Below are 115,343 nucleotides of genomic sequence, written 5' to 3'. Positions count from 1 at the left end.
GAACGTGAATCAGCTACAACGATTCGATAAAATGGGTTACGTTTTGCACCCATACGTTTCATACGAATTTTAACTGCCATGAATCGACACCTCCTTCATTTAGTTTTCACAGTTTTAAATTGTATCAGAAATATCTGAGGCTGTAAAGTGTTTTTACATTACATAAAAGGAAATTTAAATCCTTTGCCTTTTTTACCTTTTTGCATGTTTGTCATTTGTTTCATCATCTTCTTCATATCATTAAATTGTTTGAGTAGACGATTCACTTGTGGAACCGTCGTTCCAGATCCTTTGGCAATTCGTTTTTTACGACTAGAATTCATAATTTCTGGATTTTGACGTTCTTCTTTCGTCATCGAATAAACAATCGCTTCGATATGATCAAGCTGTTTCTCATCAATTTGCACATTTTTAAGACCTTTCACTTTATTCATACCAGGTATCATTGATATTAAATCTTCTAATGGTCCCATTTTTTTCACTTGGGCCATTTGCTCTAAAAAGTCATCAAATGTAAAGGACATCGTTCGCATTTTTTCTTCAAGCTCTCGTGCCTGTTTCTCATCTACCGTTGTTTGAGCCTTTTCAATTAATGTTAGTACATCACCCATACCTAAAATACGAGAAGCCATACGATCTGGGTGGAATGGTTCTAATTGATCTAACTTCTCACCCATACCTGCAAATTTGATCGGTTTGCCAGTGACTGCTTTAATAGAGAGAGCTGCACCACCACGTGTATCTCCATCTAATTTCGTAAGAACAACGCCTGTAATATCTAGTGTTTCATCAAAGCTTTTTGCTACATTAACTGCATCTTGACCCGTCATAGCATCAACGACAAGAAGGATTTCGTCAGGATTAACTTCGTCTTTAATATCGATAAGTTCATTCATTAAATTTTCATCAACATGTAAGCGTCCTGCCGTATCAATAATGACGTAGTCACGATGTTGTTCTTTCGCTTTCTCTATCGCTTTCACAGCTATATCAACTGGATTTGCATCTGTACCCATTGAAAAAACAGGCATATCGAGCTGTTTTCCTAATGTTTGTAATTGAGTGATAGCAGCAGGACGATAAACGTCACACGCAACAAGCATCGGATTTCGATTATGTTTTTTTCTTAATAAATTTGCTAACTTACCTGAAGTCGTCGTCTTACCGGCACCTTGTAAACCAACCATCATAATAACAGTAGGGGAGCGATCTGCGACAGCGATTTTACTTTGTTCGCCACCCATTAATTCTGTTAATTCTTCCTTAACAACTTTAATAACTTGTTGTCCAGGAGTTAGACTTTCCATAACTTCTTGACCTACAGCACGTTTTTTAATGCGATTAATTAAATCTTTAACAACTTTAAAGTTAACATCTGCTTCTAATAATGCAAGCCGAACTTCTCGTGTCATTTCTTTAACATCTTGTTCAGATACTTTCCCTTTACCTGTTATTTTTTTTATCGTATCTTGTAATCGTTCGGCCAATCCTTCAAACGCCATAACATAACCCCCTAGTCTAAAGCTTTTATTTGTTTCAATAGTTCGTATGCACTAGTCATTTCTTTTTCACGTAGTAAAGTATCAAGTTGTTGTAACAAACGATTTCTCTTTTGAAATTTTTCATATAGTTGAAGTTTTTGTTCGTAAGTCTCCAACATCTTCTCTGTACGTTTAATATTATCGTATATCGCTTGCCGAGAAACTCCATGTATGTCGGATATTTCACCGAGCGAATAATCTTCTAGATAATACATTTGTAAGTATGTTTGTTGTTTCTTAGTTAAAAGCGGATGATAAAAATCAAACAGAAAATTAATGCGTGTTGTCCGTTCTAACATATCATTCATCCCTTGTTAAGTGAAAATCCTTTACATAATAATAGCTATTATAAAGATGTATTGTCAAGTATTCTTTTATTCGTTATCTTTATCTTCGTCTTCTTCTACCATATCTGCGAACAATCCGAATACAAACGCATGTGGGTCAAACACTTGTAAATCTTCCATTTGCTCTCCAAGTCCAACATATTTTACAGGTATATTGAGTTCATTACGAATCGCTAAGACAATACCACCTTTTGCTGTTCCATCTAATTTCGTTAAAATAATACCTGTCACATCAGTTGCCTCACTAAATGTTTTAGCTTGACTTAGAGCATTTTGTCCAGTTGTCGCATCTAGTACTAAAAGAACTTCATGAGGTGCACCTGGAACTTCACGTTCAATAACACGCTTAACTTTTGCTAACTCGTTCATTAGATTTACTTTATTCTGTAAGCGTCCAGCTGTATCACAAATTAATACATCAGCATGACGTGATTTTGCTGCTTGAATACCATCATAAATAACTGCAGCAGGGTCACTACCTTCTCTCTGTTTTATAACTTCAACATCTGCTCGTTTACCCCATTCTTCTAATTGTTCAATCGCACCTGCCCTAAACGTATCTCCTGCAGCTAAAACAACATGCTTACCTTCTTGTTTTAACCGATGGGCTAATTTTCCAATCGATGTCGTTTTCCCTACTCCATTAACTCCAACAACTAAAATGACAGATAAACCTTCTGTTGATAGATGAAGTTGTTCTATATGGTCTTCTTCATCTCCATAATAAATATCTACGAGCTTCTCCGATATCACCGCTTTTACTTCCTCAGTCTCTTTAATATTTCTTCGCTTTACTTCCATCTTCAATTCGTCAACAAAATCCATAACAGTCATAACACCGACATCAGCTGTAATTAGGACTTCTTCCAACTCTTCAAAGAAATCTTCATCGACTTTTCGATAACGGGCAATCAGGTCATTAATACGACCGGAAAACGTTTGCCTTGTTTTTTCCATTCCTTTTTTATATTTTTTCGATACCTTTTCGGTTTCTTTTCCAGTAAATTTCGCTTTTAATTTCTTAAAAAAACTCATTGATACAATCATCCCTTCTTAGGCTTTAATAAATTGTTCTGATTCTTCAAGGCGAACGGAAACAAATCGTGATACACCTGACTCTTGCATTGTCACCCCATATAAAACATCAGCTTCTTCCATCGTACCTTTTCGATGTGTAATCACTATAAATTGTGTATCATGACTATGTTGTTTAACATATTTTGCGAAACGTACAACATTTGCTTCGTCTAACGCAGCTTCGACTTCATCTAAAACACAAAATGGAACCGGACGAACACGTAAAATGGCAAATAATAGAGCAATAGCAGTTAGTGCTCGCTCACCCCCTGATAAAAGTCCTAAATTTTGTAATTTCTTTCCTGGAGGTTGCGCAATAATGTCTACACCAGTATCTAATAAATTATTTGGATCGGTTAATTGAAGTTCAGCTCGTCCACCGCCAAATAACTGTTTAAATACAATACCAAATTCCACTTTAATTTGTGAAAATGTTTCATTGAATAATCGCTTCATTTCTGTATCCATTTCATCTATAACATCATACAATGTTTGCTTTGCTTCGACTAGGTCCTTTTGTTGTGTTGTCAGAAATTCATATCGTTGCAATATGCGGTCATACTCTTCAATAGCACCAAGATTCACAGTTCCTAAGCGGTTTATTTGTGCTTTGATTTCGTCGACTTTGCGCTTTCCAGCTTCGATATCATCTAATTTTTCATACAGTTCACTAGCTTTGTCAAATGTTATCGTATATTCTGTTTCTAAATGACTGAGTCTGTTTTCGAGGGCGACATCTAAGCGATTTAACTGAACTTTATGTTCTGTTACATGATCAGATAATTTTTGTAATATTTTCTTTTCTTCTTTTAATTCTCGTTCTTGATCTTGAATATATGTTGTGTCTTTCATTCGATATGTTCGTTTTGTTTGTATAGTTTTGATTAATTGTTCTTTTTCCGTTGTTAGTCGTTTGATCGTTTTTAGAACTGTTGCGTGTGACTGTTGTATTTTGTCCGCTTCCGTCAAGCGACTTAACTCAAATGTTATTTGATCGTATTCCTGCTTATATGCTTTTATCTGTCTCTTGATTGATTCAGTTTGATTAAATTGATGTTTAGTCCTTTCTTCCTTTTCAGCAAGCAAAATTCTCGCTTTCTGATAGTCTTGCTTCAGCCCTTCTTGATTTTCATAGAATGAATCTTTTTCTCTTGTCAACTGCTCGATCTGATGATTAATTGTTTCAAGCTTTATACGACTTTTTTGAAGCCGATTCGCCATTTCTTTATCTCGTTTTTGTAAATACTCTTTATCTGATATTAATTGTTCAAGTTCAAGTTGAAGTACGTGTTGACTTTCTTCCGTAGTTTGTAACTTCGTTTCCAATTGTTTTACTTTCGTATAGGCTTCTTGAACTTGTTGGTAATCTGAATACAAACCTGCCTCAATTGTTTGATAATGTTTTTTAAATTGCATAAGTTTTGCATGTTTCTTTTCTAATTGCAACAAAAACGTTTTGCGTTTTTCATTGTACTTTGTTAATTGTTGAGTGAGTTCATCAATCTCCATATCTCTTGTAAAAAGAGATTGAGATTGTTTGCGCTTAGCCCCTCCTGACATCGAGCCGCCTGGAAAAACGACATCACCATCTAATGAAACAATTCTAAACTTACGCTCGGTGATGCGGTTAATATCATTAGCATCTTTCAATGTCTTAGCAACAATGACATGTCCCATTAAGTGTCTAATAACTTTTTCGTAAGGGGCTTTAGTATGCACAAGTTCTGATGCAATACCTACATAACCTGGATGTGATTCTGCCATCTGACGGAGATGATTAGGAACAAAACGCTCTTGAATCGACTTTAGCGGTAGGAATGTCGCTTGTCCATTATTTGTATCCTTTAACCATTGAATTGCACGTCTGGCTGCTATATCATCAGTCGTCACAATATGTTGAGCTTGGGCACCAAGTATCGTATCAATAGCGTATGTATATTGATGTGGTACTGAAATGATATCAATAACTGGTCCATGTATCCCTTTTAAATGTCCTCTCCGCCAAGCTTGCAAAACAGATTTAGCTCCATGATAAAAACCTTGAAAGTCTTTCTTCATTTCTTCGAGCATTTCTTTCTTTGAATGCAACTTATTAATGATTCGATCATATTGGACTAGCTTTTCGTTTGCCACTTGTACATTTTTAGTAAGTTTTTCGATGTCATTTTTTAAACGTGCGTGTTTTTGTTCATTTTTTTGGTATTGTTCTTGCAGTTTTTCTAAATGGTTCTGGGCAGTTTCTTTATCAAATGTTAGTTGTTTATTTAAATGATCATGTGATGCCTTTCTTTCATCTAATTTATTTTCTTTTATTTCTATTTGTAATAATTGCTGTTCAATCGATTGCTTTTCGTTATTATCTGCCGCTTGTTGATTTAAGAATTCTATATATTCTGCCTTCAATTGTTCAAGCTTGTTTTCGATATCTTCAATATTATAGGACAGTTTTTTTTCTAATTGTCGAACATTTAATTTAATATCGTCTCTTTCTATTTTTAGTTCATTTAATGTTTGATTCTCTTTAGCTAGTTGTTTTTCTAATCTAGCTCGATGTTCATTTAGATCCTTTTGCTGTTCGATTAGTTTTTCTTTGTTTTCACTAATATGCTTCGTCCGTTCATGAAGTAAATTTTTTTGTCCTTCTGCTTGTTCTAATTTCTGTGTTATTTCTAGCAATTTACTTTGATGTTGTTCAATTTCTTTATCTAATTGTTCAACAGCTTGACGTTTTTCTACGATAACAGCTTCATTTTTCTGAATATATGTTTTAAGTCGTAGTTCTTCTGATATATCATGTTCATATTTTTCCTTTAACTGCTTCCATGAACAGTGTAGCTGATCAATTTCTGTTACAAGTAGTGATATATCATGATGTTTCAACTGTTCTCGTAATGCTTTATACGTCTTAGCTATTTCAGCTTGTTTTTTTAATGGATCTAGTTGTTGTTCAATTTCATAAATAATATCTTCGACACGATATAAATTTTCAGCCGTTTCAGCAAGTTTAAATTCAGCTTGTTTTTTTCGTTGTTTATATTTTAAAACACCAGCAGCTTCTTCAAAAATGACACGACGTTCTTCTGCTTTCGAGCTAAGAATCTCCTCTACACGCCCTTGACTAATAATGGAGAATGCTTCCTTACCTAATCCAGAATCCATGAATAAATCGATAATGTCTTTTAAACGACAAGCTTGTTTATTAATATAGAACTCACTTTCTCCTGAACGATATACTCTTCTAGTAACACTTACTTCTTCATAATCGAGGGGCAAAGTTTGATCACTATTATCAAGAACTAAGGTTACTTCTGCAACATTTAATTTATTCCGTGTATCACTTCCTTGAAAAATAATATCTTCCATTTTTGCTCCGCGAAGTGATTTAGCAGATTGTTCTCCTAATACCCAGCGAATCGCGTCTGTTATATTGCTCTTTCCACTTCCGTTAGGTCCGACGATTGCTGTCATACCAGGTACAAAATCTACTTTAATTCTTTCTGCAAATGACTTAAATCCGATGCTTTCTAACCTTTTTAAATGCATAACTATTCTCCTTAACATATATCTTAACAAATCATTATCAAAGACGATGCTTGGCTTTTAACTGTATTTATTTTATCATAAGGTATATTAGGGAAGGAATTGTTTTATAAAATAGATTAGTAATGAGTGAGGTGACAGGGGTGAATTTAGAACATCCGTCAGTAGAAAATTTAAAAGTCATATTAACTGAGCTAGGCAATGATTTGAATATAGCAAATCGCGGACTTCTAGATCCAAAAGATTATAATCTTGAGAAATACAATGACATTAAAGCGATGTACGATATGATTAAACTAAAAGGGAACTTAACAGCGCTTGAAGCACAAGCTTTCCTAGATGAGTTGCGCAAGGTAAGAATTTAAATGTTTATTTTAAAAGACATCACCTAGACCTGGTATACCGGGTCTAGGAAGTCTTCCACTTCTTAAGACTTATGCTCACGTAAATTTTCTAATGCTTCTTTAGCAGCAAATTGTTCCGCTTCTTTCTTCGTTCTACCCTTTCCTTTGCCTTTTACTTCTCCATTAATGTTTACTTCAGCAATAAATTGTTTATGGTGCGATGGACCAAGTTCATCGGCAATATGGTAGTATATAGAATGGTTTTTATGTTTTTGAACAACTTCTTGTAATTGACTCTTATAATCCATCACATGCGAAAAAGCACCTGTTGATATGTCAGGAAAAACATGCGTTTCCAAAAACTGTAGTGTCGCAGAATAACCTTGATCTAAATATAATGCTCCTAACAAAGCTTCAAACGCATCAGCCAAATTGGCGGACCGTTCTCGGCCACCAGTTTGTTCTTCCCCTCTACCTAATCGTAAATATTTTCCGATATTAAGCTTTCTAGCATAACGTTCAAGTGAAGCTTCACAAACGATGGTAGCTCTTAATTTAGTCATTTCACCTTCTGGCTTATCAGTCATTGAGCGAAATAAATATTGTGATACTCCTAACTCGAGAACTGCATCACCTAAAAACTCTAAACGCTCGTTATCTGCATAATTATCTTTTCGATGCTCATTCACATAGGATGAATGTGTAAATGCTTGTTTAAGTAGTTCAGGATTATTAAAAGTAACGCCAAGTTTCTTTTCAATTTGGGATATATCCATATGTTTCACCTCCCATTATAATAATTGGAAGAAAGCCTTGCAATGGCAAGACTTTCTTCTCTTGTGTTAAATTTAATTTTATTGATTGCTGTTTATGTAGTTGACAGCATCTCCAACCGTTTGAATTTTTTCCGCTTCATCATCAGCAATTTCCATATCAAACTCATCTTCTAACTCCATAACAAGTTCAACAACATCTAATGAATCAGCTTCAAGATCATCAATAAAAGATGCTTCCATTGTTACCTTTTCTTCTTCAACGTCAAGCTGATCAACGATGATTTTCTTAACTCTTTCAAAAATATCTTCCATCTCTTTCACCTCCTTTCAACATAAAGCATAGTTAACATCAGCTTACAATGCAATGGATATCATGAACTTTTACATCACCATACCGCCATCAACATGTATAACTTGTCCTGTTATATAGCTTGCATCATCTGATGCTAAAAAGCGAACAACTTTTGCAATATGTTCGGGTTGACCAAGTTTAGTTAAAGGTATCAGTTTTAACATATCTTCTTTCTGTTCATCAGTTAAAACCGCTGTCATATCTGTTGTAATAAAGCCAGGGGCAACAGCATTTACTAAAATATTTCGAGATGCGAGTTCTTTTGCTGTAGTTTTTGTTAATCCGATGACACCGGCTTTTGCAGCAACATAGTTCGCCTGACCTGGATTACCTGTCACACCGACAATAGATGCCATATTAATAATGCGTCCTGATCTTTGTTTCATCATTGTTCGTGCAACAGCTTTTGTACAGAGAAAGACACCTTTTAGATTCGTATCAATGACGTCAGTGAAGTCCTTCTCTTTCATACGCATGATTAAATTATCTTTCGTAATCCCTGCATTATTAACAAGAATATCTAGCCGATTAAACGTATCAGTTACTTTTTTCACCATTGTTTTTACACTTTGTTCGTCTTTTACATCAGCTTGGATAGCGATTGCTTTTCTCCCAAGTGATTCGATTTCCTGAACAACAGACTCTGCTTTTTCCTTACTGCCCGCATAGTTGACAGCAACATGTGCTCCATGACGGGCAAGTTCCAATGCAATCTCTCGTCCAATACCTCGGGATGCACCTGTTACTAAAGCAACTTGATCAGTTAACATAATTTAGTTACTCCTCCTTTTTATACCACTCGATAAATTGGTGTAATGATGCCTGATTATCAACTGAAAATGTTTGGACTTTACGGTTTATTTTTCGAACTAAGCCTCTTAACACTTTCCCGCTTCCTAATTCAACAAAGGTGTCAATACCTGAAGCAATCATGTTCTTTATGGATTCTTCAAAACGAACCGGAGAATACAGTTGTTTAATTAATAGCGATTCGATTATTTCACTTTCTTTCACTGGCTCCGCTGTTACATTAGCATAGACTGGTATCATAGCATCATTGATTTGCGTTTTTGAAAGGTCTTTTTTAAATTGTTCACTTGCTGGCTTCATTAATCGTGAATGAAAGGGACCACTAACATGAAGCGGGATCACACGCTTCGCTCCTTTTTCTTTCAATCGTGTTGTGGCAATGTCTACACCTCTTTTTGTGCCTGAAATAACGATTTGTCCTGGACAATTTAAATTAGCTATATCAACGACTTCATCAGTTAAGTTTGTGAGTATTTCCTCGATTGAATCGATGTCAAGTCCTAAGACAGCAGCCATCGTTCCCTCACCTTTTGGTACAGCTTTTTCCATTAATTTTCCTCGTGTGGCAACTAAAGGTAAAGCATCAAATAATTTAAGTGAGCCAGCTGCAACAAGGGCACTATATTCTCCTAAACTATGACCGATTGTCGCTTGTGGTGTGATACCTTCTTGTTTTAATAATTCATAAATAGCTATACTAGATAACACGAGCGCTGGCTGAGCATTTTCTGTTTCTGTTAACAGCTCTTTTGGACCATGAAACATCATCTGTTTTAAATCTTTATTTAAAATAGTATTTGCTTTATCATACATGTCCCGGACAGTCGGAAACTGCTCATATATGTCTTGACCCATGCCGACTGTTTGTGAACCTTGTCCAGGAAACATAAATGCAACAGACTTCATTTGTTTTCCTCCTGTCCTTTGATTTGTTCAAGAGTTGATTGCATCGTATCTGTTACTTGATACTCAACCATATGGCAAGCTTGTTCGATTGCACTTACAATTGCACGTGCATTAGAAGAACCATGAGCCTTAATAACAGGTGCTTTTAATCCAAAAAGACCCGCACCACCATATTCTGTATAGTCAAGTTTTGTTTTTAATTGTTTTAATTCATTTTTCATAAGACCTGCGGCTAATTTTGTTTTCACAGAAGAATAGAAAACATCCTTCAACATTTGAAACATTGATATTGCTGTACCTTCTATTGTTTTTAAAGCAATATTTCCACTAAATCCGTCTGTTACGACTACATCTGCGACGCCATTTAACAAATCTCTCGCTTCTACATTACCAATAAAATGAATAGGAGTATGTTGTAATTGACGAAAAGCACGACGCGTTAAATCATTTCCTTTTCCATCTTCTGTCCCGACATTTAACAAACCAACTGTTGGTTTAGCTATCTTTCTTACTTTTTCTGCATAAATAGATCCCATCACTGCATATTGTACGAGATGATGAGGTTTAGCATCGACATTAGCTCCAACATCTAGCATTAAAAAGCCTTTACCATCAAGAGTGGGAAATGTAGGCGTTAATGCCGGACGAGCAATACCAGGAATACGTCCAACAACAAAAAGCCCAGAACTCATTAAGGCACCCGTATTACCCGCTGAGACACATGCATCTGCACGATTTTCCTTCACCTCATTTGCCATAAGAACCATCGATGCATTCTTTTTACGACGTACGGCTCGAACAGGCTCATCATCACCTGTTATCACTTCACTTGTATGTAATATATCGATACGATGACTATCTGTTAGAAATGGTTCAATTTGTAACCGATCACCGACTAAAGTAATTTCGAGATTTTCCTTTTGCTTAATGGCTTCCATAGCACCTTCTACGATTGCTTTTGGTGCGTGGTCACCACCCATGGCATCGATTGCTAATTTCATAATTTGTATCTCCTTTTATTACAAAATATCATCCATATGATTAATCTATCGAATCTCTTGAACGATACATATGGAATTCTCCGGTAAAGACTTGTTCATTATTAACAAAACTATCAACTTGTACAATCGTTAAGCCTTTATCGGTTTGTTTTTTTACAACTGCTTTAGCAACTACACGTTCCCCTTGTTTAACTTGTCGAATGAATCTAATATTCGACTTCGCTGTTAATGCTAGTTCATCATTGAGAACAGCAACTGCTAATGAATTGGCTTGGGCAAAAATATGATGACCACGCGCAATATTCTTTTTTGTAAACACATGTTCACGGCCTATATCCATAATTGAAATCGCCTTTTTATCAAGTTCTAAATCAACGACTTCACCAACAATATCTTCGACAGCAAGAGCACGAACTTGTTCATTCCATTGTAATTTAGCAACAGATTTAATTCGCTCACGTAATTCTGGAATTTTCAATTCCATTCGGTCGAGTCGAATTGTTTGGATACTGACTTCAAAAATTTTAGCCAATTCCTCATCTGTAATAAAAGGTGTATATTCAATCGTTTCTTTTAATAAACGTTGTCTTTCTGCTTTCGTTTTTCTCATGATAGATCCATCCACATCCATCTTCACAAAATTTATAACTAATTATTAAACATCATTTATGACTTGGTACTAAAAGTAATATATAATACCAAGAGAAAAAATGCAAGTCTTAATTAGTCTAAAGGCTTCGAAAAAATACCTTCTTTTTCCAGCTCATGAAGGAGCGTTTTATACTCTGGATTTTTAAAAATAATTTTTTGTTCAATAAGATGGCTAGCATCTTGCCTAGCTGTCTCTAATGCCCGGTAATCATGAACCATATCGGCGACTTTAAATTCTGGTAAACCGCTTTGTTTTTTTCCAAAAAAATCACCTGGACCTCGTAATTTTAAATCTTCTTCTGCCAATAGAAATCCATCGGTTGTTTCTGTCATAATACGCATCCTTTCTTTCCCGATTTCTCCCTTAGGTTCTGCTATAAGGATACAATAACTTTTTAAACGGCCTCGACCAACACGACCACGTAATTGGTGTAGTTGGGCCAAACCAAAACGTTCAGCATCATAGATTACCATAACTGTAGCATTCGGCACATTAACACCTACTTCGATAACAGTCGTTGAGACGAGGACATGAATTTTATTCTGTATAAATGCTTTCATCACGTCATCTTTTTCATCGCTTGGTAACCGACCATGCATCAGGCCGACTTTAATTTCTGAAGGATAATATGTTTGCAACTGATGATATAAATCGACAGCATTTTGAATATCAAGTTTGTCTGACTCTTCAATTAGCGGACATATCAAATATGCTTGCTCTCCTTGTTTAACTTTACGCTGGATAAAGTCAAGCGTATATTCCAACATGTTTTCCTTCACCCAATATGTTTCAACTTCTTTTCTACCAGCTGGCATCTCATTAATAATTGACACATCCATATCACCAAATGCTGTTATGGCTAATGTACGTGGAATAGGTGTCGCTGTCATAAATAACACATCAGCTAATTCACCTTTTTCTTTTAATAATCGACGTTGTTCAACTCCAAATCGGTGTTGCTCATCGATAATAGCTAAACCAAGATTATGAAAAATAACATCATCTTGAATTAACGCATGCGTACCAATCACAATATCTACTTCATTATTCTCCACATTAGACAAAATAGTAGCCCGTTTTTTACCTTTTACTGTCCCTGTCAATAAAGCAATTTTGACATGATCACCAAATAAAGATTTCAAAGATTGATAATGTTGTTCAGCTAATATTTCTGTTGGTACCATCAAAGCGCCCTGGCGACTTGCCGTTACCGATGCATAAAGTGCAATAGCAGCAACAACCGTTTTTCCTGAACCGACATCACCTTGTAATAGTCGGTTCATTCTAAAAGGGGCTTTTAAATCCGATAAAATCTGATTTAAAGACTTTTGTTGGGCATTTGTTAATTGAAACGGTAGAGTTTGAATAAACTGCTGAACTTTTTGTACATCATAATGCTGTGCTCTGCCTTCCTGAGCATCTCGATTTAAATGCCGTAATAATTGTATTTTCAATTGAAATAATAAAAACTCTTCATAAGTTAAACGTCTACGTGCATGTTTTAATGCGACACGATTAGGTGGAAAATGCATGACCTTTAATGCTTCAGTTCGATTAGGCAACTTGTAATCTACTAAAATATGTTTTGGTAAATGCTCCTTAATATGGTCTCCATAATCTATAAAGGCTTGCTTGATGATTTTTCGTAATTTATAGTTCGTCATTTTTCCCTTTACGGAATAAACTGGTTTTATTTTATCTGCAGGCTTTATGGGTCCGATTTTATATTGATCTACTGTAATTTGTAATCGGTGGGCATCCCATTTACCTATTAATGTTACGAGATCTCCTTGATTTATATGCTTTTTGGCAAATGCTCGATTAAACATCACCGCTTTAACAGCTACATGTTCGACCATGACATTAAAAAAAAGACGTGATTTTTTCTTCCCGAAATAAGTAAGGGAAGGTTCATGTGCTACCCTTCCCATAATAGTTACTTTATCTTCATGAATGAGTTCGCTAAGCGGCTTTATTTCAAACACATCATATCGATAAGGGAAATAAGTGAGTAAATCTTCTATCGTATGAATATGCATCATCTCTAATTCTTCTTGAACTTTTTTTCCGACTCCTTTTAAATTCGTTATCGGTTCGCTTAACACATGTATCACTCTTTCCTTACTTACTACCGAATAGTTTTTCTTTTAAAAAGCGTCCAGTCGGAGTGTCGGCTAGGCCGCCCTCACCTGTTTCACGTAAAGAGGCAGGTATTGTCTGACCAATTCGATACATCGCTCCTATCACTTCATCACAAGGAATACGACTTTTTACACCAGCCAAAGCTAAATCTGCACTTACAATCGCCAGCGCTGATCCTGCAGCATTGCGCTTTACACAAGGAACCTCAACTAATCCAGCAACAGGATCACATACGAGTCCGAGCATATTTTTTAATGTTATAGCAAAAGCGTCTGCACATTGCTCTGGTGTGCCACCAGCCATTTCTACAACAGCAGCCGAAGCCATGGCACCTGCTGAGCCAACCTCAGCTTGACAGCCACCTGCTGCACCTGATATAAATGCATTATTAGCAACGACAAAGCCAAAAGCACCTGCTGTAAATAGAAATCGTATCATTTGTTCACGTGTTGGATTTAATCTCTCTTTTACAGCAAATAAAACCCCTGGAACACACCCTGCACTTCCGGCTGTAGGTGTTGCACAAATCTTCCCCATTGCTGCATTTACTTCATTCGTTCCCATTGCTTTACTGACAGCATCTAACAGAAGATGACCGGATAATGGAGTTTTATCTTTCATATAGTTTTGAACTAAAACAGCGTCACCACCTGTAAGACCGGTAACAGACTGGACACCTTGTAAACTATCTTCAATAGCTTTTTCCATGACACGTAAATTTTTCTCCATTTGCGTCATCACTTGTTCACGAGTTACGTTTTGGACGTCCATTTCCTGACGAATCATCACTTCGGAAATAGGTATATTTTGTTGTTCTGCCTGATCAATAAGTTCGGCTACTGTACGGAACATCATCAGCCCTCCTTGTATGAACAAAGTTTTTGTTTAGCTTACTATTTTTGCGATTTGAATAATATGATCAGCTTCTTTTAACTCTTTAAGGATCGAGTCGGACACATTCTCATCAACTTCGATAACCATAAGGGCTTCTTTACCGATGTCTTTCCGATTGACTTCCATATGCCCAATATTAATTTGATGTTTCGCTAAAATTGCCGTCACCGACGCAATCGCTCCATAACGGTCATTATGCATTATTAAAATAGCGGGGTGATTTCCAGATAAACGTAATTCAAATCCATTTAGTTCGATAATCTCTACTTTTCCACCACCAATTGATACACCGATTAACTCCAATGTTTCATCATCATCACCTATAATAAGCCTAGCTGTATTCGGATGATTAACCCGTGCACTATCTTCAATAAACTCTATTTCAATTCCACGCTTTTTAGCTATCTCTAAGGCTTCTCTTAATCTTTCATCATCCGTATCAAAACCAAGTAATCCACCTATTAGAGCTAAGTCTGTCCCATGGCCACGATATGTCTTAGCGAAAGAACCGTATAAATGGATTTTAGCCCATTGTGGCTCTCTTCCGAATAAGTTTCTAGCTGCAAGCCCAATCCGTACGGCACCTGCTGTATGTGAACTAGACGGTCCGATCATAACTGGACCGATTATATCAAATACAGAATTAAACTTCATCACACCCACACCCCGCTTCTGCTATTCACATTACCTTAACTTGAATTATAGCAAAAATATCATTTATTATCACATCATTTTTTCGAAATAAAAAAATCACCCTTCTCACTTAGGTAAAGGGTGATATAAATATTTTCTTTGTGTTTTCCATTATGTCAATAGATAGATCATTCCACAGATAAAATATATGAGTAGATAGGCTGGTTACCATGATGTACTTCTATTTCTATATCATCAAATTTTTCTTCGACAAATTGTGTTAATTCCTTTACTTCACTATCTGTCACATCTTCACCGTATAAGATAGTTAATATCTCATCATCTTCGGTAATTAACTCTTGGAGTAACCCTTTAACTGTTTCAAAACGATCTGCCTCACATGATTTAATACTTCCATCTAAAATTCCCATGTAATTACCTTTTTTAATTAACATCCCGTCAATCTTCGTATCTCTAACTGCATATGTAACTTGTCCAGTTTTTACTTCTTCCATTGCTTCTGTCATATGCATATGATTCGTTTTAATATCTACATCAGGATGAAAAGCTAATAAAGCACTAATCCCCTGTGGAATGGTTTTTGTCTTAACAACTGCTACATTGTCTTCTGTTAAATCTCGTGCCTGTTCAGCTGTCATTACGATATTTTTATTATTAGGTAAGATGATAATATTATGGGCGTTCGCTTTCTTAATGGCATCTGTAATATCCTGTGTGCTCGGATTCATCGTTTGTCCACCTTCAATAACAACTGTTGCCCCGAGATTTTCAAACAGTTCTTTTATACCTGATCCCATAGCAACAGCGACAACAGCATATGGCTTCTTCTCAACTTCAGATTGTATATCTTCGTTTTTCTCTCTTAATATAGCAGCATGTTGTTCACGCATGTTTTCAATTTTCATATTGATGAGGCTACCATATTGTTGGCCAATTGTTAAAACCTCACCCGGATATTCCACATGTACATGAACTTTAACTATCTCATCATCACTAGCTACAAGTAAAGAATCGCCGTGTTTACTTAATTCCTCTCGAAACTTAGCTTCATCAAACGGTGTTTGTTCTAACTTATCTGCTTCAAACTTCACCATAAATTCTGTGCAATAACCGTAAACGATATCAGATGTATCCATAAATTCCTGGTTAATTTTATGATGCTCAGCATTTATTAATTCTTCCATTTTAATGGTGTCTGCTTCTTCTGGTAGGTCTTCACCTTTAAGGGCTGCTAAAAAACCTTCGTAAATTGTTACAAGACCTTGTCCACCTGAATCAACAACACCAACTTCCTTTAAGACAGGTAATAAGTCAGGTGTTCTATTTAATGATGCTTTCGCTTCAGCAACAACAGCTTCCATAAACGGAATAATTTTCGTTTGAGTTTCTGCCAGTTCGGATGCCTTTAATGCCGCATCCTTTGCAACAGTTAAAATCGTTCCTTCAACAGGTTTCATCACTGCTTTATATGCCGTATGAACACCTTCTTCAAAAGCTTTGGCTAATCCTTTAGTAGTCAGTACTGTTTCATTTTCGGCACCTTTTGCAAAGCCTCGAAATATCTGTGATAAAATAACGCCAGAATTTCCACGTGCTCCCATAAGAAGCCCCTTTGAAAGTGCTTTTGTAACATCGGATATATGATGACTATCAGTTTGTTTAACCTCTTTCGCACCAGATGTCATTGACAAATTCATATTTGTTCCTGTATCTCCATCTGGTACTGGAAAGACGTTTAATGCGTCAATATTTTTAGCGTTATTGGATAAATGGCGTGCACCGATTTGTACCATTTTCGCAAATTGTTTGCCATCTAATTTTTCCAACATACTTCCTCCTCTTACAATATAACAACAGACTAATCTTTATTAACACGTACACCCTGTATGTATATATTAATTGAATCAATTTCTAAGCCAAGGGTTTTCTCCAACGTATATTTGACTTGTGATTGAACATTATGAGCAACTTCAGATATTTTTGTTCCATAGCTCACAATGATATACATATCGATATGCAAGTGATTATTCTCTTTCCGGACAACGATTCCACGTGAATAATTTTCTTTTTTCAAAATTTCTGCAATACCATCTTTGATTTGACTTTTAGATGCCATTCCGACAATTCCATAACATTCAACAGCTGCTCCCCCAGCTATTGTTGCAATAACATCATTTGTAATCGTCACAATCCCATCACTCGTTTGAATTTCGATGGACATGTTGATCCTCCTCCATGTTAACTTAAACATATTCTACTATAAGCTGCGTCTTTTTAAAAGTAGACCCGAATACGCATCAATCCATTAAATTAACATAATCTTATCATTCATTTAAAAACGTATACAATGAGAGTGATTTTCTATCTTACCCTTTATATAGAATGAACGAATCCAATTGTTCTGTCAAGATTTTTTCCTTTCAATCGCACATATTGCATCTTTTTCTTACTTATGGTAAATTGAATAAAGTATTCGTTAGTTGTTATGTTAGGAGGGATTATGATGGCAAGAAGATGTGTTGTTACGAATAAACAAACACGCACAGGTAATAAGCGTTCTCACGCTTTAAATGCTAATAAACGTAAATGGAAAGCAAATGTTCAAAAAGTACGTATTATGGTAGATGGTAAGCCTAAACGTGTTTATGTTTCTGCTCGTGCTCTTAAAAAACTTGGGAAAGTTGAACGTGTTTAATATTAAAAAATAAAAGCACCGTTAAAAGGTGCTTTTATTTTTTAGTATTTACTTGTCTTTTTTGAAAATACTGATGACAATACGAACAAATCCCCCTATAAACCGTGGTAATTTAATAGTATAAAACTTCATGAGTTCGACCTCCTCATATCCAAAAAGCGTATACTATACATCGTCCCCTTATAAATCACGACTCCTTATTACTAATAGTATGCCAGTTTTATATAAAAAAGTACCTTTATTTTGAATGAGTTTATTAGAAATACAAAGAGAAGAACCAAATGAGACAGTTCGATCTGTTAATGAATAATAGAATCCATCAAGTGTTAGTCCAGTGACCTCTTTTGTTAAAGGTAGAAAAGATATATAAGGATAATCAGCTAGTGTAAAAACCGAATGTTTTCCTGGTAAAGTAATACCGAGTACATTTTGTTTATCTATAATCATTCCATTAATATTTTGTTCTAAAAGTTTTAGAAGAAGGTGGATATTAACAATAGTATGATCTAACCTTCCACCAGTGACGCCGAATAATGTTATTTTGTTTGGTTTATATGTTTTAGCGCAATCTAGAGCTAATTCAAGATCAGTCTTATCCTTCTTAACTGGATAACTTTTAACGATATGAGATGCTTTTTTTATTAACTTTAATTCTTCAGGGGTTAAGGAATCAAAGTCTCCGACAGCAATATTAGGTGATATTCCTTGATTAATTAAAGTTAAAGCGCCACGGTCCGCCCCAATCCACAAGTCGATTTGCTCTGAAAAGTTTGCCAGCAAAGGAATATTTTCCTGTGGTCCATTAGCAACAATGGCTATATTCATCTATGTTATTCTCCTTGAAATCGTTCAATTGATTGTCTTATCGTATGAATTGCATGTTTTCGATCTTCTTGACCAAATATCGCACTTCCTGCAACGAGTATATCCGCACCCGCTTTTGCACAAGTAAAAGCTGTTTTTTCATTAATTCCACCGTCAACTTCTATTAAAAAATCGTAATGATAGTCGTTTCTTATTTGAGCAAGTGCTTCGATCTTTGGCACCATTTCTCTTATAAATGTTTGACCGCCAAAACCAGGATTAACCGTCATAATTAATACGAGATCAACATCAGGTAAAATATGTTGAATCGTGCTGATTGGTGTCGCTGGATTTAAACTGACACCAGCCTTAACGTCATGTTTTTTAATTTGTTGAATGGTACGATGAAGATGTGTACAAGCTTCTTGATGAACAGTGATAATGGATGCACCTGCTTTTACGAATGTATGAATATATTTATCTGGATTTTCAATCATTAAATGTACATCCAAAGGTAGCTTTGTAATTGGTTTAATCGCCTCAACGACAAGTGGTCCGATTGTTATATTAGGAACAAAATGACCGTCCATTACGTCAATATGGAGATAATCTACACCTAATTGTTCCACTTCATTAATTTCCTCTTGTAATCGTGCAAAGTTTGCAGACAATATAGATGGTGCTATCTTTTTCATTATCAATACCTCGGCTTTCGTAAGTGTATTTCTTCTAAAAACTGAAGATAATGATTATAACGATATGTAGCTATCTCCTTACTGTTAACCGCATTTTTTACAGCACATCCCGGTTCTTTATCATGTAGACATCCACGAAATTTGCAGTAATGTTGAAGTGTTTTGATTTCTGGAAAACATAAACCGAGTTCTTCTTTTGAAATATGTGAGAAGTCTACAACACTAAAACCAGGTGTATCAGCAACTAGTCCACCGTTTATGTTAAGTAATTCTACATGTCTTGTCGTATGCCTCCCTCGACCTAAACTTTTTGAAATATGAGCCGTTTCTAATGTTAATGATGGTTTTATGGCATTTAGTATCGATGATTTTCCTACACCAGATTGTCCTGCGAATACAGTAATTTTTTCTTGAAATAGTGTTTTTATATCCATCATATCATCTCGTTGTTTAGCTGAAAATAATAAAACACGGTAGCCAACTTTTTCGTAAATTGTTTTATATTCTTTAATCATTTCTAATTCTTCTTCATCTGCTAAATCGACTTTATTAATAACTATGATTGGTTGAATCTGTTTAGATTCGATAAACACGAGAAATCGATCAAGTAATAATGAACTAAATGGCGGCATATTAACAGAACTGACAATCATTGCTTGATCAACATTTGCAATTGGTGGCCGAGAAAGTTCGGTCTTTCTCGGCTTAATTTCTTGAATATACCCTTCAGAATCAGCAGATTTATCAAAAACAACAAAATCTCCGACAAGTGGGGTTATTTTTTGTTTACGAAACAGACCGCGCCCTTTACATGCATACAACTCTTCACCAGATTGAACGTAATAGAATCCGCTCAAAGCTTTCATTATTCTTCCTTCTGCCATTTATTCACCCTCTTTAATCTTGGTAAGCTACGGTTTTTTCAATGATTAATTCATCGTCACGGACAACTTTATATTCACCAAATGTGCCAGGGGCAATCAGTAATGTAATCGTATATTCCGTATCGGTTGTAATCTTATCTTCCTTATATACTTTTGATATTTGATGTTCTAAATCTTTTATATAAATTTTTACCGTTTGTTCTTTTCGTTTCTCATCATCATTATTATCATCTTTTTCAGTATATGGTACGGTAAAAGTTACCTCTTGAGAAGCAGGTGGTTTTTCTTCGGGTCCGATTGAAACATATACATCAACTGTGGCCTCTTTATTTAAGGACGCACCGGAGTCCGGACTATGTCTAATGACATGACCTTTTGAAACAGCTTCCGAATGTTCTTCTTTCTTGTTCATTTTTAAGCCATTGTCCTCTAGGTAAGATTTTGCTTGTTCTAAAGTCATGCCCTTTAAATTATTTAAGGTAATTAATTCAGGCCCATTACTAATTTCAAAAATAACTTTTGTTTCGCTCGGAATGACTTCCGTATCAGGTGTTGGTTGTATTTGGCTTAGTATTTCACCTACGGGGTTATCTGAATGTTTTTCATAAGCGATGACATCTTCATAGCCTTTTTCTTCAAGTAAACGTTTAACTTGGTCAAAATCCTTCCCTACATAGTCTTCCATTTTAAATTTTTCTTTACCTACACTAACAAGCACTGTAACAGTCGATTTTTCTTTAGCTGTACGACCAACATTCGGATTCGTTTTAACGACTAATCCTTCCTCTACTTCTTCAGAATGCGTATCTTCTTTTTCTGCTTCTAAATTAACCTTTTCAAGCTCTTTGACAGCTTCCTCATAAGTCATTCCAATAACATCTGGAATAACGACATCTTTCGGTTGGAAAATACCGGGGATAATAAATAATGCAGCTAATCCAGATGCGATTAAAATAAAAGTAATAAGTAATATCCGACGCCATTTTTTCTTCTTCGTCTTTTTTGGTTTTTTTACATTCTGATTTTGATTAGTTGACACATTTATCGTCTTCTCATTCGGACGATGAACAATTGTTTCATCATGATTCGATATATCAGAGTCTTCTAGATTTGTAATAATTGGAATCGCTTTTGTTTCTTCTCCGACTTCTTCTGGCGGGCTATACTTCGGTTCATTTACACGATTAGGATCGAGAGCTGTTTCTAAACTATGATACATGTCACTTACTGATTGAAAGCGATGAAATGGATCTTTTGCTGTAGCCCGTAAAACAATATTTTCAATACTTTGAGGTATATCAGACTGATACCTTCTAACAGATGGTGTATTATTTTGCAAATGCTTTAGCGCAATAGACACTGGTGAATGTCCTGAAAAAGGTAATCGACCTGTTAACAATTCAAAAAAAACAATTCCTAGTGAATATATATCAGACTTCTTTGTTGCTAAACCGCCACGTGCTTGTTCAGGTGATAAATAATGAACAGAACCTAATATCGAATTTGTTTGTGTTAACGCTGTTGAACTAAGTGCAATCGCTATTCCGAAATCTGTCACTTTTACTTTTCCATTTTGATCAATTAAAATGTTTTGTGGTTTAATATCTCTATGAATAATATTATGTTCGTGAGCATGGTGTATAGCAGATGTTATCTGTTTCATAATATCTACTACATCTTGCATAGGGAGTGGACTGAAACGATGTATATATTCTTTCAATGTCATTCCATCAACATATTCCATTACCATATATAATAGATGTTCTTCATCGCCGACATCATAAATATTAACAATATTAGGATGGGATAAGCTTGTTGCCGACTGAGCTTCCCGATCGAAGCGAGCAATAAATTCCTCATCATTAGCAAACTCCATCCGTAGCATCTTTATTGCGACTTGGCGATTCAGTATTAAATCTTTTGCCAAATAAACATTAGCCATGCCACCGCCACCGATCATTTCTATGATTTGATAACGGTCATCTAATATATGACCTTTTAACATGTTGACTCACCTTTCTCAGAGTGGATTGGATGTTTCATTAAAACAAGTGAAACATTATCTTCTCCACCTCGGTCATTTGCTAAATCAATTAATCGCTGACCAATCATAGATATATCGGCATCCTGGCTTAGGTGATACTTCAAATCATCATCATCTACTTTGTCAGTTAAACCATCCGAACAAAGTAAAACAACAGCATCTTTATCCCAGCTTAATGAACGGACATCCGCTTCTACTTTTGGTTGTGTTCCCAATGCTTTTAGAACAACATTTTTTTGCGGATGGTGCTGGGCATCCTTTTTAGAAATTTCTCCAGAACGGACAAGCTCGTTAACGAGTGAATGGTCATCTGTAATTTGTGTTAATATGCCATTTTGATATTTATAACAACGACTATCACCTATATGGGCAACGGTTAAAAAGTCTTCAGAAAACAAAGTAATGACGATTGTTGTTCCCATCCCCTTACACTCGGCATTATCTTGTGCCATGTTGTAAATTAATGTATTAATATCATCTAACATTTGGACAAGCCACTTTTCAGCTTGTTCAGGTGAAGTGATTTTTTCACATGCTTGCCATTTTTCTTCAAACTTTTGTGTGGCCATATTACTTGCTACATCTCCTGCTTGATGTCCACCCATCCCATCAGCTATTACAGCAAGATATTGACCAGACTGATTTTGATAAAGCCCCCCAGAATCTTCATTATGTGGGCGAACTTTACCACGATCTGTATAAAAAACCCCGTCCATCGCACAACACCTCTTTATTGAACGAATAAAAATCATTCATACTATTTATATTTTATCAACCGAGTTAAAAAGAAACCATCCGTATTATAAGTTTGCGGAAATAATTGTAACCCGTACGGACTTATACCTGGTGAATGTCGTAATTGATCTGGTAATTGATTAAAAAATAATTGATCAACTTTATACATATCGTGTTTTTCAAGAAATCTCTTAACTACATCTTCATTTTCTGTTGGTTCTACAGTACATGTACTGTAAACTAATAACCCGTTCTTTTTAAGTAAGGGAGCTACTTCTGTAAGAATTGCAAGTTGTATGTCAGATAATCGTCTTATATCTGAGAGATTTTTGTGATACTTTATCTCTGGCTTATTCCGTATAACGCCTAACCCTGAACACGGAGCATCAACTAATATACGATCGAATGTGCTATCTTCATAACGTTGTCGCAGTGAGCGGGCATCATGTTTAGTTGCCTGAATCACGTTCAATTGAAGGTTACTTGCCTTTTTATTAATCATTTGAATCTTTTTTGCATGTAAATCATGGGCGTATATTTTCCCTTTATTTGCCATTTTTTCTGCTATATGTGTGACTTTTCCACCGGGTGCACTACAAGTATCTAATACTGTCATACCTGGCTCTACGTTCATCATTTCACCAACGAGCATAGAACTTTGATCTTGAATTGTCACTTGATTTTTCTTAAATAACGTTGATTTTAAAATATTGCCTTCTAAAATAAGAATACCTTGGGGTGAAAAAAGAGAAGGTTTTACAATATAGCCTTCTTCTCGTAACGTTCTCATCGCTTCATCTCGTGAAATGAGTAAAGGTTGAACTCTAACTGATATGGGCTGGTGAACGAGATTCGCTTCGCACATCTTTTTTGTTTGTTCCAAGCCGTAGTGATGAATCCAATGCTTTATAAGCCATTCAGGATGACTTGTTTTAATTGAAAGACGTTTTACATCTCCTTCAATTAAATCCGTATCTGGTACCCCTTGTCGTTGTATTTCACGCAACACTCCATTAACAAAAGAAGCGATTCCTTTATGCCCTCTCTTTTTAGCGATTTCGACTGCTTCATGGATAATTGCATATGTAGGCACACGGTCTAAATATATCATTTGGTATAGTGACATTTGAAGTAATGTTCTCACCCAGGGCGTTACTTTTTTGTTATGGTCAATATAATAATTTAAGTAATAATTCAATGTGAGCTTTCGTTGAATCGTACCATATACAACTTCTGTTAGCAAAGAACGATCCGCTAATGAAAAGTCGGTGTCTTTCATCGCTCGATCAATAAGTAAATGGCTAAAGCCTTTATCCTTTTCGATTCGAATCAATAGTTCAAGCATCGTCTCTCTAAGTACATATTTCTGCAAGAAGATTCACCCCATTTTTTTACCTACCTCAATTTCATCACGATATCCTAATAAAAATGCTTTCACAGTCATTCTTTTTTTTCCTGCTGGTTGTATTTCTGTTATACGAACTGCTTTCTGGTTACCACAACAAACAACAATAGCTTCTTCATTAACAACATCTACTATTTCGCCGGGATGACAATCGTATGTTTTTTCATCTAACTCTGCCCACCAAATTTTCACCGTCTTATTATTAAATGTAGTAAATGCTACTGGCCAAGGATTTAGTCCACGAATTTGATTATAGACTTCAATATGAGATTTACTCCAGTCAATTTTTTCATCACGACGAGTAATATTCGACGCAAATGTAGCTTTCGTTTCATCTTGTGGAATGGCTTTAATCTTACCTTCAAATATATCAGGTAATGTATCTAGCAATAAATCTTTCCCTAGTTCAGATAATTTATCATGCAAGGAACCTGCATGTTCATCATGTTCAATCGGAATACGACGCTGGGAAATGATATCACCAGCATCTAACTTCTCTGCCATATACATAATCGTCACGCCTGTTTCTTCTTTTCCTTGTATAATGGCATAATGTATTGGAGCTCCCCCGCGTAATTCAGGTAATAATGATGCATGAACATTAATACAACCAAATTCCGGTGCTTCTAATAATTCATTAGGTAGAAGTTGTCCATAAGCAGCCGTTATTATAATATCGGGTTTATAATCTAATATTACTTGATAATGTTCACGAAGTTTTTCAGGTTGAAAGACTGGAATGTTTAATTGTTCAGCTGCTACCTTTACGGGTGGTGGTGTCATTACTCTTTTTCTTCCTACTGGTCTGTCTGGCTGTGTCACAACGAGAGCCATTTCATAATCCGATTCAGTAAGAGCTTGTAAAATTGGCACTGAAAAATCAGGCGTTCCCATAAATACAATACGTTTCATTATTATCATTCCTCTACATAAATTGATACGGTTGCATGTCTATAATAATCTGCAACTCATCTTGATTCATCTGATCTTCAAAAGGGCGAATAGCCATATTAATGATTTCTTTTAAGTGACGTTCTTTTTTGTATTTTATCATGCACTGATAACGATATCTATCTTTAATACGCATAATCGGAGATGGTGTAGGTCCTAACACAGATGTTTGTGGCGCTAAATGTTTCGATAAATATTGAACAATCTCTTCAGTTATGTTAATCGCTGTCAGATGATCTGGATGTGAAACAGTAATAAGCGATATAAAGACATAAGGTGGATATTGAAATTGTCGACGCAAGCGCATTTCTATATTAAAAAATTGGACATAATCATATTGACTAGCTAGTTGAATAGAATAATGTTCAGGCGTATATGTTTGGATAATAACTTCACCTGGTAATTCATGTCTACCTGCACGCCCACTTACTTGTGTTAATAATTGAAATGTTTTTTCTGAAGAACGAAAATCAGGTAAATGAAGCATAGAATCCGCTGTTAATACCCCTACAAGAGTAACATTTTCAAAATCTAATCCTTTAGCTATCATCTGTGTTCCTAACAATATATCAGCTTCATAGTTTCTAAAACGTTCTAGCAAGCGTTCATGGGCTCCTTTTCTTCTCGTCGTATCGACATCCATCCGAATGATGCGTGCTTCAGGAATAAGTTTAGTTAGTGCTTCTTCGACTCGTTCTGTTCCCGTACCAAAGTAGCGAATATATTCACTCTGACATGCAGGACAGACGATTGGCATCGGTTCTTCATATGAACAATAATGACATTTTAATCGATGTGAACTTTTATGATATGTTAATGCAATATCACAATGTGGGCATTCGTTAACTTGTCCACAATCACGGCACATAACAAATGTCGAAAAACCCCGCCGATTTAATAATAAAATAATTTGTTGCTTTCTTTTAAGCGCTTCTTCGATTTTTAATTTTAATAAACGAGAAAACATCGTCCGATTGCCAGCGTGTAATTCTTGGCGCATATCTACGATTTTAACTTCAGGCATCGCTTGATTATTTGTTCGTTTATCTAACACTGCAAGTTGATAAACCCCTTTTAATGCTCGGGCATACGATTCCAAGGTTGGTGTCGCACTACCCAAAATGACTGGACATTGATGATAAAGTCCTCTTTCTATCGCAACATCACGCGCATGGTAGCGCGGTTGATCTTCCTGCTTGTAGGTTACTTCATGTTCTTCGTCAATAATAATGATTCCAATATTTTCAAATGGAGCAAAAACTGCTGATCGAGCACCTACAACAACTTTCACTTCTCCGCGGTATATTTTTCTCCATTCATCATATTTCTCACCAGCTGATAATGCACTATGAAACACGGCGACACTTTCACCAAAACGGCCTTTAAAACGCTTGACCATCTGTGGAGTAAGGGAAATCTCGGGAACTAATACAATTGCTTCTTTTCCGTTATTCAGTACATCTTGAATGGCTTGTAAATAAATTTCGGTTTTACCACTCCCTGTTACACCATGTAATAAAACCACTTTATGTTCTTCCTTATGAATGATTTGTTTAATCGGTTGAATAGCTTTTTTTTGTTGTTCTGTCAGTGGAAGCGGGTATGTTTTCGTAAACGCTTTATCATCATACGGATGACGGTATATCTCTTGTTGGTACGTCTCGATAAGCCCTTTTTGTTTCAATTGCTTTATCGTCGAATAACTTGTTGAATAACGTTTAATAAGCTCTTTTTGACTTAATGGTTCTGATTGATTAATGAAATGCTCTATAATGACACGCTGTTTTTTTGCATTTTTCGGCAAATCCTCTAATGCTTCCATTAACTGATAATCTTCTAATATCGGTCGTACCATTGTAATATATTTTTTCGTTGCTTTTGATTGAACGATATAATTGATATAAATATCACCTGCTTGAATTGCTTTTTGAACAAGACGGTAAGGTATATTTGCTTTAGTTATTTCATCAAAATTGATGACATCCCGACCAGCAAATAAAACTTCTAATTCTGGAATCAGTTCATCTTCAGTTAGGCGAACGATTTCTTTTTTATATGCTGCTTTTAAAACCTGAGGAAGCATCGCTTGATATGCTGTAATATAGTAGCTTAGCGTATGTTCTGCTACCCATTTTCCAAGTTCAATCATTTCATCTGTTAAGACAGGTGTCAAATCGAGCACATCAATAATTTTCCTTAACCGTTTAAACTTAGAGTCATTTGTAATATTGATTACAAACCCCATAACTTTACGTGGACCAAATGGAACAATGACGCGCATGCCAATTTCTAAAATATCATGAAACTTATCTGGTACCAAATAATCAAATGTTTGATTCACTTGTTTGGCTGGTACATCGACGATAACTTGAGCTATTATCACTTGAATTCATCCTCTAAATCACGGCTAATACGGCGTAAAATTTCTTTCGCAATCTCTCGTTTAGATGCTAAGGGAATTTTCTCTAAATGTTCATCACGATTAATATATGTCACTTTGTTTGTATCACTAGCAAATCCTGCCCCTTGTTCCGAAACATCATTAACAACAATGGCGTCTAAATTTTTTGCTTTTAATTTCTTTAAACCATTTTCTATAACATTCGTCGTTTCTGCAGCAAAACCAACTAAAAATTGCTGTTGCTTTTTCTCTCCAAGTGATTGTAATATATCTTGTGTTCTCACCATCTCTAGGACGAGTTCACCTTCTTGTTTCTTCATTTTTTGTTTATGTACAACTTTAGGACGATAATCGGCAACTGCTGCTGCTTTAATGACAATATCTTGAGTTGGATAATATTTGTGCATCGCGTGATACATATCTTCTGCTGATACAACATCAATTCGATGAATATTAGGATGCTGAATATGCTCATGAACTGGACCAGCTATTAATGTGACATTTGCTCCAAAATGAGCAGCTACTTCAGCCAAAGCAAAGCCCATCTTACCACTGGAACGGTTTGATAAAAAACGAACAGGATCAATGATTTCCCGTGTAGGCCCTGCAGAAATAAGAACATTCTTTCCCTTTAATATTTGCTCTTCTAATAAATGGGATTCTATCACATTTATAATCGTTTCAGGCTCTTCTAAACGTCCTTTTCCGACCCAACCACAGGCTAGATAACCTGCCCCTGGTTCAATAAAATGATAACCCCAATGATCTAATTGCTTCATATGCTTTACAATCGCTGGATGTTCATACATATGAACGTTCATAGCAGGTGCGATGTAAACAGGTGCTTTAGTTGCTAATAATGTTGTTGTTAACATATCATCTGCTATTCCAACTGCAAGTTTAGTTAAAATATTTGCAGTTGCGGGTGCGATGATGATCATATCAGCCCAATCTGCTAAATCGATATGGGCAATTTTTTTCGGGTCTTTTTCATCAAATGTATCATCGTATACAGGATTTCTCGACAATGCCTGAAATGTTAACGGTGATACAAACTTAGTCGCATTCTCTGTCATGATCACTTTAACATGGGCGCCTTTTTGAGTTAGTTTACTTGTTAAGGCACATGCTTTATAGGAAGCTATTCCTCCTGTTACACCTAGAACAATTTTCTTATCTGTTAGCATAATAAATATCCCAACCTTTATGACTGTTTTTCTGACATTCATTCTATCTTATTTATATCATGAATCATCCGTTTGTACCATCTAAGAAATATACTTTGAGTTGCTTTTTCCTTGGCTAAGACGTAACAAATAATGAAAAAGCCCCCGCGAAACGTTCGTGAGGGCTCTTTTTCTATTTCCTTATTCGTCTTCTTCTAAGGTTATTTTTCCCGCTGCTATTTCTTCAAGTGCTTTTCCTACTAGCTTAACTGATTTAGGATTTTCAATTTGTAAATTATCCAATTCTTTAAGTTGTCTTGCACGTTTAGCAGCTAATGTCACAAGTGAATATTTTGTATTTACTTTTTCTAATAATGTATCAATAGATGGATATAACATTTATTCTACCTCCAAACGTTTTTTGTATATGTGAGCGGTACGATGTCTTCTTAAATGTTCACACTGAATAATAGATTCAACCTTTGAGGCTGCTTTTTTCACATCATCATTTTCGATCAGATAATCGTATTGATCCATCATTTTAATCTCTTCTATAGCTTTTCTCAAGCGTCCTTGCATCATAGCATGCGTTTCTGTTCCACGATGAAAAAGGCGTTTTTCCAATTCTTCAAGACTTGGTGGTAAAAGAAATATAAAGACACCTTCTGGAAAATTATCCTTCACTTGCATTGCACCTTGTACTTCAATTTCTAAAAAAACATCTCGCCCTTTGTCTAACTGTTCTTCAACAAATTGGCGTGGCGTCCCATAATAATTATTAACAAACTTAGCATATTCTAATAACTTATCTTGCTTAATCAGTTCTTCGAATTCTTCCCTTGTTTTATAATAATAATCCACTCCATCCACTTCTCCTGGACGGATATCTCGTGTTGTTGCTGAAATCGAGAACACTAAATCTGGATTTCTCTTGAATAACTCTTTTCGAACTGTGCCTTTCCCCACAGCTGAAGGCCCGGATAAAATGAATAATATGCCTTTTTGTTCGCTCAACCGAGGCTCCTCCTTACACATTAATAATCTCATTTTATTTTCATGATTCATCGAGATCTTCATCATGATCATGATTGACTAAACGTTGACCAACTGTTTCTGGTTGTATGGCAGATAAAACAACGTGGTCACTATCTGTTATAATAACGGCTCTTGTACGTCTTCCATATGTAGCATCAATCAATTTATCACGTTCTCTAGCTATTTGAATAATTCGCTTAATAGGAGCCGACTCTGGAGAAACAATTGTAATGATTCGATTAGCGGAGACGACATTACCAAAACCAATATTAATTAGATGTAATCCCAAACTTGTCCCTCCTTTAGGTGACAGTACTTGGATACGATATCTCTGCATACATAAATAATCATTTAATGATTTGTACGTATATTATAGGAGATATGTTTACATAAAAACAACTATTTACTCGATATTTTGGACTTGTTCCTTCACCTTTTCAATTACACTTTTTAATTGAACAGCTAATTCGCTAATCTCTGGATCAGTTGATTTAGCTCCAATTGTATTTGCTTCACGTTGCATTTCTTGTAAAATAAAGTCTAACTTTCTTCCAATAGCTTCAGCTTCATTTAATGTTTGTTTAAAATGGTGAATATGGCTATTCAGTCGGACGATTTCTTCAACAATATCCCCTTTTTCAGCTAAAAGGGCAATTTCTTGACGATAACGCTCTTGTTCAATGAAAGATAGATTTCCGACATAATCTTCCAAGCGATAATGGATACGTCTTTGATATTCTTGAATGACAATCGGCCTCTGTTTTTCAAGACGGTTGATTAAGTGGTGAATACATTCCATATGCTTTTCAATATCAGCTTGAAGAAATTCACCCTCAACCTCTCGCATCCTTTTTACTTTTAGACATGTTTGTTTAACTGCTTCAAGTATATACTCCTGCAATTCCAATGGTTGTTCTTCCGTTTTCTCAATCCACATACAATCTGGATTCGTCGCTAATAGAGAGAGTGAAATCGGATCTTCTAGTTGATATGTTTTCTTTATATCCTTTATCTTCTGTACGTAATCATCTAAAAAATCCCAGTCAAGTTCTAATGTTTTTTTATTAAATGCACTACCATGAACTTCGATAAATACTGCAATACGCCCCCGCTTAAAATACGTCTGTATTACTTTTCTAACAGGCTCTTCAAGAAACATAAGATTACGGGGAAAATGAGGCATATAGTCTAAAAACCGATGATTAACACTTTTGATTTCTATCAATATAGTCGCATCATTAAATTGAAATACATCTCTACCATAACCAGTCATACTCATAACCGACACACAAATCACATCCCACCAGTAAGTCCTATATCTGTAAAAGTTCTTAATTAGAATCACATGGAATATATAGCACTATGAACATTATACGATAATCAAGCTAAATTAGCATCCGAGACAAAATAAAGCTTACTTTTTTGAAAATCCAAAAATAATTGTTGGGATCATACTTAGTCCGATGATTAGTAACCAATCATGAAAAAATAAATACGTTGTTTGGAATATAGGCTGTAATGGTGCCCAGTAAATGACGAGTAATAATAAAAATATTGATGATAAAACGGCAATAATGAGATAGCGATTTTCAAATGGGTTGCGGCTAAACACTGACGAATCGCTGCGACAATCAAATACGTGGATGAGCTGTGCCATCACTAATGTCGCGAATGCTACTGTTCGAGCATGCTCTAAAAAAGCATTATTTTGTTGAAAAACGATGATAAAAGCAAGTAAAGTCACGATACCAATTAAAAATCCACGACTTAAAATCTTATAACCTAACCCCCTTGCAAATATGCTTTCACGTGGATTTCGCGGACTGCGTTCCATCACATTATCTTCAGGCTGATCGAGTCCTAAAGCTAAAGCTGGCAGGCCATCTGTAACGAGATTAACCCATAAAATTTGTACAGGAATTAAAGGAAGCGGCATGGCCATCATTAAGGCGAATAACATAACAAGAATCTCACCTACATTTGATGATAGTAAATAGCGGACGAACTTCCTTATATTATCATATATATTTCTTCCTTCTTCAATCGCCTTTTTAATTGTAGCAAAATTATCATCCATTAAAATAAGAGAAGAAGCTTCCTTTGTTACATCTGTGCCTGATATGCCCATACTTATACCGATGTTGCTTGCTTTAATGGCTGGCGCATCATTAACACCATCACCAGTCATCGCAACAACATGTCCTTTTTCTTGAAATGCTTTCACAATTTTCAATTTATGTTCTGGCGTCACACGGGCAAAGACGTAAACATCATCTATAATCTCCTTTAATTCAGCAAATGATAATCGATTTAATTCATACCCTTCCAGCACAAGACCGTCTTCTGGTAATAGATGAAGTTGTTTAGCAATGGCACGAGCCGTTTTGACATGATCACCTGTAATCATAACGGTCTTAATGCCAGCCTGTTTACAAGCTAATATTGCTTCTTTCACTTCTTTTCTTGGTGGATCAATCATTCCGTATAGACCTATAAAGGTCAAATCTTTCTCAAGTTGAAAGTTATTTAAATGATCATTTTTCTGAAGTGGCTTAAAGCCGATTGCTAATGTACGTAATGCTTGATCTGCCATATCATTAACAGCATGTTCAATTTTCTGTTTTTCCACGCTCGTTAATACTTGTCGCCCACTTTCTGTAAGGTAATATGTAAAACGTGGTAATAAAACATCAGGTGCCCCTTTAACAATTAAAAAGCGCATACCGTTATCGTCTTCTACAACAACACTCATTCGTTTTCGTTCAGAATCAAACGGAATTTCTTTTATCAATTTAAATTGGTGACGATCAGATTCACTTAAGCCTAATTTTCTAGCTACAACTAATAAAGCAGCATCGGTTGGATCGCCTTCAATAATGGTAGAATGACCTTTTAAATTTAATGATGCATGATTACATACCATTCCATAATGAAGCATTCTTTTTAAATTCGGAACATCATGTGCTAACTTTTTTTTATGTAAATAAAAATGACCTGTTAAATCATAGCCATCCCCTGAAACAGATAAAAATTGATTATTTATATAAAGTTTTTTAACAGTCATTTTATTTTCAGTCATTGTACCTGTTTTATCACTGCATATAACAGAAGCTGTCCCTAACGTTTCAACAGCAGATAACTGTCTAATAATTGCTTTTTTGCGAATCATTCGTTGCACACCAAGTGATAATGCGACCGTTACTATAGCTGGTAAACCCTCGGGAATCACTGCAACAGCAAGTGATACACCTGCTAAAAACATCTGATAAACTGGATGTCCTTGATTAATACCTATCACAACGACTAAAATAGTAAGACTAAGTGCAACGAGGATTAATATTTTTCCTAGTTCTGCTAATCTTTGTTCTAATGGAGTAATTAACCGTTTTGTTTTTACCATTAAAGAAGCAATATGTCCCATTTCAGTGTGCATACCAACATGAACAACAATACCTACACCATGACCTCTAGTTACCATCGTTCCTTTAAATCCCATATTGGATTGATCTTGGGCCTCTAAACCAGCTTGAACTATTTTTTCCGTTGTTTTTACAACGGGAAGAGACTCACCTGTTAGTGGGGATTCTTCTGTTTCAAGAGTATTGGATTGAATTATACGCATATCCGCAGGAATACGATCACCACGAGATATTTTAACGATATCACCGACAACGACATCTTGGGATGGAATTTTTACCCATATGCCATCTCTTAATACGTGAGCTACCGGTGCTGCTAAGCTTTTAAGTTTTTCTAATGATTTTTCTGCTTTAAATTCTTGAAAGAAACCGATACATCCATTTAACAAGACAATAAGCATGATTGCTATCGCATCAATGTACTCTCCTAGCATTCCTGCAATAAGCGTTGCTGCTAATAATATCAATACCATAAAATCTTGAAATTGCTTTAAAAACAAGATGAATTTCGCGCTTTGTTGTTCCATTTGGAGCGCATTTTCACCGTAATACTTTTTTCTATCATCAATCTCTTTACTAGATAACCCATGGTTTATATCGACACGTAGTTTTTTAGCGACCTGGCTAGCACTTAATTGATACCATTTATTCACAATGCATTCCTCCAACATTTCAAGTCTTTTACGATTAAAACGAGCTATTACCAATATGTATGTTAGCCCGTCCTAATTCATGCTATAATTACAAAAGAGGTGAATAATCATGCCATTTGATGGAGTTGTAACAAGAGCAGTTGTAAAAGAATTGAATAAAATGATTACGCCAGGTCGTATTAATAAAATCTATCAACCAACAAAGACGGAAGCTTTATTTACAATTCGAAGTAACAGAAGAAATGTTCAATTATTATTTTCAATTCATCCGACCTATGCTCGTTTTCATTTAACTGATGATCGATTTGAAAATCCTAAAGAACCACCGATGTTTTGCATGGTTTTAAGGAAATATTTAGCTGGTGGAATTGTTAAAAACATCGAACAAGATGGAATGGAAAGAATCATTCGATTTCACATTGAAACACGTAATGAACTTGGAGATTTAACGACTTATCAATTAATTTTTGAATTAATGGGGAGACATAGCCATCTTATGCTAGTCGATGAACGTGGAATCATTCTTGACACGATGAAACATATCCCGATGTCTCTTAATAGACATCGCACCATATTGCCTGGTGCACATTATATTCCACCCCCTAGCCAACATAAGCTTCATCCATTAGAAATAACCGCAGATGATTTTATTAAAAAACTTGATTTTAATGCAGGGAAATTACATATGCAAATCGTGCATACCGTCGATGGTGTGTCACCTTTTCTAGCGAAAGAAATTGTTCATCAAGCCGATTTAGGTTCTCTAGAATCTTACAGAAAAGCTTTTATCACATTTCAAAAACAATTAAAACAAAATTTATATGAGCCTGCCATTTATCATTTAACAAAAGAAGAATTTCACGTATTAAAGATGACATATGTGAATGCTAAAAAAACCGCGTTCGAATCAACGAATGAAATGCTTGATTATTATTATTCAGGACGGAGCGAAAGAGAAAGAGTAAAACAACGTGCGCGAGATTTAACACGTTTTATTCAGAATGAAAAAAAGAAAAACGAACGAAAACTAAAAAAACATATGCAAACAATTAAGCGTGCTGAAAAGGCAGAACGATTCCAAAAACAAGGCGAATTATTAACAGCTCATTTGCATCTTGTTAATCAAGGAGATCAATCTATAACAGTCATTGACTATTACGATCCAGAACAAAATGAATTAACCATTCAATTAGATCCACAGCTATCGCCAAGTGAAAATGCACAACATTACTTTAAACAATATCAAAAACTAAAAAAGTCAAAACAAATCATAACGAAAGAAATAAAGCGAACGAAAAATGAAATAGCGTACTTTGAACAATTATTACAACAAATTGAAGTTGCTAATGAAATTGATATTGATGACATTTATGAAGAGTTACAAGATGAAGGTTATTTAAAGAAAAGGCGGACAAAATGTAAAAAGAAACAACAAAAACCAAAATTAGAACAATATGTTTCAACAGACGGTACGTTAATTTTAGTCGGCAAAAATAATAAACAAAATGAATACTTAACACATCGGGTTGCTCGTGCGAGTGACATTTGGTTGCATACGAAAGATATTCCAGGATCACATGTCGTCATTCGACATTCGATGCCAAAAGAACAAACAATCTTGGAAGCAGCACAAATTGCTGCCTATTTTAGTAAAGCACAACAGTCATCAAACGTTCCTGTCGATTACACAGAAATTCGCCATGTCAAGAAGCCACGAGGAGCTAAACCTGGCTTCGTCATTTATGATCAACAAAAATCAGTGTATGTAACACCTGATGAACAAGTTATTAGAAGACTAAGAAAAAAATAAACGGACATACGATGAACTAGAAAGTAACAATTAAAATATCAATAGGAAGGGAAGGGAAACGAGTCAAGGAAGACTTGATCATTCTAATTATTAAAGTAAAACTAACTCAATATAAATAAAATGAAGAAGACAGACATCATAAACTGTCTACTATTAGCTAGACAGTAAACGGAAATAATAAAAACGGCTTTAGCTCTGTAATCAATAGTGAACTAAAGCCGTATCAGCTATTTTTATAACTCTTTTTTAAAAAACGATGATACGATATGAATCAACAACTTAAGGAATGTTTAAATAGCACATATTGTATTTTTTATCTCGCTTTAAAGCACCACTTTAATACGGGTAAATAGAGAAATAAGGCTACATAAAATTCAAGAGAATATGATACGCGCTTCATCAATATGTTTTAATCTCTTAATCTCCATCATATCTACTGTTTAAAAATGGTTGATTTGTTAAAATGGTAAGAAAAGCATCAACTTGTGGTAATTGGCGTGCACCTTCTTCATAGCAAACCCATGTTGACCTTGTTACAGGTTTTTCACCAATCATTAATGGCAAATGTGGATATTCATTTTTCATTTTTTCAGACACACTCTCTGGTAACACCGCCATGCCAATTCCTTGTTTCATAAATTGTTTACATGTTTCAATTTGATCTACAGCAATCGCTCTTTGTGGTTTAATAATATCACTATTGTAATATAACCAATTATCGACGAGCTCATGCATACTATCATCACTTTTGAATGAAATAAGTGGACGTTCTTTTATTTGTTTCTCAGGAAAAGGAACTGTATCAAATATATATAAAGGATCTTCAAATAAATGCATACATGTCGTTTCTTTTAATTTTTCTCCACGGATGATACTAACATGATAATCTTTGTGATTGTATTTAATATCCTCACTGATTCCTGTTACTAAATCAATAATGACCTTAGGATATTTACTTGTATATTCTCCTAATATTGCTGGGAGAAAACGCTGACTAATAAGTGATGAACATGCAATAGATAGCGTACCTTGAACATCATCGCTTGACTGAGCTAATTTGTTTTTTAATCTATTTTCATTTTGAATCACTTCTCGTGCATGATTTAATATAATTTCACCACTTGGCGTTAAGACGAGACGTTTTGGTGTCCGAATAAAAATAGTAACACCGAAATAATTTTCAATATACTTTAAACGCTGTGTCACTGCTGGTTGTGAAATAAGGATTGCTCTTGCTGTTGATCGAATCGTACCCATTTCATTTAACTTTAATAAAAGCTCATAATCTTCTATTTTCACTTTAACCATCCTACTTTATAAATATTTATTATCATATTTTATTATATATTAGTATTTTATTTATGACATGGTCAAACCTATTATTAAGTAAGCGGAGAAGATATGTTCAAAAACGAGGGCGTTATATCATTAAAAAATGGTGTAATGAACCTTTTTAATTATTTTTACTACTAAATGGACGGTCCTATGTAAAAGTTAATCTCTATAAAAAATGTACAGACAAAATCATGTCTGTACATTTTTTATTACTGCAATGAATCCCGCCAATCCATTAGTGATTTCACTTCATTTTCCTCGACTTTCCCTCTGTTCTTTAATAATTCAATGAGATCTTCAAATGATGTAATTGTTTTATAGGTTATTTTTTTTTCGGCGAAATTAATCTTTGCTTGCTCTAAACCATAAGTAAAAATGGCTAAAACACCAATCACATCAAAGCCTGCTTCTTTAGCGGCAAGCGCAGCATGAACTGAGGAACCACCTGTAGAAATAAGATCTTCAATAATAATCACTTTCTTACCTTTTTCTATCTTTCCTTCAATTTTGTTCCCCTTTCCGTGCTTCTTAGCTGACGAGCGAATATAAATCATCGGTAACTCAAGTTCATTTGCCAGCCATGCAGCATGTGGAATACCAGCAGTTGCACAACCTGCTATCACATCTGGCTTTTCATCTAATTGATCAATCATACTTATAAACGCATTTGTAATATTTTTTCTAACATTTGGATAAGACATCGTTAGACGATTATCACAATAAATAGGTGATTTCAATCCAGATGTCCATGTAAAGAAATCGTTTGGATTTGGTTTAATTTGCACAGCTTTAATCGCAAGTAATTGTTTAGCAATTTCCTGATTCATATCCACGGTTCCATTCCTCCAATGCTTGTTCATACGCTTTTTTAGGGTTTTCTGCTTTCGTGATACTTCGTCCAATAACAAGAATATCTGATCCTTGTTTTCTCGCTTCTAACGGTGTTGCAATTCGCCTTTGGTCATTTTTATCAGATTGGTTAAGGCGTATACCCGGCGTTACAGTTAAAAAGCTTGGGCCACAAACTTGTTTAATTCGTTTTGTCTCATGAACTGAACAGACGACACCGTCAGCACCACTTTCATAGGAGAGATTGGCAAGATGGCTTGCTATTTCATTTACAGAACCGTTTAAACGTAATTCTTCATTCATTGTTTGATCACTTATCGATGTTAGTATGGTAACAGCAATCAGCTTTGTATCTTTTCCAGTTCCACCAAGCAGTAAGCCTTCTTTCGCCCACTTAATCATTTCACTGCCACCTAAGGCATGAACATTGACGATATCTACATCAAGGGCAGCTATGTTTCGCATCGCTCGCATGACTGTATTCGGTATATCATGTAATTTTAAGTCTAAAAAAATTGAATGATTATTTGCTTTTAACTTGTCAATTACTTTTGGCCCTTCACGATAGAATAACTCCATGCCTACTTTAACAGGAACTCCATGTAAATCATAAGTATCTATAAATTGCTTTGTTTCACACCATGTTGGAAAATCAAGGGCAAGATAAATTGGATTTGTCATACAAAATCCCCTTTCCAATCGCTTCATTAACCGATTTGAATCCGTACGATTTAAGAACCTTAGGTAACTGATCTATAATTTCTACACAGACGAGTGGGTTTTGGAAGTTCGCGGTCCCTACAGCTACAGCGCTTGCTCCAGCTAGTAAAAATTCTAATACATCTTCTGCTGTCTGTATGCCACCCATGCCAATGATTGGTATACTAACATGTTGTTTTACTTCGTAAATCATCCGAATCGCAATCGGTTTGATAGCTGGACCACTTAATCCACCTGTTTGATTAGCAAGGAGTGGTTTACGACTTGGTAAATGAATCTGCATACCTGTTAATGTATTAATCATTGATAATCCATCAGCACCAGCTGCTTCAACAGCTTTAGCCATCGTAACGATATCTGTCACATTTGGAGACAATTTAACAAAAACGGGCTTTTGACTCACCTGCTTAACTTTATCTGTAATTCGAGCAGCCATTTCTGCATCCGTTCCAAATTGAATGCCACCTTCTTTAACATTGGGACACGAAATGTTTAATTCTAAAGCATCAACATCGGTTGAATTGTTAAATTGTTTTGCAACATAAACATATTCTTCAATCGTACTTCCAGCCACGTTAGCGATAATGTTCGTATCATACGAAGCTAAGAAAGGTACTTCTGTTCGAATGATTTCATCCACGCCCGGATTTTGTAAACCAATGGCATTTAACATACCTGATGCTGTTTCAGCAACACGAGGAGTAGGATTTCCTAGCCGTTTCGTTCCTGTTGCAGCTTTCATAATAACAGCACCAAGTCTGGAGAGATCGTAATATTGACTATATTCTCTCCCGAATCCGAAACAACCAGAAGCAGGCATTACTGGATTTTTTAATGCTAAACCAGGTAAGTCTATCGCTAATTTATGATTCATAACTTCACCACCTCACTTTTAAATACAGGACCTTGTTGACAAATTTTCTTGTAACCGTTCTTATCATTTGTAGGAATAACACAAGCATAACAAGCACCAATCCCACATCCCATCCGCTCTTCTAAAGAAAGATAACCTGGTGTCACTGATAAATAATCGCGGACGGCTTTTAACATTGGTAATGGCCCACATGAGAAATACGTTTCAAACGGTTCGGTGATGTCATCTAATACATCTGTTACGAGTCCTTTATGTCCGTAAGATCCATCATCAGTGACGATATAAGTTTTTCCAATCGCTTTAAATTGTTTCTCATAAAACACATAATCTTTCGTCTGAAAACCGAGTACAGATATGACTTGACAACCTTTTCGCTTTAATGTTTTTGCCAGATAATAAAGTGGTGGTACACCGATACCACCACCAATTAATAAAACAATAGATGGCTTTATCGTATCGATTGGGAATCCATTACCATTTGGACCAAGAACATCCAGAACATCTCCCTCATTTATTGATGCAAGCGCCTTCGTTCCTGAACCAATTGTTTTAAATAAAATTGTAACTGTATCACCATTAACATTAGCAATAGAAATCGGGCGTCTCAATGTGTGACCAGGTACAGCGATATGTAAGAACTGTCCTGGTATAGCTAATTGAGCAACTTCAGCATTATTTAATACGAGTTCAATTGTATCAGTAGCAATTGGCGTAATCTTTGAAACATGCATGAGCCGTACTTTTTTCATTTGTTTATAACCTCTTTTTCTGTAATCGGTTTAGGACTAAATGTCGTTGATTCAATAACATTTAAAATTGCATCAGCCGTATCTAAATTCGTTAAACAAGGAATCCCATGCTCAACAGATTCACGACGGATGCGAAATCCGTCAGAACGTGGTTGTTTTCCCGATGTTAATGTATTGATAACAAATTGAACATCACCTGAATCGATAATTGATAAAACATTAGGCTTATTTGAACCAATCTTCTCTATCTCTGTTACATTAATTCCTAAACTTTGAATATATTGTGCTGTTCCTTTAGTTGCAAATAAATGAAAGCCTAATTCATGGAATCGCTTAGCAATCATTGAAAGTTCATGTTTATCTTTATCAGCAACTGTCAAGAGTACAGATCCTTCCTGTGGTATGGAAAGTCCAGAAGCTATTAATCCCTTATAGAGAGCTTTTTCTAATGTTTGATCATATCCTATCGCCTCACCTGTTGATTTCATTTCAGGACCTAAAATAGCATCGACACTACGTAATTTCTCAAACGAAAAAACAGGGACTTTAACCGACACAATATCAACTTCTTCTAATAACCCTGTTTTAAATCCTAAATGACGGAGGCGGATACCTAAAATACATTTTGTTGCGATGTTGGCCATTGTTATACCTGTAATTTTACTTAAAAATGGAATCGTTCGACTTGCTCTCGGATTAACTTCAAGCACATAGACATCATCATCACGAACAATAAACTGTATATTTATTAAACCTTTTACATTTAATGCTTTAGCTAATTTGACTGAAGCTTCCACGCATTTTTGTTTTACAATTTGACTAATCCGTTGCGGTGGATAAACAGCAATCGAATCACCAGAATGAACACCTGCTCGTTCAATATGTTCCATAATTCCTGGAATAATTGTTGTTTCACCATCACTAATAGCATCGACCTCTACTTCAATACCTGTTAAATATTTATCTATGAGAACTGGATGCTCATTATTAAAGCCTTCCGTCTTATTTAAATAACTCAACAGCTCTTCATCATTGTAAACAATTTCCATCCGACTGCCACCAATGACATAAGATGGGCGTACTAATACAGGATAACCAATCATATTGGCCACTTGTATAGCTTGCTCTAACTTAATGACCGCTTTTCCTTTTGGACGTAATAAATTTAGCTCATCTAAAAGCAGTTCAAATTTATCACGGTCTTCAGCTCGGTCAATAGCTTGTAAATCTGTCCCTAAAATCTTTACACCATGTTCTTCTAAATCGGCGGCTAAATTAATGGCTGTTTGCCCACCAAATTGAACGATAACACCTATTGGTTTCTCTAACTCAACGACGTGTAAGACATCTTCTAATGTTAATGGTTCAAAATAAAGCTTGTCCGAAATACTATAATCAGTTGATACTGTTTCAGGATTATTATTCATTATGATGGCTTCATAACCCATTTCTTGAATAGCTTGGACTGAATGTACAGTCGCATAATCGAATTCAATTCCTTGACCAATACGAATGGGTCCCGATCCGAGCACTAAAATTTTTTCACGGTTTGACGGAAGCGATTCATTTTCCTGATCGAATGTACTATAAAAATATGAAGCCTCTGAATTAAATTCACCAGCACATGTATCTACTTTCTTGTAAACAGGATGAATGTTTGCATCTTGGCGTAACTGATACACTTCTTTTCGTGACACTTCCCAAAGTCTGGCAATCGATTGATCTGAGAAGCCAGACTCTTTCGCTCTTTGTAACCATTTAATTGATGACTTATTGTTAATTAAATCTTTTTCAAGCTGTATAAGTTTAGCAAATTTATAAAGGAAAAACAGATCTATTTTTGTCTTTTCATGAATATCTTCAATGGGCATACCACGACGTAAAACTTCTGCAATAATAAAAATTCTCTCATCATCAGCGTTTTGAAGTCGATCTTTTAATTCGGATAATGGGGTGTTAACTAATCCTTCTAAATACCACTCTTCGGTACCTAAATCGAGTGAGCGAATACCTTTTAATAATGATTCTTCAAACGTGCGTCCTATTGACATGATTTCTCCAGTTGCTTTCATCTGCGTTCCGAGTGTGCGATCACCAGTTACAAATTTATCAAATGGAAAGCGTGGGATTTTCGTTACAACATAATCTAATGCTGGTTCAAAGAATGCAGATGTCGTACCTGTAATTGGATTCACAATTTCATCAAGTGTCATACCAACGGCTATTTTAGCTGCTACTTTAGCAATTGGATACCCTGTTGCTTTCGATGCCAAAGCTGATGAACGACTAACCCGCGGATTCACTTCAATAACATAATACTTAAAACTGTTTGGATCTAAAGCTAGTTGAACGTTACAACCACCTTCAATTTTTAATGCTCTTATAATTTTTAGCGAAGCCGTTCGTAACATTTGATGTTCTCGATCACTTAATGTTTGCGACGGAGCAACAACAATAGAATCACCTGTATGAATACCTACCGGATCAATGTTTTCCATATTACATACGACAATTGCTTGATCTTTTCGATCTCGAATGACCTCGTATTCGATTTCTTTAAAACCAGCTATATTTCTTTCGATAAGACATTGATTGACTGGAGAAAGATGAAGACCATTACGAGTAATTTCTCTTAATTGTTGTTCATCATAACACATACCACCTCCTGTACCACCTAATGTATAAGCAGGACGTACGATAAGCGGATAACCTATTTCCTCTGCAAATTGAATTGCATCATCTACCGTATTAACAATCCGACTTTCAGGGATAGGTTCATTTAACTCGTTCATAAGATTTCTGAATTTCTCTCGATCTTCTGCTTTCTGAATCGCTTCTAATGGCGTTCCTAATAGGGTTACATCATATTCATTTAAAATACCTGTTTGTTCGAGTTCAATCGCTAAATTTAAACCCGTCTGCCCACCTAAAGTAGGTAAAAGTGCATCCGGTTTTTCTTTTCGAATAATTTTTGTTAAAAAATCAACTGTCAATGGCTCCATATAAACGACATCGGCAACAGTATGGTCTGTCATAATAGTTGCTGGATTAGAATTAGCCAAGATTACTGTATATCCTTCTTCTCGCAAAGCTTGACAAGCTTGTGATCCAGAGTAATCAAATTCTGCTGCTTGACCGATGACGATAGGTCCGGAACCGATAACGAGTATTTTATTAATCGATTCATTTTTCGACATGTGATGCTTCCTCCTTATGTCTTGGGAACTGTTTAACACGATCTAAAAATATATCAAATATATAAGACATTTCTTCAGGTCCTGGTGAGCTTTCAGGATTAAATTGTACAGAAAATGCTCGATAAGTGTCATGACTCAACCCTTCAATTGTCGGACGATTTAATCCGACGTGAGTCACGATTAATTCGGTAGATTCAATTGAACTTGGATCAACTGTATAAAGCTGGCTTTTCGAGACTATATGAGCTTGATCTGTAGATACTGTTTTTATAGGATAATTTCCATGTTGACCGTATGGTAATTTTTCAATCGTTGCTCCTAAACTTAACGCAAAAAGTTGATGTCCTAAACCAATGGAAAATAACGGTATACGTCCTAACAGTTGTTTCATAAGTTCAAGGACTTCAGGTATATCGTTTGGATGACCTGGTCCATTTGAAAACATAACACCTTCTGGTTTCAGTCGCATAAGCTTTTCATAACTATAGTCATAAGGAACAACTGTAATATGACAGTCCCGTTTTGTTAATTCACGTAGAATACCGTGTTTCATACCTAAATCAACAAGAACAATCCGTGCACCTCTTCCAGGAATAATATAAGGTTTAATGGTCGATACATGTTTGACTAATTCAGTATTTTCGGATGTTCGACATAAGCTTTCTAAAATATTATCAGTACTTTCACGCGCTTTTGTCATTCGACCTTTCATCACACCATTTTTACGAATATGGTTAATGAGTTGACGCGTATCAATGCCAGTAATTCCTGGTATATGATGGGCTTTTAAAAACGAATCTAAACTTTCTTCAGAACGGAAATTAGATGGATAATCACATACTTCTTTTACGATTAAGCCATGAACACATGGATTTAATGTTTCAAAATCATCACGATTAATGCCATAATTACCTACTAGTGGTTGAGTCATTACGATTATTTTTCCCGCGTTTGCAGGATCAGAGATCACTTCTTGATATCCAGTCATACCGTTATAAAAAACAACATCACCACTGGCTTCTTCTTCACGACCAAATAATGTTCCTTTAAACACTGTTCCATCCTCTAGTACGAGTTGATAATTACTCATCGCTTTCCTCCTTAAAGACAACTTGCCCATCAACCATCGTCATAACAGGCCATCCAGCGACTTCCCATCCATGAAATGGTGTATTTTTACCTTTTGAATAAAACGAATGACGGTCGATTGACTTGATTTTCTTTAAGTTTATTAAAGTTAAATCGGCTTGTTTATTTTCTAAAAGTGTACCATAAGGAAGATTAAACACAGTTGCTGGTTTAATTGTCATCCATTCTACGAGCTGTTGTAACGTTATTTTATTCGTCTTAACAAGATGAGTGTAAAGTAATGGAAAAGCTGTTTCTAAGCCAACGATTCCAAAAGGTGCATGTAAAAATCCTTGTTTCTTCTCCGCTTCTGTATGTGGCGCATGGTCCGTTGCAATGAAATCAATCGTACCATCTAAGAGTCCTTCTATTAAAGCTTCTTGGTCTTCCTTACTTCTAAGTGGTGGATTCATTTTAAAATTAGCATCGTCTTCGGTAATATCTGTTTCATTTAACAGAAGATGATGTGGGGTAACTTCTGCTGTGACATGAATGCCCGCTCGTTTAGCATCACGAACAACTCGAACAGATTCTTTCGTACTAATATGACAAACATGATAATGACAACCAGTCGCTTCAGCAATTAATACATCTCTTGCTATTTGTAATGATTCTGTTAAAGAGTGATGTCCTGGTAGTTTGAGACGATTACTCACTTCTCCTTCATGACAAACACCACCATAAACGATTGAATGATCCTCACAATGAGCAACAATCGGCATATTGTATTTGCTTGCTTCTTTCATCGCACGATACATCATATCTGCTGTCTGAATACCAACACCATCATCTGTAAAAGCAAAAACGCCTGCTTTAGTAAGAGCTTCGATATGAGTTAATTGTTCACCCTTTAAATCTTTTGTTATAGAAGCATATGGGAGAACGCGAACTTGTGCATCTTGCTCTATTTTTTCAAATAAAGCTTTTACCTTTTCTACATCATCTGGAACTGGATTTGTATTTGGCATGGGACATACTGTCGTATATCCGCCACGTGCAGCAGCTTTCGTTCCTGTTAAAATGGTCTCTTTTTCTTCACCACCTGGCTCTCTCAAATGAACATGAACATCAATTAACCCAGGAATGAGTAAGTGACCTTTACAATCAATCGTATGTTCAACTTTTTCATCGATATGGTTAGCGATTTTAATAATCTTTTGATCTTTGATTAACACATCACAAGTTTCTAGATCATTATTTTCTACGAGTCGGTTAGCATTTTTTAAAAGTGTTTTCATCATTCTATCCCCCATTTTTGTAATAGTTTTTTTATAATGGCCATCCGCATATATACACCATTTTCCATTTGCTTAAATATTCGTGAACGTTCACATTCCACAATTGAATCTGCTATTTCTACACCACGATTTACCGGAGCTGGATGGAGAATGATAGCACCGTCTTTCATCATATTTTCTCGATCTCGAGTTAAACCGAATGTTTTTAAGTAATCAGATGTTTCACTTAAATGTTGATGACGTTCATGTTGAATGCGCAATAACATAATGACATCGGATTGTTTAATAGCTTGGTCAATGTCAATATACGGATAATTAAGCGAATGGTCTTTAAAATTTGGAGCTGCACATAAATGAACATTTGCTCCAAGCTTTTCAAGTGCTTTCGCATTTGAATGAGCAACACGACTATGTTTAATATCACCGATAATGGTCATATTTAAATCTTTGAACGTTTGAAATTCTTCATATATAGTAAATAAATCTAGCATACTTTGCGTTGGGTGCTCCTTTTTACCAGCACCTGCATTAATGATTGGTATTGAAATATGATCTGTTAATGTTTCCATCCAATCATCGTCGTGATGTCGAATAATAGCCAAGTCAGCTCCAATCGCCTCCAATGTTCTTACTGTATCGTAAAGTGTTTCACCTTTTTTCACACTTGATGTTTCAGGATTAAAATCCAAAATTTCCAAACCTAATTTTCTCTCTGCAACTGTAAAACTCATTTTCGTTCGAGTACTCGGTTCAAAAAATAAGTTTGCAGCGAATAATTGCTTTTTAAATGGCGTTATCTCTTCTCTACATCTTTTTGCCAGTTGGAAAAGCTCGAACATATCTTGTTCTGTTAACTGTTCAACCGATAAAAAATGTTTCATCTGTCACCCTCCATTAGCATTTATTCATAAATAAAACCCCTTTGCCAAAAGGTCGCAAAGGGGTACACGTAAGCTATAAACTTACGCTTTAACAAAGCGACCTTAAAAACCTCTCTGGATTTTTTTAAAGGTCAAGTTATTTTATTTTTATATAATGCCACTTCATCTATTTGATCGACTTCTTGTAGACGCACAAAGACAACTTCTTGTTCGGAAGTTGGAATGTTTTTCCCTACATAATCAGCACGTATCGGTAATTCACGGTGGCCTCGATCAATAAGTATAGCTAATTGAATCGCTGCTGGTCTTCCTAAATCCATAACGGCATCCATCGCAGCTCTAACAGTTCTTCCAGTATATAACACATCATCAACAAGAATAACTTTTTTTCCTGTTAAATCCGTTTCAATATTCGTTTCTTTTATTTCAGGCTCATCTCCATGGACCGCTTTTTGTAAATCATCACGATAAAGCGTAATATCTAACTCACCAATTGGAACATTTATTCCTTCAATTTGTTTTATTTTTTCCTGCAACCGTTGTGCTAGTGGTACACCTCTTGTTTTAATTCCAACAAGTACGAGATCGACACCACCTTTATTCTTCTCTAAAATCTCATGTGCTATTCGAGTTAATGATCGATTAATAGTCGCATCATCGAGTAATACATTTTTTTTCTCCATATTTTAACACCACTCTTTCATAAAAAAATCCCTCTCCATGAGGGGAAAGGGATTTTGGACATACGTATTGACTTGCATCCAATTCCTTTATAGCCTCACGGGACTATATTTAAAGGTCTTACAATTCTTTGTTAATTATGGCAAACTTAACTCTTTATGTCAAGTCATTTTATCAAGGCGATTGAGTACATCTTTGAATTCTTCTGGAAGCTCTGAAGTTAAACATATCCGCTCTTCGGTAATCGGATGAATAAATTCAAGTGAACGAGCATGTAAAACCTGGCCAATATGAACAAACGGTTTCCGAGGTCCGTATTTCGGGTCACCAACTAAAGGATGATTAATATACTTCATATGAACTCGAATTTGGTGTGTTCTGCCTGTTTCCAATTGACATTCAATATGAGTAAAATTTTCATAACGTTTAATGACGCGGAAATGTGTCTTCGCATCTTTACCTTCATCAACAACAGCCATGTTTTGTCTTTGTTTAGGATCACGTCCTATTGGAGCATCTACTAAACCATGGTCATGTGAAATGACTCCGTGAACAATTGCTTCATAAGTGCGCTTTACTTCTCGGTTCTTAAATTGACGTTGAAGTTTGCGATGTGCTTCATCTGATTTAGCTATGATAAGAAGTCCACTCGTATCTTTATCAATACGATGAACAATACCTGCTCGCTCTCTCCCACTTAAAGTTGATAAATTACCATTGTAATGATGTAAAAGCGCATTAACCAACGTCCCACTTGTGTGACTTTGTGATGGGTGAACGACCATGCCACGTGGCTTATTGATGACGGCAATATGTTCGTCATCATAAACAATGTTAAGCATGATCGATTCAGGATGAATCGTTAATTCTTGTTTTTTTGGAATCGACCAAGTAATCATGTCTCCCTCTTTACATTTGTAATTTGCTTTAATAGAAACCCCATTCACTGCGACTTTATTTTGCTTAATCCAAGATTGAATTTCACTTCTCGATATATCAGGTTGGATAATTGTTAATAATTTATCAATTCGTTTACCAGAATCAGCACTTAATACTTGATATGCCTTCATCTCAAGTTTTCCTTTCTCTTTTCTTCCATAAAGGTCAATATAATTAATAATATTACACCAATGACTAAAGCAGAATCAGCAATATTAAAAACCGGATAGTCATATGAAAAAATAATGAAATCTAAAAAATCAACCACTTCTTTATGCAATAAACGATCTATAAAATTACCAATGGCGCCTCCTAATATCAAGCTTAATGCGAAAGCCAACGGTTTTTGATAACGACCATACTTATGTAATAAATATATAATGCCAATTAAAACAATTACAGTTACGATATAAAAGAAGAGCATTTGATCTTGGAGAATTCCCCATGCTGCTCCACGATTTCGATGTGATGTAATATAGAAAAATCCGTCTATTACGGGTATTTGTTCGTGCAAATTCATCTTTGTCATAACAATCCATTTAGATAATTGATCCAGAACAATCACAATTACAGCGATTAAATAAAACCAAATCATACATTTTCCTCCACATCTGTTACTTATTATTATTGATTTTACCATAAATGAACGATGCTTTCTCTTTTTAAATGAATATATTGTATAAAGCGCAAATAACGATTAACAAGGTCTTCTAAACAAAAGATTCCATTCATCTGAAATAATGAATGGAATCTTTTAAATTATTTTATTTGCCATGTCTAAATATCATTTTTAAATTGTATAATATTCATTTACAACGTCACTACAACGGCGACATAAGCTTGGGTGTTCTTTATCTTGACCGACTGTTTCTGATCTCACCCAGCAACGTTCACATGTTTCACCAGGATGTTTTTCAACTTTAATGGCTACATGCTGATAATCCTTCGCCTCTTCTTCGTCATCTTTTAATTCTAGTTCAGATACGATGAAGAGTTGATGGATATACGGTATAGATGATAGCAATTCACGTGTCCGTTCTTCTTTTGGTACGACTGTAATTTTTGCTTCTAATGGTTTTCCAATCATTTTCGCTTCGCGTGCTTCTTCAAGTGCTTTTAACACATCATCGCGAACTGCCATGAAATGATCCCATTTTTCTCTTTCTTTGTCAGCAAAGTTAGCGATTTGTCGTTTTCTTGGCAAATCGGTTAATAACACCGTTTCAGCTTCTTCTAAAGCTCCAGGGATATGCTCCCATACTTCTTCAGCAGTATGTGGAATAATTGGTGCCAACAATTTCGCTAATGATACGATAATTTCATAATATGCTGTTTGAATACTCCGACGACGTTTATAATCTTTCGGCTCAATATATAAAATATCTTTTGCAAAATCTAAGTAAAATGAGCTTAAATCATCGGCACAGAAGTTATGGATACGATGATAGACTGGTGAAAACTGGTATTCATCATAACTTTCATGCACATCTTCTACGAGTTGTTGCAAGCGATATAACATATAACGATCGATTTCTTCCATTTCTGCTTCCGGCACTCGATCAGTCTCTGGATTAAAATCATTTAAATTCCCTAAGAGAAAACGAAATGTATTACGAATTTTACGATATGCTTCTGATGTTTGTTGCAAAATCTTATCAGAGATTCTCACATCAGCTTGATAATCAACAGAAGCTACCCATAAACGTAAAATATCTGCACCATATTGTTTGATAACTTTTGAAGGAGCAATAATATTTCCAAGAGATTTACTCATTTTCTTACCGTCTCCATCCATAACAAAGCCATGACTGATTACACTCTTATATGGCGCTTTACCACTCACAGCGACAGATGTTGACAATGAAGAGTTAAACCAACCACGATATTGGTCAGTTCCTTCTAAATAGACATCTGCTGGACGACGATGATCTTCACGATTTAATAGGACAGCTTCATGTGATGAACCGGAATCAAACCAAACATCCATAATATCCATTTCTTTTGTAAATTGACCATTCGGACTATGTTCAGATGTAAAGCCTTCTGGAAGTAAATCTTTTGCAGGCCATTCAAACCAAATATTTGAACCATGTTCTTTAAATAAATGCGCTACATGATCAATTGTTTCTTCAGTAATGATTGGCGTACCATCTTCTCCATAAAAAACTGGAATTGGAACACCCCATGTTCTTTGACGTGAAATACACCAATCTTCACGATCGCGTACCATGTTATAAAGACGGGTTTCTCCCCAGCTTGGGTACCAAGTAACATCTTTAATCTCTTCTAAAATTTGATCTCGGAAATCTTTAATCGATGCGAACCACTGCGGTGTCGCACGGAATATAATTGGTTTTTTAGTACGCCAATCATGTGGATAAGAGTGTGTAATAAAGCTTAGTTTTAAAAGCGCACCTACTTGCTTAAGTTTTTCAGTAATGACTTTATTCGCATCATCATAAAACAACCCTTCAAACCCTGGTGCTTCAGCTGTAAATACACCTTTGTCATCAACAGGACTAATCGGATCAATGCCATATTTTTTAGAAATATTAAAGTCATCTTCACCATGACCTGGTGCTGTATGAACACAGCCTGTTCCTGAATCAGTTGTCACATGTTCACCTAACATAACGAGCGATTCACGGTCATAGAATGGGTGCTTTGCTACAACACGATCAGCTTCTTCACCTTTAAATGTTCTTAATACTTGTGGATCGTCCCATTCTAATTCTTTTGTAATATTATCTAATAAATCATGGGCAACAACATACTTCTCATCATTTACTTTTACGACAACATATTCTAATGCTGGATGTAAAGCAATACCAAGGTTTGCCGGAAGCGTCCATGGAGTTGTTGTCCAAATAATTATTTTTTCATCTGGGTGTAAAACACCCTTTCCATCTATGACATCAAAAGCAACATAAATTGAAGGTGAGCGTTTATCATGATATTCTATTTCTGCTTCTGCTAGAGCTGATTCAGAAGATGGAGACCAATAAACTGGCCGAAGTCCTTTATAAATATAGCCTTTTTTCGCCATTTCTCCAAATACTTTAATTTGAGCTGCTTCATATTCGTTCTTTAATGTCAAATATGGATTTTCCCAATCTCCTGTTGCTCCTAGCTGCTTTCGCTGTTCTCGTTGACGATCTACTTGATCAAGGGCATATTCTGCACATTTTTGTCTAAATTCAGCAACAGACATTTTTTTTCGGTCAATTTTTTTATTTTTTGTCAATGCTGTTTCAATCGGGAGTCCGTGTGTATCCCATCCTGGAATGTATGGAGCATGAAAACCCGACATGGATTTATAACGAACGATAAAATCTTTTAAAACTTGGTTTAGTGCGTGACCAATGTGGAGATCACCATTCGCATAAGGTGGTCCATCATGCAAAATAAATAATGGTCGTCCCTTCGTTCTTTCTAGTTGTTTTTCATATAATTTCATATCATCCCATTTTTGGCGGCGTAAAGGTTCTTTATTAGGTAAATTACCACGCATTGGAAATTTTGTTTTTGGTAATAAAAGAGTTTCCTTATATTCCATTTAAATTCCTCCTTAAATTTAATAAAAAAAAGCCTTCAAATCCCAATAAGGGACGAGAAGACTCGCGGTACCACCCTTTTAATTTAAAAACATTTAATAATTCGTCTTTAAATTCACTCATTATGATATATAACGTCTATCAACCGATCAGTTCTACTATTATTTCAAACTGATTGTTCAGGAGTGATATTCTAAAGCAAGTCTGTATCAGGCTCTCACCACTTCCTGACTCGCTAAACAGCATTTTTCTTTAGACTGTCTCCCTCATCACATTTACGCTTTCTATTTTTTTGTATTATATGCAATAAACATAATTCCGTCAAGCTTTTATCCTTCAAGTTTAACAAGGTCTTCATCAATTAATTCAGTGTCTAACAATTCTTCCCAATCCTTTGTATCAATCATATCCAATTGTGCTTCTACAAGCATCTTTAAACGAGTGCGGAATACTTTTGCTTGTTTTTTTAATTCTTCTACTTCAATTGCAATTGTACGTGCTTTTGTTAAAGCCTCATTAATAATTCGATCAGCATTTTTCTCTGCTTCTTTAACAATCAGCTTTGCTTCTTTCATTGCATTACCTTTTACTTCTTCGGCTGTTTCTTGAGCGACTAATATGGATTTATTTAATGTTTCTTCAATGTTTGTAAAATGGCTTAGTCGTTCATTTAATTGTGCTAACTGGTCTTGATATTCTTTCTTTTCGCGAATTACAGCTTCATAGTCTTTCATAACTTGATCTAAAAACTTATTCACTTCATCTTCATCATATCCCCGAAAACTTTTAGTAAATTCTTTATTATGGATATCAAGTGGTGTTAAAGACATGAAGACACCTCCTAATGTCATTTATAGAATGATTTATTATTATTTCAGTTTTGCTGTTATCATTCTTGTCTTTCCTTTTCTTGTTTCACCTAATATGTCGACAAGTTTGCTTCTTCCTTTACCTCTAAAAGAAATTAAATCGCCTTCTTCAACTATGAATTTAGCATCATCTACTATTTTAAAATTGACTTTAACAAGCTGCTTAGAAATAGCTTGTCTAGCATCTTTTCTAGATATATTATATATTTCTTTAATGACATTATCCAGTCTTAGCGAGGTAACAGTTTGTGTCGATTGAAACCATTGTTCTTGATTAGGGATACGTTTACTCATCGGTTGTTCTGAAAAACGTACAGTAGCGCGCTTTATTTGGGTTAAGTTCATGACGACATATAAAGCAATTTCATGTGCGACGACAAGTTGAATGGTACCGTCTTTTATTACAATATCTCCCAACTTCTCACGAACAATTCCTAATGATAGAAATGCACCTAATACATCTTTATGTGATATTGAAACAAACTTTTCAGGAAATACCGTTTCAATAAGAGTAAGCTGAAAATCTGTTTCATCAATTGGTTCGTAAAATGGTGCAATGAACATACGTCTTCGTTCCGTATCTTCTCCACCGCCATTATCTAATACTTTTAATTCATCATTCGTATCAGGAATCAATATATTGACGATCCGACGTTGGCGAGGGTCTAAAAAGTCGGTTAATTTAGGTTGATATGTACGCTCTACATTTTCTTTCCACGAAAGCACTTGGTCGATAAAAGGTCGTTCTTCTTCCCTAAAATGTTGATAGATGCTCATATTGATCCTTTAAAATATTTGAATTAAAAAACTAAATAAAGCTGATAGCCCGTACGTCCTTGCGAAATTCAATATTAGAATCGCCACAATAGGGGAGAAATCAATCATACCAAGCGGTGGAATAAAACGTCGAAATACTTCTAAATAAGGTTCACTAATACGCCCTAAAAATATACCAAAAGACGATTCTCGTGCGCCTGGGAACCAAGACATGAAAATATATATAATGAGTAAGTAACCGTAAATAATCATTGCGGTATTTAGTAACTGAAAAATTTGTTGTAAAACCATATGCTATTACCACCCTCTATTAAATTCAACTTCTTCTGATACTGTGTCGGAAATTGATCCTGATACATCGACATTATCTGGTGTGCAAAGAAAAGTTTCTGTACCCAACTTTTGAATCTGCCCATTAAGTGCATAAACCGTCCCACTCATAAAATCGATGATTCGTTTTGCTTGTTCATGTTCCAATTGCTGTAAATTAATCACCACTGAGCGTCGGTTAATAATATGATCAGCAATTTCCTGTGCTTCACTGTATGAGCGTGGCTCACAAAGAATCATTTTAGTTGTTGCTTCCTGTAACCGTGTTAAATTAACAACAGTTTGTGAATCTTTTTCATCTCTCAAACCATCAGTTGGAACATCAACTTCAACGTATTCTTCACCAGTTTCAAAAAGAGATTTAATCTTATTTTTTAAACTCAATGTTGATCTCTCCTTAATAAGGGCATTATCATCTACTGACCAACAAGCTTGGATCCTAATCGTATATGCGTTGCTCCTTCTTCAATTGCGATGGTGTAGTCGTTACTCATGCCCATTGATAAATATAAGCATGGTGCGTATGATAAATTCATACTTTGAATGGCATCTCTCAGTTCTCTTAACTTACGAAAAACTTTCCGTATTTCGTCCTCATGATTTGTATGAGGTGCCATCGTCATTAATCCAACAACATGAATTTTCTCATAGTTTTCTAGATGTTTTATAAATGGTATCACTTCATTAACGAATAGTCCATGTTTCGTTTTCTCTTCACTTACATTCACTTGTACAAAACAATCTACACGATTTTGGGCTCGTTTTTCAATTTCTTTAGCTAAGGATTTACGATCTAATGAGTGGATGGCAACGACTTTATTAACGACATCGCGTGTTTTTCTTGATTGAAGCGTACCGATGAAATGCCATTTGGCGCTATTTCCGATTTCTTCGTACTTATTTAAAAATTCATCTGTACGATTTTCGGCTAAGTTTATAATACCACAATCTAAAACTTCCTTCGCCCGCTCTATTGTAACATATTTTGTTACACCTATGATGGTTATTTCATCTATTTTTCGACCACTTTTTTCGCATGCTTTTTTTATATTATTTTGGATTGTTTGCAAATTTTCACGTATTCTCATAGTTCTCTCTACCCTTTCCACCTCTCGTTACATTTTATAACCGATAAAACCAATCATTCTACCTGTTCGTCCATGATCACGACGATGAGAATAAAATAAGTCGCTATGACGATAAGTACAATAATTGGTTATATCTATATTAGTACGAAGCACACCACTTTGCAAAAGGATATTCAAATTCAGTTGTTTTAAGTCTAACAAATATTTATTTTCTTTCGTCATAATGGCAACATTCTCACGATCTTCATCTGGAATATGATTTATAACTCGTTGATCAACTTCATAATTATCTTGTGAAATACAAGGCCCAATAACAACTTTAATATCTGCTATATTTGCACCAAGTGTTTTTAGTTTAATGATCATTTGTTCCGCTATACGTTTGACAGTTCCTTTCCATCCAGCATGGGCAATGCCAATATATGAAGTTTTAGGATCAAAGAAAAATATAGGTACACAGTCAGCAAATACTGCCGTACAAAGTATACCCTTTTCCTTTGTAATAAGCCCGTCCGTTTGTGAAATTGATGTCATATAAGAAAATGCCCCACGACCACGATCAGAATATGTTATATGATGTATGTTCGTCTGGTGGACTTGTTGACCTTGGACCCAATTCTCTAGCGGAAAGCCAAGCTGTTTACCAATTTGCTGGCGATTCATTAATACATGGTCTTTTTGATCAGAAACATGTAATCCCATATTTAACGTATCATAGGGAGGATGACTTACGCCACCATTCCTCGTTGTAAAGCCTACACATAAATTAGGTTGAAGTTTTTCCCAATGGGAAATCCGGAGAATATGTGAATCTGTCATTTGAAAAATATCAGACATCGATCATGCTCCTTTTTTCTTTAAGTTTACCATATTTTAGATGAAGAGCCTTATTTCAAGCAACACATAAGTATATACTTATTTATCATAGACTCTTTTTTCATCTTTAACTAATATGACATCTTCACCTATCGTAATGATTTGTTCCCAAGGAATGATGACCTCTTGATGTTTTCCGAAAAGAGGAGCACCTTCACGTAACAGTATAATAATTGATATAATATATCCTTCATCTGGATCTATCTCTAAATCAGAGATAAAACCGAGTCGTTCACCACGGTTGATTGTAATGATCTCTTTTTGTTGAAGTTGTGATAATGTCATCATAAACATTCACCTCATACTATATATATGCATACATGATAAAATTTATATAAATATCGTGAACGTGTTATGAACAAATAGAAAAACAGGCAGAGAACTGCCTGTTTTTTCTACTAAGATTCAAACATTTCTTTATTCACTTGTTGAATAGCAGCTTTTTCTAATCTGGACACTTGTGCTTGTGAAATACCAATTTCTTCAGCAACTTCCATTTGTGTTTTACCTTGAAAAAAGCGTTTGTTTAAGATTAATTTTTCACGCTCATTTAAACGATGAAGCCCTTCTTTTAAAGAAAGAACATCAACCCATGAATGATCATCTTCTTTGTCATCTTTAATTTGATCCATCACATATATGGGGTCCCCACCGTCATTATATATTGGTTCAAATAATGAAATCGGGTCTTGAATCGCATCAAGCGCAAAAACGATTTCTTCATGTGATATACCCATTTCTTCAGCAATTTCTGCTGGCGTTGGCTCTTTAGATGTACGATTAATTAATGTTTCTCTCACTTTAAGTGCTTTATAAGCAATATCTCTTAAGGAACGAGAAACTCTTATCGGATTATTATCTCTTAAGTATCGCCGTATTTCTCCTATAATCATAGGAACAGCATACGTAGAAAATCTTACATTATGACTTAAATCAAAATTATCTATAGACTTCATAAGACCGATACAGCCTACTTGAAATAGGTCATCTGCATTCTCACCTCGGTTATTGAATCTTTGAATGACGCTTAATACGAGTCGTAAATTTCCATTGACTAGTTTTTCACGTGCTGATAAGTCTCCAGATTGCATTTTTTTAAATAAAACGCGCATTTCTTCGTTTTTTAAAACGGGTAATTTTGATGTATCTACCCCACATATAACAACTTTATGTCTAGACATTCTGTACCCTCCCAAATTGGAGTTGCTGTTTATGGACAGTATCTCCGTCAAGAAGGGTTTTTATGCAGGAATAAATAACCATTTCCTACTGAATAGGATGACAAATCCTTATAGGAATTGCTTTATACCATTTTATTAAATTCCTTTTTCAACCGCTTTAAAATCTTTTTTTCCAGACGTGAAATATATGATTGTGAAATACCTAAAATATCTGCCACATCTTTTTGGGTTTTTTCTTCTCCACCTACAAGTCCAAACCGTAATTCCATAATCTTTTTCTCACGGTCGTTCAGCTTTTTTAACACACTCTTAAGTAAATGTTTATCTACTTTAGCTTCTATATCACGTGTAATTAAATCTTCATCTGTTCCAAGAACATCAGATAATAAAAGTTCGTTACCATCCCAATCGATATTTAACGGCTCATCAAATGAAATCTCAGCACGTGTTTTATTATTCCGACGTAAATACATTAAAATTTCATTCTCTATACATCTTGAAGCATATGTCGCTAACTTGATTTTACGCTCTGGATTAAATGTATTAACTGCTTTTATCAGACCAATTGTTCCAATGCTAATGAGATCCTCTATATTTATGCCTGTATTTTCAAATTTACGTGCAATATAAACAACAAGCCTTAGATTACGCTCTATTAAAATGGATCGTGCTGACTGATCACCTTTTGCTAATTGTTTTAATAAGTCGGCTTCTTCTTCCTTTGTCAACGGTGTGGGCAGTGCTGTTTTTCCACCAATATAATAAATTTCATCCGATTTAATACCGAGTTTGAATAATATTTTATACCACCATAATGTTAAGCGTAACTTTAATCGCTTCAAAACGTTTCAGCTCCCTTAACCTATTTTGATCATACAACTTGGCTATCTTTCATCAAATATGGATGTAATAAGCAATGATACATGCCATCTTTTGATAATGAACCAAATTGAATACCGATTAAAACATGCTTTGTTGTCATTTGTTTGTTTTGATTGTAAAAAGTTAATTTTGTAGGCCGTATAGCAAATAAAATATTGTTATTTCCTGAAACACCATGAAAGGGAATGATATGAATATGAGATTGCCATTCTTTTGGAATATCATGTATGCAAAGTTGTAAATAGGATTGGTACAAATGCTTCCAATCCTCCTTTGTAAACCATTGTTTTAAAAACTTAGCATCACAAATAACGACACACCGTTTAGTAAGTGGATCGATGAGTTGATTACCGCTATCTAAATAGCCTATTGTCTCATATGTTTTATTTTTTATCGTAATACTTACCGTATAAAGTTGATCGTAACGTAACTTTTCTATCGATTGCTTGTCCATACGACTTTTTGTAAAATACCAAGAAATAGGAAATCCAATCATAACGAAAAACCAGCTAATTGGATCACCTAAACCACTATGGAAAGTTAACCAACCTTGGGCCGTTACAACAATTGTATGGTGCATCATATAATAAATTGCAATTAGACCACCTCCTACTGAAAATGATACAAAATAAAATAATAATAATAGCTTCATTAAACGATAGAATGAATGTAAACCAAATGTACTCATGATGATTAAACATGAATAAAAACATTTTCCAATAAATGATGTGAAAAAGGACCCCGATGCATAAATCGAAATAGGAACGAGCAATGACGCAATAAACGCGCCCATTAGGATACGCCATTTCTTAACCGTTTCCTTTGCCAATATTTGAGTTAACATGAGTAACATACCATCAAGAAAAAAATTTAATAACCAAATAACGTCTAGATAAATTGACATACCACACTCCTCATCTCCTCTAAAGAAAGTATAGCCGATTGATAATAAAAAGACTGTCAGTTCTTGTACGGAATCGGCTGCTAATTTAAACATGTTTTATAGAATTTTGTCGGAAATAATAAAAGCAGCCAATCAAACGTATTGAACACGTGATTGGCTGCTTTTAGCTTATAAATATATGTTTAACGTTTTCGGTTACGATTGCGATTTCTTAGAAACGTCGGTATGTCTAAAATCTCTTCTTCCTGCTTTACATGATGATTCGTCGGATGGTCGTTCTCATGTACATCATCTTCTTTAGTTGCAGCTACTTGCTTTTGACTTCTGGACGGTCTTTGCCGGACTGTCGGTTGTTCGCGTTTAGCCTCATCAAATCCTGTAGCAATAACTGTTACAATGATTTCTTCTTTTAAATTCTCATTAATAACAGATCCGAATATAACGTTTACTTCTTCATCAGCTGCAGTTGTTACTAGATCCGCTGCTTCCTGTACTTCATATAAACTTAAATTCATACCTCCAGTTATATTCATTAAAATACCGTGTGCCCCATCAATAGAAGTTTCTAAAAGTGGTGAGGAAATTGCTTTTTTAGCTGCTTCTGTAGCTCGATTTTCACCAGTTGCAACCCCTATTCCCATCAAAGCAGAACCTTTATCATACATAATCGTTTTAACGTCGGCAAAATCAACATTAATTAATCCCGGTTTCGCAATTAAGTCGGAAATGCCTTGGACTCCTTGGCGTAATACATTATCAGCTTCTCTGAAAGCTTCTAACATAGGTGTGTTTTTATCAACGATTTCTAATAAACGGTCATTTGGTATAACAATTAATGTATCGACCGCTTTTTTCAAAGCATCGATACCTGCAATTGCTTGAGTCGACCGTCTTCTTCCTTCAAAAGAGAAAGGTCTCGTTACGACACCAACAGTTAACGCACCGATTTCTTTTGATATTTGTGCAATAATCGGTGCAGCTCCTGTTCCTGTTCCACCACCCATACCAGCTGTTACAAAAATCATATCTGCGCCTTGTAAGGCTTCTTCAATTTGTTCACGACTTTCTTCAGCTGCTTTTTTACCTACTTCCGGATTAGCACCCGCACCAAGACCTCTAGTCAATTTTGTACCAATTTGTAATTTCAATTCCGCTTTTGATAAATTTAATGCTTGTGCGTCTGTATTTACAGCAATAAACTCAACACCTTCAACACCATGTTCAATCATGCGATTAACGGCGTTGTTTCCACCACCACCAACACCGATTACTTTTATAGTTGCTAATTGGTCCATGTTCATATCAAAGTCCAACATAATCTTTTCCTCCTAATATGCAAAAGTTACACCATACGCTTTTAAAATGACTATTTCATTATTTCTGAGACGAATAGGAGTTCAAGCCTATAGAGGCATGATCTTTCACTTATTCGAAAAAACTTTTGAAGAAATTGGCTATCCCATTTTTCTTTTTCTCGGATTTTTTTGTTGCATCTTGTTTTCGAACTTTTTTCTTAGGAACTTCCTGAGCCGTTATAATAACAGCAGGGAATAATTCTTTTCCTTGTATTTTCGCATTCTTATAAGCAAATTGCAAGATGCCGACCCCAGCTGTATACTGTGGTTCTCTAACTCCTATATAATCTGATATCGCAATTCTTACATTCGCTTGGAATATATCTTGTGCCAATTCTAATACACCTGGCATTTTCATCGTTCCACCTGTTAATACATATCCCCCAGGCAAATGATCGTATCCCATGCTTCTAATTTCTCTTATGGCATAAGCATAAATTTCTTCCAATCTCGCTTCAATAATATCAGCAATATCAACTTGGTTGAACGTTTCTTTACGATTACTACCAATAATAGTCGCTTTAAACACTTCATCATCACGGGCATCTTCATAAAAAGCATGTCCATGGTTTACTTTAATCTCTTCAGCTTCATCAGTAGTTGTACGTAAACCAATTGATAAGTCCTTCGTTATATTGTCCCCACCTAATGGCACAACACTCGTTGATACGAGATGTTCATTTTCAAAGACTGAAACGGTTGTACAACCGCCGCCAACATCAATTAAAGCAACACCAAGATTTTTTTCATCTTTCGATAGAGCGATTTCTCCTGCTGCTAAAGGTTGTAATACAATATCTGCAATCTGAATATCGGCTCGTTCTACACATTTTAATGTATTATGTAAGATTGTTTTAGAGCACGTTATAATTGTCCCTTCCATTTCTAATCGAACACCAATCATACCACGTGGATCCGTGATGTCTTCTAAACCATCGACAATAAATTGCTCTGGAATGACATCTATAATCTCTCGTTCAGGTGGAATAGAAATTACTTGCGCACCTTCAATAACACGTGCGACATCTTCATCACCTATTTCACGGTCTTCACTTTGAACCGCTACAACCCCATGGCATGGTTGTAATTGAATATGATTCCCACTTATCCCTACAACAGCACTTTCAATTTTCATGCCAATCATTCGCTCTGCTTGTTCAACAGCATTACGAATCGATTGAACTGTTTCTTCAATATCAACAATGGCTCCTTTTTTCATTCCATTAGATGGAGCAGTTCCGACTCCGATAATATTTAAGGATTCATTCATGAGTTCTCCGATAATCACTTTTATATTTGATGTACCAATATCAAGGCTTACTAAAATTTCATTATTATCCAAATCAAGGCACCTCCGACCAATCCGCATCTGTTTATTTTCTCAGATGACCTATCATAATACAAATACTCCTTTATTATCCTATCTTATAGGACTTTAAAAGAAAAATAAATATATATCTATGATATTTGCACTATTAAACGATTAAATGATATTAATTTAGTCCTATTTAATAGAATAAAAGACCTTTAAATAGGTATTAATTCCTGAATTCTTGAAAATATGTACCAACACCAATATGAATGATTCCTTGTTTACCTTCTTCTATTTGGGAAACAATGGACGGATAAAGTTCCATTTTTTTGGAGAAATCTCGAATTGTTGCTGATACAGTGTAACCATCATTCATATAAAGTAGAATTTTATTTTTGTTCTTCTCTGATGGTTTCCAATGAATTTCTGATATTAAGTGGGCAATTGCTACAGGGAGTTGCGAAAGCTCCTGAGTCATTTCTTCCAAATACTTCTTCTCCTTAAAATCAATGAGTAGAGGAGCATCTCCACGTATATGGGTATTTTCCTTTTCCATAATTACAGTTCCATCACTAAGAATGGGATAAAAGTTTTCTTTCTTTTTGATAAAACCTATATGTTTATACTCTGTTAGATTAACTGTAATTTCCCATGGCAATTGACGTGTTATACTTGCTTCTTTTACTAGAGGGTGCTTTTCCAATCTTTTTTTGATTTTACGTTTATTGATGGCCCATATATTTTGAGATATTTCAAGACCACTCATTTCTAAAATCTCTTTTTCTTCAAGTAAATGATTTCCATGAATTGAAATGGTTTTAATGTCACTTAACGGGGTTTGTAAATAAACGATAATTGTTACTAAAAAGAAAAAAATAAAGAGGTAAAAAATGAGTCTTCTATTCGCTTTTTTCTTTCTTGCTTGTTTCAACTTAGGAATATGATCCTCTATAGAAACAACTTTCTTATCTTCCATCTTCATTTCTTCCTTTATAAAGAATTAACAAAGGTATTTCTTTGTTAACTGAATTATAACATAACATGGCATGGAACAGATAGTGCTGTACTAAAGTTTCTTATAAATACTTCATAATTATTGTAAGGAAATTTAATGAAAAGTCATTTTACTAATGTTCAATAAAATTCCTGAGGAGCAAAGTGTTAATGTAAGTGAAGAGCCACCGTAACTTAAGTACGGTAGTGTAATACCAGTGACTGGAATTAGACCGATGACAACACTGATATTTATGAGCGTTTGAATTGTTACTAAACTCACAATTCCTAATGCCAAATATCTACCAAAATGATCAGGCGATTCAAGTGAGACTTTTATACCACGCCAAAAAAACAGTGCAAATAAACAAATAACAAATCCAGCACCGATAAAACCTAACTCTTCCCCTAAAATAGCGAAGATGAAGTCTGTTTGTGGTTCAGGTAAATAAAAGTACTTTTGCAAACTATTACCAAGACCCGTTCCCATTAAACCACCTGGTCCAAGTGCATATAGAGATTGAATAATCTGGAATCCATCACCTAGTGGGTCTTCCCAAGGATTTAAGAAAGCAGTAATACGACTTATACGATATGGTGCAGATAAAATTAAAAAAATGAAAGCAATGCTCCCTATTAAAGCTAGCCCTATAAAATGAAGAATACGTGCACCACCAACGAATAACAATACCATACATGTTAAAACTAGAACCACTCCTGTTCCTAGATCTGGTTGCAACATGATTAAGCCAAATATAGTAAAAACCAATAACAAAAGCGGTAAAAAACCTCTTTTGAAAGAGGTGATATGTTTTTGATTTGTAGCCAATTTCTTTGACAAAAATATAATTAAACCTAATTTAACAAATTCAGATGGTTGAATACTAAACGCACCAACCCCAATCCAACTCTGTGCACCACCACGTACCATGCCAATGCCTGGTATTAAAACAATCATTAACAATAAGAAACATACTAATAAAATAACTTTCGAATATACCATCCAAAAATGATAGGGAATTGACATGATAATAATCATCCCTATCACGCCAACAGAAGCAAATAATAGCTGACGTTTTACAAAGAAAAACATATCATCATATTTGTACTCCGCCCAGATATACGATGATGTAAACACCATTATAATGCCTAAAAGTAATAACGCAATAATAACAGTTAATAATATATAGTCTGGATGTGATTTAACAGATTCTTTTCTTACCAAAAGAAAACACCCCTCAACTTCTATAGTTTCGGGGCATGTTTTCATTTATTATTTGAGGTAACGTTATAAAACAAGCCCCTACTTCAATCTATGCACAGCTTGTATAAACATGTCACCTCTTTGTTCGAATGTTTTATATTGATCCCAACTTGCACAAGCTGGAGACAATAAAATAACATCTCCCACATCAGAAATGTTGTATGCAATTTCAGTCGCATCTTCTACATTTTTTGCAAATTGAATATTTTTTATCCCAGCTTTTTTACCGATATGTGCTATCTTTTCTTTTGTTTCTCCAAATAATACCAATGCTTTTACTGCTTTTAAATAAGGAATTAAATCGAAAAAGTCATTCCCACGATCAAGGCCACCAGCAAGTAAAATAGTCGGCTTCGTAAATGATGCAAGTGCTTTTTCAGTTGCTAATACATTCGTCGCCTTAGAATCATTATAAAAGGTTCGCCCATTCACTTCAGTAACATACTGTAGTCGATGTTTAACACCTGTAAAGGTTCTCAATACTTCTTTTATACCATCAATCGTTGCTCCCGCAATGATCGCTGTACTTATTGCTGCTAAAATATTTGCCATATTATGTGAACCAACTAGAGCAATTTCCTCTCGTTCAATAATTTTCTTTGTTTTATAATAAACAGTTGATTCGTCTATCCATGCACCGTTTGTTAATCGTTTTTTTAATGAAAACGGTACTTTAATCGCACAAGCTTGTTCTGCTATTTGGCTGACAACTGGATCATCTGCATTATAAATAAAGTAATCAGATGCACCTTGGTTTTTAATAATATTTGCCTTAGCCTGAATGTAATTTTTCATCGTCAAGTGATAATCAAGATGTGCTTCAAATATATTTAACAGTACTGCAATTTTAGGGCGAAACGTATCAATACCTAATAATTGAAACGATGAAAGCTCAAGCACAAGCTGTTCATCTTCCTGTAAATCTCTGGCGACTTCAGATGCAACAGTTCCGATGTTTCCTGCTACTTTTACCTTTTGCTTACTATTTAAAAGCATGTTTGTAACAAGTGTCGTCGTTGTTGTTTTCCCATTAGAACCAGTAATACCAATCATTCGATCTGTTGCCAAATAACTTGCCAATTCAATTTCAGTTAAAATCGGAATGTTTCGCTTGATTGCTTCTTGTAATATAGAATTAGAATAAGGAATGCCAGGATTTTTAATCACAACTTCGATTCCATCTAAAACATTTAAAGGATGAGAGCCAACGATGATATCTGCTCCAAGACGGTTAAGTTCCTTTACAATCGGATCATTTTCTTTCGTTTTTAAATCATTAACCCGAACACGACAACCATTTTCTAATAAAATTGATGTTGCTGCAGTCCCACTCTTAGCTAGACCTAAGACGAGCACATCTGTATAAGGAAATTCAGATAATGTATTCATCCTAGCCACACCTCAATATAAATTCCGAGAGCTGAGAAAAGTAACCCAACCATCCAAAAAGTAGTAACGACACGCCACTCTGACCATCCTAGTAATTCATAATGATGGTGCAACGGGCTCATTTTAAAAACCCTTTTTCCTGTCGTCTTAAAAGATATCACCTGAATAATGACAGATAGTGTTTCAATGACAAATACCCCTCCAATAATAACGAGAAGTATTTCTAATTTTGTCAAAATAGCTACTGCAGCAATCGCTCCTCCAAGTGCCAATGAACCCGTATCTCCCATAAAGACTTTAGCTGGATGAGCATTAAAAACGAGAAATCCGAGTAAAGCACCAACGACCGAAAGCGTAAAGATTGTTATTTCACTATGGAGTGATGTTTGCCATGCTAAAATACCATATGTTCCAAATGCAATCGCCGCTGTGCCTGCTAAAAGACCATCTAAACCATCCGTTAAATTCACAGCATTTGATGAGCCAACTAACATAAAAATAATTAAAAATGCATAGAACCAACCTAATTCCCATTCAATTGATGTTCCAGGAATATGGATTGTTGTTGGAAAGTCTTGAGAACGTAATATAAAATAAAAAACTAACGCAATCACGATTTGTCCAAGCATTTTTTGTTTTGAAGTTAATCCGAGATTACGCTTCATCGCCACTTTAATAAAATCATCAAGAAACCCAAGTAACCCATAGCCAACTAATACAAATATTAATAGCCACAGTTCATAGGTACCAAATTTTCCAGTAAATTTATAAGTCATGATAAGTGATGTGACAACAATACTAAAGACAATGACGATGCCACCCATTGTTGGAGTACCTGTCTTTTTCATATGTGATTGTGGTCCTTCTTCCCGTATACTTTGTCCAAATTTTAAACGCCTTAAAAATGGAATAAATACTGGTGATAAAAGGACGGTAATCAAAAATCCTATTAAGATCGTTATAATTAATACAGATATATTCAACATACTTCCTCCTTACAAATAACCGTCCAAATATAACATATAATAACGTAAACTTATTTATCTAATAATAATTTCTCCATCCAGTCTTCTAGCCTCATTCCACGTGATGCTTTAAATAAAATTAAGGCATCTTTATGCACATATGGCCTAATTTGTTTTAGAAATGTATTGATTGACTTAACTTGATAACATGATATTTGCTTTCCTTGTTTATTCACTTCATCTGCAATCATATGTGCATAATCACCAATTGTAAAAAGAGCATTAATTTCTTCATCGATGACATGAGCAATAGAACGATGCCACTCTTCTTTCTCAGTACCTAATTCAAACATATCGCCTAGAACAAGAACTTTTTCTTTGTATCCTTGTAACTGATTGATAACGTCTATTGAGGCCTTCATCGATGTTGGTGAAGCATTATAGGCATCATTAATAAGTGTGACACCGTTTATCCCTTTAAGCATTTCAAAGCGCATATCTGTCATATGTGGTTGTTGGAGCGCCTTTTTAATCATATGTTCATCGAGATTTAAATGTTCTCCTAAAACAATTGCAAAAGATGCATTTTTTGCATGATGTATTCCATATAAAGGTATTTGATATGTTTGATCATTAATAGTAAATGTCGTTCCTTTATTTGTTAATTTAATATCTTTTAACAACACATCTGCCTTTTCTGTCGTACCGATTCCAATTTTTTGATATGAAATAAAATTCCTTGATAAAAGTGGTTCATCTCCATCTATAATTAAAAGACCGTTCTTTTTTAATCCAGATAGTATTTCTAATTTAGCTTTTGCAATATTTTCACGTGAGCCGAGGTACTCGATATGTGATTCCCCTATATTTGTAATAATTGCTACATCTGGTTCAGCAATATTTGCTAATAATGTCATTTCTCCAGCATGATTCATTCCCATTTCTAAAACGAGCATCTCTGTATCACGTGGCATAGATAGAACTGTCAAAGGTAAACCAATATGATTGTTAAAATTCCCTTTTGTTACATGTGTTTTAAATGTTGTTTTTAAAATTTGGCCGACAAGATCTTTTGTAGTTGTCTTACCGTTTGAGCCTGTGATACCTATCACTAATGGGTTGATTTTCCTTCGATAATATTGACTAAGTTGTTGTAAAGCCTTTATTGTATCATCTACTAATAACAAAGGAAATCCATTTGGTATCGATGCTGGAATTTCCGTTTCATTGTCCCATAATGCCGCAATGGCTCCATGAGATATAGCCTCAGCCAGATAATCATGTCCATCAAAATTTTCTCCAATAATGGGAACAAATAGGGCATCTACCATTTTTTTTCGACTATCCGTTGAAACAGATTGAATAGTCGTGCTGTTAACAATGTTTCCTTTAGTATTCGGAAATAGTTGTATTAAATCGTGAATAGTAAACAACATTAGCAATTCCCCTTATTTTTAATAGCTTCTCTTGCTACTTCCCTATCGTCAAAATGAATTTTTTCTGTTCCAATTTGTTGATATGTTTCATGGCCTTTTCCAGCAATAATGACGATATCTTCTGATTCTGCTTTTTGAATAGCATACTCAATCGCCTTTTTACGATCGACTATGACAGTATAATTCGTTTCTTTCTCATTTAAGCCTTGCACCATATCTTCAATGATTTGATTAGGATCTTCTGTACGCGGATTATCGGATGTAAAAACAGCCTCATCTGCATACTTTACAGCGACTTGGGCCATAAGAGGTCGCTTTGAACGGTCACGATCTCCACCACAGCCGACGACAACGGTTATTTTTTTATTCGCAAACTCTTGGATTGTCGTTAATACATTTTCTAATGAATCTGGTGTATGTGCATAGTCAACAATAACACCAAAATCTTGACCGACTACAACAGGTTCGAAGCGCCCGTCTACTCCTGTCATACTTTCTAAAGCTTCTTTTATCGTATGTAATGAAACATTGTGACAGATAGCAGCACTTGCCGCTGCTAGCATATTATACACATTAAATAAGCCAATGAGACGACTTTGAATGTCAATTGAACCGATTGGTGTTTCGAGCTGGAACGACGTATGGTCAATATGTAATTTAACATTCTTTGCCATCACATCAGCTTGTTTATGATAACCGTATGTTAAAACATACTGTCCTGTGCTTTTCTTTAATAACGCACTCGCTACATCATCTTCATTAATAATAGCAAAACGTTTCTGATTCAATGGGTAATCATTACCAAGTTGTGAAAATAATAATGACTTGGCTCGTAAATAGTCATTCATATCTTTATGATAATCAAGGTGGTCTTGTGATAAATTTGTAAAAATAGCTGTATCAAATCGACACCCAAATACTCTACCTTGATCTAGAGCATGAGATGAGACCTCCATCATCGCGACATTAACATCCTCATCTCTCATCTTTCTAAAAGCCTTCTGTAAATTAAGAGCATCTGGTGTCGTATTATTCGTCTCAATCGCTTTGTCATTAATTTTCATTTGAATGGTACCTATCACACCTGTTCGTTGTTGATTTGCTTTAAAAATTGTCTCTAATAAATAAGTGATTGTCGTTTTACCATTTGTTCCTGTAACTCCAATTAATTCCAATTCATTTGTCGGATCATTATAAAAGTGAACAGAGAGCATTGCTAAGGCACGTGTCGTATCTGATACGTAAATAACTGGAATATTCTCATTATGCTTTATTAGCTTTTCAGCAATAATTGCTGTTGCACCTTTCTGAACTGCTTCTTCTACAAAATCATGTCCATCGACGGTAAATCCTCTTATACAAACAAATAGCGAGCCGCTTGTCACTTGACGTGAATCAACATGAATATCTGTAATTTCTATATGATCGTCGATAGGTTGTGTTGTCCGATAAAAAGCAAGACTTTTAAGCAATTGAATTAATTTCATTTATCACAACATCCTCTCTTGAAACCAAATTGATATATTAAATACGCTTCGAAAGACACTTCAATTATTATACCAAACTCATACAATAATCTCGATTGTTATATATAATATATTAAGCTCTATTTATCACTAACATATAATCTAATTGTCGATCCTTGTTCGACCATAACACCTGCTTCTGGAGACTGATCTAAAATAATTTCTCCTTCCCCTTCGACTTCAAGTGCAAGATTCGTTAAATCAGTTACCAATTCGTCTAGTCTTTTTCCTCTAAAGTCTGGGACTTTAACTTTCGGTATATCTGGCCATTGAGTTTTCTTCTCTAACCCATCTTTCCTACGTTCGACACCTAATATACTTAAACTATCTTCAATGATTTGCCCAACAATTGGCGCTGCGACAACACCACCAAATTGAACCGTTCCTTTCGGATTATCAATTGCCACATAGACAACAATTTCCGGGTTATCACTTGGTGCAAAACCGATAAAAGATACGATATGATTATTTGCCATATACCGGCCATCGCGTCCAACCTTTTGTGCCGTTCCTGTTTTACCACCAACACGATAGCCATCGACATATGCTGGTCGACCTGTTCCATTTGCTACAACACTTTCTAAGGCTTGTCTAACTTCTTTTGATGTTTTATCAGAAATAACCCGTTCTTTTAATACAGGTTTATATGTTTTCACTTCCTTTCCAGTTTGTGGATCTAACCATGCCTTAGCTACATATGGTTCATACAAATATCCACCATTAATAGCAGCTGATACCGCCATGACTTGTTGAATCGGTGTAACTGAAACACCTTGTCCAAAGGAAGTCGTCGCTAATTCAACAGGACCAATATTTTCTCGTTTAAATAATATCCCTGTTCCTTCACCTTGTAAATCAATGCCTGTTTTTGAACCGAATCCAAATTTATTAATATAACTAAATAATTTATCTGGTCCTAGTAATTGTCCAAGATGTACAAAGCCAGGGTTGCAAGAATTTTCTACAACTTCTAAAAAAGTTTGTGAGCCATGGCCGCCACTTTTCCAACACCGTAAACGAGATCCACCGACCTTAACAAATCCTTGGTCATGATACGTATCTTTCTTTAAGTCAATTAGATTTTCCTCTAGTGAGGCTGCAAGTGTAATAATTTTAAACGTGGATCCTGGTTCAAATGTCATCCAAATAGGTAAATTTCGTCCATATACTTCCGGATCTACTTGCTGATACGCTTCAGGATGAAAAGTTGGTCTTGATGCCATTCCTAAAACACTTCCGTCGTTAGGATTAACCGCAATAGCTATGGCACCATCTGGATTATATTTAGCTTCAGCTAAATCTAATTCACGTTCCATAATCTCTTGAATGCGTGAGTCAATTGTTGTTTTTAAATCTAATCCATCTGTTGGTGGCTGATAGACATCGGCATGTTTTTCAATTTTACCGCCTTTAGCATCTGAATAATAAGATAGGCGCCCTTTTTTACCTTTTAGTAATTCATCATGATACAATTCTAGGCCCATTAAACCTTGATTATCAATCCCGGTGAATCCTAACACATGGGCTAAATGATGACCGAATGGATAATGTCTCTTAGAATCTTTTGCTAAATATATACCTGGCATATTTAATGAACGGATTGCTTCTTCCTGCTCCTTAGAAATCTTTTTCCCCTCAGGACGAATATCTACCGTACTTGACTTTTTTGTTACATATTCTAACGCACGTGTTTCAGATATTTGTAAAATATGAGCTAAATTTTTTGCTGTTTCTTGTTTGTTTTTCACCTGTCGTGGAATGATGACAATTGAAGGAGCAGTGATGTTTTCCCCCATGATGACACCATTTTTATCAACAATCCGTCCACGTTCGGGTTCAAAAAGAATGTCTCGACTCCATGATTCATCAGCTAAATTTGATAGTTCTTTACCTGAAACAAATTGAACATAACCTAATCGAAGTATGATAATTCCGAAAACAAGCATTCCAAAAAGAAAAACAGTAACTAATCGTCTTTTCACAATGACAGTTGATACACGCTTCATCATTCCATCTCCTCTACATACTTTGGCTTGTATCAACTATATGAATTTGTGAATTGGATTAGAACACTGTCTCTATAACCTACTTTTTCTTTTTCAAAGGTGGTTGTAGTTCAACTTTTAATTTTTCTTTTTTTGTTAATGTTTTTCCTTCTGGAATACTTTGAGATATCACGTAACCATTTCCTTTAGTTTCTATGTCTAAATGAAGTAAGTTTGCTAATTGAAGAACATCGCGAAACGACCACCCGATAATATTCGGCATAACTGTTTGATCTGTTACAATAATGAGATGATCTCCCGAATATACTTCAGTGTTTTTCATAAGATTACTTGAAAGTACTTTTTTACCTTCTCCGATCACACTGATCTTTAATCCGATATCTTTCTCTAATTTTAATACGTCCTTAACAGACTTACCTACTAAATCAGGTAGTTTCACTGATTTAGTTTCCTTTTCTACTTCTTGGTTTGGTTCAACATTTAAATAGTGTAGGCTATTTTCTATGACATTTTTAAATACAAAAGCGAGTGGAGCAGAACCAGATTCATAATGACCATCTTCATTTTTTAAATTGGGTTGTTTCATAGAAATATACATAATCAATTCCGGGTCATCAGCTGGAACCATTCCGAGAAATGAATAGATATGATTACCATATCCTGTTAAATATCCCCCACCATTTGGATTGGGTATTTGAGCTGTTCCTGTTTTACCAGCTACTTTATAATTTTCCATTTGATAAGCTTTTCCCGTACCATGCTTTCCGTAGACAACTGATTCTAGTAATTGTAAGACTTGTTGAGCTGTTTCTTTGGAAATTGGCTCGCCAACGACTTCTGGTTTAGTTTTTGCTTTCACTTTATTCGTATTTGGATCTACAACTTTATCAATAATATATGGTTTCATCATTTTACCTTCATTAGCGATTGCAGTTGCGGCTTTCATTTGTTGCATAGGTGTTAACGTACTTCCCTGGCCAAATCCTGTTGTTACTTTTTCTAATGGCCAATTGTATAAGATTTTACCAGCAACCTCTCCAGGTAAATCAATCCCTGTTTCTTTATCGAAATCGAAAGCCTTTAAATAATCGAGAAATTTTTCCGTTCCAAGTTTTTCCCAAACAAGTTTCGCAGTCGCTACATTGGAAGAACGTTGAAACCCTTCGTCATATGATATAGTTCCCCAGCCTTTACCACCATTGTGATCGGGAACAGGTTGTATGCGTTCATTAATTCGATAGCGACCAGATTTATAGCCTTCTGTTCCGTTATATACGCCCTCTTCAATAGCTGCAGCCCACGTAAACATCTTCATCGTAGAACCTGGCTCAAAAGGACTTGAAATCGCATCATTATACCAATTCTTAACCCCTACCGGTTTATTCGGGTTAAAGCTAGGGCGATTACTTAATGCAAGAATTTCACCTGTTTTTGGATTCATGACGATTGCTGTCATGCGTTTAGGCTCATATATCAAGTCCGCTTCAGATAGCACATCTTCTAAAAGTGTTTGGATTTTTTGATCTATCGTTAAATAAATATGATCACCATGTATCGGCTTTTGAACAACCTCATTTGGATCAACTAGTTTTTTATTAAACAAATCACGTTCATAGGAAATATAACCTTTTTTTCCCGTTAATTGTTCATCCATTACCTTTTCAACACCTGTTGTTCCTTGCATAACCGTTTCAAACGCATTTTTCTTACTCGTTTCCTGTTTAGCAAATCCTATAACATGAGAAGCAAAATTACCATTAGGATAATAACGGATTGATTCTTTAGCTAAGTGAATTCCTGATATTTCTAAAGCTTGGATTTTATCTTTTTGTTTTTCAGATAGCTTTCGACCATATGAACCAAACTCAAGCTGTTTCGTTTTCTTATCATTTAAACCTTTTTCCAGTCGTTTACGTAATTCTTTTTCTTCTAATTCAATAATCGGCGCCAATTGTTTAGCTGCTTTCTTCACATTTTTGACTCGGTTCGGGTGTTCTTGATCTACATTAGCATATAAACGATATGTTGGTTGATCATATGCTAATGCATTTCCAGTCTTATCGAATATTCTCCCACGTTCAGCAGGAATTTCATAAGAAGCTGTTCGCTTTTCTTCAGCCCATTTCTTTAAGTCAACATCACCTACTTTTCCCGAAACTTGAATGTAAAGAAATCGAGCGGTTATTATAAGGAAAAGGACCGTGAAAAACAAAAATAAAAATGCTGTGACGACTTGAGTTCGTTTGTTTTTTTTCATTTTGATTCACCTGTTTTTACTGAAAACCATTAGCACGTTTAACTTGAGAGTTTTGAATATGAAACCCTTTTTTCTTAGCAATTTTAATGATTCGTTCAGGACGCTGCAACTCCTTAACTTCAAATTCTAAACTTGCATTTTTCAATTTCTGCTCTTGAAGTTGCGATTCTAAAGTCTGTATTTCGCGATTTAATGTATCTGTCGTTGCAGCATAACTGACCATATATCCTGCGAACAAAAGAAAAATAACAGCAAAGAATGCATATAAAATTTTTTCACCTTTTGTTACCCAGCCTTTTCGTTGAACAACAACTTTCGTTTCCGTTTTAGGTAATTCCCTAGCATAGTTTTGTTCCCACGTTTTAACTTGTCTAACAGCCATTATTTTCTCCACCCTTCTTCATATATGAAATCGTCGCTCCACGGATGTTTTTTTTCAACGATGCGTAATATAGCGGAACGGGCCCTTTTATTACGTTTAACTTCATCTTCAGTTGGAGTAATTGGTTTACGGGTAATTAATCTAAATGGTGCTTCAAATCCCTCAGGTAAAACAGGTAAATGCCTTGGTGTTTCTTTTGGGCGACTCCACTTACGAAACGCTTGTTTACATAAACGATCTTCTAAGGAATGAAATGTAATCACCGCAATACGACCTTTTATCCCGACAATCCTTGCCGCTTGATGTAAAGCATCTCGAAATGCTTTTAATTCGTCATTTACTGCGATACGCAATGCTTGAAATATGCGTTTCGCCGGATGCCCACCCTTTCTCCGTGCTGGAGCTGGAATTGCTTCTTTAATGATTTCGACGAGTTGGAATGTCGTTTCAATTGGTTTGATTGATCGCCTGCGTTCTATTTCACGAGCAACTTGCTTAGAAAAACGTTCTTCACCATAGTCATAAAATATATGCACAAGTTTTTCATAAGGCCATGTATTGACGATATCGTAGGCCGACAGCTCTTGTTCTTGGTTCATTCGCATATCCAATTTCGCATCAAAGCGGTAACTAAACCCTCGTTCTGCTTGATCAAATTGTGGAGAAGATACGCCTAAATCAAATAAAACACCATCGACTGAAGAAATATGTCTCTCATGTAGCTCTCGCTCTAAATATCGAAAATTTTTATGAATAAATAGAATGTTCTTTTCATAAGCTTTAAGCCGCTTACGAGATGTTTCAAGGGCGTTTTGGTCTTGATCAAAGGCAATTAATAATCCATTTTCATCAAGCTGTTTCACTATATTTATAGAATGTCCTCCGCCACCTACTGTACAATCAACATATATACCGTCTGGTTTAATGTTTAGACCATTGACAGCTTCTTTTTGTAATACGGTTTCGTGTTCAAACATCATAACACCTGCTCTTTTCGTTATATATCAAAGTCCATTAAGTTTTCAGCTATATCAGCAAATGATTCTTCTGATTGTAACACGTAGTCATCCCATACATCTTTAGACCAAAATTCAATCCGGTTGGAAACACCAATGACTACACATTCCTTTTCTAATTGAGCATATTTTCTTAATGGAGCTGGGATATTTATTCTTCCCTGCTTATCAACTTCACATTCAACTGCACCCGAAAAGAAAAATCGTGTAAATGCACGTGCATCTTTTTTAGTTAAGGGCAGTTTTTTTAATTTTTGTTCTAATACACGCCATTCTTCCATGGGGTAGGAAAATAAACATTTGTCTAGTCCACGGGTTAAAACAAAACGGTTACCTAAGTCATCTCTAAATTTAGAGGGTACAATAACTCTACCTTTTGTATCAATGTTATGTTGGAATTCACCCATAAACATAGACTCCACCCCACTTTCTTATGTTTATCTTACCACAATCCCCCACATTGCTCCACCCTTTTTTCCATAAGTTCTTAATAACCATAATAAATGATTAAAAAATAGCACTAAATAGCACAATGATACATAAATTATTTGAGATAAAAGTATGGAAATACTGGTACTACAACATTTTTCACTTGTTTCTTTGGATAATATTTACGGTGGTGGTATAAAGTGGGGATAATGACAGAAGTTATGGAAATAGGATGTTAAAAAAGAAAATAGGAGTTCAGTGTTTTCAGTAACTGAACTCCTTGGCATGGCTGGATTTTTTCTAAGTCTTTAGAAACTAGAGATAAACAATATAATGATCATCTTTTAAAGAGAAGGACTGTTTCAATAAATTATCAATCAGATCGGTTCCAAATTCATTGAGCCATGGTAAGGGATTCCATATTCGCTCTTGAAGTCCTTGATTCGGAAATAAAAGTGCATTTAAATAGTCAAAGTCTGCCATCTCACCTGCATATTGTTCTTCCAATACGCATTTCATTCGTCGCTCTAAATAATCGATGTGACGAAAGATATGTTGTAAATTATTTTCAGCCAATAGACCTAAATCCTTCCGAATATACTGCGCTACTTCGTGAATAGGCTGATGCGTATGTTGAATGGTTTTCTTAAATTGCTTAAACATTTCATGAAAAGGTGGATGGCTCTGTGATTGTAGCCATCTTTGTTTATATGAATCCACACCATTTTCAATAACGGATTTTAAACTCAACCCATACTTCTCCAACTTATCTTCTATTTGTGTTGTTACAAGTGTGAAAGACAATCGTTTTATAACTGGGGGCATTTTAATATTTAACGCATGGAAAGCACCTTTCAAAACAGACCAATAACTGATTTCACCTGGACCGCCAATAAAGGCTAAAGTTGGGAATAACAAATCTTGCATTAATGGACGTGTCACAACATTATTACTTAATAAATGGGGCTTTTCTTTAGCAATAGATAATAATTCATCGGTCGTAAAAGATACTTCATGCTGCTTGCCTACCCACTCCTCTTCATCGCGAAAGAGTAAAATACGTTCATTTTTATGATGATAAAACAGATGACCAGACTTTTCTTCAAGATCCAAATCAATTGAATATCCTTTGTATAATAACTGCTTATGAGTCTCGTATGTTATTGTACTCAATTTCTCTTGATTTTTTATAAGTTGCACAAAATAGTCTGACTCCAATTGCCTTATTTCAGGAGCACCCGAGTCAACAAGGACGATACCTTCCTCGCGGATAAGAGTAAACAGAGTCCGTGCAAAAAAATCAACGATTGTGTTTGACTGACTTAACGCTTCTCGCATCTGGAAGTAAAGTTCTTTAGTATGTTCTGTTTCTTTTAATAAAGAAAAGACATGTTGTAACCATTTTTCACCTGTTTGATGATTAATTGGCTTATGAGACATCGGGATTTTTTTTAACGGTTGTTCATCAAGTAATACTTTTTCCATCTTTCCATCATGAAACATATGGACATGATTGACTTCTAAGTAATCATGATCTTCACCAGCGATCCAGAAAACTGGGATAACCGGTCTATTAAATTCAATTTCTTGTTGTTTGGCGTATGTAATAATTGAAACAATCTTATGAATTGTATATAGCGGCCCCGTCAATAGCCCTGCTTGTTGCCCACCAATGACAACAACACTATCTGATTGTTTTAATCGATTAATATTATGTATTGTTTGTTCTGGTGCGCCCCATTTTTTGTTCATGTGAATTAATACATCAGATAATTCTTTACGAGCGAACGATCTGTTCATTAATTCATTGATACGCCGAGTTAAATCACCTTTCGTGTCTTGATAATCAAAATATGTATGCACATCATGATCTTTATTACAATAATCATTAATTAATTGATTTCGCTGTTCAATTTTCATTGGAGTGATTCGCATATATACAAGCTCCTTTATTCATTATCATCATCTATTCTAGATAAATCTTAAAGAAATTTCATGTCTTTTGATTGTTTGGTTCAATATTAATTAATAGAATGCTTTAATCTCCATATATTTATATGATAACATTTAAAGAAAGAGCCCAGCTTTCTTGGTGAATTATGTAAGAAGCTATTAAATAACTACAAAATATTGATACCGTTTTAAAAAAATATCGGGAATATGGTTATCATGAATAATCTCTGCTTTAAGAACTGCTGTCTATTATGATTGAAAATAATAGCAAATCAACTTACTACGGTTTTATTACAGTGATGTATGCATCGTATGCGCTATACGAAACTTACTTTGATCCTTCTCAAGACTATATGGAACTATAAAAAGCTAAAAAAACTTCAAACATATTAAAGGCATAGTTATAGACATGCTCCCTTAAGTTTACGAAAAGCTTTCAGCTACCTATTAATACAAATCCACAGATATATTGACGTAATTTTTGGAGTGATATGGATTATAAAAGATACATTATGAAATGTATACAGATTTAGGAGAGTAAATCCACTCAAATGGTTACCAGAAGTGTTTAAAGAAAAGAAATTATGAAAGGTGATAAACGCTGATGCAACCATAATATTGTGCAGCAGCGTTTCTTAAAAGTAAGCCTAATGATTATACCTTCTCTTCAACCCAACGCCATAATTTTTCCATTTCTGTCCATGCATTTTTATAGAGATTTAATTTATTCTGTAATGCTTGGTTTTCCTTTTCAAGCTTCTGCACTGTTTTTTCGTAGTTTTGCTCCGTTTGCGGCATATGATCATGCCCTTTTAATTTCTTTAATAAAGAAATCGCCGTTTCAATCGAGTCTTTGTCTAACACATCATTCGTCTCTAGTACTTGATAGGCATGACTTCCTTTCTTTCGCGCTTCTTTTGCCTTTTCAATTGCATCACTATATTTTTTTCTAAGTGTCGCATTCCAGCGGAAACCACAAGCAGCAGATGTACGTGACAATTGATTAGCAACGAGTTTAAAAGCTTCTAATTGTGTTTTACCTTCTCTAATAAAACGTAAAACGGTTTCTGCTAAAATATGATCTTCTTCTTTTGTCCATGCATCTTGACGTGTGACATACATCCTATCACCCCTTAACTACTTTTTAATGTCAGTATATGCAAGAGGTAGTTATGATAGAATAGATGTTTCAATGTTTTAGCTTATGCAATTGTTTTCCCTTTAAAAAGCGGTTTACTGCATGAATGTGTTCTTTCGTATGCCATAATGTAGAACACTGTTTAACTTCATTTTCCATTTCACCTATCAACTTTTCAAGCGATAATTTATCTTGATATTGTCGCTTTAACGTTTGTAACAGTTGTCTTGATTTCTGAAGATAAGGGGCAATTATCTCTTCTAAAGAATCCCATTTTACTTCAGGGATACGTTCATGAATCCAGCCCTTTTTCTCTAATAGACGATCTGAATAAATTTTTCCTTGTGTAAGCCAATGAAAAGCAAAACTCGGATGGACTTTTTCATATAAAATGGCTCCACCACCCCAAGCTGGTGTAATGCCTATGGTTGATTGAACAAATCCAAACTTTGTTCCTTCTTTTGCAATTCGGATATCGCAAGCTGTTGCAATCTCACATCCACCCCCGAGAGCATCTCCATTTAACAAACAGATAACTGGAACAGGAAATGCAAGAATTTCTTGTAAAACAACTTGCATATTCGATAACTTACGATAGGCCTCATCTACTGATAGATCGATGTTCAAATCTCTCAAGTCCCCTCCTGATGAAAACATACGCTCTCCTGCTCCTGTAATCACTAAACATTTGCTTTGATTTGCTTTTGCATTTTGTATAGCTTTATAAAAAGAGCATATCATATCGTCTGAAATCGCATTATGCTTTTCTGGGCGTTCAATTCTTATTAGACCATATAGATGTTCTTTATTAAAATGATATGTCACATCTCCTGCTACCATCATCTACTCCCCCATTTTAGTTCAAGAAAAAAACAGATTACTTCAATAAGCAACCTGTTTTTACTAAGTTGTATACACTATTTTACTCAGCCACAACTTCTTTTCCATCATAATGGCCGCATGCTTTACATACATGATGCGGTTTAGTTAATTCACCACAATTTTGACATTCTACTAATCCTGGTACATGTAGTTTTTTATGCGTACGGCGTTGATTTTTTACCTTTTTTGATGTTCTTCTTTTAGGTACTGCCATGACACACACCTCCTTTAAAGAAAAGTGGATCTATTGTTACTTTTCTTTTTTATCTTTTTCAAGTAGTGATTGTAACTTTTTCATACGGGGATCAATCGTTTGCTGTTGTGATAATTCGCTTTCAGAAACAACTTGCCACCCGTGGCCTTCTTGAGGTACATTGTTCTCTTTATCAACTTCGTCAGAAATCACTCGAAAAGGAATATCTAACAAGATATTTTCCTTTATATAAGGTGCTAAGTCAAGCACTTCTCCTTGAACAGGATGAATTTCCTCTTCTTCTTCAGCTTCTGTTAAATATTCCGAAGTTGAGAAAACTTCAACAGCATTAATATCGAAAGCATATGGTACATCCACTAGTGTTCGTGCGCATGGTAAAATCATTTCACCTTGAATACGTAGTGTAAAAATAATCTGCTTGCCACGAACGATACAATCTCCTGTTACATAAGCAGTTTGAATATCGCGAATGTCATCATTTAATGTCTTTAAATCAGAAACATCCATATCCTCTTTAAAATGAAACGACCTGTTATGAGCTGTATTTTTGTTAATTTGCGCTAAAGAAAACTTCATGATAATCACCTCAAGGCAACAAGAATAATTTTATATAGAAATTCACATTTTGTCAATACGAATGATAACTTCAATTAATACTTTTATCGCTTTAACTTGATACATGAGATAAAAAACATTTTTTGATAAACTAATTAAACAGTTACTTTTATTTAAGAAGGAGATGGATATATGAAATCATGTGGTCTAGTCGTTGAATATAATCCATTTCACAATGGACATCTTTATCATGTGAAAGAAGCACGAAAAATCACTCAAGCTGATGTGATCATTGCCATTATGAGCGGTTCCTTCTTACAGCGTGGAGAACCAGCCATTGTAGACAAATATCATCGTACAAAAATGGCGTTACAATCTGGGGTTGATCTTGTAATTGAATTACCTTACGCCTTTGCAGTGCAAAACAGCCGATTATTTGCTAAAGGTGCAGTCCAACTTTTACACGCTTTAAATAGTACACATATCTGTTTTGGCAGTGAATCAGGAAAAATTGACCCTTTTATGACCCATTATAAACATATGAAGCAAAACAAATCTCAATATCAGCATACACTTAAAAGCTTGTTATCTCAAGGTCTATCGTTTCCAGCAGCTAGTAAACATGCATTAGAAATAACTTTACCTGAACTGTCTCTTGATATAACAAAGCCAAATAATATTCTCGGCTTTAGCTACGTGAAGGAAATCTTAGATGCAAATTTACCTATTCAAATACATACGATTAAACGAATTCATAACGACTATCATGATGTTAAGATAACGAACTCTATAGCTAGCGCTACAAGTATTCGAACTGAATTATTCAAAGAAAAGTCCAGTCAACAAGCGATTCAATCAACTATTCCGCAAACAACACATAAACAATTAATGTCCTATAAGAAAAAAGTCGGCATCTGGCATCATTGGGAGCATTATTTTCCGTATTTGCATTACCAAGTTATAAAAATGTCAACCAATGACCTCGCACAAATAGAAGGGGTCGACGAAGGAATTGAACATCGCTTAAAAAGAACTGCCACATCAGCAAATTCCTTTACCGATTGGATGGAACAATTAAAAACAAAGCGATACACATGGACAAGATTACAAAGAATGTTTGTCCATATCCTTACACATACAACTAAACAACAGTTAGAGCCTTTAAAAGAACTGAATAAAATGCCTTATATTCGTGTTTTAGGGATGAATACAATTGGACAAAAATATTTAAATGAGCAAAGAAATAGAAGGATTGCCCCGTTCATTTCTCGTTATAGTAGCAACATGCACCCATTATTAGCAATTGAGGAAAAAGTTTCTCGTGTTTATTATTGCCCACTTCCGCATAACAAACAGAAAAAAATGATTCGTCAGGAATTTCGCGGTCCCATTATAGAACGAAATTAAAACCGATTCCCTATTATTTAGGGCTCGGTTTTAATTGTTGTAAATAACGTAATGCATCTTCAAAAGTATCAACTGGAATAATTTTCATATCTGTTCCAATTTGTTCAGCCGTTTGCTTAGCTACTTCATAATTAGAGTCTTTTCGCCCATTTTCATTTGCGGCAAAGAAAATATCACAGCCTTTACGATGAGCAGCTACTACTTTCTTATCTATTCCGCCAATCCGATGAACTTTACCATCATAATCAATTTCACCTGAACCAACAATATTTAATCCCTTTGTTAAATCTTCTTCAGTTAATTGATCATAGATTTCTAATGCAAACATAAGCCCCGCACTAGGCCCCCCTATATTTCCACTTGAGAAATGAACTTCAGGTTTAACATTGACATGACGATCAGTTACGAGTTTAATACCAATACCAACTTTATCTTCTTGATCCGCAAATGCTTCTAATGTGATTTTTTTAATAAGTGGCTTATCATCTCGCAGAATATCTAACGTTATAGAATCCCCTGCCTTTTTTCCTTCAATATATTGAATGAGGTCATCTGCCTCATGAATTTCATGCCCATCAACGCCCACAATGACATCACCGGATTTTAGTATTCCACTTGCAGGCATATCATCAATAACAGAAACAACGTATACTCCGTTATATTCAATATCGATCGGCTTATTAGCTGCCTTATAGGCAACGATAACTGAAGCCTGTTGAGAGCTTTCCATCATTAACAACTGTGAGTGAAAATATTCTTCTTCATCGACACCTTCTGGAATAACTTCATCAATTGACACAATTTCTTGATGTGGCAAGATTTTAGCTAATAAGTATTGCATAGGTGTAGCAGGTCCACCTCTAACAGTAACAAGATGCATTTCTCCCGCGCTATTATACCCTCCTTCTACAGAAACAATCGGTTTGAGTGAATCAGCTTCACCTGGTTTATAAATATAATACGGCAGCTGATATAACGATAAAAATACTCCAATTAATAGAGCAATAACAAAAGAAAAGATTGACCTTTTAGTAATTTTCATATACGGACCCCTTCCGATCTTCATTAACAATCGTCTCATAAAAATGGCATAATTAATGACAACCTATGCGTATATTGATAAAGACATGCTAATACATTTTCACTTTACTATTTATGCAATACTCATATTTTACTACGAGAAAAATAAGAAGTACACTTTCAAGATTTAGGAGGAAATATGTTGATTCAATGGTTTAAAACTGTCCTTTTATCAAGCTTTGTACTTATAATGGTTGTTTTGCTCGTCATATTTCCTGAACAAGCATATAATGCAAGCCTTCTTGGTTTGAATATGTGGTGGGAAATCGTTTTTCCTTCACTTCTACCATTTTTTATTACCGCTGAATTATTATTGAGTTTTGGTGTGGTTAAATTCTTTGGTCGACTTTTAGAACCAATCATGCGACCTCTCTTTAATGTTCCAGGTGTAGGAAGTTTTGCCTGGTTAATGGGAATGGTAAGCGGGTATCCGACTGGAGCTAAAATTTCAGCTAGGCTACGGGAAGAAAAAGAATTGACACAAATAGAAGCTGAACGGCTTGTTTCTTTCACAAATGCATCTAGCCCTTTATTTATCTTTGGAGCGATTGCTGTCGGTTTTTTTCATGATGTTACTCTTGGTTTACTCATCGCTATAGCTCACTATGGTGGTAATTTAATCGTAGGAATATGTATGCGTTTTTACGGACGTTCTAAAGATAAAAAAGTGAACAGAAAAACAACCCGTAAAGTCGATTGGAAGTTAGCTTTAAAAGATATGCACCACTTTCGCATAAGAAATAAAAGACCTATCGGCATGATTTTAGGAGATGCGATTATACAGTCTATCAAAACTTTAGTTATGGTAGGTGGCTTTATCATTTTATTTTCAGTATTAACAGAGCTGTTCAACTTAATCCATTTCACGACGTTTATTTCTGATATCGTTGGTATCTTATTTAATGTATTGTCGTTGCCGCTTGAGTTAAGTTTTCCTTTTATTTCAGGCATATTCGAGATTACTATAGGTGTTCATTTAATCTCACAAGTGGACATCGATGCCTTATTACAAAAATTAGTCGTTGTTAGTTTTTTTCTCGGTTTCAATGGTTTCTCGATACAAGCTCAAGTAGCGAGTATGCTTGCCAGTACTGACATCCGTTTTAAACCTTATTTTTTTGCAAGATTACTGCACGGATTAATTGCAAGTCTGTTAACAATTTTACTATATCAGCCACTATATATGGTTCGGAAACAATCTATAGCAACAGACGTTCCTGTCTTATATCCCATAAATGATTTCTTTTTGTATGAATGGTTAACCTTATTGAAACAGTTCGGTCCTTTATTTACATTAATATGCCTTTTTCTTGCTTTAACTATTTTACTTAAGCGAATGATCAAGTATTAAAAAGTCCTGTGACATATTTTTATACGTTAATATGAGTTTTTCACAGGACTTTTGTTTTATAATAAATTGAATTTCTTCCTAAGTGCTAATTCTACTGCCTCAGGAACAAGCTCAGACACAGACGCTCCGTATTGAACAACTTCTTTTACTATACTTGAACTTAAGAAAGAATACTGATTATTTGTCATCATAAATAATGTTTCAACTTGATCATCCAAACGGCGATTCATAGATGTAATTTGCATTTCATACTCAAAATCACTAACAGCACGTAAACCGCGTAAAATAACTTGAGCGTTTTTCTTCCTCGCATAATCTATTAATAATGCATCGCTAGAATCTGCTTTGACATTCGGTAAATGTTTCGTTGTTTTTTTAATTAAGTCTAATCGTTCTTCAACAGAAAATAATGGTTTTTTTGATTGATTATTGAACACAGTTACGATGACCTCATCAAAAATACGTGCACCTCTTTCAATAATGTCTAAGTGACCGTTTGTAATTGGATCAAAGCTACCTGGACAAATTGCCAATCTCGTCATTTGTTTTTCCCCCTTGTATAAATCGTAATGCCTGATGTATCCCCATAGTGATGCTGTTTTATTTGATATATGTTGTTTATCTCTTGTGGCAAATGTTCTTTCACATCGTGTTCACAATATATGTAACCATTCTCAGCTAATAACTGGCTAGAAGTAATCGTTTCCAATAACAAGCAAATATCAATCTTTTTATATGGTGGATCTAATAAAATTAATTGAAATGTTAAGCCCCTTTTATGAATCGCCTTTAAAGCCCGAAATGCATCGTTACGATAAACCTCGACATGTTCCGTGACTTTTAATGTTTTTAAATTTTGTTTAATCGTTTGAATCGCTTTTCCACTTTTGTCTATAAAAATAGCCTCATCTATTCCTCGGCTTAATGCCTCAATCCCTAAGGAGCCACTGCCAGCAAATAAATCTAAACAACGACCACCGTTAAAATAAGGACCAATCATATGAAAAGCAGCTTCTTTCACTTTATCTGTCGTCGGTCTTGTCGTTTGACCAGGTACAGAGTGGAATCGTCTTCCTTTATATTTTCCTGCAATCACACGCACATAACCACCTCAAACTACATCACTCGACATTTATCCTACCATAAAGCATTGTTTTTTTGCATGTCATAACCCTTTTAAATTTTATATTTACCGAAATAGCAATATTAAATTTAGAAAACATTTATGTATATATTTTATCTTTATGTCTAAAATAATAAATGAGACAGCTACATATTATAGCTGTTTAGAACACGGAGAAGACTTAGACTTCCCCATAAGTTCTCTCCGGTTTCTCCTCTCCCTTTGCCTCTTTGTTTTTAGTATGAAAACAAAGAGACCTGCAGAGATTTATTCTGCAGGTTTTTTTATGTTCATTATCATAATGATGTTGATTTATAATCATATTGCTTCGCTTTATCAGGCATAACATATTCAAATGTTGTACTGACGAAAGGTTTATAAGATCTTTCTACCTTAGATACGAATGGATACTCTAGTAATCGCCGTTCAATATCGGCTATTTTGTCTTGATCAACATAGACTACGGCATATTTCATACGGTTTGATGCATAAAGCAAGTGACCGTATCGCCTTATTTTTTTTAGATTTTTTCTATGTTGAAACCATACAATGATTCCTTGGCGCTCGATTAGCTCCATCTTAATTTCTTACCTCACTTATCACATTTTCATATCTATTATGATGCTTGACATCCACAGCTTCCACCAGACCCACAGCCACATGCACCATCTATTATTCCATCTTTTGGTACCAAGATATGTTCACTTACACTATGAGCAATCAACTCACTAATATCATCCAGTAATCTTTGTAACTCTCGTTCTGCGACTTTAAACGAGGCGACCTTTTCATTTAAGTCCATTTGGCGCTTCTTCGCCCTAACTTCTCTCATTATTTGATTATAGTCCGGATGATATCGTCCAAAACGTTGCACTTCTTCATAAGTTGCTTTTATATGAACAAAAGCTTGAATGAGCTCCTGTGCCTCTTGATCATGTATTAAATGATAATGCGCTTCTTTATAAGCGTTGTACGCCTCTGATTGAAGAATCATATCGGTCAATTGTTCAGCTTCGTCGAGTAACTCTATCATTTCTTGATTTACAATCATGGCATCCACCTCCACATCCCATTCTACCATAATCAAGTGCATTATTTTCGACTTTTAATTCATTTTTATATATTATAACCTAGTCTCTAAAAAAGTTGAACATTTGATGTGTACGTGGCTGTCTTGTGGTAGGCTCCTGCTGGCGTTTATATTGATTTATTAACTGTTGGACGGTTGATAAAGTTTTATTAAGTTGACTAACTTGTTGTTGTACTTTATCAAAGTCAATTTGACTTGTTAAGTTCATAATTTGTGAAAACAGTTCAGATTTTTTTCCTTTTGTTACTTCCGCTAATTTTGGTTGTTTAAATTGCTCCCAATATTCGTCATCTTCACCAAGTAAAATCCACTTTTCATAGTATTCTTGCCATGGGCGGCCTGTCTTTCGAATGTTCGCAATGAGACGTGGATGTTTATTTATAAACGCTTTAAATTCTTTAACAGTTGGATCTAATTTCCAAGTACCCATATCACTCACTCCATACAATTGCATTCTCACTTTAAACTACTATTATGATATGAGTTTATGAGGTATATGTGATCATACAATTACGGTTTTCCTAAAAAGTTTTGCGTATAATATAATCGATAAACACCGACACCTAAATGTGTATACTGTTTGTTTAATAAAGCTTCTCGATGTCCCTTACTATTTAACCATCCAGCCATAGCAGATGGTGCATCAGGGTACTGTGCTGCAATATTTTCACCAGCAACTAAATAGTATACATCTTTCTCTTGTAGTCTCTCTTTTAACCCACTGCCATCCAAGCGATAATGGGAAAAATATTGATTATTCTCCATATCTTTACTATGTGCATATGCAACTTTACTTACATTGTCGTCCCAAGAAACATGATCAACACCAAATTGTTTACGAAATATATTTGTTATATCAAAGATCTGCTTTTCCATCCCTTTTTCTACTTTTCGCCACTCCTTATCTGTTAATTCTTTTACTTTCGGTAAATGACCACGATACATCATTTCATATGGGCGATGTTTTAATAAAATATCACCTGTTAAAACGCGAATTGCCGATAATTGATTTTTAATCGTATCAAAATATAATTGTATAAATACATCTTGACTCAATTTAATTAATGGACGAGCCTTTATTTCCTCATCGGTTAAATGAAATTGATAACTATTTAATTTCTCTAAATACGATACTTCTTTTATAAAAGCTATATCTTGATTGATTTCTTTATATGTTTGTCCAATTTCAAACGGCTCAATAGAAATGTCTCCAGTACCATATACAGTTTTTATCGTGCCGTCTTCAACACCAAATTGTAAATAATAATCTTTATCTGAATAAACCCACCATTCATATCCATAAGCACTTAAATCTTGACGCTCAGGCTTACCATATTCTCTTTTTAGTGAGTCAGACGTTTTACCAATCCATTCATATATTGAACCAGTGTATAGTTGATTAAATAACTTTTCATTAGGTAACTCTTTTAACTTTACTTCGCTTTTTTTCTCTACAAGAGGCCAATCTATTATTTTTTGAGACGTTTCATTATGTTCATATACATAAATAAGACTTATCAAAACAACGAGCATGATAAATCCACTTATCATTTTGTATCTCACCATTATCACCCTTTCTATCTAATATATATGGATGAAATAAAGATGATATACCTATATGATAACGAAACGATTCATTGTCATATAAGCAATTTTACGTCACGAGCGCAAGCTTACCAGATGAATCACATCCATATTAATTGCAACTTATACGTTTTCATACTATGATTATTTAGAAAGGACTAAACTTGCGAGGTGAGATAAATGAAGTTGGAAAATTTAGGCATAGAGGATTTAACAGTTGACCTAAAACCGCTCGATCATGTTATGGGAAAACATGCCTTTATCCGTGCCGATCAATGGGATTATGAGCGTGTTACTTATGATTATAAAATAGGCTCACAAGAAAAAAACATTACATATTATGTTCGTATTCAAGGGTATGCGATTGAAGGAAATGTTGATCGTCGCGATGCTGTCATTAAATTAATGACACCATTACTAGGTAAACATTATTATCCTCATGGTATTGAGTACGGTGAAGAAGAAAATTTCCCAAAAAATCTTATTGAACGTGCTAAAAATTTAATTAAAGAAGCAAAAGAAGAACTAATTCAATATAAAAAATAACTTCATTATGCATTGTGCATCACTAACCGACTGTGAATGATGAAACAGTCGGTTTTTTAAACAAAAAATCTCATTAAACGTCTATTCACATATCATAAAACATGATATATTTTTTTATAGATTGATTTGGAGGATGGAAAGGAGTCGACGATTCGATTGTTTCGAAAAATAACTAAACGACATTGGACATTAATTATTTTGTCTATCCTATTAATTCTAACTTTTTATTTTATTTTACCGATATCTATCCCCCTTGTCGTCGCCTTTATAACAGCTCTTATTTTAAATCCAGCAGTACAGTTACTGGAGAAGAAATTTAAGCTTTCACGACAAATATCGGTCATCATCATTTTCTTTCTTTTTATTGTGTTAATTGGTATACTCGGAACATTTACTATTATGATTACCGTCACACAAATCGTTAACTTTGTAGAAAAAGTGCCCACTTATTTTAAGCAACTTCATCTTATTTATTTAGACTGGGAAGCACATTTTCGACAATATGCACGAAATTTACCACCTGAATTTGTTAAGCAAGTGACAAATAGTTTTCAAGAAAATTTAACAGCATTATCAGATAAAGCCCGTGAAATTTTTACAATTGATAATATAGCACAAATTGTTTCAAAAATACCGCAGTATTTAATTAGTTTAATCGTTTATATTATTGCGCTCTTTTTATTTATGATTGAACTACCCATCCTTAAAGTAGAAACGATGAACTTGATGAAAGAATCAACTGCTGAAAAAGTGAGATTCATGGGCAAAAGATTATCAGAAGTTATGCTTGGATTTCTTAAGGCACAGTTTTTATTAAGCTTAATTATTTTTGGTGCATCTTTAATTGGATTATTTATGATCGCACCTGATGTGGCAATTATCATGTCATTAATTATTTGGATTATCGACCTTATTCCAATCGTTGGTTCGATTATAATCTTAGGACCATGGTCATTATTTATGTTTTTAACAAATAATGTAACAATGGGAATTCAATTGGCTATTTTAGCCATTGTTTTACTTGCTATTCGCCGGATTGTAGAACCAAAGGTGATGGGAAAACAAATAGGTCTATCACCACTTATTACACTTATTGCGATGTTTCTAGGATTAAAGCTCCTTGGATTCTTAGGATTTATTCTAGGCCCTCTTATCGTCATCACATATCGTTCTGCTAAGGAGGCAAATATTATTAATTGGAACATTAAAATTTAACAAAATAAAAGGGTGTGGTAATGGTTACCACACCCTTTTATTGTAATTTATGTTCCTAAGATTGCTTTAATTAAACTTGTTGTGTCTCCACCTTTATAAAATACATATAGTAAAAGATAAACCATTACGCCTGTAATGGCTGTAAAGAACCAAATAATGCTAGTTATAGGACCGATTTTTTCGTGTTTCTTAATATTTCTCTTGAAAGCTAAAACTAATGTGACAATACCAAAAACAGCACCCGTTGTTGCTAAGAAAATATGAAAGAACAAGAAAATCGTATAATAAATTTTAACATCATCTGGTCCACCGAAACTTGTATTTCCAATAAAAACGGTTCTAGATAAATAGATGATAAAAAACAATAACGCACTTATTACAGCTGCTATCATCGTCTTTTTATGAGCTGCTTTTTTATCTTTAACAATCAAAATCCAACCAATTGCCACTAATATAGCACTAATAATAATAAAGGCTGTACTAATTGTTGGTAATACTGGCATATTCAATACTCTTCCCCTCTTATCAATTTGTTATTGTGATTCTGGCGCATCCGTTGGTACGGGATCTGTCTTAAGTTTATCCGCAGAAAACCAAGCATAGAAAATTTGTGTCAAGATAATAAAGTATGTGATTTCTTGTATGATTTTCATAATAATACCACCAAGTTGTTGATCATCTAAAAGGCTCAGCGGTGAAAACATTTCAGGTCCAGATAGTTGTGACGGTAAACCAATTAATACATCACCTGGAACACAAAGGCTAAGGGCCTGGATCCAAGCACCATGGGCTGTATAAGCTTCATATAATGGTACATCAGCAAAAATAATTAATGCACATGCTGGCGTAATTAACACAGCATTACCAAACACATAGAAAATCTTAACCAGTGGTTTTAAACGATCAAATTCCTTTACTGGAGACATGACTGGCATAAACATAATAAAAGCAGCAAACAATAAAATTAATGTACTGATTGTATGTGCGACGATCGATGATTTTGTAAAATCAAATACTGGTGGTATATGATATAAAGAAAATAAGCCGTTAAATAATAAAATAGCGATAATAGGTTTCGTTAAAAAATTCAAAACTGGAAAAATAAAAGGTTGATAAATAATTTTCTCCCAGAGCCATTTTGGTAGAGATTTAATTACTAAAATTGGAACTGCTAAATATAATAAAGCCATTTGTGTCATATGAAATGTTAACATAATATGAGATAGCAAATCAACTGGCGATCCTTTTACAATATACAATATAATCATAGCTGTGTAAAATTGAACTTGTTGTTTTACCGTTGGCTTATCTACATTCGCTCCTCCAATCTTATGGCGATAAGGACCAGTAAAGATATAATAAAGAAAACTTAAACCAAGGACAAAGGTAAAGAAATAAGGGCTCCACAAAGCACGGAATCCAAATATTTGTAACTCAAGCCACATAATATCATCTCCATAGATGTGAATCATTCCTACTAGTATACATCATATAGTATACATCATATTTACACTATATTCATGTGTTTAATTTGTCAAAATAACGACGAATTACAAACATAAAAAGAGACCAGGACATATTCCTGATCTCTTTTAATTTAATCTGTTACCACCAAACAGCAGCAACTAACCCAAAGACAGTTAAGAATGCTGCCCATGTGCCCCCGATAATCATAACAGCAGGCAACGCATGTCCCTTTTCCTTCATATGCATAAAGTAAAAAAACTGGAAAGCAACCTGAACAGTCGCTAGTATAAACAGCAGGAATACTGCAAAGATTCGATCCATAACTCCGCTTGCAACAATTGCAAAAGCAATAATTGTCGAAACAATCATTAGGGCAAAAGAAATAACATTGCGTTTCATTTCTTCTTTATTTTTCTGCTTATGATAATCAGTTAATTGGTTGGTATTGGTGTTTTCTGTCACGACTTAACCCACCTTTCCCATTAAGTATACAACAGTAAATACAAAGACCCATACGACATCAATATAATGCCAGTATAAGCTAAATGTATTAAATTTCGGTGCGTTGTATAAGTTGAGTCCTCTTCTCGCATTGCGAATCATAATGACAATTAACCAAGCAATTCCAAACGTTACGTGTCCCCCATGGAAGCCAACTAACGTGTAGAAAGCAGATCCAAATGCAGAAGAACGGAATGTAAAACCATACTCCGTAATATAATGTGTAAACTCATAAATCTCTAACCCTAAAAAGCTAAGACCTAGTAAACCTGTAATCCCAAGCCATAATTGCATCTTTTTAAAATCATGATTTCTCATGTGATACATAGCGTAAACACTAGTTAATGAGCTTGTTAGTAATAGAACAGTCATAATAAAGACGAGTTCCAGTCCGAAGAGTTCTTCGGACGATGGACCTCCTGCTGTTGAGTTTCTAAGTGCGATGAAAGTACCGAATAAACTTGCAAATAATACTGTTTCACCGCCAAGGAAAAACCATAAACCAAGAAATTTATTTTTACCTTCAAGGGTGGCCTTTTCAGGTGAATGTGGTAATGATTTTGGATTTAATAACTGATCATGATTCATGTTTACTCAGCCTCCCCTTTTAATTCCTCTTTCGTAATATAATGTCCTAGATCATCCTGAACAGATCTAACAAGCATAGCTAGTAATGAAATTGCCATACCACCGAAAAGAGCGATATACCATAATTTATTGTCTGTTTGGTAAATAAAGCCAAGCCCAGCGATGAAAAATCCGACAGACATAATAAATGGTAAAATTGATCCGTTTGGCATATGAATATCTTTAAGTGGATGTGCTGGAATCATCTTTCCGTTACCTTCAGTTTTCTCTAACCACAGGCAATCTAATCCACGAATTAAAGGTGTTTGCTTCCAGTTGTAATGTTCTGGTGGTGAAGCTGTTGTCCACTCTAATGTACGACCATCCCATGGGTCATTAGCTGCTTTTTCACCTTTTAACCACACATAAATGGCATTTATGATAAACACGATAACCCCAACAGCCATTAAAAATGCACCAATTGAACTAATCAAGTTTCCAGTATCTAAACCTTGATCTTCTAAGAATACCCAGTAACGGCGTGGCATTCCCATTAATCCAAGGAAGTGTTGGATAAAGAACGTCATATGGAAACCGATAAAGAATGTCCAGAATGTAATTTGTCCTAGCGTTTCGTTTAACACTCGACCAAAGATTTTTGGCCACCAATATGTTAATCCCGCGAAAATACCCATTACAGTTCCACCAACAATTGTATAGTGGAAGTGTGCAATAACAAAATACGTATCATGGTACTGATAGTCAGCTGCAACTGTTGCAACCATGATACCTGTCATTCCACCAATAGTAAATGATGGAATAAATCCAATCGCCCACATCATAGCAGAGTTAAGTTTGACACTTCCACCCCACATCGTTGCAAGCCAGTTAAAGATTTTTATTCCTGTTGGAACAGCAATTGCCATCGTTGCAACAGAGAAAATAGTGTTAGCAATTGGCCCCATACCTACTGTAAACATATGGTGAGCCCATACCATAAATCCTAAAAATGCAATTAACATCGTTGCAAATATCATTGAAGTATAACCAAAAATACGCTTCTTAGAAAAAGTAGAGAATATTTCACTAAATGCCCCAAACACAGGCAAGATTAATATATAAACTTCTGGGTGACCGAATATCCAGAATAAATGCTGCCAAATAATTGTGTTACCGCCGAGTGCAACGTCAAAGAATGCAGCACCGAACATACGGTCAAACTGTAATAAGAATAATCCAACTGTTAATGCTGGGAATGCAAACAGAATTAAGATACTTGTAATAAATGTTGTCCATGTGAATAGCGGCATGCGCATATATGTCATTCCTGGTGCACGCATGTTAATAATCGTAACTAAGAAGTTGATTCCACTCATTAATGTACCAGCACCAGCAAGCTGTAGACCCATCACATAATAGTCGACACCATGACCTGGTGAAGTAGTAGAAAGTGGTGCATATGCAGTCCATCCAGCATCAGGTGCGCCACCAAAAAACCAACTTAAATTAAGTAACAGACCTCCTAAGATAAATAACCATACACCGAGTGCGTTTAAAAATGGAAATGCTACATCACGCGCTCCTATTTGAAGTGGCATAATCGCATTCATTAAACCAAGTAATATCGGCATTGCCGCTAAAAATATCATTGTTGTACCATGCATTGTAATGACTTCATTATAAAATCCTGCTGTTACGAAGTCATTTTCTGGTACTAATAATTGAATTCTAATAATAAGCGCTTCAATACCACCGAGAATGAAGAAAAATGCTCCACCAAAAATATATAAATGAGCAATCTTCAAATGATCGACAGTCGTTAAATAATCCCACAGTACAGCACCGATACTTCTTTTCTGTGCTTTTACACTGCTTTCACTAACTGCTATACTCACAGATTTAACCTCCCTAAATCATTCTAGTAGTTAAAATTAATTATTGACACTTTCAGGCGTAACATCCGTTACTTTTAATTGCATGAGATATTCTGCAATTTTTTCAGCTTCATCATCATTTAGCTGTGGATACTTACCAGTCATTAAGTTACCTGGTTTTATTTCTTCAGGATCTTTTAACCAGTCTACTAAATTTTCTTTAGTAGGCTCTTTAAAACCAGCAATTTTTGTACGATTTCCGAAGTTTGTTAAGTTCGGTCCTACTTCTACTGGTGATGAACCAATAGCATGACAGGCCATACAATTATTTTCTTCAAATAAGTCTTTACCTTCTTTTGCAACAGCACTTTCTGGTTCATCTTTTTCTGGATCGTAGTTTTTCATATCAGCTACCCATTGCTCATATTCTTCTTTACTTACTACAATCACTTTAAAGTCCATTAATGAGTGACTTGGACCACATAACTCTGCACATTTACCCCAGTAGACGCCTTCTTCATATGCTTCTATATACATTGTGTTTGTATTTTCAGGGTTAACGTCCATTTTTCCACTAATTGATGGTACCCAGAACGAGTGAATAACATCACTAGATATCATATTCAAATAGACCTTTTCTCCTACTGGAATATATAAATCTTGACTCGTTTGAATGTCTTCATCTTGATAGTTAAAGTGCCACCAATACTGATTACCTGTAACATCTATATTTATATGATCTTTACTATCACTTGCATCAGCTAAATCAAATGAAATAAGTGTTGTTGGGACCGCCATAATAATGACAAGAATAATTGGGATAATAGTCCAAATTGTCTCTAATGTTTTGCTTCCTTCCACTTGTTTAGGAATGTAGTTTTCTTGACCTTTTTTTCTTCGGAAGCGAATTAAGACATAAGCTAAAACGACTATTACTACTAAAAATACGCCACCCATAATAACTGTCGTAAGGATAATTAGTTTCATTGATTCTTCTGCCCCATATCCTTTAGGTACAAGAGCAGTAAGGTTTTCTTTTCCGCAGCCTGTTAATAGGACCGCCATAAAGCTCATTAACGCGAGAGCTTTGATTTTACCCATCCAACCTTTCATTTTGTATACCTCTCTTTCATCATTTACATGTGTATGCTCTACTCAATAAGAATGACAATTTAAAAGGGGAATTTAATTGTTACAACTGCCATTGTTATGAATAGTATCGTCAAATAGTTTAATGAATAAACGAATATCATATTTGCCCATTTCAAATCATTTTTTGTAAAGAAACCACCTATTCCCATTATGAGCCATCCAATATTTAGAACCGTTGCAATGATTAGAAATGACTTACCTAAGGGAAATAGAAAGAATGGTAATGGTAACAAACAGGCTATATATATGACAATTTGACGTTTTGTCATATCGAAACCATAAACTGCTGGAAGCATAGGAACTTGCGCTTTTTTATATTCTTCGCTTTTCTTCATAGCAAGAGCTAGAAAATGTGGTATTTGCCAAATAAACATTATAAGAAACAATGTGATTGGTACGATATGAAACTCCTGATTAATAGCAGCCCAACCTATTAATGGTGGTACAGCTCCTGAAAAGCTACCAACAATTGTGTTGAGCGTATATCGTCTTTTAGACCACATTGTATAAAGAACAACATACGTAAACCATCCGGCGAACGCCCATAAAGTTGCTTCTAAACTTACAAACAATAACAATACATGACCAATAACAGATAGAGTGACACCAATAATTAGCGCAGTTTTTAATGGTATTCTTCCTGTAACTGTTGGTCTTTTTTGGGTTCGAGTCATAATTGGATCAATATCGGCATCGTACCAATTATTTAATGTCGCACCTCCCGCTATAACAAATGCTGTTCCTAACATTGTTAACAACAATGTATAAATATTTTGTAAAAATGATTGATTTGTAAACTGGAGTGCTAACCAAAATCCGACAAAGGTCGTGATTAAATTGGAATTTACAATGCCTATTTTGATCAATGCCTTTAGTTCAGCTATCCATGTTGATCGTCTATCAATTGAAGTGGACTTTATCTCTTCGCTGGGAGCTGTTTCTGTCTGAATCAAATTGTTTAAATCCCCCCTTCAAATTGTTAGTATAACCAAACATGTTATAAAATTTCTTGTTAAACATAAAACAAAGTGAGTTTACTTACGAATTAGTATTTGATCAATTTGGATAACAGAACTTTTACATAGCCCGTACGTTGTCAAAATATTCAACATAAATCTGGTTCACATTTTGTTCATTATTACAATGATTGTGTCAATATTGTGAAGTTGGCGTTAAGACACGAAAATTGACGCTAAAGTGTACTTTTTATTGTGTTTCTGTATGTATGACCCCTTTTCCATGTTGTCAATTTACTATTGCAAAGTTCCCCTACATTATTTCTAGCAAACTCAGCATCATTTTGCAAGTGTTTTCGCCTTTTTTCACTATGTAAATGATGTAATGTCATGAATGTGTAACAATTTCGTGACATCTATCACTTTTTAGGACGATTTATTTGCTTTATCGTATTCACTAATATTATTATTGAAAACAGGCTAATATTAATTTAATTTGTATAGTTGGAAAGAGGCATTTATATGGTAAGAACTTTAAAGTGGCTATCTGTATTAGCTAATTCAATAATGGTATTTATATTATTAGGCGGTGCTCTAGTGACCAAGACAGACTCTGGCGACGGCTGTGGTAAAAGTTGGCCATTATGTCATGGTGAACTTATTCCATCAGAAATCACTCTGGAACTTGTGATTGAATTAAGTCATCGTATTGTTTCAGGTATTGGTGGAATGATCATTCTTGTCCTAGCATACTTAGCTTGGAAACATATCGGACATATTCGTGAAGTGAAATTTCTTTCTATAGTATCGGTTGTATTTCTCATTTTCCAAGGACTCATTGGAGCGGCTGCAGTTGTCTGGGGTCAATCTGATTTTGTATTAGCACTTCATTTTGGTATTTCACTAATTTCATTTGCATCTGTTTTTTTATTAATGTTACTCATATTTGAAGTGGATAAAAAATTAGATACATCCAATTTAATCATACGAAAAAAACACCGAATAGAAATTTACTTACTAACAATGTATACATTAATTACCGTGTATACTGGAGCACTCGTTCGCCACACGGAAGCAAATTTAGTTTGTAAAGATTGGCCATTCTGTTTCAATAATGCACCATTTAATATTTCAAGTTACAGCTTTGAACAGTTCGTTCAGATGGGGCACCGTTTAACAGCAGGTATACTATTATTATGGACCATATCTTTTTTTGTTAGACTTATTAAATCATATGGTCAAAATCAATTCATGTACATAGGCTCTATCACTATGATTGTTCTCATCATACTTCAAGTTTTCTTTGGAGCTTTAATCATATTTACTCTTTTAAATCTAGGTATTGCCCTTTTACATGCACTTGTTATTTCATGTTATTTTGCACTGTTATGTTATTTTATCTTACTTGCATCACGAAGTATGTCTTTAGAAAAAATCAAATAAAAAATCAGGAGCAAATTACTTGCTCCTGATTTTTTATTTAAATTCAATTAGCAAATCACCAACAGATATCGCATCTTGTGCTTTTACATGAACATCTTTAATGACGCCTGAAAATGGAGCTTGCACAGTTGTTTCCATTTTCATTGCTTCAGTAATCATTAAATAATCTCCTTTTTCCACCTTTTGGCCTGGTTCACACATCACCTTAATAACAGTGCCTGGCATTGTTGCACCGATATGTTTCTCATTTCCCTGCTCCGCTTTAGGCGTCATAGCAACTGTTGATTCAATGCTTTTATCTTCAATAATCACTTCTCTAGGTTGACCATTCAACTCAAAATATACGACACGCGTTCCGTTCGAACGTGGTTCTGAAATAGAAATGAGTTTAACAAATAATGTTTTTCCTTTTTCTATTTCTACCTCTATTTCTTCACCGAGACGCATTCCATAGAAAAATGTTGGTGTATCAAGTGTTGATACATCACCATATTGCTGCTGAAATTTATGAAAATCTAAAAATACTTTTGGATATAACGCGTATGCAATGAGGTCAAAACTCGTTATTTGACGATCTAATTGTTTAAATAGCATGTCTCTCATTTGCCTAAAATCAACCGGTTCCATCAATTCTCCAGGCCGCTTTGTAATCGGCTTCTTCCCCTTCAGAATGATGCGCTGTAACTCTTGCGGAAACCCTTGATATGGTTGACCAAGATAACCTTGGAAAAATTCAATAACTGAAACTGGAAAGTCAATTGTTTCACCTTTATCATAAACGTCATCTTCTGTTAAATTATTTTGTACCATAAAGAGAGCCATATCACCTACTACTTTAGATGAAGGTGTTACTTTAACAAGGTCACCAAACATATCATTCACACGACGGTACATCGACTTAACGTCATTCCACCGATCACCTAAGCCTACCGCTTTTGCTTGCTGTTGTAAGTTACTGTATTGGCCACCTGGCATTTCATGCATGTATATTTCCGTATGTGGTGATTTCATGCCACTTTCAAATGGCTTGTAATATGTTCTCACATGTTCCCAGTATTGTGATAGTTGTTCATATGCTTCAATATTAATATTCGGCTGACGCTCTGTTCCTTCAAGTGCATAAAATAACGATTGTGCGCTCGGCTGTGATGTTAAACCCGCCATAGAACTACATGCAACATCTACTGCGTCAACACCCGCGTCAATGGCACGTTTATATGTCAATATGCCATTACCACTTGTGTCATGTGTGTGTAAATGAATCGGTATATCAACTGTTTCTTTTAGCGTCGTGATAAGCTGGAACGCCGCTTCTGGTTTTAGTAATCCTGCCATGTCCTTGATTCCTAAAACATGAGCGCCATTTGCCTCGAGTTGTTTAGCCAAGTCTTTATAATAATCAAGATCATATTTACTTCTTGTCGGGTCTAGAATATCTCCCGTATAACAAATTGATGCCTCAGCTATTTTTCCACTCTCACGAACAGCTTTGATAGCTGGAATCATATTGTCAACCCAATTTAAACTGTCAAAAATACGGAAAACATCAATCCCTGCTTGTGCACTTTTAGATACAAATTGTTCGATTAAGTTATCAGGATAGTTTTTATATCCAACTGCATTACTTGCTCTTAATAACATTTGGAGGAGTATATTTGGCATTTTTTTACGTATTTTCAGTAATCTTTCCCAAGGGTCTTCTTTTAGGAAGCGATATGCAACATCAAAAGTTGCACCTCCCCACATTTCAACTGAAAATAGATTCGGTAATAATTTCGCAGTTGGCTCTGCTATGGTTACTAAATCCTTTGTGCGAATCCGTGTTGCCAATAACGATTGATGTGCATCTCGGAATGTCGTATCTGTAAGTAAGACTTCTGACTGTTCTTTCATCCATTTGGCAACACCTTCAGGACCATGTTTATCTAATATCTGTTTCGTTCCGCTTTCAAATGAAAGTGATTCCGTCTTTGGAACTGGTAACGGTTCAAAATATGGCTTTTTCTCTTTGGTTATGCCTTCAAAGCCATTAACCGTTGTATCAGCAATATAAGTTAGCATTTTTGTTCCACGGTTTTTTCGTTTAGGAAAGACAAAGAGTTCTGGGCTTTCATCTACAAATGTCGTGTTATAAGCACCAGATAAAAACTTCTCATGAAGCATGACATTTTCTAAAAAAGGAATATTTGTCTTTATACCCCGAATACGAAATTCACGTAAATTACGAACCATTTTTTGAACAGCTTGTTCAAAAGTAAGCGCCCATGTCGATACCTTTACTAAGAGTGAATCATAATAAGGTGATATTTCTGCTCCTTGGAAACCATTTCCTGCATCCAAACGAACGCCAAACCCACCACTTGAACGGTATACATTGATTTTACCTGTATCAGGCATGAAATTATTTAAAGGATCTTCTGTTGTAACTCGAGACTGAATAGCATAGCCCCACGGTTTAATATCTTCTTGTTTAGGTATACCAACTGTCGAACTATGTAATGCGTGTCCATCTGCTACTTTAATTTGGGTTTGTACGATGTCTATACCTGTTATCATTTCTGTAATCGTATGTTCAACTTGTACACGTGGATTCACTTCTATAAAATAGAAATCATTACCTTTAACTAAAAATTCAACTGTTCCCGCATTAACATAACCCACATGTTTCATTAATTTAACAGAAGCTTGACAAATCTCTTCTCTTAAATGTTCGGAGATTGATATGCTAGGTGCGACTTCAACTAATTTTTGATGGCGACGTTGAACTGAACAGTCCCGTTCATATAAGTGGACAATATTTCCTTCATTATCACCGATGATTTGTACTTCAATATGCTTTGGATTTTCGATAAGCTTTTCTACATAAACTTCATCATTGCCAAAAGCTGCTTTTGCTTCCGATTTTGCTCTTTCGAATGCTTCTCTTAAATTGTTTTCATTTCTTACAATACGCATACCACGACCGCCACCACCAAGTGTCGCTTTTATAATAATCGGATAGCCGTGTTTCTTGCCAAATGCTTCAACTTCGTCTAATGAGTTAACAGGTCCATCACTTCCTGGAATAACAGGGATACCTGCATTAATTGCTTGCGTTCTAGCTCTTACTTTATCTCCGAACATATGTAAATGTTCACTTTTTGGCCCGATAAAGGCAATTCCTTCTTCTTCACACCGTTTTGCAAACTCTATATTTTCAGATAAGAAGCCATATCCTGGATGAATCGCATCTACCTCTACTTGTTTGGCAAGCTCTATAATTCCTTCGATATCTAGATAGGCATCGATTGGCTTTTTTCCTTCTCCAATAAGATAAGCCTCATCTGCCTTATATCGATGATATGATCCCGTATCTTCTTTTGAATAGATAGCAACTGTGCGGATATTTAATTCTGCACAAGCTCTAAAAATTCGAATTGCAATTTCACCACGGTTAGCTACCATAATCTTTTTAAAGCGATTTAACTTGACCATCTTCTTCCCCCTCTATAAGTCACAAATTTTTTCTGTTCTTGTTGGACTGGTTCTGTAATAGTTGGATCTTGTTCTTCTTTCTTAGTACGAGCAGCAATGTTATTTAAAATCCCCATAGAGACCATTAAGATTAATAAAGAAGAACCACCATAACTGACGAATGGAAGTGTTATTCCTGTAATCGGCAAAATACCACTTATTGCACCTAAATTAATAAATGCTTGAATACCGATCATAGATGAAATACCTACAGCTATAAGAGATCCAAAACTATCACGACATTTTAATGAAACATATAAACCACGTAAAACGATTAAGGCGAGTAACCCAAGGACAATAAATACACCAAATATTCCAAGCTCCTCAGCGATAACAGCCATTATAAAGTCTGTATGAGCTCCAAATAAAAAACCTAACTTCTGGACACTTTGCCCAAGTCCCTCCCCAGTTATTCCTCCTCCACCAATTGCTAGATAAGATTGTATCAAATGGTGTCCAGCATTTTCAGGGTCAGCAAACGGTTGATATGCACCTGTAAATCTTGAAATCCTTTCTTCTGTAATCATAAATGGGATTGCAGCTGCGACGAGGATGGAACTAACAATTCCGAGTAAGAAAATGTGTTTATAGCGCATCCCCGAACTAAATATAATCGTACATGCAATTAGAAATGTCGTCACCGCTGATCCAATATCAGGCTGAATCACAATTAAAGCTAAAATAAACGCTGTTAAGATTAATGGTGGCAAAACACCTTTCCGAAAATCTTCAATATAATGTTGTTTTTTGGAATATACAGAAGCTAAATACAAAATAATACCTAATTTCACAAATTCAGCTGGCTGTATTAAAACAGGCCCAAATGATAGCCATCTTGTCGCATTGCCACGTGATGTACCAAAAAGCAACACACTTATTAATAATACGAGTGCAATGACGATATTCCATACCATATATTTTTCATATTTCTTGTAAGGTATGATTGAAAAAAGGATAAAACCGAACAAGCTCACGACAAACCATTGACTTTGCTTTACTAAATAGTAAGTGCTTTCATGATTTTCTATTACCGCTGTGACCATACTAGCACTGTAAATCATGACAATCCCAAAACCAGCTAAAATAATTGGTGCAAACATTAAAATAAAATCATAATTCTTTAGTTTTTTAAACATGTGGCATCTCTCCGACCCATTAAAACCATCGTGAAAGAGAAATTTTTAATAGTATAGCACATTAGTTATTAGTATAACATATTAGAGCAAAATACATCAAAAAAATTTCAATTTCAGATTTTAATCATAACTTCATTTATTAGATTGAATTTACACGCTATTATACCATTAATATATGCATAAAATGAAAACTTTCGTATTTTTTCGTCGTTTATATTATGTTGTTTTAATATCACATATCAAATAAAGTGATATTAAATCTCCTTACGTGGTAAAGAGGTTTAAATATGTTATATTTTTTATACGAGTTAGGCAAATTGATTAAAAAAAACCTTGCCTTTCCTTTCCGATAGAGGCAAAGTTTTATGAATCATGTAAGGAATTCAATCAGATTTCTGTGCTTTTTCATGTAAAATATTTAGTTCCTTTTCCAAATTATCTAACAATGCTTTCCCTTCGCTTTCCTCTATTAAATTTAGACGAACTGCAAAGTCAATTTCCCTAGACAATCCGAACATCTGGGTGTCCAATACCTCCTCATAAAGTGGACATTGTGGCATCGTTAAATTATCTATTTGAACCTTTATGAGCCGCAAAATCTTCTCAGCATCAGCCTCAAGAAGGGCACGGGCTTTATCACGATAATTTATCGTTATCTCAGGCATCACATAAATCCCCTCCATTGTTACTTAGCGTTAGAAACAAGTCAACAAATCATTTCATACGAATCGTTAGTAACAAAACTTAGACCATATATTTATCTTATCGTTTGCTATCTTAAAATGCAAATGAAAATCCGCTAATTGTTATGAGAGAAATTGTTGTTTCGTGATATTTGTGATGATGTTTGTTATTCTAAATACGAGTAAACTAGAAAGGTGGTATTACAAATTGATTATTCCAATAACTGGACGCGTTACATTTCCGATTACATTAGATCCATCGGTTTGGATTTTTGATGATCGTAAAATTCTATTAGACGATGCACTTAAAGGGGTAGAAAAAAAAGAGGAATCAAAAGAAGAGAAATTAAAAAGAACGGTTAAAGGATATGATAAAGACTGGTATCATCACGAACATATTAAACCACCCGTCAATAAAAGCCTTTCGAAAAAAGAGCGTAAAGAAGCATTAAAATATTCCTGGGTGATGCCTCTTCATCATTTCATTGAACATGCTGAAGTAAAAGAGGATGCTACACATGCTGAACTTGTTACAGACGATGGACAAACGACTATTCCTGTACATATGCTGAAGGAATCTTATTTACTATTTGCTGTTGACGGAAAACCAGTTCCAGAAAAAGGACCTGTCCATCTTTATTATAAAGATGGATCAAATAAAGAACAGCCTATTCAAGGAATTAAAAAAATCATCATTAAATGATTTACCGAAATTTTCTCGTATAATTTAGCACCTTTTACAAAGACTAAGAACAGTCATTGTTTCGCTAATTAGGAGGGTGCTAAATGACATTTCGCATCATTATAATACTCTGCTTCCTTTTACTTACGGGATGTCTTAATGAAGAAAATCAAAGGTCATTAAATGAAAGAAACGAGCGTTTTTTACGAGTTGAACAATCAATTGAATCAAATGAACAAAATATCACTAATACAAAGATTGCCAACCATCTTAGGGACATCGCTGTTCAATCTCCACAGGTAAAAAATGCAACAGCTCTCGTTATAGGACCATATGCTGTTGTCGGTATTGATGTCAATAAAAAACTTGATCGTTCACGTGTTGGAACGATCAAATATACAGTATCAGAAGCGCTAAGAAATGATCCTTATGGTAAAACTGCCGTCGTCATCGCTGATGCAGATATTAACCAACGATTAATCAACATGAAAGATAAAATAAATGAAGGATATCCAGTTCAAGGCATTATTGAGGAGCTTGCAGCTATTATAGGACGTTATATGCCTGATCTACCAGCACCACAGCAAGTACCGTCTCAACCTGATCAAAATAAAGACATCTTACCGGAAGACAACAAGGAAGAATTAGATAATATACAAGATGAACAGTCAAACCATGAAAAAAATCGAACAAATTAAAAAACGAGCTAAGTTAAGCTCGTTTTTTAATTTGAGGTTCCTTGTTTCTTCTCTCTTTGATAGTATAGACGGAATCTGTAGATGGATAACACAATCGTTGTAATAATTAGGCTTTCAGTAATAGGTAATCGAAAAATACTAAATACAGTAACCACTAACATACCAACTGCTAATAATAGATAAACAATGATGTTCTTCGTTAACGATAATTTACGAGCAAATCCAAGTTTGTAAGAAATCGCACCGAAAATTAAATTTAAAACATATAAAGTCCAATACATATGTTGTTCTCCGTATGTATCAAGAATATAATCGAAGATAATACTGTTCATATACATAGAAGTTCTCCTCTACAAAATACTATTTAGACTTATTTCATCATAGCATTTTCTAAACAATAATTTAACTAAAATCCATTATCGGTATCCGTACTTTTGCTTCTATTTACTTTTTCATATATACTTAACCAAGGTAAAGAGTTTCTTTTGACATAATAGAGGTGTTGAGTTGTGAAGAAAATAGATTTTCCTATGCTTATGTTAGCTATACTCGTGATTCTTATGTTCATCGGTGCTTCCATCGGGATTTCTTTACAAAATATTTGGATGGTTATTGGATTAATATTATTAGGATTTATTTTTATGGGTGTTGGAATTTCAATTAAGCAGAAAAGAAACAAGTGACTTGATATTTAAGTCACTTTTCTTCCTTTTTTTATATATTGAATGATTTCTAATTGAAGTGATGGGTTGCATGTTAATATTGGGCTTTTAGTTAATAAACTTAACGCATCACCATCGATTGTTGTTGTCAGTCCGCCTACCTCATTGACGATAACAATACCTGCTGCTACATCCCAAGGCGATAAATTTATTGCAAGATAACCATCCAATATACCTTCTGCTACATAGGCAAACTCTAATGCTGCTGAACCGTATGTTCTTGTTCCACGAATACTTCGGACGAATTTCTGCATCGTTTTTTCACAAACTAGATGGTTTTCACATAACCAAAAATGGTTCATGGCTATCATAGCTTGACTTAATGGCACATTACTATCCAACCTCTTTAGGGGACGTTCATTCTTAAATGCACCTAACCCACGTTTAGCGGAATATAGTACATCTCCGACAACATCATATATAAAGCCAATTTCACCAACGTGATCATGATAAATCCCGATAGATATTGCAAAATTCCTCTTTTGATGAATAAAATTCATCGTACCATCTATTGGATCTATAATCCAAACCGTTCCTTTTAAATCAGTTAATTTATCACCGTAACCTTCCTCGCTAATAATGAAGTGATTCGGATATGTTTGACGTATACGTTGTGTCAATAGTCTTTCTGTATCACGGTCAAGATCTGTTACTAAGTCATTAGGGTCCGATTTTGTCGTTACTTTAAGTTCCTTATACATTCTTGATCGAATATATTGCCCCGCTTCTATAATCCACTCTTTTGCTTTAGTATATATGTCATTTTGTTTCGTTTTATCCATCATTTACACCTCTAATTACCTTCTAATATCATTATCCTATGACAAATTATAGCTTGCAACTTTTAGCTATAAACCTTTTGTGTCAAGCTATTCTCAGTCCAATCTATAGCTTGTTTTTCTTTCACAATAACAAGATTCATTTTTCCCGCAAAATCAGTGCAAATACGTCATACATCAGGATTCGGACGCTTTCCTCAAATTCAATTAAATTCACAGTTTGGTGTATTAATGTGTATCATTTTTAATCAAATTCATTTATAAAGAGGCTTTTCTACGAGGTTTTGCTTAGTACGCATACATTTACAAAAACGTATCTCTTCTTTTTGGCTAGAATTATGTAGGAATATCTCAGAGAATTATTTTACACATACTTTTAGTTATTAAATAATTTTTTTATTACTTTTAATTTGCTTATTCATAACATGACAACTGTTAATATCAAATCATAGTTTAATTGATAAACTAACTCTTATAAACAGAATGTTTCTGTGCTAGAATAAAAAGCAAACGATTGCATTGAGGAGTAGAAATAGATGAGGTCGCAACAAACAGCAAGCAATAGTCTCGTAAAACAGATTAATAAATCAATTGTATTTGAAACAATAAAAACAAAAGGCCCGATATCGCGAGCACAAATTTCTAAAGAAACCGGTTTAAATAAGGCAACTGTATCAACAATGGTTTCCGAGCTAATCAAAGCTTCCTTTGTGCAAGAAATCGGCGAAGGAAAATCAAGCGGAGGCAGGAAACCGGTCATGCTCTATTTTAATCCACATGTAGGATACTCTATCGGGATTGATTTAGGGGTGAACTATATTCTTGGTGTGCTGACCGATTTAGGTGGAAATATGGTAGAAGAAATAACGATAAAATTAGAATCAACTGAATTCACGGTGGTTGTCAGCCAGCTACAAGCGGTCATCGAATCTTTAATGAATAAAGCACCGGAAAGTCCTTACGGCATTGTCGGGATTGGAATTGGTGTACCAGGGCAAGTCGACCCACATGACACTATTTTATTCGCCCCTAACTTACAATGGAAAAATGTGAATTTAAAACAAATATTGGAAAATCGCTTCCACATTCCAATTGTTGTCGAAAATGAAGCAAATGCCGGTGCGCACGGAGAACAACTATACGGTGCCGGAAAAAATATCAAAAATCAAGTGTATGTCAGCATCGGCATCGGGATCGGAACAGGAATCATCATCAATCACCAGCTATATAAAGGATCTTCCGGTATTTCAGGTGAAATGGGACATTTTACAATAGATGCGAATGGACAGAAATGCTCCTGCGGCAGCCAAGGTTGCTGGGAATTATACGCTTCAGAAAAAGCACTTTTAGCATCTGCCGAAAAAGAGAAAATAGCCACATCGGTTGATTTGGATTTTCTTTACGAAGAAGCAAAAGAAGAAAATCCAAAAGTTTTAAATCTTTTACATACCCTAGGGGAAAATATCGGCATCGGACTCGTAAATATTATTAATACATTTAATCCGGGAGTGATTATCATCGGCAACAGGATCGCCAAGTTTGAACACTGGATTATAAACCCGATTCAGCGCATACTCGACGAGCGCCTTTCTATTTACCATCGGGAAAATACCGAAATCCGCTTTTCGGCTTTGGGCATCGATTCCATTGCCCTGGGTGTTAATTCGTTTACGATTGCTAACTTTTTTAGAAAGCATAAAGTGCAGATGGGTGTAGAATAAACATCAAGAAAAAGGCATTTGATAGATTTCGTATCAAATGCCTTTATAATGGAATGTTTTATGTGCTCAATCACCTTTCTATAAAACATTAATGACCGATTAGTAATTTTATCTTTTCTAAGCTTATTCCATCATACTTCTTTCTAATTTCCCTATTAGGAAATTAGAAACAATATGAAATTGAAGATTTTATTATGGTAAACGCTTCTGAGCCTCTGTAGTCATCAGAAAAATGATAGACGAAAAAAGACAATGAATAAGCATAAAGAGTAATAATTAAAAATACTACAACTCTGGAGTCTTCAAAGCTGAAGTTTATTTCGCTCGAAAAAGAGATTGTTATGATAAACCATCCATCTCCCAAATCCTACTTCATCACCCCAAACGAAAACACCGTCTGCTTACGATAAATTTCTCCCTCATCAAGCACAATGGATGGCAAATCCGGATAATGCAAGGAAGCTGGAGGTCCTTGTGTTTCAAAACAAACCCCTACATATTTCCTGGATTTTCCTTCTGTTAATTCAAGACCTTCTTCAAGATTATTCGCTGTATACATAACCATGCCGGGCTGATCGGTCGTAATTACGAGCACTCTTCCGCTTTTTTCATCTTTCACCTTCACTGTTCCTGCCTTCTCATTTGCAAATAAAAAATAGTGATCATATCCGTTATCAACCAATATATGTTGTTTCAGTTCTGAATCAATTCCGTCAATTAACTTCCTACCACCGGTAAAATCAAACGTCGTACCCCGTACATCCAGCACCTGGCCAGTCGGAATGCGTTCCTCATCCAGCTCCAAGTAGTAATGACTATTCATGTGAACTTCGTGATCGGAAATTGTGTCCTCTATGTCTCCAGTTAAATTAAAATACGCATGATTCGTTAGCGTAACTGGCGTTTTGTTATCTGTTGATGCACAGTAATCCACCTTTAACTGATTAAGGTTATTTAATGAATAAGTGACCGTCACTTTTAAATTCCCTGGATAACCACCTTCTCCATCTTTTCGATGATACATCAGTTTTACTCCGACTTCGTGATGGGACTCAAATGGTTGTGCATCCCATAGCACCTGATGAAATCCTACTGTTCCCCCATGTAAATGATTCGAACCATCATTTTTTTCAAGCTCATATGTTTTTCCATCGAGCTCAAACGATGCTCCTGCAATCCTTCCAGCAACAGGCCCAACGATGGCACCTAGAAAACCGGAATCCATTTGATAATTATAAACATTTTTATACCCCAACACGACATTTTCAAATTGGCCATTTCGATCAGGTACAAGTATTTTTGTAATGATCCCGCCAAAATTGAGAAAATGAACTTGCATCCCATGGTCATTTTCCAGTATAAATAGCTTCCATTTGTTGTTTAGATTCTTAGTTATAACATGCATGGTAACAGCTCCTCGCTATAAGATGTGAAAAAGGACGAGTGTAACTCATCCTTTTCTTGACATTTACATATATTTCATTTATTCATCAGATCATTCGGCTTTGCCTTTTAACCAAATATTTTCCAATTGTTCTAATGACTTTCCTTTTGTTTCAGGAACCATCTTCCATACAAAAATAGCAGCAATTACACTCATCAAACCATAAAATCCATAAGTTAACGGTCCGCTAAATTCCATCATTGGAGGGTAAGTGGACGAGATAAAAAAGTTTGCTGCCCACTGAGCTGCAACAGCAAAAGCCATTGCTTGTCCCCTAATTTTGTTCGGGAATATTTCTGATAATAACACCCAGCAAATCGGTCCCCATGACATCATAAAGGAAGCAGTATAAAAAATAATAAAGATTAATGTCCAAGTACCGAATATTTCAGCTTGTGCAAGTAACGCAACACCGAACATGCCTATCGCCATACCAACGGAACCAACCATCAACAACGGTTTTCTGCCCCATTTGTCTACTGTCTGAATAGCAACAATCGTAAATATTACATTAACTAGACCCATTATCACAGTTTGCAACATAGAAGCATTTTGACCTGCACCCATACTTTCAAAAATCCTTGGAGCATAGTATAATGCAACGTTAATTCCGATAAATTGTTGGAAAATAGAAAGCAAAATACCTACAACAATAACTGTTTTTCCATAAGAAAATAATTTTCCAGTAGCTTCTGATGCACTAAGAGACTTATTAATATCTGACATAATCATTTTTGCTTTTGCTTTAGAATTATTAATTTTGGTTAGAACATTCATTGCCTTATCTTTTTTATTTCTTGACGCTAAATACCTTGGTGTTTCAGGTACATAAAATAGTAAAACAAAGAAAAGGAAAGCTGGTATTGCTTCAGAGGCAAACATATATCTCCATCCAATTTCATTAACCCAAGCAATTGGTTGACCTTTTGCAATACTGTAGTTTACAAAATAAACAAGCAATTGACCGAATATAATAGCGAATTGGTACCATGATACAAGACGTCCTCTAACTTCTTGTGGTGCAATTTCACTAATATATGTTGGAGATAGTGCAGATGCCATCCCGACACCAATTCCACCAATCACACGGTATAAATTAAAAATAACGAGCAAGCCAATTGACGGTTCTCCAACTTCAAAGAATAAAAATTCCGGATAGGCAGCCCCTAAAGCAGAGATGAAAAATAGTACTGCAGCTATAATTAAAGAATTTTTTCTACCTATTCGATTTGCAAAATATCCAGATATTAATCCACCTACAATACAACCAATTAATGCACTGGAAACCGTAATACCGTGTACAAGAGAACTTAATCCTAAACTATCTATTAAATATCTTTGAATTGATTGCTCTGCACCAGAAATAACAGCTGTATCATAACCAAATAATAATCCACCCAAAGTTGCGACTAACGTGATGGAAATGACATATGAATTTAGCGGTTTCTTTTCCGTTTTCATTGTATAAAGCAAGATGTTGAATCTTGCTCTTTCACCCTCCTTTTCCTATCAACCTATTTAAACGCTTTCTTATTCCATTTAAGCTCTTAATCTATGATCTATAATTCATTAATTGCTGACTGAGTGTCTTTGTTGTCGAATATATTTGCTTATATAACTGAAACAGGCTTTTATACTTTTCAACGTTTTCAACGTTTGGCTCATACACCTTCTCTATTTTCAAGAAACGGTCAGCACACTCTTTAAGGCTGTTAAACCATCCGCAACCATATGCAGCGAGCATTGCCGCTCCCATACCAGGGCCTTGTTCACTAGACAGTTTCACGATATTTGCGTTAAAAATATCTGCTTGCATTTGTAGCCACGCTTCATTTTTCGCTCCGCCGCCGATGGAAATAATCGTGTCGACATGCCTTCCATTTTCCCTGAAGATTTCCAATGATTCATTCAACGAAAATGTAATCCCTTCTAACACAGCGCGTGTGAAGTGTTTTCGGTTATGAGAACTGTCAATTCCGATAAAACTGCCACGGATCGTTGCATCCACATGTGGCGTGCGTTCTCCGACAATATACGGTGTAAATAACAAACCATTGGCGCCTGGGGGTACACTTTCCACATCCGCTAACAATTCATCAAAACTTTTATCTTTCACGAAAGTATCCTTAAACCAGGATAAACTATGTCCTGCTGCAAGTGTCACGCCCATTGTATAATAACTGTCTTCTGTCGCATGGTTGAAATAATGTACTTTTCCGTCGAAATCCTTATCTCCACAGCTTTCATACGTTAACAACACACCAGACGTGCCGATACTCGCAAGGGTTTTTCCGTCTTCCAAAATTCCTGCACCAATCGCACCACAAGCATTATCGGCACCGCCGGCAAAAATGCGTGTAGCTGGAGAAAGTCCCGTCTTATATGCAACTTCTGGTAAGATTGTACCGATAAAATCATGGGACGCTACTAACGGCGGACACATCGAAACAGCTATTCCAAGCTCTTCACAAATTTCTTTACTCCATTCTTTCTTTCCAATATCGAACAAAAGCGTTCCCGCTGCATCGGAATAATCCATGTGGATCCTTCCGGTTAACCGCAAGCGTACATAGTCCTTTGGCAAAACAAAAGTTTTTGCTTGTTTAAAAATTTCTGGTTCGTTTTTTTTCACCCAAAGGATTTTTGGTAAAGTAAACCCTTCCAAAGCTTGGTTTTTAGTAATTGAAAGCAAGCGCCTTCTTCCAATGTATGAAACAATTTCTTTGCATTCTTCTGTCGTTCGCGTATCATTCCACAAAATCGCACTTCTAAGTACTTGCTGCTCTTCATCAAGCAAAACAAGTCCGTGCATTTGACCGGAAAAGCTAATGCCTTCAATATCTTCTGGATTGCCCTCAAATTGTCGGAGAAGATCAGACAATCCAGCAATTGTCTGATCTACCCAAGCGTGAGGGTCTTGTTCACTGTAACCGGCTTTTTCCTGGATTAACGGATACGCTTTTGAAACTTCATGAACGACTTCCCCATACAAATTGACAAGCAATAATTTCACCGCACTTGTTCCCAAATCGACTCCGATAACATATTTCATGTTTAATCCTCCTACACATGCCGGTTATTCCTTATCAGCATACACTCGCAACAAATATTGATTAATGGTAGATTTAATCCTTTCTAATTTTCCAGATGAATTTTTAATTTCATCCAATCCCAATGCATATGCCTCCAGTTTATGAAAATCCGTTTTTCCTTCTACAATTTCTAAGCCAATGCCTTTCGAAAAACTTTCATAACGCTCTTCCACCACTTGATCAAGTACACGATCTTCAATTAATCGATGGGCAACTTTCAAACCAACAGCAAAACTGTCCATTCCAGCAATATGAGCTGTAAACAAATCTTCTGGTTCAAATGATCCTCGGCGCACTTTTGCATCAAAATTTAGTCCGCCACGGCCGAGACCACCGTTTTTCAAAATCTCATACATCGCAAGGGTCGTCGCATATAGATCTGTTGGAAACTCATCCGTATCCCATCCGAGTAACGGATGTCCCTGGTTCGCATCGACTGAGCCTAGCATATTGTGAATACGTGCATATCTCAGTTCATGCTCAAACGTATGACCGGCAAGGGTTGCATGGTTTGCTTCAATGTTGAATTTAAAATGATCTTGTAAATCATAGTTTTGCAGGAAAGCATAGCCGCTTGCGACATCAAAATCATACTGATGAGAAGTCGGCTCTTTCGGTTTTGGCTCAATTAAGAACTGTGCATCAAAGCCGATTTCTTTCGCATAGTCAATCGCCATGTGAAAGAACCGTGCCAAGTTATCAAGTTCCAGTTTCATATCCGTATTTAGGAGTGTTTCATATCCTTCCCGGCCGCCCCAGAACACATAGTTTTCTGCACCAAGTTCTTTTCCGACTTCTAGCCCTTTTTTCACTTTGGCAGCTGCGTAAGCAAATACATCTGCATGATTCGAAGATGCCGCACCGTGCACGAAACGTGGATGTGTAAAGTTATTGACCGTATTCCACAACAATTTTGTTTTACTGTCTTTCATATAGTCTTTAATCATCGCTACAATCGTATCGAGATTTTTATTTGTTTCTCTTAGTGTATCCCCTTCCGGCGCAATATCGACATCATGGAAGCAGAAGTATGGCGCATTTATTTTTTCGAAAAATTCAAACGCCGCGTCCACTCTTGCTTTTGCTAAATCTAGGCCAGAATACTTATCCCATGGGCGGATTGCTGTACCAGCACCAAACGGATCGGATAGATCTTCTGTAAATGTATGCCAGTAAGCAACGCCAAAGCGAAGAATTTCTTCCATTGTTCTGTCTCCGACTTTTTCTTCTGGATTATAAAATTTAAACGCGAATGGATTGTTGGATTTCGGACCTTCATATTGAACCACATCTATATTCGGAAAATAGCTCATGATTAAAAAACTCCTTTCTATTGTAAAAGAACTTTGTTTAACACTTAAACCATGTCCTTATAAAACTTAGTTTAATATTTAAACTAAGTCTACAACGTTATGAAATCGTTGTCAATGGTTAATTTTAGTTAAAATGATGTCAAGCTTTTATCGGTAACCTTCTCATACTAGTATTTCCGACACTAAGCGTATATGTAAATCTTACTGCACCAAAATAAATTGGGTTTCCCTTTCAGCATTTCTTTTCACGGTCCAAGCTTCAGTTTTTTGTCTTTCACAATAACAATATTCATTTTTCCCTCAAAATCAGTGCAAATACATCATACATCAGGATACGAACGCTTTCCTCAAATTCAATTAAATTCACAGTTTGGTGTATTAATATGTATCATTTTAATCAAATTCATTTATAAAATGGCTTTTTTACGTGGTTTTGCTTAGTACGCATACATTTACAAAAGCGTATCTCTTCTTTTTAGCTAATTTTTTGTATAAATATCTTCGAGAATTATTTTACACATACTTATAAATCGTAAAAATATTGGATTGTCTTTGTATTTATAATCAACATCCCCCGCATAAAGATAATACAATTATAACAAGAAATAAGGAGTTCAGTTTTATCTTCAACTGAACTCCTTATTTCTTATTTAACCCGATTTTTATCAATTTCTCTATCGGAACTGTTCGTATAGCGTTGTTTAATATCAATAAGTTCTTTTGTTAGCTTTTTAAGACGTTCTTTTGTTTGGACGATTATTGTTATATCATTTGTTTGCATTGCATCATATAGAGTTAATAATTCATAATCAATTTCCATTCGTAGCACTTGTAAACGCTCTTTTTCTTCTTCCTGACGCAATGTGTCTAACACAAACTTCATCATGACGCACTTCCTTTCATTTTAATTTTTACGAAGGGACTATCTAACTCTATATAACGCCAATCATTTAAAAAATATTCCGAATGTTTATTTCTCATTGATACATATGCTGTTCAATTTGTTCAATATGCGTTTAGTTAGTTTATTATATTATTCCCAACTGATAGTGACACGAAACATAAAATTTAATTATAAAAAAGCACATCAATTTAGAGTTGATGTGCAAAGGAAATCTCATTTATTTTTTTGCCTGACATTTGCTACATTGACCGTAAAGTGTCGTCACTTTATTTGCTTCGTAGTGTTCAACAATTTTTTGGCAATCTTTGCAGATGATGGTCCCCACTTTTACCTCTCCTTTAATCCTCAACATTAATTCGCCATTAGTATAACACATTTTATGTTTAACTTCTATTTAGTGTGTCATATTAGTATCTATTTTGGTTTTATAGTTCTTCCTTTTTGTATTTTGAAGCTTTTATCCAGTAAGGAATAGGATTATTCGACTTCCAAATAATGTGGATCTAAGATTTCATAACCTTTTTCACGTAATCCTATGACAATATCTTCTAATGCTTCTTTTGTCCACTTTCGGTCATGCATCAATATATTTGCTCCATTATGTAGAAGTTCTGTTTCTAACATGATCTTGGTTAGTCTATCTTTATCCATATATTCCGGTTGAAAATCATAACCGTAAGACCAATTCATCATCTTCATATTTTCCTCTGCAATGATTTGCTCCGAATAGTCGGTATTTGCCCCAAACGGTGCACGGAAAAAGGCCGGTCTTTCCCCTGTAATATCCTCCACCAAATCATTAACACGTATAATTTCTTCTTTTTGTTTTTCTTCACTTATATCTGGTAAGTAGGCATGACTATATGTATGATTCCCTATAACAAATCCCATTTGATGAATTTGTTTTAAAATTTCCTTCTGTTCTTTAGTCTCTAAAAAATGCCCATTAACAAAAAATATCGCACCTGCGTTTTTCTCTTTTAAAATATGGGCCATTTCTAGGGCAAATTGGTCTGGTGCATCATCAATCGTTAACAAAACAACTTGTTCGTTTTCCTGTTCATTTAAAGGTCGGATATACCAATTATGTTCATCAACACGGTGTGTAGCTTGAACGGCTTCCTCAGCATCTCGTTCAACGGATTTATTTTTCTCTTCTTGATTCTGTTTAGTTTGTTTAGATTGCTGTTCACTTGGCGAATGATTATATTTAACAGATTCATGTTTTTCATCTAAATTTATTTCGGATTGACAACCGATTAATAATAGATATAAACAAATATAAGAAATTATTTTTCTCAAAAAATCACCCTTTTATTTTTACAAGTGAATCAATCGACCGTAATAATGTAACCGTCAAGTAAAATTGAACACTTTTTGCTCATTAATTTTGAACATTTTCCGATTAAAATATAGACTTCCTATATTTAATTCGGTGGCTTT

Annotated in this window: 110 protein-coding genes and 1 other annotated feature (1 of these 111 running past the window's edge); of the genes, 12 read left to right on the top strand and 98 right to left on the bottom strand. The window is 35.2% G+C overall.

The window, feature by feature from the left end; genetic code table 11:
• The 5 genes from rpsP to smc form a co-directional block, all read right to left on the bottom strand.
• On the bottom strand, window positions 1–80 hold the beginning of the coding sequence (rpsP, locus tag HNQ35_RS05095; protein WP_146935637.1) for a 30S ribosomal protein S16. Its footprint begins 193 nt before the window's first position; only the first 80 of its 273 coding nucleotides appear in the window; its start codon is at window positions 78–80; the stop codon falls past the left edge of the window.
• 78 nt (window positions 81–158) lie between these two features.
• Window positions 159–1,502, bottom strand: coding sequence for a signal recognition particle protein (gene ffh / locus HNQ35_RS05090; RefSeq protein ID WP_146935635.1), 1,344 nt, complete (start codon window positions 1,500–1,502; stop codon window positions 159–161).
• Window positions 1,503–1,513: 11 nt separating this feature from the next.
• Window positions 1,514–1,840, bottom strand: a complete 327-nt coding sequence (locus HNQ35_RS05085; RefSeq protein WP_146935633.1) for a putative DNA-binding protein — start codon at window positions 1,838–1,840, stop codon at window positions 1,514–1,516.
• 75 nt (window positions 1,841–1,915) lie between these two features.
• On the bottom strand, window positions 1,916–2,923 hold the full coding sequence (ftsY, locus tag HNQ35_RS05080) for a signal recognition particle-docking protein FtsY (RefSeq protein ID WP_146935631.1): 1,008 nt from the start codon (window positions 2,921–2,923) through the stop codon (window positions 1,916–1,918).
• Between the two features lie 18 nt (window positions 2,924–2,941).
• A complete protein-coding gene (smc, locus tag HNQ35_RS05075; protein ID WP_146935628.1) occupies window positions 2,942–6,508 on the bottom strand; it encodes a chromosome segregation protein SMC in 3,567 nt (1,188 codons plus the stop codon).
• A 140-nt stretch (window positions 6,509–6,648) separates the two neighbouring features.
• Here smc and HNQ35_RS05070 point away from each other — a divergent pair, with 140 nt between their 5' ends.
• Window positions 6,649–6,870, top strand: a complete 222-nt coding sequence (locus HNQ35_RS05070; protein ID WP_146935626.1) for a DUF1128 family protein — start codon at window positions 6,649–6,651, stop codon at window positions 6,868–6,870.
• Between the two features lie 62 nt (window positions 6,871–6,932).
• On the opposite strand, the gene rnc is transcribed toward HNQ35_RS05070, so the two are convergent.
• The 11 genes from rnc to HNQ35_RS05015 all read right to left on the bottom strand — a co-directional run bounded on the left by rnc (window position 6,933) and on the right by HNQ35_RS05015 (window position 17,257).
• Window positions 6,933–7,625, bottom strand: coding sequence for a ribonuclease III (gene rnc / locus HNQ35_RS05065; RefSeq protein WP_146935624.1), 693 nt, complete (start codon window positions 7,623–7,625; stop codon window positions 6,933–6,935).
• Window positions 7,626–7,703: 78 nt separating this feature from the next.
• Window positions 7,704–7,937, bottom strand: coding sequence for an acyl carrier protein (locus tag HNQ35_RS05060; protein ID WP_146935622.1), 234 nt, complete (start codon window positions 7,935–7,937; stop codon window positions 7,704–7,706).
• 69 nt (window positions 7,938–8,006) lie between these two features.
• The gene (fabG, locus tag HNQ35_RS05055) at window positions 8,007–8,747 is read right to left on the bottom strand and encodes a 3-oxoacyl-[acyl-carrier-protein] reductase (RefSeq protein WP_146935620.1); all 741 of its coding nucleotides are present in this window, start codon (window positions 8,745–8,747) and stop codon (window positions 8,007–8,009) included.
• A gap of 7 nt (window positions 8,748–8,754) precedes the next feature.
• The gene (gene fabD / locus HNQ35_RS05050; protein ID WP_146935618.1) at window positions 8,755–9,693 is read right to left on the bottom strand and encodes an ACP S-malonyltransferase; all 939 of its coding nucleotides are present in this window, start codon (window positions 9,691–9,693) and stop codon (window positions 8,755–8,757) included.
• Window positions 9,690–10,694: a phosphate acyltransferase PlsX gene (gene plsX / locus HNQ35_RS05045; RefSeq protein WP_146935616.1), complete on the bottom strand. Its 1,005-nt coding sequence runs from the start codon at window positions 10,692–10,694 to the stop codon at window positions 9,690–9,692. Before plsX ends, fabD begins: the two co-directional genes overlap by 4 nt.
• 40 nt (window positions 10,695–10,734) lie before the next feature.
• Window positions 10,735–11,304 carry a transcription factor FapR gene (gene fapR / locus HNQ35_RS05040; protein ID WP_146935614.1) on the bottom strand — a complete coding sequence of 190 codons (570 nt, stop codon included), beginning with the start codon at window positions 11,302–11,304 and terminating at the stop codon, window positions 10,735–10,737.
• A gap of 113 nt (window positions 11,305–11,417) precedes the next feature.
• Window positions 11,418–13,451 carry an ATP-dependent DNA helicase RecG gene (recG, locus tag HNQ35_RS05035; protein ID WP_146935613.1) on the bottom strand — a complete coding sequence of 678 codons (2,034 nt, stop codon included), beginning with the start codon at window positions 13,449–13,451 and terminating at the stop codon, window positions 11,418–11,420.
• 16 nt (window positions 13,452–13,467) lie between these two features.
• On the bottom strand, window positions 13,468–14,340 hold the full coding sequence (gene sdaAA / locus HNQ35_RS05030; protein ID WP_146935611.1) for an L-serine ammonia-lyase, iron-sulfur-dependent, subunit alpha: 873 nt from the start codon (window positions 14,338–14,340) through the stop codon (window positions 13,468–13,470).
• A gap of 33 nt (window positions 14,341–14,373) precedes the next feature.
• Entirely contained in the window at window positions 14,374–15,036 is a 663-nt protein-coding gene (gene sdaAB, locus HNQ35_RS05025) for an L-serine ammonia-lyase, iron-sulfur-dependent subunit beta (RefSeq protein WP_146935609.1), read from the bottom strand.
• 167 nt (window positions 15,037–15,203) lie between these two features.
• Window positions 15,204–16,865, bottom strand: a complete 1,662-nt coding sequence (locus HNQ35_RS05020; RefSeq protein WP_146935608.1) for a fatty acid kinase ATP-binding subunit FakA — start codon at window positions 16,863–16,865, stop codon at window positions 15,204–15,206.
• Between the two features lie 29 nt (window positions 16,866–16,894).
• Window positions 16,895–17,257, bottom strand: coding sequence for an Asp23/Gls24 family envelope stress response protein (locus HNQ35_RS05015; protein WP_146935606.1), 363 nt, complete (start codon window positions 17,255–17,257; stop codon window positions 16,895–16,897).
• A 282-nt stretch (window positions 17,258–17,539) separates the two neighbouring features.
• Here HNQ35_RS05015 and rpmB point away from each other — a divergent pair, with 282 nt between their 5' ends.
• Window positions 17,540–17,731, top strand: coding sequence for a 50S ribosomal protein L28 (gene rpmB, locus HNQ35_RS05010; protein WP_146935605.1), 192 nt, complete (start codon window positions 17,540–17,542; stop codon window positions 17,729–17,731).
• A 48-nt stretch (window positions 17,732–17,779) separates the two neighbouring features.
• Here the strand turns inward: rpmB and spoVM are convergent, their stop codons facing one another.
• The 15 genes from spoVM to HNQ35_RS04935 all read right to left on the bottom strand — a co-directional run bounded on the left by spoVM (window position 17,780) and on the right by HNQ35_RS04935 (window position 33,941).
• Window positions 17,780–17,863, bottom strand: a complete 84-nt coding sequence (gene spoVM / locus HNQ35_RS05005) for a stage V sporulation protein SpoVM (protein WP_146935966.1) — start codon at window positions 17,861–17,863, stop codon at window positions 17,780–17,782.
• 48 nt (window positions 17,864–17,911) lie between these two features.
• A complete protein-coding gene (locus tag HNQ35_RS05000; protein ID WP_146935603.1) occupies window positions 17,912–18,556 on the bottom strand; it encodes a thiamine diphosphokinase in 645 nt (214 codons plus the stop codon).
• Window positions 18,557–18,561: 5 nt separating this feature from the next.
• On the bottom strand, window positions 18,562–19,230 hold the full coding sequence (gene rpe, locus HNQ35_RS04995) for a ribulose-phosphate 3-epimerase (protein ID WP_146935601.1): 669 nt from the start codon (window positions 19,228–19,230) through the stop codon (window positions 18,562–18,564).
• Window positions 19,231–19,232: 2 nt separating this feature from the next.
• Window positions 19,233–20,114 (bottom strand): ribosome small subunit-dependent GTPase A, encoded by an 882-nt coding sequence (gene rsgA / locus HNQ35_RS04990; RefSeq protein ID WP_146935599.1) that lies wholly within the window; start codon window positions 20,112–20,114, stop codon window positions 19,233–19,235.
• A 13-nt stretch (window positions 20,115–20,127) separates the two neighbouring features.
• A complete protein-coding gene (gene pknB, locus HNQ35_RS04985) occupies window positions 20,128–22,119 on the bottom strand; it encodes a Stk1 family PASTA domain-containing Ser/Thr kinase (RefSeq protein WP_146935598.1) in 1,992 nt (663 codons plus the stop codon).
• A complete protein-coding gene (locus tag HNQ35_RS04980; RefSeq protein ID WP_146935596.1) occupies window positions 22,113–22,874 on the bottom strand; it encodes a Stp1/IreP family PP2C-type Ser/Thr phosphatase in 762 nt (253 codons plus the stop codon). Before HNQ35_RS04980 ends, pknB begins: the two co-directional genes overlap by 7 nt.
• A gap of 41 nt (window positions 22,875–22,915) precedes the next feature.
• Window positions 22,916–24,265: a 16S rRNA (cytosine(967)-C(5))-methyltransferase RsmB gene (gene rsmB, locus HNQ35_RS04975; protein ID WP_174771657.1), complete on the bottom strand. Its 1,350-nt coding sequence runs from the start codon at window positions 24,263–24,265 to the stop codon at window positions 22,916–22,918.
• A gap of 6 nt (window positions 24,266–24,271) precedes the next feature.
• Window positions 24,272–25,210, bottom strand: coding sequence for a methionyl-tRNA formyltransferase (gene fmt / locus HNQ35_RS04970; RefSeq protein ID WP_146935594.1), 939 nt, complete (start codon window positions 25,208–25,210; stop codon window positions 24,272–24,274).
• A gap of 13 nt (window positions 25,211–25,223) precedes the next feature.
• A complete protein-coding gene (priA, locus tag HNQ35_RS04965) occupies window positions 25,224–27,632 on the bottom strand; it encodes a primosomal protein N' (RefSeq protein ID WP_146935592.1) in 2,409 nt (802 codons plus the stop codon).
• The gene (gene coaBC, locus HNQ35_RS04960) at window positions 27,629–28,837 is read right to left on the bottom strand and encodes a bifunctional phosphopantothenoylcysteine decarboxylase/phosphopantothenate--cysteine ligase CoaBC (protein ID WP_146935591.1); all 1,209 of its coding nucleotides are present in this window, start codon (window positions 28,835–28,837) and stop codon (window positions 27,629–27,631) included. Before coaBC ends, priA begins: the two co-directional genes overlap by 4 nt.
• Window positions 28,838–29,017: 180 nt before the next feature.
• Window positions 29,018–29,215 carry a DNA-directed RNA polymerase subunit omega gene (rpoZ, locus tag HNQ35_RS04955; RefSeq protein ID WP_146935589.1) on the bottom strand — a complete coding sequence of 66 codons (198 nt, stop codon included), beginning with the start codon at window positions 29,213–29,215 and terminating at the stop codon, window positions 29,018–29,020.
• Complete coding sequence (gene gmk, locus HNQ35_RS04950; RefSeq protein WP_146935587.1) at window positions 29,216–29,830, bottom strand: guanylate kinase; 615 nt, start codon at window positions 29,828–29,830, stop codon at window positions 29,216–29,218.
• A gap of 40 nt (window positions 29,831–29,870) precedes the next feature.
• Window positions 29,871–30,140 carry an extracellular matrix/biofilm regulator RemA gene (gene remA / locus HNQ35_RS04945; RefSeq protein WP_146935585.1) on the bottom strand — a complete coding sequence of 90 codons (270 nt, stop codon included), beginning with the start codon at window positions 30,138–30,140 and terminating at the stop codon, window positions 29,871–29,873.
• 114 nt (window positions 30,141–30,254) lie between these two features.
• Window positions 30,255–31,130 (bottom strand): YicC/YloC family endoribonuclease, encoded by an 876-nt coding sequence (locus HNQ35_RS04940; protein WP_246118043.1) that lies wholly within the window; start codon window positions 31,128–31,130, stop codon window positions 30,255–30,257.
• A 135-nt stretch (window positions 31,131–31,265) separates the two neighbouring features.
• Window positions 31,266–33,941 carry a calcium-translocating P-type ATPase, SERCA-type gene (locus HNQ35_RS04935; protein WP_146935962.1) on the bottom strand — a complete coding sequence of 892 codons (2,676 nt, stop codon included), beginning with the start codon at window positions 33,939–33,941 and terminating at the stop codon, window positions 31,266–31,268.
• 91 nt (window positions 33,942–34,032) lie between these two features.
• On the opposite strand from HNQ35_RS04935, the gene HNQ35_RS04930 reads away from it, so the two are divergent.
• Window positions 34,033–35,733 (top strand): Rqc2 family fibronectin-binding protein, encoded by a 1,701-nt coding sequence (locus HNQ35_RS04930; RefSeq protein WP_146935581.1) that lies wholly within the window; start codon window positions 34,033–34,035, stop codon window positions 35,731–35,733.
• 417 nt (window positions 35,734–36,150) lie between these two features.
• Here HNQ35_RS04930 and HNQ35_RS04925 read toward each other — a convergent pair whose 3' ends face one another.
• From HNQ35_RS04925 to HNQ35_RS04725, 41 genes are all read right to left on the bottom strand, one after another.
• Window positions 36,151–37,032, bottom strand: coding sequence for a LysR family transcriptional regulator (locus tag HNQ35_RS04925; RefSeq protein ID WP_146935579.1), 882 nt, complete (start codon window positions 37,030–37,032; stop codon window positions 36,151–36,153).
• Between the two features lie 245 nt (window positions 37,033–37,277).
• A complete protein-coding gene (gene pyrE, locus HNQ35_RS04920) occupies window positions 37,278–37,895 on the bottom strand; it encodes an orotate phosphoribosyltransferase (protein ID WP_146935960.1) in 618 nt (205 codons plus the stop codon).
• Window positions 37,876–38,598, bottom strand: coding sequence for an orotidine-5'-phosphate decarboxylase (gene pyrF, locus HNQ35_RS04915; protein ID WP_146935577.1), 723 nt, complete (start codon window positions 38,596–38,598; stop codon window positions 37,876–37,878). Before pyrF ends, pyrE begins: the two co-directional genes overlap by 20 nt.
• The gene (locus HNQ35_RS04910; protein ID WP_146935575.1) at window positions 38,570–39,511 is read right to left on the bottom strand and encodes a dihydroorotate dehydrogenase; all 942 of its coding nucleotides are present in this window, start codon (window positions 39,509–39,511) and stop codon (window positions 38,570–38,572) included. Before HNQ35_RS04910 ends, pyrF begins: the two co-directional genes overlap by 29 nt.
• Window positions 39,508–40,260, bottom strand: a complete 753-nt coding sequence (locus tag HNQ35_RS04905) for a dihydroorotate dehydrogenase electron transfer subunit (RefSeq protein ID WP_146935573.1) — start codon at window positions 40,258–40,260, stop codon at window positions 39,508–39,510. The genes HNQ35_RS04910 and HNQ35_RS04905 overlap by 4 nt, the downstream gene beginning before the upstream one ends.
• A complete protein-coding gene (gene carB / locus HNQ35_RS04900) occupies window positions 40,257–43,457 on the bottom strand; it encodes a carbamoyl-phosphate synthase large subunit (RefSeq protein WP_146935571.1) in 3,201 nt (1,066 codons plus the stop codon). Before carB ends, HNQ35_RS04905 begins: the two co-directional genes overlap by 4 nt.
• Window positions 43,444–44,547, bottom strand: a complete 1,104-nt coding sequence (locus tag HNQ35_RS04895) for a carbamoyl phosphate synthase small subunit (protein WP_146935568.1) — start codon at window positions 44,545–44,547, stop codon at window positions 43,444–43,446. Before HNQ35_RS04895 ends, carB begins: the two co-directional genes overlap by 14 nt.
• Window positions 44,540–45,823 carry a dihydroorotase gene (gene pyrC, locus HNQ35_RS04890; RefSeq protein ID WP_146935566.1) on the bottom strand — a complete coding sequence of 428 codons (1,284 nt, stop codon included), beginning with the start codon at window positions 45,821–45,823 and terminating at the stop codon, window positions 44,540–44,542. Before pyrC ends, HNQ35_RS04895 begins: the two co-directional genes overlap by 8 nt.
• Complete coding sequence (locus HNQ35_RS04885; protein WP_146935564.1) at window positions 45,823–46,704, bottom strand: aspartate carbamoyltransferase catalytic subunit; 882 nt, start codon at window positions 46,702–46,704, stop codon at window positions 45,823–45,825. Before HNQ35_RS04885 ends, pyrC begins: the two co-directional genes overlap by 1 nt.
• Window positions 46,705–46,835: 131 nt before the next feature.
• Window positions 46,836–47,387, bottom strand: a complete 552-nt coding sequence (pyrR, locus tag HNQ35_RS04880) for a bifunctional pyr operon transcriptional regulator/uracil phosphoribosyltransferase PyrR (protein ID WP_146935562.1) — start codon at window positions 47,385–47,387, stop codon at window positions 46,836–46,838.
• 159 nt (window positions 47,388–47,546) lie between these two features.
• Window positions 47,547–48,455: an RluA family pseudouridine synthase gene (locus tag HNQ35_RS04875; RefSeq protein WP_146935560.1), complete on the bottom strand. Its 909-nt coding sequence runs from the start codon at window positions 48,453–48,455 to the stop codon at window positions 47,547–47,549.
• Window positions 48,452–48,919, bottom strand: a complete 468-nt coding sequence (gene lspA, locus HNQ35_RS04870) for a signal peptidase II (protein ID WP_146935558.1) — start codon at window positions 48,917–48,919, stop codon at window positions 48,452–48,454. The genes HNQ35_RS04875 and lspA overlap by 4 nt, the downstream gene beginning before the upstream one ends.
• 195 nt (window positions 48,920–49,114) lie before the next feature.
• Entirely contained in the window at window positions 49,115–51,880 is a 2,766-nt protein-coding gene (gene ileS, locus HNQ35_RS04865) for an isoleucine--tRNA ligase (RefSeq protein ID WP_146935556.1), read from the bottom strand.
• 45 nt (window positions 51,881–51,925) lie between these two features.
• Window positions 51,926–52,157: a binding site (T-box leader), on the bottom strand.
• Window positions 52,158–52,207: 50 nt separating this feature from the next.
• On the bottom strand, window positions 52,208–52,708 hold the full coding sequence (locus HNQ35_RS04860; protein WP_146935554.1) for a DivIVA domain-containing protein: 501 nt from the start codon (window positions 52,706–52,708) through the stop codon (window positions 52,208–52,210).
• A 39-nt stretch (window positions 52,709–52,747) separates the two neighbouring features.
• Entirely contained in the window at window positions 52,748–53,524 is a 777-nt protein-coding gene (locus HNQ35_RS04855) for a YlmH family RNA-binding protein (protein ID WP_146935552.1), read from the bottom strand.
• A gap of 9 nt (window positions 53,525–53,533) precedes the next feature.
• Window positions 53,534–53,815, bottom strand: coding sequence for a YggT family protein (locus tag HNQ35_RS04850; protein WP_146935550.1), 282 nt, complete (start codon window positions 53,813–53,815; stop codon window positions 53,534–53,536).
• A gap of 6 nt (window positions 53,816–53,821) precedes the next feature.
• Entirely contained in the window at window positions 53,822–54,238 is a 417-nt protein-coding gene (locus HNQ35_RS04845) for a cell division protein SepF (RefSeq protein ID WP_146935548.1), read from the bottom strand.
• 32 nt (window positions 54,239–54,270) lie between these two features.
• Entirely contained in the window at window positions 54,271–54,942 is a 672-nt protein-coding gene (locus HNQ35_RS04840) for a YggS family pyridoxal phosphate-dependent enzyme (protein WP_146935546.1), read from the bottom strand.
• Window positions 54,943–54,969: 27 nt separating this feature from the next.
• Window positions 54,970–55,779 carry a peptidoglycan editing factor PgeF gene (gene pgeF, locus HNQ35_RS04835; protein WP_146935544.1) on the bottom strand — a complete coding sequence of 270 codons (810 nt, stop codon included), beginning with the start codon at window positions 55,777–55,779 and terminating at the stop codon, window positions 54,970–54,972.
• A 78-nt stretch (window positions 55,780–55,857) separates the two neighbouring features.
• Window positions 55,858–56,103, bottom strand: a complete 246-nt coding sequence (locus tag HNQ35_RS04830) for a YlmC/YmxH family sporulation protein (protein ID WP_307724215.1) — start codon at window positions 56,101–56,103, stop codon at window positions 55,858–55,860.
• A gap of 113 nt (window positions 56,104–56,216) precedes the next feature.
• Entirely contained in the window at window positions 56,217–56,999 is a 783-nt protein-coding gene (gene sigG, locus HNQ35_RS04825) for an RNA polymerase sporulation sigma factor SigG (protein ID WP_146935540.1), read from the bottom strand.
• A 122-nt stretch (window positions 57,000–57,121) separates the two neighbouring features.
• Window positions 57,122–57,841: an RNA polymerase sporulation sigma factor SigE gene (sigE, locus tag HNQ35_RS04820; RefSeq protein ID WP_146935538.1), complete on the bottom strand. Its 720-nt coding sequence runs from the start codon at window positions 57,839–57,841 to the stop codon at window positions 57,122–57,124.
• 29 nt (window positions 57,842–57,870) lie between these two features.
• Window positions 57,871–58,785, bottom strand: coding sequence for a sigma-E processing peptidase SpoIIGA (gene spoIIGA / locus HNQ35_RS04815; RefSeq protein WP_146935535.1), 915 nt, complete (start codon window positions 58,783–58,785; stop codon window positions 57,871–57,873).
• A gap of 182 nt (window positions 58,786–58,967) precedes the next feature.
• Complete coding sequence (gene ftsZ / locus HNQ35_RS04810; RefSeq protein WP_146935533.1) at window positions 58,968–60,101, bottom strand: cell division protein FtsZ; 1,134 nt, start codon at window positions 60,099–60,101, stop codon at window positions 58,968–58,970.
• A 109-nt stretch (window positions 60,102–60,210) separates the two neighbouring features.
• On the bottom strand, window positions 60,211–61,482 hold the full coding sequence (ftsA, locus tag HNQ35_RS04805) for a cell division protein FtsA (RefSeq protein ID WP_146935531.1): 1,272 nt from the start codon (window positions 61,480–61,482) through the stop codon (window positions 60,211–60,213).
• Window positions 61,483–61,678: 196 nt separating this feature from the next.
• Complete coding sequence (locus HNQ35_RS04800) at window positions 61,679–62,428, bottom strand: cell division protein FtsQ/DivIB (RefSeq protein WP_146935529.1); 750 nt, start codon at window positions 62,426–62,428, stop codon at window positions 61,679–61,681.
• Window positions 62,429–62,560: 132 nt separating this feature from the next.
• Window positions 62,561–63,670, bottom strand: a complete 1,110-nt coding sequence (gene spoVE, locus HNQ35_RS04795; RefSeq protein ID WP_260173501.1) for a stage V sporulation protein E — start codon at window positions 63,668–63,670, stop codon at window positions 62,561–62,563.
• A 78-nt stretch (window positions 63,671–63,748) separates the two neighbouring features.
• The gene (murD, locus tag HNQ35_RS04790; protein ID WP_146935526.1) at window positions 63,749–65,098 is read right to left on the bottom strand and encodes a UDP-N-acetylmuramoyl-L-alanine--D-glutamate ligase; all 1,350 of its coding nucleotides are present in this window, start codon (window positions 65,096–65,098) and stop codon (window positions 63,749–63,751) included.
• The gene (mraY, locus tag HNQ35_RS04785; protein ID WP_146935524.1) at window positions 65,095–66,084 is read right to left on the bottom strand and encodes a phospho-N-acetylmuramoyl-pentapeptide-transferase; all 990 of its coding nucleotides are present in this window, start codon (window positions 66,082–66,084) and stop codon (window positions 65,095–65,097) included. The genes murD and mraY overlap by 4 nt, the downstream gene beginning before the upstream one ends.
• A 50-nt stretch (window positions 66,085–66,134) precedes the next feature.
• Window positions 66,135–67,499: a UDP-N-acetylmuramoyl-tripeptide--D-alanyl-D-alanine ligase gene (locus HNQ35_RS04780; protein ID WP_146935522.1), complete on the bottom strand. Its 1,365-nt coding sequence runs from the start codon at window positions 67,497–67,499 to the stop codon at window positions 66,135–66,137.
• Window positions 67,499–68,986 (bottom strand): UDP-N-acetylmuramoyl-L-alanyl-D-glutamate--2,6-diaminopimelate ligase, encoded by a 1,488-nt coding sequence (locus tag HNQ35_RS04775; RefSeq protein WP_146935520.1) that lies wholly within the window; start codon window positions 68,984–68,986, stop codon window positions 67,499–67,501. The genes HNQ35_RS04780 and HNQ35_RS04775 overlap by 1 nt, the downstream gene beginning before the upstream one ends.
• A 119-nt stretch (window positions 68,987–69,105) precedes the next feature.
• Window positions 69,106–71,031 (bottom strand): stage V sporulation protein D, encoded by a 1,926-nt coding sequence (locus HNQ35_RS04770; protein WP_146935517.1) that lies wholly within the window; start codon window positions 71,029–71,031, stop codon window positions 69,106–69,108.
• 79 nt (window positions 71,032–71,110) lie between these two features.
• Window positions 71,111–73,288 (bottom strand): PASTA domain-containing penicillin-binding protein, encoded by a 2,178-nt coding sequence (locus HNQ35_RS04765; protein ID WP_146935515.1) that lies wholly within the window; start codon window positions 73,286–73,288, stop codon window positions 71,111–71,113.
• A 16-nt stretch (window positions 73,289–73,304) separates the two neighbouring features.
• The gene (gene ftsL, locus HNQ35_RS04760) at window positions 73,305–73,670 is read right to left on the bottom strand and encodes a cell division protein FtsL (RefSeq protein ID WP_146935513.1); all 366 of its coding nucleotides are present in this window, start codon (window positions 73,668–73,670) and stop codon (window positions 73,305–73,307) included.
• On the bottom strand, window positions 73,670–74,647 hold the full coding sequence (rsmH, locus tag HNQ35_RS04755) for a 16S rRNA (cytosine(1402)-N(4))-methyltransferase RsmH (protein ID WP_146935511.1): 978 nt from the start codon (window positions 74,645–74,647) through the stop codon (window positions 73,670–73,672). The genes ftsL and rsmH overlap by 1 nt, the downstream gene beginning before the upstream one ends.
• Window positions 74,648–74,667: 20 nt before the next feature.
• Window positions 74,668–75,099, bottom strand: coding sequence for a division/cell wall cluster transcriptional repressor MraZ (mraZ, locus tag HNQ35_RS04750; protein WP_146935508.1), 432 nt, complete (start codon window positions 75,097–75,099; stop codon window positions 74,668–74,670).
• A 331-nt stretch (window positions 75,100–75,430) separates the two neighbouring features.
• Complete coding sequence (gene bshC, locus HNQ35_RS04745; RefSeq protein ID WP_146935506.1) at window positions 75,431–77,050, bottom strand: bacillithiol biosynthesis cysteine-adding enzyme BshC; 1,620 nt, start codon at window positions 77,048–77,050, stop codon at window positions 75,431–75,433.
• A gap of 672 nt (window positions 77,051–77,722) precedes the next feature.
• Window positions 77,723–78,190 carry an RsfA family transcriptional regulator gene (locus HNQ35_RS04740; protein ID WP_146935504.1) on the bottom strand — a complete coding sequence of 156 codons (468 nt, stop codon included), beginning with the start codon at window positions 78,188–78,190 and terminating at the stop codon, window positions 77,723–77,725.
• 67 nt (window positions 78,191–78,257) lie between these two features.
• On the bottom strand, window positions 78,258–79,046 hold the full coding sequence (locus HNQ35_RS04735) for an enoyl-CoA hydratase/isomerase family protein (RefSeq protein WP_146935502.1): 789 nt from the start codon (window positions 79,044–79,046) through the stop codon (window positions 78,258–78,260).
• Between the two features lie 82 nt (window positions 79,047–79,128).
• Complete coding sequence (gene rpmF / locus HNQ35_RS04730) at window positions 79,129–79,302, bottom strand: 50S ribosomal protein L32 (protein ID WP_146935500.1); 174 nt, start codon at window positions 79,300–79,302, stop codon at window positions 79,129–79,131.
• A gap of 36 nt (window positions 79,303–79,338) precedes the next feature.
• Window positions 79,339–79,878 (bottom strand): YceD family protein, encoded by a 540-nt coding sequence (locus HNQ35_RS04725; RefSeq protein ID WP_146935498.1) that lies wholly within the window; start codon window positions 79,876–79,878, stop codon window positions 79,339–79,341.
• Window positions 79,879–80,049: 171 nt separating this feature from the next.
• On the opposite strand from HNQ35_RS04725, the gene HNQ35_RS04720 reads away from it, so the two are divergent.
• The gene (locus tag HNQ35_RS04720; protein WP_146935496.1) at window positions 80,050–81,264 is read left to right on the top strand and encodes a nucleotidyltransferase; all 1,215 of its coding nucleotides are present in this window, start codon (window positions 80,050–80,052) and stop codon (window positions 81,262–81,264) included.
• 13 nt (window positions 81,265–81,277) lie between these two features.
• On the opposite strand, the gene HNQ35_RS04715 is transcribed toward HNQ35_RS04720, so the two are convergent.
• Window positions 81,278–82,306: a SepM family pheromone-processing serine protease gene (locus HNQ35_RS04715; RefSeq protein ID WP_146935494.1), complete on the bottom strand. Its 1,029-nt coding sequence runs from the start codon at window positions 82,304–82,306 to the stop codon at window positions 81,278–81,280.
• 177 nt (window positions 82,307–82,483) lie between these two features.
• On the opposite strand from HNQ35_RS04715, the gene spoVV reads away from it, so the two are divergent.
• A complete protein-coding gene (gene spoVV, locus HNQ35_RS04710; protein ID WP_146935491.1) occupies window positions 82,484–83,695 on the top strand; it encodes a dipicolinic acid transporter SpoVV in 1,212 nt (403 codons plus the stop codon).
• Between the two features lie 56 nt (window positions 83,696–83,751).
• On the opposite strand, the gene coaD is transcribed toward spoVV, so the two are convergent.
• From coaD to HNQ35_RS04680, 6 genes are all read right to left on the bottom strand, one after another.
• Window positions 83,752–84,237, bottom strand: a complete 486-nt coding sequence (coaD, locus tag HNQ35_RS04705; RefSeq protein WP_146935489.1) for a pantetheine-phosphate adenylyltransferase — start codon at window positions 84,235–84,237, stop codon at window positions 83,752–83,754.
• A complete protein-coding gene (rsmD, locus tag HNQ35_RS04700) occupies window positions 84,234–84,797 on the bottom strand; it encodes a 16S rRNA (guanine(966)-N(2))-methyltransferase RsmD (protein ID WP_146935487.1) in 564 nt (187 codons plus the stop codon). Before rsmD ends, coaD begins: the two co-directional genes overlap by 4 nt.
• Window positions 84,798–85,114: 317 nt before the next feature.
• Window positions 85,115–85,396: a YlbG family protein gene (locus HNQ35_RS04695; RefSeq protein ID WP_146935485.1), complete on the bottom strand. Its 282-nt coding sequence runs from the start codon at window positions 85,394–85,396 to the stop codon at window positions 85,115–85,117.
• 38 nt (window positions 85,397–85,434) lie between these two features.
• On the bottom strand, window positions 85,435–85,869 hold the full coding sequence (locus HNQ35_RS04690; protein WP_146935483.1) for a YlbF/YmcA family competence regulator: 435 nt from the start codon (window positions 85,867–85,869) through the stop codon (window positions 85,435–85,437).
• 79 nt (window positions 85,870–85,948) lie between these two features.
• Complete coding sequence (gene ylbD / locus HNQ35_RS04685) at window positions 85,949–86,338, bottom strand: spore coat protein YlbD (RefSeq protein ID WP_146935481.1); 390 nt, start codon at window positions 86,336–86,338, stop codon at window positions 85,949–85,951.
• A gap of 80 nt (window positions 86,339–86,418) precedes the next feature.
• Window positions 86,419–87,471, bottom strand: a complete 1,053-nt coding sequence (locus HNQ35_RS04680) for a CAP domain-containing protein (protein ID WP_246118034.1) — start codon at window positions 87,469–87,471, stop codon at window positions 86,419–86,421.
• Between the two features lie 201 nt (window positions 87,472–87,672).
• Between HNQ35_RS04680 and HNQ35_RS04675 the strand changes: the two genes are divergently transcribed.
• Both HNQ35_RS04675 and ytvI read left to right on the top strand, forming a co-directional pair.
• Window positions 87,673–88,038 (top strand): YugN family protein, encoded by a 366-nt coding sequence (locus HNQ35_RS04675; RefSeq protein ID WP_146935477.1) that lies wholly within the window; start codon window positions 87,673–87,675, stop codon window positions 88,036–88,038.
• A gap of 156 nt (window positions 88,039–88,194) precedes the next feature.
• On the top strand, window positions 88,195–89,253 hold the full coding sequence (ytvI, locus tag HNQ35_RS04670) for a sporulation integral membrane protein YtvI (protein ID WP_146935475.1): 1,059 nt from the start codon (window positions 88,195–88,197) through the stop codon (window positions 89,251–89,253).
• 47 nt (window positions 89,254–89,300) lie between these two features.
• On the opposite strand, the gene HNQ35_RS04665 is transcribed toward ytvI, so the two are convergent.
• The 7 genes from HNQ35_RS04665 to cyoE form a co-directional block, all read right to left on the bottom strand.
• Window positions 89,301–89,756 carry a DUF420 domain-containing protein gene (locus tag HNQ35_RS04665; RefSeq protein WP_146935957.1) on the bottom strand — a complete coding sequence of 152 codons (456 nt, stop codon included), beginning with the start codon at window positions 89,754–89,756 and terminating at the stop codon, window positions 89,301–89,303.
• Window positions 89,757–89,786: 30 nt separating this feature from the next.
• Window positions 89,787–90,698: a cytochrome c oxidase assembly factor CtaG gene (gene ctaG / locus HNQ35_RS04660; protein WP_146935473.1), complete on the bottom strand. Its 912-nt coding sequence runs from the start codon at window positions 90,696–90,698 to the stop codon at window positions 89,787–89,789.
• 160 nt (window positions 90,699–90,858) lie between these two features.
• Window positions 90,859–91,182, bottom strand: coding sequence for a cytochrome c oxidase subunit IVB (gene ctaF / locus HNQ35_RS04655; RefSeq protein WP_146935471.1), 324 nt, complete (start codon window positions 91,180–91,182; stop codon window positions 90,859–90,861).
• A gap of 3 nt (window positions 91,183–91,185) precedes the next feature.
• On the bottom strand, window positions 91,186–91,809 hold the full coding sequence (locus HNQ35_RS04650; protein WP_146935469.1) for a cytochrome c oxidase subunit 3: 624 nt from the start codon (window positions 91,807–91,809) through the stop codon (window positions 91,186–91,188).
• A 2-nt stretch (window positions 91,810–91,811) separates the two neighbouring features.
• On the bottom strand, window positions 91,812–93,683 hold the full coding sequence (ctaD, locus tag HNQ35_RS04645; protein ID WP_246118033.1) for a cytochrome c oxidase subunit I: 1,872 nt from the start codon (window positions 93,681–93,683) through the stop codon (window positions 91,812–91,814).
• A 36-nt stretch (window positions 93,684–93,719) separates the two neighbouring features.
• Window positions 93,720–94,775, bottom strand: a complete 1,056-nt coding sequence (gene coxB / locus HNQ35_RS04640) for a cytochrome c oxidase subunit II (RefSeq protein ID WP_146935467.1) — start codon at window positions 94,773–94,775, stop codon at window positions 93,720–93,722.
• Window positions 94,776–94,834: 59 nt separating this feature from the next.
• Window positions 94,835–95,734: a heme o synthase gene (gene cyoE / locus HNQ35_RS04635; protein ID WP_246118041.1), complete on the bottom strand. Its 900-nt coding sequence runs from the start codon at window positions 95,732–95,734 to the stop codon at window positions 94,835–94,837.
• Between the two features lie 558 nt (window positions 95,735–96,292).
• Between cyoE and HNQ35_RS04630 the strand changes: the two genes are divergently transcribed.
• On the top strand, window positions 96,293–97,213 hold the full coding sequence (locus tag HNQ35_RS04630) for a COX15/CtaA family protein (RefSeq protein WP_146935463.1): 921 nt from the start codon (window positions 96,293–96,295) through the stop codon (window positions 97,211–97,213).
• A 33-nt stretch (window positions 97,214–97,246) separates the two neighbouring features.
• Here HNQ35_RS04630 and pyc read toward each other — a convergent pair whose 3' ends face one another.
• From pyc to HNQ35_RS04615, 3 genes are all read right to left on the bottom strand, one after another.
• On the bottom strand, window positions 97,247–100,687 hold the full coding sequence (gene pyc, locus HNQ35_RS04625) for a pyruvate carboxylase (RefSeq protein WP_146935461.1): 3,441 nt from the start codon (window positions 100,685–100,687) through the stop codon (window positions 97,247–97,249).
• Complete coding sequence (ftsW, locus tag HNQ35_RS04620; RefSeq protein WP_146935459.1) at window positions 100,675–101,862, bottom strand: putative lipid II flippase FtsW; 1,188 nt, start codon at window positions 101,860–101,862, stop codon at window positions 100,675–100,677. The genes pyc and ftsW overlap by 13 nt, the downstream gene beginning before the upstream one ends.
• 383 nt (window positions 101,863–102,245) lie before the next feature.
• Entirely contained in the window at window positions 102,246–102,527 is a 282-nt protein-coding gene (locus HNQ35_RS04615) for an Fpa/YlaN family protein (protein WP_146935953.1), read from the bottom strand.
• Between the two features lie 226 nt (window positions 102,528–102,753).
• Here HNQ35_RS04615 and HNQ35_RS04610 point away from each other — a divergent pair, with 226 nt between their 5' ends.
• Both HNQ35_RS04610 and HNQ35_RS04605 read left to right on the top strand, forming a co-directional pair.
• Window positions 102,754–103,248, top strand: a complete 495-nt coding sequence (locus HNQ35_RS04610; RefSeq protein WP_146935456.1) for a molybdopterin-binding protein — start codon at window positions 102,754–102,756, stop codon at window positions 103,246–103,248.
• An 83-nt stretch (window positions 103,249–103,331) separates the two neighbouring features.
• The gene (locus HNQ35_RS04605) at window positions 103,332–103,925 is read left to right on the top strand and encodes a YhcN/YlaJ family sporulation lipoprotein (protein ID WP_146935454.1); all 594 of its coding nucleotides are present in this window, start codon (window positions 103,332–103,334) and stop codon (window positions 103,923–103,925) included.
• A 26-nt stretch (window positions 103,926–103,951) separates the two neighbouring features.
• Here the strand turns inward: HNQ35_RS04605 and HNQ35_RS04600 are convergent, their stop codons facing one another.
• Window positions 103,952–104,263 (bottom strand): YlaH-like family protein, encoded by a 312-nt coding sequence (locus HNQ35_RS04600; protein WP_146935452.1) that lies wholly within the window; start codon window positions 104,261–104,263, stop codon window positions 103,952–103,954.
• Between the two features lie 171 nt (window positions 104,264–104,434).
• Here HNQ35_RS04600 and HNQ35_RS04595 point away from each other — a divergent pair, with 171 nt between their 5' ends.
• On the top strand, window positions 104,435–104,608 hold the full coding sequence (locus HNQ35_RS04595; protein WP_170226593.1) for a DUF5325 family protein: 174 nt from the start codon (window positions 104,435–104,437) through the stop codon (window positions 104,606–104,608).
• Between the two features lie 8 nt (window positions 104,609–104,616).
• Here HNQ35_RS04595 and HNQ35_RS04590 read toward each other — a convergent pair whose 3' ends face one another.
• A complete protein-coding gene (locus tag HNQ35_RS04590; RefSeq protein ID WP_146935449.1) occupies window positions 104,617–105,429 on the bottom strand; it encodes an inositol monophosphatase family protein in 813 nt (270 codons plus the stop codon).
• Between the two features lie 533 nt (window positions 105,430–105,962).
• Here HNQ35_RS04590 and HNQ35_RS04585 point away from each other — a divergent pair.
• Window positions 105,963–107,147: an ROK family transcriptional regulator gene (locus HNQ35_RS04585; RefSeq protein ID WP_146935446.1), complete on the top strand. Its 1,185-nt coding sequence runs from the start codon at window positions 105,963–105,965 to the stop codon at window positions 107,145–107,147.
• A 367-nt stretch (window positions 107,148–107,514) separates the two neighbouring features.
• On the opposite strand, the gene HNQ35_RS04580 is transcribed toward HNQ35_RS04585, so the two are convergent.
• The 7 genes from HNQ35_RS04580 to HNQ35_RS04550 all read right to left on the bottom strand — a co-directional run bounded on the left by HNQ35_RS04580 (window position 107,515) and on the right by HNQ35_RS04550 (window position 115,202).
• On the bottom strand, window positions 107,515–108,552 hold the full coding sequence (locus HNQ35_RS04580; protein ID WP_146935444.1) for an aldose epimerase family protein: 1,038 nt from the start codon (window positions 108,550–108,552) through the stop codon (window positions 107,515–107,517).
• A 90-nt stretch (window positions 108,553–108,642) separates the two neighbouring features.
• Window positions 108,643–110,052 carry a D-xylose transporter XylE gene (gene xylE, locus HNQ35_RS04575; protein ID WP_146935951.1) on the bottom strand — a complete coding sequence of 470 codons (1,410 nt, stop codon included), beginning with the start codon at window positions 110,050–110,052 and terminating at the stop codon, window positions 108,643–108,645.
• A 91-nt stretch (window positions 110,053–110,143) separates the two neighbouring features.
• On the bottom strand, window positions 110,144–111,643 hold the full coding sequence (gene xylB / locus HNQ35_RS04570) for a xylulokinase (protein WP_146935442.1): 1,500 nt from the start codon (window positions 111,641–111,643) through the stop codon (window positions 110,144–110,146).
• Window positions 111,644–111,667: 24 nt separating this feature from the next.
• A complete protein-coding gene (gene xylA / locus HNQ35_RS04565) occupies window positions 111,668–112,996 on the bottom strand; it encodes a xylose isomerase (RefSeq protein ID WP_146935440.1) in 1,329 nt (442 codons plus the stop codon).
• A 646-nt stretch (window positions 112,997–113,642) separates the two neighbouring features.
• The gene (locus tag HNQ35_RS04560) at window positions 113,643–113,879 is read right to left on the bottom strand and encodes a YkzI domain-containing protein (RefSeq protein ID WP_146935438.1); all 237 of its coding nucleotides are present in this window, start codon (window positions 113,877–113,879) and stop codon (window positions 113,643–113,645) included.
• A 238-nt stretch (window positions 113,880–114,117) separates the two neighbouring features.
• Window positions 114,118–114,252 carry a GapA-binding peptide SR1P gene (locus HNQ35_RS04555; RefSeq protein WP_221261423.1) on the bottom strand — a complete coding sequence of 45 codons (135 nt, stop codon included), beginning with the start codon at window positions 114,250–114,252 and terminating at the stop codon, window positions 114,118–114,120.
• A 125-nt stretch (window positions 114,253–114,377) separates the two neighbouring features.
• On the bottom strand, window positions 114,378–115,202 hold the full coding sequence (locus HNQ35_RS04550; RefSeq protein WP_146935435.1) for a polysaccharide deacetylase family protein: 825 nt from the start codon (window positions 115,200–115,202) through the stop codon (window positions 114,378–114,380).
• Between the last annotated feature and the right edge of the window lie 141 nt (window positions 115,203–115,343).

This window comes from Cerasibacillus quisquiliarum, from assembly GCF_014202495.1.
Classification (GTDB): Bacteria; Bacillota; Bacilli; order Bacillales; family Amphibacillaceae; genus Cerasibacillus; species Cerasibacillus quisquiliarum.
The sequence above is the reverse complement of the archived record's forward strand: the minus strand, read 5'-3'. Positions and strand labels throughout refer to the sequence as shown.

Excerpts from the sequence above, each read along its gene's own strand:
- ffh (WP_146935635.1), bottom strand. The coding sequence starts at position 1,502 with ATGGCGTTTGAAGGATTGGCCGAACGATTACAAGATACGATAAAAAAA.
- HNQ35_RS05085 (WP_146935633.1), bottom strand. The coding sequence starts at position 1,840 with ATGTTAGAACGGACAACACGCATTAATTTTCTGTTTGATTTTTATCAT.
- ftsY (WP_146935631.1), bottom strand. The coding sequence starts at position 2,923 with ATGAGTTTTTTTAAGAAATTAAAAGCGAAATTTACTGGAAAAGAAACC.
- smc (WP_146935628.1), bottom strand. The coding sequence starts at position 6,508 with ATGCATTTAAAAAGGTTAGAAAGCATCGGATTTAAGTCATTTGCAGAA.
- rnc (WP_146935624.1), bottom strand. The coding sequence starts at position 7,625 with ATGGATATATCCCAAATTGAAAAGAAACTTGGCGTTACTTTTAATAAT.
- HNQ35_RS05060 (WP_146935622.1), bottom strand. The coding sequence starts at position 7,937 with ATGGAAGATATTTTTGAAAGAGTTAAGAAAATCATCGTTGATCAGCTT.
- fabG (WP_146935620.1), bottom strand. The coding sequence starts at position 8,747 with ATGTTAACTGATCAAGTTGCTTTAGTAACAGGTGCATCCCGAGGTATT.
- fabD (WP_146935618.1), bottom strand. The coding sequence starts at position 9,693 with ATGAAGTCTGTTGCATTTATGTTTCCTGGACAAGGTTCACAAACAGTC.
- plsX (WP_146935616.1), bottom strand. The coding sequence starts at position 10,694 with ATGAAATTAGCAATCGATGCCATGGGTGGTGACCACGCACCAAAAGCA.
- fapR (WP_146935614.1), bottom strand. The coding sequence starts at position 11,304 with ATGAGAAAAACGAAAGCAGAAAGACAACGTTTATTAAAAGAAACGATT.
- sdaAA (WP_146935611.1), bottom strand. The coding sequence starts at position 14,340 with ATGTTCCGTACAGTAGCCGAACTTATTGATCAGGCAGAACAACAAAAT.
- sdaAB (WP_146935609.1), bottom strand. The coding sequence starts at position 15,036 with ATGAAGTTTAATTCTGTATTTGATATAATCGGTCCAGTTATGATCGGA.
- HNQ35_RS05020 (WP_146935608.1), bottom strand. The coding sequence starts at position 16,865 with ATGTTGGAAAAATTAGATGGCAAACAATTTGCGAAAATGGTACAAATC.
- HNQ35_RS05015 (WP_146935606.1), bottom strand. The coding sequence starts at position 17,257 with ATGTCCATCGAAATTCAAACGAGTGATGGGATTGTGACGATTACAAAT.
- rpmB (WP_146935605.1), top strand. The coding sequence starts at position 17,540 with ATGGCAAGAAGATGTGTTGTTACGAATAAACAAACACGCACAGGTAAT.
- spoVM (WP_146935966.1), bottom strand. The coding sequence starts at position 17,863 with ATGAAGTTTTATACTATTAAATTACCACGGTTTATAGGGGGATTTGTT.
- HNQ35_RS05000 (WP_146935603.1), bottom strand. The coding sequence starts at position 18,556 with ATGAATATAGCCATTGTTGCTAATGGACCACAGGAAAATATTCCTTTG.
- rpe (WP_146935601.1), bottom strand. The coding sequence starts at position 19,230 with ATGAAAAAGATAGCACCATCTATATTGTCTGCAAACTTTGCACGATTA.
- rsgA (WP_146935599.1), bottom strand. The coding sequence starts at position 20,114 with ATGGCAGAAGGAAGAATAATGAAAGCTTTGAGCGGATTCTATTACGTT.
- pknB (WP_146935598.1), bottom strand. The coding sequence starts at position 22,119 with ATGTTAAAAGGTCATATATTAGATGACCGTTATCAAATCATAGAAATG.
- HNQ35_RS04980 (WP_146935596.1), bottom strand. The coding sequence starts at position 22,874 with ATGGACGGGGTTTTTTATACAGATCGTGGTAAAGTTCGCCCACATAAT.
- fmt (WP_146935594.1), bottom strand. The coding sequence starts at position 25,210 with ATGAAACGTATTGTATTTATGGGAACGCCTGATTTTTCAGTGCCAATT.
- coaBC (WP_146935591.1), bottom strand. The coding sequence starts at position 28,837 with ATGCTAACAGATAAGAAAATTGTTCTAGGTGTAACAGGAGGAATAGCT.
- rpoZ (WP_146935589.1), bottom strand. The coding sequence starts at position 29,215 with ATGTTATATCCATCTATTGATACATTATTAGAAAAAGTAAATACAAAA.
- HNQ35_RS04940 (WP_246118043.1), bottom strand. The coding sequence starts at position 31,130 with ATGAGTATGACTGGTTATGGTAGAGATGTATTTCAATTTAATGATGCG.
- HNQ35_RS04935 (WP_146935962.1), bottom strand. The coding sequence starts at position 33,941 with ATGTTGGAGGAATGCATTGTGAATAAATGGTATCAATTAAGTGCTAGC.
- HNQ35_RS04930 (WP_146935581.1), top strand. The coding sequence starts at position 34,033 with ATGCCATTTGATGGAGTTGTAACAAGAGCAGTTGTAAAAGAATTGAAT.
- pyrE (WP_146935960.1), bottom strand. The coding sequence starts at position 37,895 with ATGAATCAGGAAATTGCTAAACAATTACTTGCGATTAAAGCTGTGCAA.
- pyrF (WP_146935577.1), bottom strand. The coding sequence starts at position 38,598 with ATGACAAATCCAATTTATCTTGCCCTTGATTTTCCAACATGGTGTGAA.
- HNQ35_RS04910 (WP_146935575.1), bottom strand. The coding sequence starts at position 39,511 with ATGAATCATAAATTAGCGATAGACTTACCTGGTTTAGCATTAAAAAAT.
- HNQ35_RS04905 (WP_146935573.1), bottom strand. The coding sequence starts at position 40,260 with ATGAAAAAAGTACGGCTCATGCATGTTTCAAAGATTACGCCAATTGCT.
- carB (WP_146935571.1), bottom strand. The coding sequence starts at position 43,457 with ATGTCGAAAAATGAATCGATTAATAAAATACTCGTTATCGGTTCCGGA.
- HNQ35_RS04895 (WP_146935568.1), bottom strand. The coding sequence starts at position 44,547 with ATGAGTAATTATCAACTCGTACTAGAGGATGGAACAGTGTTTAAAGGA.
- pyrC (WP_146935566.1), bottom strand. The coding sequence starts at position 45,823 with ATGAAAACACTTTTAAAAAATGCTAACCGACTCGTAGAAAATAATGAT.
- HNQ35_RS04885 (WP_146935564.1), bottom strand. The coding sequence starts at position 46,704 with ATGAAACATTTTTTATCGGTTGAACAGTTAACAGAACAAGATATGTTC.
- pyrR (WP_146935562.1), bottom strand. The coding sequence starts at position 47,387 with ATGGAGAAAAAAAATGTATTACTCGATGATGCGACTATTAATCGATCA.
- HNQ35_RS04875 (WP_146935560.1), bottom strand. The coding sequence starts at position 48,455 with ATGAAGGCATATCAAGTATTAAGTGCTGATTCTGGTAAACGAATTGAT.
- lspA (WP_146935558.1), bottom strand. The coding sequence starts at position 48,919 with ATGATTTGGTTTTATTTAATCGCTGTAATTGTGATTGTTCTGGATCAA.
- ileS (WP_146935556.1), bottom strand. The coding sequence starts at position 51,880 with ATGGAATATAAGGAAACTCTTTTATTACCAAAAACAAAATTTCCAATG.
- HNQ35_RS04860 (WP_146935554.1), bottom strand. The coding sequence starts at position 52,708 with ATGTCTTTAACACCACTTGATATCCATAATAAAGAATTTACTAAAAGT.
- HNQ35_RS04855 (WP_146935552.1), bottom strand. The coding sequence starts at position 53,524 with ATGAGCATCTATCAACATTTTAGGGAAGAAGAACGACCTTTTATCGAC.
- HNQ35_RS04850 (WP_146935550.1), bottom strand. The coding sequence starts at position 53,815 with ATGGTTTTACAACAAATTTTTCAGTTACTAAATACCGCAATGATTATT.
- HNQ35_RS04840 (WP_146935546.1), bottom strand. The coding sequence starts at position 54,942 with ATGAGAATACGTGAAAATTTGCAAACAATCCAAAATAATATAAAAAAA.
- pgeF (WP_146935544.1), bottom strand. The coding sequence starts at position 55,779 with ATGTCTGATATTTTTCAAATGACAGATTCACATATTCTCCGGATTTCC.
- HNQ35_RS04830 (WP_307724215.1), bottom strand. The coding sequence starts at position 56,103 with ATGACATTATCACAACTTCAACAAAAAGAGATCATTACAATCAACCGT.
- sigG (WP_146935540.1), bottom strand. The coding sequence starts at position 56,999 with ATGTCTAGACATAAAGTTGTTATATGTGGGGTAGATACATCAAAATTA.
- spoIIGA (WP_146935535.1), bottom strand. The coding sequence starts at position 58,785 with ATGTCAATTTATCTAGACGTTATTTGGTTATTAAATTTTTTTCTTGAT.
- ftsZ (WP_146935533.1), bottom strand. The coding sequence starts at position 60,101 with ATGTTGGACTTTGATATGAACATGGACCAATTAGCAACTATAAAAGTA.
- HNQ35_RS04800 (WP_146935529.1), bottom strand. The coding sequence starts at position 62,428 with ATGGAAGATAAGAAAGTTGTTTCTATAGAGGATCATATTCCTAAGTTG.
- murD (WP_146935526.1), bottom strand. The coding sequence starts at position 65,098 with ATGAATACATTATCTGAATTTCCTTATACAGATGTGCTCGTCTTAGGT.
- mraY (WP_146935524.1), bottom strand. The coding sequence starts at position 66,084 with ATGTTGAATATATCTGTATTAATTATAACGATCTTAATAGGATTTTTG.
- HNQ35_RS04780 (WP_146935522.1), bottom strand. The coding sequence starts at position 67,499 with ATGTTGTTTACTATTCACGATTTAATACAACTATTTCCGAATACTAAA.
- HNQ35_RS04775 (WP_146935520.1), bottom strand. The coding sequence starts at position 68,986 with ATGAAATTAATTCAATTGCTTAAAAGTCTTGCTTTTTATCGGACAACA.
- HNQ35_RS04770 (WP_146935517.1), bottom strand. The coding sequence starts at position 71,031 with ATGAAGCGTGTATCAACTGTCATTGTGAAAAGACGATTAGTTACTGTT.
- HNQ35_RS04765 (WP_146935515.1), bottom strand. The coding sequence starts at position 73,288 with ATGAAAAAAAACAAACGAACTCAAGTCGTCACAGCATTTTTATTTTTG.
- ftsL (WP_146935513.1), bottom strand. The coding sequence starts at position 73,670 with ATGGCTGTTAGACAAGTTAAAACGTGGGAACAAAACTATGCTAGGGAA.
- rsmH (WP_146935511.1), bottom strand. The coding sequence starts at position 74,647 with ATGTTTGAACACGAAACCGTATTACAAAAAGAAGCTGTCAATGGTCTA.
- mraZ (WP_146935508.1), bottom strand. The coding sequence starts at position 75,099 with ATGTTTATGGGTGAATTCCAACATAACATTGATACAAAAGGTAGAGTT.
- bshC (WP_146935506.1), bottom strand. The coding sequence starts at position 77,050 with ATGCGAATCACTCCAATGAAAATTGAACAGCGAAATCAATTAATTAAT.
- HNQ35_RS04740 (WP_146935504.1), bottom strand. The coding sequence starts at position 78,190 with ATGTATGTCACACGTCAAGATGCATGGACAAAAGAAGAAGATCATATT.
- HNQ35_RS04735 (WP_146935502.1), bottom strand. The coding sequence starts at position 79,046 with ATGGTAGCAGGAGATGTGACATATCATTTTAATAAAGAACATCTATAT.
- rpmF (WP_146935500.1), bottom strand. The coding sequence starts at position 79,302 with ATGGCAGTACCTAAAAGAAGAACATCAAAAAAGGTAAAAAATCAACGC.
- HNQ35_RS04725 (WP_146935498.1), bottom strand. The coding sequence starts at position 79,878 with ATGAAGTTTTCTTTAGCGCAAATTAACAAAAATACAGCTCATAACAGG.
- HNQ35_RS04720 (WP_146935496.1), top strand. The coding sequence starts at position 80,050 with ATGAAATCATGTGGTCTAGTCGTTGAATATAATCCATTTCACAATGGA.
- HNQ35_RS04715 (WP_146935494.1), bottom strand. The coding sequence starts at position 82,306 with ATGAAAATTACTAAAAGGTCAATCTTTTCTTTTGTTATTGCTCTATTA.
- spoVV (WP_146935491.1), top strand. The coding sequence starts at position 82,484 with ATGTTGATTCAATGGTTTAAAACTGTCCTTTTATCAAGCTTTGTACTT.
- coaD (WP_146935489.1), bottom strand. The coding sequence starts at position 84,237 with ATGACGAGATTGGCAATTTGTCCAGGTAGCTTTGATCCAATTACAAAC.
- HNQ35_RS04695 (WP_146935485.1), bottom strand. The coding sequence starts at position 85,396 with ATGGAGCTAATCGAGCGCCAAGGAATCATTGTATGGTTTCAACATAGA.
- HNQ35_RS04690 (WP_146935483.1), bottom strand. The coding sequence starts at position 85,869 with ATGATTGTAAATCAAGAAATGATAGAGTTACTCGACGAAGCTGAACAA.
- ylbD (WP_146935481.1), bottom strand. The coding sequence starts at position 86,338 with ATGGGTACTTGGAAATTAGATCCAACTGTTAAAGAATTTAAAGCGTTT.
- HNQ35_RS04675 (WP_146935477.1), top strand. The coding sequence starts at position 87,673 with ATGAAGTTGGAAAATTTAGGCATAGAGGATTTAACAGTTGACCTAAAA.
- HNQ35_RS04665 (WP_146935957.1), bottom strand. The coding sequence starts at position 89,756 with ATGCCAGTATTACCAACAATTAGTACAGCCTTTATTATTATTAGTGCT.
- ctaG (WP_146935473.1), bottom strand. The coding sequence starts at position 90,698 with ATGTGGCTTGAGTTACAAATATTTGGATTCCGTGCTTTGTGGAGCCCT.
- HNQ35_RS04650 (WP_146935469.1), bottom strand. The coding sequence starts at position 91,809 with ATGAATCATGATCAGTTATTAAATCCAAAATCATTACCACATTCACCT.
- coxB (WP_146935467.1), bottom strand. The coding sequence starts at position 94,775 with ATGAAAGGTTGGATGGGTAAAATCAAAGCTCTCGCGTTAATGAGCTTT.
- HNQ35_RS04630 (WP_146935463.1), top strand. The coding sequence starts at position 96,293 with ATGGTAAGAACTTTAAAGTGGCTATCTGTATTAGCTAATTCAATAATG.
- pyc (WP_146935461.1), bottom strand. The coding sequence starts at position 100,687 with ATGGTCAAGTTAAATCGCTTTAAAAAGATTATGGTAGCTAACCGTGGT.
- ftsW (WP_146935459.1), bottom strand. The coding sequence starts at position 101,862 with ATGTTTAAAAAACTAAAGAATTATGATTTTATTTTAATGTTTGCACCA.
- HNQ35_RS04615 (WP_146935953.1), bottom strand. The coding sequence starts at position 102,527 with ATGCCTGAGATAACGATAAATTATCGTGATAAAGCCCGTGCCCTTCTT.
- HNQ35_RS04605 (WP_146935454.1), top strand. The coding sequence starts at position 103,332 with ATGACATTTCGCATCATTATAATACTCTGCTTCCTTTTACTTACGGGA.
- HNQ35_RS04600 (WP_146935452.1), bottom strand. The coding sequence starts at position 104,263 with ATGTATATGAACAGTATTATCTTCGATTATATTCTTGATACATACGGA.
- HNQ35_RS04590 (WP_146935449.1), bottom strand. The coding sequence starts at position 105,429 with ATGGATAAAACGAAACAAAATGACATATATACTAAAGCAAAAGAGTGG.
- HNQ35_RS04585 (WP_146935446.1), top strand. The coding sequence starts at position 105,963 with ATGAGGTCGCAACAAACAGCAAGCAATAGTCTCGTAAAACAGATTAAT.
- HNQ35_RS04580 (WP_146935444.1), bottom strand. The coding sequence starts at position 108,552 with ATGCATGTTATAACTAAGAATCTAAACAACAAATGGAAGCTATTTATA.
- xylE (WP_146935951.1), bottom strand. The coding sequence starts at position 110,052 with ATGAAAACGGAAAAGAAACCGCTAAATTCATATGTCATTTCCATCACG.
- xylB (WP_146935442.1), bottom strand. The coding sequence starts at position 111,643 with ATGAAATATGTTATCGGAGTCGATTTGGGAACAAGTGCGGTGAAATTA.
- xylA (WP_146935440.1), bottom strand. The coding sequence starts at position 112,996 with ATGAGCTATTTTCCGAATATAGATGTGGTTCAATATGAAGGTCCGAAA.
- HNQ35_RS04560 (WP_146935438.1), bottom strand. The coding sequence starts at position 113,879 with ATGAAGTTTGTGTTAGACACATTGCGTCAGGAAGAAGAAAAAGAGCGT.
- HNQ35_RS04555 (WP_221261423.1), bottom strand. The coding sequence starts at position 114,252 with ATGTTGAGGATTAAAGGAGAGGTAAAAGTGGGGACCATCATCTGCAAA.